Source organism: Hymenobacter sp. UV11 (assembly GCF_004684095.1).
Classification (GTDB): domain Bacteria; phylum Bacteroidota; class Bacteroidia; order Cytophagales; family Hymenobacteraceae; genus Hymenobacter.
In genome coordinates this window covers 55159-167124 of record NZ_SRII01000006.1, presented here as the reverse complement: position 1 = coordinate 167124, position 111966 = coordinate 55159, and the positions used below count along the sequence as shown (strand labels likewise).

The 111966-nt window shown below is 57.2% G+C and carries 113 protein-coding genes and 4 tRNA genes (1 of these 117 only partly in view); 77 read left to right on the top strand and 40 right to left on the bottom strand.

Going from position 1 to position 111966, the window contains the following annotated elements:
• Positions 1-1042, bottom strand: partial view of a 4-alpha-glucanotransferase gene (locus tag E4631_RS12735; protein WP_166648018.1) — the 5' portion only. 1739 nt of this gene lie to the left of the window's left edge; 1042 of the gene's 2781 nt are visible here — the first part of the coding sequence; the start codon lies at positions 1040-1042; its stop codon lies off the left edge, out of view.
• Positions 1043-1184: 142 nt separating this feature from the next.
• Between E4631_RS12735 and E4631_RS12730 the strand changes: the two genes are divergently transcribed.
• Entirely contained in the window at positions 1185-1922 is a 738-nt protein-coding gene (locus tag E4631_RS12730; protein ID WP_133656815.1) for a hypothetical protein, read from the top strand.
• Between the two features lie 108 nt (positions 1923-2030).
• Here E4631_RS12730 and E4631_RS12725 read toward each other — a convergent pair whose 3' ends face one another.
• Positions 2031-3341: an amidohydrolase gene (locus E4631_RS12725; protein WP_133656816.1), complete on the bottom strand. Its 1311-nt coding sequence runs from the start codon at positions 3339-3341 to the stop codon at positions 2031-2033.
• Between the two features lie 141 nt (positions 3342-3482).
• Here E4631_RS12725 and E4631_RS12720 point away from each other — a divergent pair, with 141 nt between their 5' ends.
• Positions 3483-4190, top strand: coding sequence for a phosphatase PAP2-related protein (locus tag E4631_RS12720; protein ID WP_166648019.1), 708 nt, complete (start codon positions 3483-3485; stop codon positions 4188-4190).
• A gap of 83 nt (positions 4191-4273) precedes the next feature.
• Here the strand turns inward: E4631_RS12720 and E4631_RS12715 are convergent, their stop codons facing one another.
• Positions 4274-5698: an MATE family efflux transporter gene (locus E4631_RS12715; RefSeq protein ID WP_133656818.1), complete on the bottom strand. Its 1425-nt coding sequence runs from the start codon at positions 5696-5698 to the stop codon at positions 4274-4276.
• Positions 5699-5929: 231 nt separating this feature from the next.
• On the opposite strand from E4631_RS12715, the gene E4631_RS12710 reads away from it, so the two are divergent.
• The 3 genes from E4631_RS12710 (at position 5930) to E4631_RS12700 (ending at position 9021) form a co-directional block, all read left to right on the top strand.
• A complete protein-coding gene (locus E4631_RS12710) occupies positions 5930-6436 on the top strand; it encodes a pyridoxamine 5'-phosphate oxidase family protein (RefSeq protein ID WP_133656819.1) in 507 nt (168 codons plus the stop codon).
• Between the two features lie 270 nt (positions 6437-6706).
• Positions 6707-8239: a carbon-nitrogen hydrolase family protein gene (locus tag E4631_RS12705; RefSeq protein ID WP_133656820.1), complete on the top strand. Its 1533-nt coding sequence runs from the start codon at positions 6707-6709 to the stop codon at positions 8237-8239.
• 50 nt (positions 8240-8289) lie between these two features.
• Positions 8290-9021, top strand: a complete 732-nt coding sequence (locus tag E4631_RS12700) for an SDR family oxidoreductase (protein ID WP_133656821.1) — start codon at positions 8290-8292, stop codon at positions 9019-9021.
• An 81-nt stretch (positions 9022-9102) separates the two neighbouring features.
• On the opposite strand, the gene E4631_RS12695 is transcribed toward E4631_RS12700, so the two are convergent.
• Complete coding sequence (locus tag E4631_RS12695) at positions 9103-9861, bottom strand: glucose 1-dehydrogenase (RefSeq protein WP_133656822.1); 759 nt, start codon at positions 9859-9861, stop codon at positions 9103-9105.
• Positions 9862-10044: 183 nt separating this feature from the next.
• On the opposite strand from E4631_RS12695, the gene E4631_RS12690 reads away from it, so the two are divergent.
• Entirely contained in the window at positions 10045-10347 is a 303-nt protein-coding gene (locus E4631_RS12690; protein ID WP_240734858.1) for a helix-turn-helix domain-containing protein, read from the top strand.
• An 86-nt stretch (positions 10348-10433) separates the two neighbouring features.
• On the top strand, positions 10434-12218 hold the full coding sequence (locus E4631_RS12685; protein WP_133656824.1) for a glycoside hydrolase family 15 protein: 1785 nt from the start codon (positions 10434-10436) through the stop codon (positions 12216-12218).
• Between the two features lie 110 nt (positions 12219-12328).
• Here the strand turns inward: E4631_RS12685 and E4631_RS12680 are convergent, their stop codons facing one another.
• The 4 genes from E4631_RS12680 to E4631_RS12665 form a co-directional block, all read right to left on the bottom strand.
• Positions 12329-14506, bottom strand: coding sequence for a bifunctional alpha,alpha-trehalose-phosphate synthase (UDP-forming)/trehalose-phosphatase (locus tag E4631_RS12680; protein ID WP_133656825.1), 2178 nt, complete (start codon positions 14504-14506; stop codon positions 12329-12331).
• Positions 14507-14608: 102 nt separating this feature from the next.
• Positions 14609-15442 (bottom strand): formyltetrahydrofolate deformylase, encoded by an 834-nt coding sequence (gene purU / locus E4631_RS12675; RefSeq protein WP_174805448.1) that lies wholly within the window; start codon positions 15440-15442, stop codon positions 14609-14611.
• 69 nt (positions 15443-15511) lie between these two features.
• The gene (locus E4631_RS12670; protein ID WP_133656826.1) at positions 15512-16045 is read right to left on the bottom strand and encodes a TetR/AcrR family transcriptional regulator; all 534 of its coding nucleotides are present in this window, start codon (positions 16043-16045) and stop codon (positions 15512-15514) included.
• 1065 nt (positions 16046-17110) lie between these two features.
• Entirely contained in the window at positions 17111-17926 is an 816-nt protein-coding gene (locus tag E4631_RS12665) for a phytanoyl-CoA dioxygenase family protein (RefSeq protein ID WP_133656827.1), read from the bottom strand.
• Between the two features lie 422 nt (positions 17927-18348).
• On the opposite strand from E4631_RS12665, the gene E4631_RS12660 reads away from it, so the two are divergent.
• The 3 genes from E4631_RS12660 (at position 18349) to E4631_RS12650 (ending at position 20971) form a co-directional block, all read left to right on the top strand.
• Positions 18349-19887 (top strand): hydroxymethylglutaryl-CoA reductase, encoded by a 1539-nt coding sequence (locus E4631_RS12660; RefSeq protein WP_240734855.1) that lies wholly within the window; start codon positions 18349-18351, stop codon positions 19885-19887.
• A gap of 113 nt (positions 19888-20000) precedes the next feature.
• Positions 20001-20726: a DUF2975 domain-containing protein gene (locus E4631_RS12655; protein ID WP_133656829.1), complete on the top strand. Its 726-nt coding sequence runs from the start codon at positions 20001-20003 to the stop codon at positions 20724-20726.
• Positions 20726-20971 carry a helix-turn-helix transcriptional regulator gene (locus E4631_RS12650; RefSeq protein WP_133656830.1) on the top strand — a complete coding sequence of 82 codons (246 nt, stop codon included), beginning with the start codon at positions 20726-20728 and terminating at the stop codon, positions 20969-20971. The genes E4631_RS12655 and E4631_RS12650 overlap by 1 nt, the downstream gene beginning before the upstream one ends.
• On the opposite strand, the gene E4631_RS12645 is transcribed toward E4631_RS12650, so the two are convergent.
• Positions 20968-22674, bottom strand: a complete 1707-nt coding sequence (locus tag E4631_RS12645; protein WP_133656831.1) for a S41 family peptidase — start codon at positions 22672-22674, stop codon at positions 20968-20970. The genes E4631_RS12650 and E4631_RS12645 overlap by 4 nt on opposite strands.
• A 313-nt stretch (positions 22675-22987) precedes the next feature.
• On the opposite strand from E4631_RS12645, the gene ruvX reads away from it, so the two are divergent.
• The 3 genes from ruvX to E4631_RS12630 all read left to right on the top strand — a co-directional run bounded on the left by ruvX (position 22988) and on the right by E4631_RS12630 (position 25167).
• A complete protein-coding gene (ruvX, locus tag E4631_RS12640; protein WP_133656832.1) occupies positions 22988-23422 on the top strand; it encodes a Holliday junction resolvase RuvX in 435 nt (144 codons plus the stop codon).
• On the top strand, positions 23419-24039 hold the full coding sequence (def, locus tag E4631_RS12635) for a peptide deformylase (protein ID WP_133656833.1): 621 nt from the start codon (positions 23419-23421) through the stop codon (positions 24037-24039). The genes ruvX and def overlap by 4 nt, the downstream gene beginning before the upstream one ends.
• Positions 24040-24189: 150 nt before the next feature.
• On the top strand, positions 24190-25167 hold the full coding sequence (locus E4631_RS12630; RefSeq protein ID WP_133656834.1) for a zinc dependent phospholipase C family protein: 978 nt from the start codon (positions 24190-24192) through the stop codon (positions 25165-25167).
• A gap of 45 nt (positions 25168-25212) precedes the next feature.
• On the opposite strand, the gene E4631_RS12625 is transcribed toward E4631_RS12630, so the two are convergent.
• From E4631_RS12625 to E4631_RS12610, 4 genes are all read right to left on the bottom strand, one after another.
• Positions 25213-26622 carry an MFS transporter gene (locus tag E4631_RS12625; RefSeq protein ID WP_205704239.1) on the bottom strand — a complete coding sequence of 470 codons (1410 nt, stop codon included), beginning with the start codon at positions 26620-26622 and terminating at the stop codon, positions 25213-25215.
• Between the two features lie 83 nt (positions 26623-26705).
• Positions 26706-28508, bottom strand: coding sequence for an alpha-amylase family glycosyl hydrolase (locus tag E4631_RS12620; protein ID WP_133656835.1), 1803 nt, complete (start codon positions 28506-28508; stop codon positions 26706-26708).
• A gap of 26 nt (positions 28509-28534) precedes the next feature.
• Positions 28535-28969 (bottom strand): GxxExxY protein, encoded by a 435-nt coding sequence (locus tag E4631_RS12615; RefSeq protein WP_133656836.1) that lies wholly within the window; start codon positions 28967-28969, stop codon positions 28535-28537.
• 47 nt (positions 28970-29016) lie between these two features.
• The gene (locus E4631_RS12610) at positions 29017-30903 is read right to left on the bottom strand and encodes an alpha-amylase family glycosyl hydrolase (protein ID WP_133656837.1); all 1887 of its coding nucleotides are present in this window, start codon (positions 30901-30903) and stop codon (positions 29017-29019) included.
• A 237-nt stretch (positions 30904-31140) separates the two neighbouring features.
• On the opposite strand from E4631_RS12610, the gene glgP reads away from it, so the two are divergent.
• The 3 genes from glgP (at position 31141) to E4631_RS12595 (ending at position 34382) form a co-directional block, all read left to right on the top strand.
• Entirely contained in the window at positions 31141-32787 is a 1647-nt protein-coding gene (gene glgP, locus E4631_RS12605; protein ID WP_133656838.1) for an alpha-glucan family phosphorylase, read from the top strand.
• A 208-nt stretch (positions 32788-32995) separates the two neighbouring features.
• On the top strand, positions 32996-33658 hold the full coding sequence (locus E4631_RS12600) for an SOS response-associated peptidase (protein WP_133656839.1): 663 nt from the start codon (positions 32996-32998) through the stop codon (positions 33656-33658).
• Positions 33659-33698: 40 nt separating this feature from the next.
• A complete protein-coding gene (locus E4631_RS12595; RefSeq protein ID WP_133656840.1) occupies positions 33699-34382 on the top strand; it encodes a DUF4468 domain-containing protein in 684 nt (227 codons plus the stop codon).
• A 10-nt stretch (positions 34383-34392) separates the two neighbouring features.
• Here the strand turns inward: E4631_RS12595 and E4631_RS26785 are convergent, their stop codons facing one another.
• Entirely contained in the window at positions 34393-34521 is a 129-nt protein-coding gene (locus E4631_RS26785) for a hypothetical protein (RefSeq protein WP_262709793.1), read from the bottom strand.
• Between the two features lie 59 nt (positions 34522-34580).
• On the opposite strand from E4631_RS26785, the gene E4631_RS12590 reads away from it, so the two are divergent.
• Entirely contained in the window at positions 34581-35783 is a 1203-nt protein-coding gene (locus E4631_RS12590; RefSeq protein ID WP_133656841.1) for an alpha/beta hydrolase, read from the top strand.
• Here E4631_RS12590 and nth read toward each other — a convergent pair.
• The 3 genes from nth to E4631_RS12575 all read right to left on the bottom strand — a co-directional run bounded on the left by nth (position 35714) and on the right by E4631_RS12575 (position 37364).
• Positions 35714-36406 carry an endonuclease III gene (gene nth / locus E4631_RS12585; RefSeq protein ID WP_133656842.1) on the bottom strand — a complete coding sequence of 231 codons (693 nt, stop codon included), beginning with the start codon at positions 36404-36406 and terminating at the stop codon, positions 35714-35716. The genes E4631_RS12590 and nth overlap by 70 nt on opposite strands.
• Before the next feature lie 159 nt (positions 36407-36565).
• Entirely contained in the window at positions 36566-36763 is a 198-nt protein-coding gene (locus tag E4631_RS12580) for a hypothetical protein (protein WP_240734853.1), read from the bottom strand.
• Positions 36729-37364, bottom strand: coding sequence for an RNA polymerase sigma factor (locus E4631_RS12575; RefSeq protein ID WP_133656843.1), 636 nt, complete (start codon positions 37362-37364; stop codon positions 36729-36731). The genes E4631_RS12580 and E4631_RS12575 overlap by 35 nt, the downstream gene beginning before the upstream one ends.
• 268 nt (positions 37365-37632) lie before the next feature.
• On the opposite strand from E4631_RS12575, the gene E4631_RS12570 reads away from it, so the two are divergent.
• Both E4631_RS12570 and E4631_RS12565 read left to right on the top strand, forming a co-directional pair.
• Entirely contained in the window at positions 37633-38343 is a 711-nt protein-coding gene (locus tag E4631_RS12570) for an alpha/beta fold hydrolase (RefSeq protein WP_133656844.1), read from the top strand.
• Positions 38344-38457: 114 nt separating this feature from the next.
• Positions 38458-39438, top strand: coding sequence for a family 43 glycosylhydrolase (locus E4631_RS12565; RefSeq protein ID WP_133656845.1), 981 nt, complete (start codon positions 38458-38460; stop codon positions 39436-39438).
• Between the two features lie 89 nt (positions 39439-39527).
• Here E4631_RS12565 and E4631_RS12560 read toward each other — a convergent pair whose 3' ends face one another.
• Positions 39528-41846, bottom strand: a complete 2319-nt coding sequence (locus E4631_RS12560) for a patatin-like phospholipase family protein (protein ID WP_133656846.1) — start codon at positions 41844-41846, stop codon at positions 39528-39530.
• Positions 41847-42082: 236 nt separating this feature from the next.
• Here E4631_RS12560 and E4631_RS12555 point away from each other — a divergent pair, with 236 nt between their 5' ends.
• The 4 genes from E4631_RS12555 to E4631_RS26775 all read left to right on the top strand — a co-directional run bounded on the left by E4631_RS12555 (position 42083) and on the right by E4631_RS26775 (position 43815).
• Complete coding sequence (locus E4631_RS12555; protein WP_133656847.1) at positions 42083-42517, top strand: hypothetical protein; 435 nt, start codon at positions 42083-42085, stop codon at positions 42515-42517.
• A 362-nt stretch (positions 42518-42879) separates the two neighbouring features.
• Entirely contained in the window at positions 42880-43383 is a 504-nt protein-coding gene (locus E4631_RS12550; protein ID WP_133656848.1) for a DUF421 domain-containing protein, read from the top strand.
• Position 43384: 1 nt separating this feature from the next.
• Entirely contained in the window at positions 43385-43591 is a 207-nt protein-coding gene (locus tag E4631_RS26780; RefSeq protein WP_254451291.1) for a thiol-disulfide oxidoreductase DCC family protein, read from the top strand.
• Positions 43591-43815, top strand: a complete 225-nt coding sequence (locus tag E4631_RS26775) for a thiol-disulfide oxidoreductase DCC family protein (protein ID WP_254451292.1) — start codon at positions 43591-43593, stop codon at positions 43813-43815. Before E4631_RS26780 ends, E4631_RS26775 begins: the two co-directional genes overlap by 1 nt.
• Before the next feature lies 1 nt (position 43816).
• On the opposite strand, the gene E4631_RS12540 is transcribed toward E4631_RS26775, so the two are convergent.
• From E4631_RS12540 to E4631_RS12515, 6 genes are all read right to left on the bottom strand, one after another.
• Positions 43817-44344: a hypothetical protein gene (locus tag E4631_RS12540; RefSeq protein ID WP_133656849.1), complete on the bottom strand. Its 528-nt coding sequence runs from the start codon at positions 44342-44344 to the stop codon at positions 43817-43819.
• 43 nt (positions 44345-44387) lie between these two features.
• Positions 44388-46433 carry an excinuclease ABC subunit UvrB gene (gene uvrB / locus E4631_RS12535; RefSeq protein ID WP_133656850.1) on the bottom strand — a complete coding sequence of 682 codons (2046 nt, stop codon included), beginning with the start codon at positions 46431-46433 and terminating at the stop codon, positions 44388-44390.
• 104 nt (positions 46434-46537) lie between these two features.
• Positions 46538-46939: a hypothetical protein gene (locus tag E4631_RS12530; protein ID WP_133656851.1), complete on the bottom strand. Its 402-nt coding sequence runs from the start codon at positions 46937-46939 to the stop codon at positions 46538-46540.
• Between the two features lie 9 nt (positions 46940-46948).
• Positions 46949-47917 (bottom strand): hypothetical protein, encoded by a 969-nt coding sequence (locus tag E4631_RS12525; RefSeq protein WP_133656852.1) that lies wholly within the window; start codon positions 47915-47917, stop codon positions 46949-46951.
• Positions 47918-47974: 57 nt separating this feature from the next.
• Positions 47975-49639, bottom strand: a complete 1665-nt coding sequence (locus E4631_RS12520) for a hypothetical protein (RefSeq protein ID WP_133656853.1) — start codon at positions 49637-49639, stop codon at positions 47975-47977.
• A 16-nt stretch (positions 49640-49655) separates the two neighbouring features.
• Positions 49656-50285: an RNA polymerase sigma factor gene (locus E4631_RS12515; protein ID WP_133656854.1), complete on the bottom strand. Its 630-nt coding sequence runs from the start codon at positions 50283-50285 to the stop codon at positions 49656-49658.
• A 311-nt stretch (positions 50286-50596) separates the two neighbouring features.
• Between E4631_RS12515 and wrbA the strand changes: the two genes are divergently transcribed.
• Positions 50597-51214 (top strand): NAD(P)H:quinone oxidoreductase, encoded by a 618-nt coding sequence (gene wrbA, locus E4631_RS12510; protein ID WP_133656855.1) that lies wholly within the window; start codon positions 50597-50599, stop codon positions 51212-51214.
• 84 nt (positions 51215-51298) lie between these two features.
• On the opposite strand, the gene E4631_RS12505 is transcribed toward wrbA, so the two are convergent.
• Together E4631_RS12505 and E4631_RS12500 are read right to left on the bottom strand one after the other, a co-directional pair.
• Positions 51299-52042, bottom strand: coding sequence for a shikimate dehydrogenase (locus E4631_RS12505; protein WP_133656856.1), 744 nt, complete (start codon positions 52040-52042; stop codon positions 51299-51301).
• A 52-nt stretch (positions 52043-52094) separates the two neighbouring features.
• Entirely contained in the window at positions 52095-52760 is a 666-nt protein-coding gene (locus tag E4631_RS12500; RefSeq protein WP_133656857.1) for a DedA family protein, read from the bottom strand.
• 412 nt (positions 52761-53172) lie between these two features.
• Here E4631_RS12500 and E4631_RS12495 point away from each other — a divergent pair, with 412 nt between their 5' ends.
• Positions 53173-55470 (top strand): T9SS type A sorting domain-containing protein, encoded by a 2298-nt coding sequence (locus E4631_RS12495; RefSeq protein ID WP_133656858.1) that lies wholly within the window; start codon positions 53173-53175, stop codon positions 55468-55470.
• 84 nt (positions 55471-55554) lie between these two features.
• On the opposite strand, the gene E4631_RS12490 is transcribed toward E4631_RS12495, so the two are convergent.
• The 6 genes from E4631_RS12490 to E4631_RS12465 all read right to left on the bottom strand — a co-directional run bounded on the left by E4631_RS12490 (position 55555) and on the right by E4631_RS12465 (position 63263).
• Positions 55555-56385 carry a phosphosulfolactate synthase gene (locus E4631_RS12490; protein ID WP_133656859.1) on the bottom strand — a complete coding sequence of 277 codons (831 nt, stop codon included), beginning with the start codon at positions 56383-56385 and terminating at the stop codon, positions 55555-55557.
• Between the two features lie 124 nt (positions 56386-56509).
• Positions 56510-57907 carry a tetratricopeptide repeat protein gene (locus E4631_RS12485; protein ID WP_133656860.1) on the bottom strand — a complete coding sequence of 466 codons (1398 nt, stop codon included), beginning with the start codon at positions 57905-57907 and terminating at the stop codon, positions 56510-56512.
• A 151-nt stretch (positions 57908-58058) separates the two neighbouring features.
• Positions 58059-59087: an NAD-dependent epimerase/dehydratase family protein gene (locus E4631_RS12480; RefSeq protein ID WP_133656861.1), complete on the bottom strand. Its 1029-nt coding sequence runs from the start codon at positions 59085-59087 to the stop codon at positions 58059-58061.
• Positions 59088-59143: 56 nt separating this feature from the next.
• A complete protein-coding gene (locus tag E4631_RS12475; RefSeq protein WP_166648025.1) occupies positions 59144-59830 on the bottom strand; it encodes a tyrosine-protein phosphatase in 687 nt (228 codons plus the stop codon).
• 90 nt (positions 59831-59920) lie between these two features.
• The gene (locus tag E4631_RS12470; RefSeq protein WP_133656863.1) at positions 59921-62416 is read right to left on the bottom strand and encodes a polysaccharide biosynthesis tyrosine autokinase; all 2496 of its coding nucleotides are present in this window, start codon (positions 62414-62416) and stop codon (positions 59921-59923) included.
• 55 nt (positions 62417-62471) lie between these two features.
• Positions 62472-63263 carry a polysaccharide biosynthesis/export family protein gene (locus E4631_RS12465; RefSeq protein ID WP_133656864.1) on the bottom strand — a complete coding sequence of 264 codons (792 nt, stop codon included), beginning with the start codon at positions 63261-63263 and terminating at the stop codon, positions 62472-62474.
• A gap of 356 nt (positions 63264-63619) precedes the next feature.
• Between E4631_RS12465 and E4631_RS12460 the strand changes: the two genes are divergently transcribed.
• The 4 genes from E4631_RS12460 to raiA all read left to right on the top strand — a co-directional run bounded on the left by E4631_RS12460 (position 63620) and on the right by raiA (position 66526).
• On the top strand, positions 63620-64768 hold the full coding sequence (locus E4631_RS12460; protein ID WP_133656865.1) for an acyl-CoA dehydrogenase family protein: 1149 nt from the start codon (positions 63620-63622) through the stop codon (positions 64766-64768).
• Positions 64769-64851: 83 nt separating this feature from the next.
• Entirely contained in the window at positions 64852-65046 is a 195-nt protein-coding gene (gene rpsU / locus E4631_RS12455; RefSeq protein ID WP_133656866.1) for a 30S ribosomal protein S21, read from the top strand.
• A gap of 157 nt (positions 65047-65203) precedes the next feature.
• Complete coding sequence (locus E4631_RS12450) at positions 65204-66085, top strand: tyrosine-type recombinase/integrase (protein ID WP_133656867.1); 882 nt, start codon at positions 65204-65206, stop codon at positions 66083-66085.
• 141 nt (positions 66086-66226) lie between these two features.
• Positions 66227-66526, top strand: coding sequence for a ribosome-associated translation inhibitor RaiA (raiA, locus tag E4631_RS12445; RefSeq protein ID WP_133656868.1), 300 nt, complete (start codon positions 66227-66229; stop codon positions 66524-66526).
• A 73-nt stretch (positions 66527-66599) separates the two neighbouring features.
• Here raiA and metK read toward each other — a convergent pair whose 3' ends face one another.
• The 3 genes from metK to E4631_RS12430 all read right to left on the bottom strand — a co-directional run bounded on the left by metK (position 66600) and on the right by E4631_RS12430 (position 69825).
• Positions 66600-67862 carry a methionine adenosyltransferase gene (gene metK, locus E4631_RS12440; protein WP_133656869.1) on the bottom strand — a complete coding sequence of 421 codons (1263 nt, stop codon included), beginning with the start codon at positions 67860-67862 and terminating at the stop codon, positions 66600-66602.
• A 109-nt stretch (positions 67863-67971) separates the two neighbouring features.
• Complete coding sequence (locus tag E4631_RS12435) at positions 67972-69174, bottom strand: class I SAM-dependent methyltransferase (protein WP_133656870.1); 1203 nt, start codon at positions 69172-69174, stop codon at positions 67972-67974.
• 102 nt (positions 69175-69276) lie between these two features.
• The gene (locus tag E4631_RS12430) at positions 69277-69825 is read right to left on the bottom strand and encodes a hypothetical protein (RefSeq protein ID WP_133656871.1); all 549 of its coding nucleotides are present in this window, start codon (positions 69823-69825) and stop codon (positions 69277-69279) included.
• 167 nt (positions 69826-69992) lie between these two features.
• On the opposite strand from E4631_RS12430, the gene ahcY reads away from it, so the two are divergent.
• Positions 69993-71312 (top strand): adenosylhomocysteinase, encoded by a 1320-nt coding sequence (ahcY, locus tag E4631_RS12425; RefSeq protein WP_133656872.1) that lies wholly within the window; start codon positions 69993-69995, stop codon positions 71310-71312.
• Positions 71313-71399: 87 nt separating this feature from the next.
• On the opposite strand, the gene E4631_RS12420 is transcribed toward ahcY, so the two are convergent.
• Positions 71400-72269, bottom strand: a complete 870-nt coding sequence (locus E4631_RS12420) for an SDR family NAD(P)-dependent oxidoreductase (protein WP_133656873.1) — start codon at positions 72267-72269, stop codon at positions 71400-71402.
• A gap of 250 nt (positions 72270-72519) precedes the next feature.
• On the opposite strand from E4631_RS12420, the gene E4631_RS12415 reads away from it, so the two are divergent.
• The 6 genes from E4631_RS12415 to nadD all read left to right on the top strand — a co-directional run bounded on the left by E4631_RS12415 (position 72520) and on the right by nadD (position 76682).
• A complete protein-coding gene (locus E4631_RS12415; protein WP_133656874.1) occupies positions 72520-73287 on the top strand; it encodes a glycosyltransferase family 2 protein in 768 nt (255 codons plus the stop codon).
• Positions 73284-74321 (top strand): glycosyltransferase family 9 protein, encoded by a 1038-nt coding sequence (locus tag E4631_RS12410; RefSeq protein ID WP_133656875.1) that lies wholly within the window; start codon positions 73284-73286, stop codon positions 74319-74321. Before E4631_RS12415 ends, E4631_RS12410 begins: the two co-directional genes overlap by 4 nt.
• Before the next feature lie 157 nt (positions 74322-74478).
• Entirely contained in the window at positions 74479-75129 is a 651-nt protein-coding gene (locus E4631_RS12405) for a sigma-70 family RNA polymerase sigma factor (RefSeq protein WP_133656876.1), read from the top strand.
• Between the two features lie 51 nt (positions 75130-75180).
• Positions 75181-75483: a hypothetical protein gene (locus E4631_RS12400; RefSeq protein ID WP_133656877.1), complete on the top strand. Its 303-nt coding sequence runs from the start codon at positions 75181-75183 to the stop codon at positions 75481-75483.
• Positions 75484-75495: 12 nt separating this feature from the next.
• Complete coding sequence (gene gmk / locus E4631_RS12395) at positions 75496-76086, top strand: guanylate kinase (RefSeq protein WP_133656878.1); 591 nt, start codon at positions 75496-75498, stop codon at positions 76084-76086.
• Entirely contained in the window at positions 76083-76682 is a 600-nt protein-coding gene (gene nadD / locus E4631_RS12390) for a nicotinate (nicotinamide) nucleotide adenylyltransferase (protein ID WP_133656879.1), read from the top strand. The genes gmk and nadD overlap by 4 nt, the downstream gene beginning before the upstream one ends.
• A gap of 81 nt (positions 76683-76763) precedes the next feature.
• Here nadD and frr read toward each other — a convergent pair whose 3' ends face one another.
• The 3 genes from frr to E4631_RS12375 form a co-directional block, all read right to left on the bottom strand.
• Positions 76764-77327, bottom strand: a complete 564-nt coding sequence (gene frr / locus E4631_RS12385; protein ID WP_133656880.1) for a ribosome recycling factor — start codon at positions 77325-77327, stop codon at positions 76764-76766.
• Positions 77328-77453: 126 nt separating this feature from the next.
• The gene (gene pyrH / locus E4631_RS12380; RefSeq protein ID WP_133656881.1) at positions 77454-78263 is read right to left on the bottom strand and encodes a UMP kinase; all 810 of its coding nucleotides are present in this window, start codon (positions 78261-78263) and stop codon (positions 77454-77456) included.
• 39 nt (positions 78264-78302) lie between these two features.
• A complete protein-coding gene (locus tag E4631_RS12375; RefSeq protein WP_133656882.1) occupies positions 78303-78806 on the bottom strand; it encodes a biotin/lipoyl-containing protein in 504 nt (167 codons plus the stop codon).
• A 258-nt stretch (positions 78807-79064) separates the two neighbouring features.
• Here E4631_RS12375 and E4631_RS12370 point away from each other — a divergent pair, with 258 nt between their 5' ends.
• The 20 genes from E4631_RS12370 to rpsJ all read left to right on the top strand — a co-directional run bounded on the left by E4631_RS12370 (position 79065) and on the right by rpsJ (position 99910).
• A complete protein-coding gene (locus E4631_RS12370) occupies positions 79065-81503 on the top strand; it encodes a M1 family metallopeptidase (protein WP_240734851.1) in 2439 nt (812 codons plus the stop codon).
• 171 nt (positions 81504-81674) lie between these two features.
• Positions 81675-81754 (top strand) — tRNA-Tyr (locus E4631_RS12365).
• A 22-nt stretch (positions 81755-81776) separates the two neighbouring features.
• Positions 81777-81849 (top strand) — tRNA-Gly (locus tag E4631_RS12360).
• 95 nt (positions 81850-81944) lie between these two features.
• Positions 81945-82016: transfer RNA gene (locus E4631_RS12355), tRNA-Thr, on the top strand.
• Between the two features lie 165 nt (positions 82017-82181).
• Positions 82182-83369, top strand: a complete 1188-nt coding sequence (tuf, locus tag E4631_RS12350) for an elongation factor Tu (RefSeq protein WP_133656884.1) — start codon at positions 82182-82184, stop codon at positions 83367-83369.
• A gap of 126 nt (positions 83370-83495) precedes the next feature.
• Positions 83496-83569: transfer RNA gene (locus E4631_RS12345), tRNA-Trp, on the top strand.
• A gap of 53 nt (positions 83570-83622) precedes the next feature.
• Positions 83623-83820 (top strand): preprotein translocase subunit SecE, encoded by a 198-nt coding sequence (secE, locus tag E4631_RS12340; protein ID WP_133656885.1) that lies wholly within the window; start codon positions 83623-83625, stop codon positions 83818-83820.
• A gap of 10 nt (positions 83821-83830) precedes the next feature.
• Positions 83831-84388 carry a transcription termination/antitermination protein NusG gene (gene nusG / locus E4631_RS12335; RefSeq protein WP_133656886.1) on the top strand — a complete coding sequence of 186 codons (558 nt, stop codon included), beginning with the start codon at positions 83831-83833 and terminating at the stop codon, positions 84386-84388.
• Positions 84389-84507: 119 nt separating this feature from the next.
• Positions 84508-84951: a 50S ribosomal protein L11 gene (gene rplK, locus E4631_RS12330; protein ID WP_133656887.1), complete on the top strand. Its 444-nt coding sequence runs from the start codon at positions 84508-84510 to the stop codon at positions 84949-84951.
• Between the two features lie 20 nt (positions 84952-84971).
• The gene (rplA, locus tag E4631_RS12325; protein ID WP_133656888.1) at positions 84972-85670 is read left to right on the top strand and encodes a 50S ribosomal protein L1; all 699 of its coding nucleotides are present in this window, start codon (positions 84972-84974) and stop codon (positions 85668-85670) included.
• A 15-nt stretch (positions 85671-85685) separates the two neighbouring features.
• Positions 85686-86240, top strand: a complete 555-nt coding sequence (gene rplJ / locus E4631_RS12320) for a 50S ribosomal protein L10 (protein WP_133656889.1) — start codon at positions 85686-85688, stop codon at positions 86238-86240.
• A gap of 64 nt (positions 86241-86304) precedes the next feature.
• Positions 86305-86685, top strand: a complete 381-nt coding sequence (gene rplL / locus E4631_RS12315) for a 50S ribosomal protein L7/L12 (RefSeq protein WP_133656890.1) — start codon at positions 86305-86307, stop codon at positions 86683-86685.
• A 348-nt stretch (positions 86686-87033) separates the two neighbouring features.
• On the top strand, positions 87034-90900 hold the full coding sequence (gene rpoB / locus E4631_RS12310; protein WP_133656974.1) for a DNA-directed RNA polymerase subunit beta: 3867 nt from the start codon (positions 87034-87036) through the stop codon (positions 90898-90900).
• 274 nt (positions 90901-91174) lie between these two features.
• Positions 91175-95530 carry a DNA-directed RNA polymerase subunit beta' gene (gene rpoC, locus E4631_RS12305; RefSeq protein WP_133656891.1) on the top strand — a complete coding sequence of 1452 codons (4356 nt, stop codon included), beginning with the start codon at positions 91175-91177 and terminating at the stop codon, positions 95528-95530.
• Positions 95531-95603: 73 nt separating this feature from the next.
• Positions 95604-95843: a hypothetical protein gene (locus tag E4631_RS12300; RefSeq protein ID WP_133656892.1), complete on the top strand. Its 240-nt coding sequence runs from the start codon at positions 95604-95606 to the stop codon at positions 95841-95843.
• A gap of 7 nt (positions 95844-95850) precedes the next feature.
• A complete protein-coding gene (locus E4631_RS12295) occupies positions 95851-96177 on the top strand; it encodes a DUF3467 domain-containing protein (RefSeq protein WP_133656893.1) in 327 nt (108 codons plus the stop codon).
• A gap of 132 nt (positions 96178-96309) precedes the next feature.
• The gene (gene rpsL / locus E4631_RS12290; RefSeq protein ID WP_068340417.1) at positions 96310-96741 is read left to right on the top strand and encodes a 30S ribosomal protein S12; all 432 of its coding nucleotides are present in this window, start codon (positions 96310-96312) and stop codon (positions 96739-96741) included.
• Positions 96742-96840: 99 nt separating this feature from the next.
• On the top strand, positions 96841-97308 hold the full coding sequence (rpsG, locus tag E4631_RS12285) for a 30S ribosomal protein S7 (RefSeq protein WP_133656894.1): 468 nt from the start codon (positions 96841-96843) through the stop codon (positions 97306-97308).
• Positions 97309-97418: 110 nt separating this feature from the next.
• Entirely contained in the window at positions 97419-99557 is a 2139-nt protein-coding gene (gene fusA / locus E4631_RS12280; protein ID WP_133656895.1) for an elongation factor G, read from the top strand.
• A gap of 47 nt (positions 99558-99604) precedes the next feature.
• Positions 99605-99910 (top strand): 30S ribosomal protein S10, encoded by a 306-nt coding sequence (gene rpsJ, locus E4631_RS12275; RefSeq protein ID WP_068340426.1) that lies wholly within the window; start codon positions 99605-99607, stop codon positions 99908-99910.
• Between the two features lie 69 nt (positions 99911-99979).
• Here the strand turns inward: rpsJ and E4631_RS12270 are convergent, their stop codons facing one another.
• Entirely contained in the window at positions 99980-100807 is an 828-nt protein-coding gene (locus tag E4631_RS12270) for a glycosyltransferase (RefSeq protein ID WP_133656896.1), read from the bottom strand.
• Positions 100808-101529: 722 nt separating this feature from the next.
• On the opposite strand from E4631_RS12270, the gene E4631_RS12265 reads away from it, so the two are divergent.
• From E4631_RS12265 to rplO, 21 genes are all read left to right on the top strand, one after another.
• Positions 101530-102303 carry an O-antigen ligase family protein gene (locus E4631_RS12265; RefSeq protein ID WP_166648020.1) on the top strand — a complete coding sequence of 258 codons (774 nt, stop codon included), beginning with the start codon at positions 101530-101532 and terminating at the stop codon, positions 102301-102303.
• A gap of 153 nt (positions 102304-102456) precedes the next feature.
• Positions 102457-103077 (top strand): 50S ribosomal protein L3, encoded by a 621-nt coding sequence (gene rplC / locus E4631_RS12260; protein ID WP_133656898.1) that lies wholly within the window; start codon positions 102457-102459, stop codon positions 103075-103077.
• A gap of 19 nt (positions 103078-103096) precedes the next feature.
• A complete protein-coding gene (gene rplD / locus E4631_RS12255) occupies positions 103097-103744 on the top strand; it encodes a 50S ribosomal protein L4 (RefSeq protein ID WP_133656899.1) in 648 nt (215 codons plus the stop codon).
• Complete coding sequence (gene rplW, locus E4631_RS12250) at positions 103744-104031, top strand: 50S ribosomal protein L23 (RefSeq protein WP_133656900.1); 288 nt, start codon at positions 103744-103746, stop codon at positions 104029-104031. The genes rplD and rplW overlap by 1 nt, the downstream gene beginning before the upstream one ends.
• Positions 104032-104064: 33 nt before the next feature.
• On the top strand, positions 104065-104892 hold the full coding sequence (gene rplB, locus E4631_RS12245; protein WP_133656901.1) for a 50S ribosomal protein L2: 828 nt from the start codon (positions 104065-104067) through the stop codon (positions 104890-104892).
• 3 nt (positions 104893-104895) lie between these two features.
• Positions 104896-105174 carry a 30S ribosomal protein S19 gene (gene rpsS, locus E4631_RS12240; protein WP_068340444.1) on the top strand — a complete coding sequence of 93 codons (279 nt, stop codon included), beginning with the start codon at positions 104896-104898 and terminating at the stop codon, positions 105172-105174.
• A 1-nt stretch (position 105175) separates the two neighbouring features.
• Entirely contained in the window at positions 105176-105601 is a 426-nt protein-coding gene (gene rplV, locus E4631_RS12235; protein WP_133656902.1) for a 50S ribosomal protein L22, read from the top strand.
• Positions 105602-105607: 6 nt separating this feature from the next.
• Entirely contained in the window at positions 105608-106495 is an 888-nt protein-coding gene (rpsC, locus tag E4631_RS12230) for a 30S ribosomal protein S3 (protein ID WP_133656903.1), read from the top strand.
• 93 nt (positions 106496-106588) lie between these two features.
• Complete coding sequence (rplP, locus tag E4631_RS12225) at positions 106589-107017, top strand: 50S ribosomal protein L16 (protein WP_133656904.1); 429 nt, start codon at positions 106589-106591, stop codon at positions 107015-107017.
• Positions 107018-107021: 4 nt separating this feature from the next.
• Positions 107022-107231: a 50S ribosomal protein L29 gene (gene rpmC, locus E4631_RS12220; RefSeq protein ID WP_133656905.1), complete on the top strand. Its 210-nt coding sequence runs from the start codon at positions 107022-107024 to the stop codon at positions 107229-107231.
• 2 nt (positions 107232-107233) lie between these two features.
• The gene (rpsQ, locus tag E4631_RS12215) at positions 107234-107533 is read left to right on the top strand and encodes a 30S ribosomal protein S17 (protein ID WP_133656906.1); all 300 of its coding nucleotides are present in this window, start codon (positions 107234-107236) and stop codon (positions 107531-107533) included.
• A gap of 9 nt (positions 107534-107542) precedes the next feature.
• Positions 107543-107911, top strand: a complete 369-nt coding sequence (gene rplN, locus E4631_RS12210) for a 50S ribosomal protein L14 (RefSeq protein ID WP_068340463.1) — start codon at positions 107543-107545, stop codon at positions 107909-107911.
• Between the two features lie 4 nt (positions 107912-107915).
• Positions 107916-108179 (top strand): 50S ribosomal protein L24, encoded by a 264-nt coding sequence (rplX, locus tag E4631_RS12205; protein ID WP_133656907.1) that lies wholly within the window; start codon positions 107916-107918, stop codon positions 108177-108179.
• A gap of 12 nt (positions 108180-108191) precedes the next feature.
• Complete coding sequence (gene rplE / locus E4631_RS12200) at positions 108192-108749, top strand: 50S ribosomal protein L5 (protein ID WP_133656908.1); 558 nt, start codon at positions 108192-108194, stop codon at positions 108747-108749.
• Positions 108749-109018: a 30S ribosomal protein S14 gene (gene rpsN, locus E4631_RS12195; protein ID WP_133656909.1), complete on the top strand. Its 270-nt coding sequence runs from the start codon at positions 108749-108751 to the stop codon at positions 109016-109018. Before rplE ends, rpsN begins: the two co-directional genes overlap by 1 nt.
• Before the next feature lie 326 nt (positions 109019-109344).
• A complete protein-coding gene (gene rpsH, locus E4631_RS12190) occupies positions 109345-109743 on the top strand; it encodes a 30S ribosomal protein S8 (RefSeq protein WP_133656910.1) in 399 nt (132 codons plus the stop codon).
• Positions 109744-109764: 21 nt separating this feature from the next.
• The gene (gene rplF / locus E4631_RS12185) at positions 109765-110322 is read left to right on the top strand and encodes a 50S ribosomal protein L6 (RefSeq protein WP_133656911.1); all 558 of its coding nucleotides are present in this window, start codon (positions 109765-109767) and stop codon (positions 110320-110322) included.
• Positions 110323-110331: 9 nt separating this feature from the next.
• Positions 110332-110682 (top strand): 50S ribosomal protein L18, encoded by a 351-nt coding sequence (gene rplR / locus E4631_RS12180; protein WP_133656912.1) that lies wholly within the window; start codon positions 110332-110334, stop codon positions 110680-110682.
• Positions 110683-110687: 5 nt separating this feature from the next.
• A complete protein-coding gene (gene rpsE, locus E4631_RS12175) occupies positions 110688-111302 on the top strand; it encodes a 30S ribosomal protein S5 (protein ID WP_133656913.1) in 615 nt (204 codons plus the stop codon).
• A 7-nt stretch (positions 111303-111309) separates the two neighbouring features.
• Positions 111310-111489: a 50S ribosomal protein L30 gene (rpmD, locus tag E4631_RS12170; protein ID WP_133656914.1), complete on the top strand. Its 180-nt coding sequence runs from the start codon at positions 111310-111312 to the stop codon at positions 111487-111489.
• A gap of 15 nt (positions 111490-111504) precedes the next feature.
• Positions 111505-111951, top strand: a complete 447-nt coding sequence (rplO, locus tag E4631_RS12165; RefSeq protein WP_133656915.1) for a 50S ribosomal protein L15 — start codon at positions 111505-111507, stop codon at positions 111949-111951.
• Positions 111952-111966: the final 15 nt, after the last annotated feature.

Sequence of the window (111966 nt, the reverse complement as noted above, 5' to 3'; positions counted from 1 at the left end):
GGGCGGCTTTGTCCTTGAGCTCGGCAATGCCGTTGAGGTGCAGGTACTGCGGGTGCAGCGCAAACACCGAGATGGCGGCGTAGGGGTAAGAATCGACCCAGGTATGCGTGGCCGTGGTGTCGTTGATGGGCAGAATCTGCACCAAGTTGAGGCCCGTCTTTTCGGCCCAGTCGATGAGCAGCTTCAGGTCCGAAAACTCGCCCACGCCCAGGCCTTTCTCGCTGCGCAGCGAAAACACGGGCATGGCCACCCCGGCTCCGCGCCAGGGCTGGGCCGCGTAGCGGAAGCCCTCGTCGTGCAGCGCCGTGAGGGTACCGGGCGCGGCCGTGCCGGCGGGCAGCACCCGGTCGTCACCGATTTCGAGCTGCACCACCGCGTGCTGGGTGGGGTCCCAGAAGCCGTATTTGTAGCGCAGCTCCGCTTCGGGGCTTTGCAGGGCTAGCTCGGCCTGCCAGGTGGGGTAGGCGGCATCGGAGAGGATGAGCGGATTCGTGTTATCCCAGTTGCCCAGGGCGGGGTCCGAGCCCAGCACGCACAACTGGTGGTGCGAGTCTACTCGTGGGGCTTCCAGCTGAAAGCGCACAGTAGCCGATGCGGGCGCGGCTTTTTTGCTTTTGCTGGCCGCCTTCTTGGCCGGAGCGGGGGTAGCGCTGCCAGCGCCGGGCGCCTGGCCGGGCCGGCGAAACAGCGCCTTGGTAAACGCCGCCGTGAACAGCTCATTCTCGGCCTCGGCCGGGGCGCGCCAAAAGTCGCGCACATCCTGGTGGGTATAGACCGGGCTGGGGGGTAGGGCCAGGGTGCGGTTGTTGCCCCACTCCCACACCACGCCGCCGCCTTCAAATAGCAGCGCGTACTTGTACGAAATTTCGGGGCCAGCACTGGCGGGCACTTCTAGCTCGGCGCTCCAGCGAGTGGTGGCCTCGTCGTAGTGAAGGGGTAGGGCATCGGCCAGTTGCCAATTGCCCAGGGTGGGTAGGGAACCACATAGCACCAGGCGCTGGCCGTAGGTGGTGCGGTAGGGCAGGGAAAAACGGATAGTCATGAACGAAGCCAAAATACTGGCTGCAAGATACTGCCCCGGCCGCCGGACCGCCGCTAGGCCAACGGCGGGGCGGCATCCGCCGTATGCGCCAGCTAACTTGCCTCTCTTCCCGCGCTGGCCGCTGGCCACTATCTTTCCCCCCATGCGTTTTTTTCTGTTAAGTGCCTTACTAAGTGCTAACCTGGCTGCCGTAGCCGGGCCTCCCGGCTACCATGCGCCGCGCCGCTTCCTTACCCCCAGCAACCAGCCCTATCACCGCTTGCCAATGCGCTTGAACGCGGGTGTGAACCTGGCCTACTACAACGGCGACCTCACCAACCACTTAGCCGACAATAATTTTAAGGTGGGCCTCAACGTGGGCCTGGCCAAAACGCTGAGCCCACACCTCACCTTCGCGCTCGACCTGAGCTACCTGCACTTGGCCGCCAAGGACATCTACCCGCAGCGGGGCTATTCTTTCAATAGCGACAATGCGTTGCTCACCACGCTGTTGCGCTACAACTTGTTTGCGGATAAAAGTATGCTCATCGGCCCTGAGCACAAGGAGGTGCCGGTGCTGTTGTTTCTCAGTGCGGGGGTAGGCGGCATGCTGTTTAACCCTAGCGCGAGCCAGTATGGCTTTGCACTGTCGCCCGAAACAAAAGGTGGCTACCCCGGCCTGGCCGCCGTGCTACCCGTGGGCGGCGGCGTCACGCTGCGGGCCAGCAAGCGTCTGGCGTTCACGGCCGAAGCGCTTTACTACTTCACTACCACCGACCTGCTCGACGACGTAAAGCAGCGCGGTAACCCTAAGTCAAACGACGACTTTGCTACCCTCACTTTTAAGGTAGAGTACAGCCTGGGCAAAGGCAAGGGTAAGCTATTAATTCACAACGACTAAATAAAGTGTAGGGTAAGCTTTAGCTTGCCGTCTTAAGGTAGCTTTCAAGTCCTGACACAACAGGCCTGGTGCTCTACGACGGCAAGCTAAAGCTTACCCTACACGCGGTTATTTGCCCGTTAAATAGTCGGCTACCAGGGTAGCCAGCGTCTTCACGCCCAGCGGAAAAGCGCTTTCGTCTACCCGAAAGCCGGCGGTGTGGTGGTCGGCCACGGTGGCGGGATTGGCGCCGGGCGCCATGCCACCCAAAAAGAAAAACAGGCCCGGCACCTTTTCCTGGTAATAGGCATAGTCCTCAGCGCCGGTCACGGCTTTTATCTCGACCACGTTGGCCACGCCGGCCGTGCGCTGGAGGGTAGGCAGCATACGGGCCGTGAGGTCGGGGTCGTTGTAGGTGACGGGCACGTAGGGCTCAATGGTGACTTCGGCCGTGGCACCGTTGGCGGCGGCAATGCCGTTGGCCGTGCGCTTGATGGCCGCCCAAATCTGCTCCTGCGTTTTGGGGCTGAACGCCCGAATAGTGCCGCTGAGCGTGGCATCGGGCGGAATAACGTTGTAGCGCACGCCGGCCTGCACGGTGCCCACCGTCACCACGGCGGCGTCCTGAGTCAGGTCAATCTGGCGGCTCACGATGGTTTGCAGGCTGGTAATGATTTCGGCCAGCGTCACCACCGGGTCTACGCTAGCCCAGGGCTTGGCGCCGTGCGCGCCCCTACCCAGCACTTTCACCGTGAAGCGGTCGGAGCTGGCCATTTCGCCGCGCGGGCGGTAGGTGAGCTGGCCCACCGGCGTACCGGCCTCAATGTGCAGCCCAAAAATGGCGTCTACCTTGGGGTTGGTCAGCACGCCTTCCTGCACCATGAGCTTGGCCCCGCCCACCACGCCGGGCAGCGAGCCTTCTTCGGCGGGCTGAAAGATGAATTTAACCGTGCCGGGTAAGTCCTTTTTTACCTGGCTCAGCACCTCGGCCGCGCCCAGCAGCATGGCCACGTGGGTGTCGTGGCCGCAGGCGTGCATCACGCCCACGGGCTGGCCCAGGTAGGTGGTTTTTACGGTGCTGGCAAAAGCCAGGCCGGTGGTTTCAGTGAGGGGTAGGCCGTCCATATCGGCGCGCAGGGCCACTACGCGGCCGGGCTTGCCACCTTTCAGAATACCCACCACGCCGGTGCGGGCCACGCCGGTTTGCACCTCCAGGCCCAGGCTTTTGAGCTGGGCGGCGATGAGCTGCGCGGTGCGGGTTTCCTCGTTACCCAGCTCGGGGTGCTCGTGAATATCGCGCCGCCAAGCCACCACCTTGGCCTGCTCGGCGGCGGCCAGGGTAGCAATGCGGGCATTGAGGGCAGTGTTTTGGGCGTGGGCGGCGGGGGCGGCCAGGGCCAGCCCGAGGCCGGCCAGCAAAAGGGGGGTAGCGTGTTTCATGGCCCCCAAGGTACTGCCTCGCTCGGGGCACCCAGGCGTTTCATCCGCCTTTTTTAGCAGCTTCTTCTGCCCCAAGCAAGCTGCGTGGTTGGGCTTACTTTTGTTGAACCGGCTTGGTCTGGCTTTTGTGGTATGAGAGTTATGCGCGTATTATCTTATGAAGATGTTTCGCCGGTAGCCCCGGCCGACTGCCTGACCCCAATTGAAGCTTGGCGGCGGGGGTGGGCCCGGCCAGCGTTCCGCTACAGCTGGCTGTTGCTGCTGGGGCTGATGTTCGGGGTGCTGTTACCCTTTGTGCCGAACTTTTTTCTGGCTATTCAGGCGCGGCCCGGCTCCGCGCTGGCCGACCCGCTGCTGGCGCTGCTACCCCGCCACGACGTGGCTACGGCCGTATTTGTGCTCATGTACGGCAGTGCGGTAGTGGGGGTAGGCTGGCTCACGCGGCATCCCGACCTGTTTTTGCGGGGCATGTGGGCGCTGCTGCTGCTGCTGGCGCTGCGCATGGCTACCATCTGGCTGGTGCCCCTGGCGCCGCCGCTCGATATGCTGCCCATGCCGGACCCTTTCACGGCCAGAATGTTTCATACCGCTACGGCCACAGCCATTACGAAAGACCTGTTTTTTTCGGGGCATACGGCCACGGTAGCGCTGCTGGCAATGGCCGTGCGGGGCCGCTGGTGGCGGAGCGGTCTGGCCTTGGCCTCCGTGCTGGTGGGGGCGCTAGTACTGGTGCAGCGCGTGCATTATACGTACGACGTGCTGGCAGCCCCGCTGTTCACCTGGCTGGCCTACTGGGCCGGGGGACGCATTGCCCGGCTCGCCGCCGAGCAGCCTGAGCCCGCTGCCTAGTAATCAACACCAGTTAGCTGAAGGAAATTAAGAAGAACGGTGATGCTTCGTATGTTCCGCACGACTGTTCTGCTGCTGGCCGCCTAGCCGGCCGCGTCGGCTACCGGCGGCTCCTTGGCTACCTGGGGCGCCAGCGGGTCGGCCAGGTCTTGGCCGTGCCAGTTGCCCCGCCAGTACCAGAGCCCGGCCACGGTGGAGATGAGCACGTTGGCCACCACAAACGACCACCAGATGCCCCGGAAGCCCAGCGCCGTGTGCCGCGACAGGTACCACGCCACCGGAAACTGCACCACCCAGATGCCTGTGATAGTGAGCACCATCGCCGAGAGTGTATTCCCTACCCCCCTGAACGCGCCCGATACCGTTTGCTGCACGCCCGTGAAGCACAGGCTGAGCGAGGCAATGCGCACGAACTCCACCGCCTGCTCGCTCACCACCGGGTCGCCCTTCAGGAAAAAGCCCACCAGCGGCCTGGCCGCTAGCCAGATGAGGCCGCCCAGCACCAGCAGCGTGGTGAAGCTGACGCCCAGCGCGTAGTTGGCCGTGCGCAGAGCGCGGGGCAGGTTGCGGGCGCCCACGTTTTGGGCCACCAGCGTGGAGCACGCCAGCGAAATGCCCAGCGCCGGAATAATGGCCAGCGCGATAATGCGCGAGCCGATGCCGTACGTAGCCAGCACCTCCGTGCCGAAGCCGGCGGCCAGCGTAGTGAGCACCGACAGCCCCAGTGCCCGCGCCGACAAATCGACCGACGACGGCGCGCCCAGCCGGAAGATGCGCTTCATCAGGGCCCAGTCGGGCCGGTAGCCTTTGTAGCTGAGCTGAATGCCCGAGCGCCCGCGCAGCAACACCACCAGCCCGGCTATTACGCTGATTACCTGCGTGCAGAGCGTGGCTAGGGCCGTGCCCGCCACGCCCAGCTGCGGGATAGGGCCCCAGCCGTAGATAAAAAACGGGTCGAGTCCGAAGTTGAGCGCCAGCGTGGCTAGGTTGATGTAAAGGGGAATCTTGACCTCGCCTACCCCCCGCATGAGGGCCTGAAACATGAGGAAGCCAAAATTGAACGTGAGCCCCCAGAACAGCACCTGCTGAAACTGGTTGGCCTGCTCAAAAATGTCGGGCCCCGCGCCCATCAGGTGCAGGATGTAGGGCGAGGCTAGGTGCGCGCCCACCGTGAGCAGTGCCGCCAGCCCGATTTCGAGCACCAGCGCCTGGGCGGCCACATGGTTGACCATCTTGGGGTGGTTCGCCCCGAAGTTTTGGGCCACCAGCACCGAGCCGGCCACCGAAAAGCCCGACCCCAGCGCAATGAGCAGAAAATTGACCGGGAAGCTCACGGCCACCGCCGCCACGGCCTTTGCGCCCAGCTTGCCCACCCAAAAGGCATCGACCAGCTGGTAGCCGGTTTGCAAAACGTTGCCAAAAACAATGGGCCAGGCCAGCCGCAGCAGCGATTGCAGGATGGGGCCTTGGGTGAGATTGGGGCGGGCGCGGGCGGCAGTTGGATGCATAGAAGGCACTACTACGGACGCCGGGGCTCCTGGGCTGCCACGCGCTTTGGCCCGCCCCAAACCAGGGGGGTAGCCTAACTGCCAGAGCACTATTGCCTGAATGAATGCTTACGGCTTAGTTTATAAAAAATACTTGTGTAAAATTCTGTCATTCAAGCTATAAGGGTGAAACATTGGCTGGCCGCCTACCCGTATAGCCAGGCGTTATCCACTCTATATTTTCCTTTTCCCATGGCTGAGCAAGTTGCGGTTACCCATGATGTGATTAAGCTTCTCGATAAAATCAAGGAAGTGAAATACGCCACCCTTACTACCCTCGACGCGCAGGGCCGCCTGCACGGCCGGCCCATGTACACCTGCGAGCCGGGCAATGAAGGCGCCCTGTGGTTCTTCACGGAGAAGGACGCGCAGAAAATCAGCGAAATCAAGGCCAATAACCAAGTTGGCCTCGGTTACTCAGACCCCGACGCGGCTACCTACGTCACCATCGCCGGCACGGCCACGGTGGTCGAAGAGAAGGAGAAAATCAAGGAGCTGTGGCGCGAGGATTTTCGCGGCTTCTTCCCCAAGGGTACCGACGACCCCAACATCGCCCTGCTGCGCGTCGATATCGAAAACGGCGAGTACTGGGACGCGCCCAGCAACCTTTTCGTGCGCGCCTTCGCCTACGCCAAGGCTATCACCACCGGCCAAAAGCATCAGCCTACCCCCGACGAGCAGGCCAAAGTGCAGGCGTAAGCGCAGCCCATTGCTACTGCCCACAGAGAAGCCGCTATCCCGCTGGGGTAGCGGCTTCTCTGTGGGCAGTAGTGCGCCAGGGCGTGGACGCGCCGCGCTGGCAGCAGCGGTGTGGCCTTGGACCAAAAACCGCGCGGAGTGCGCGAAAACTCGGCGGCGGCGGCCGTTTTCGCGTAAGCTAACCCTACTACTTAGCGGGACGGGTGGCGTAGGTAACCCTTGGTGCCACCTAGTTCCCCGCACTCATTTAGCTATACCGCGTCAGATTTTATGAATGAAATTATTGAGATAAGACATTTGCAGGAAAACGATTACGAATCTATTAAGGAGGCTATGCTGCAAGCCTACCCGCGCATGGCTAGCTACTGGCGGCGCGAGCAGCTAGCCAAGCTGGTCGCCATTTTTCCCGAAGGCCAGTTTGTGGTGACGGTGAATGGCACGGTGGTAGCCGCCGCGCTGGCCCTCATCATCGACCACGGGAAGCTGGCCGAGGAGCACACGTTTCAGCAGGTAACCGGCGATTATACTTTTAGTACCCACGACCCGGCGGGCGACACGCTCTACGGCATCGAAGTGTTTGTGGTGCCGGCCATGCGCGGGCGACGGCTGGCGCGTCGCCTCTACGACGCCCGCAAGGAGCTGTGCGAGCGCCTGAACCTGCGCGCCATTGCCTTTGGGGCGCGCATTGCGGGCTACCACGAGCACCAGGACACGCTCTCGCCCAAAGAGTACGTGCGTAAGGTGAAGGACCGCGAGATAGTAGACCCGGCCCTCAACTTTCAGCTGGCCAACGACTTTCACCCGGTGCGGGTGCTGCGCGGCTACTTGCCCGGCGACGAGGCCAGCGGCGACTACGCTCTGCTGATGGAGTGGGACAACATGCTCTACGACACGCGCCCGGCACCGGCCGTGGCTCAGAAAACGCAGGTGCGCCTGGGCCTGGTGCAGTGGCAGATGCGCCTCTACGACGGCCTCGAAGACCTGTTTCAGCAGGTCGAGTACTTCGTGGATGCGCTGGCTGCCTACCGCGCCGACTTTGCGCTGTTTCCTGAGCTGTTTCATGGCCCGCTAATGGCCGAAACGAATGAGCTGTCGGAAATCGACGCTATTCGTAAGCTCAGCCAGTTTTCGGACGAGATTTTGGCCCGCTTTACCAAGCTGGCGGTGCAGTACCACATCAACATCATTACCGGCTCGATGCCCGTGGTGGGCGACGATGGCCAGCTGCTGAACGTGGGCTACCTCTGCCGCCGCAACGGCTCGGTGGAGCGCTACGAGAAAATTCACGTGACGCCCAACGAGGCCAAGTACTGGGCCCTGCGCGGCGGCACGCGCCTGCAAACCTTTGATACCGACTGCGGGCCCATCGGGGTGCTCATCTGCTACGACTCGGAGTTTCCGGAGCTGGCCCGCCTGCTGGCCGACCAGGGCATGAATATCCTGTTTATCCCCTTCCTGACCGATACCCAGACCGCCTACTCGCGGGTGCGGCACTGCGCCCAGGCCCGCGCCATCGAGAACGAGTGCTACGTGGCCATGGCCGGCTCGGTGGGCAACCTGCCCAGGGTCAAGAACATGGACATTCAGTATGCCCAAAGCGCCGTGCTCACGCCCTGCGACTTTGCCTTCCCCAATACCGGCGTGAAAAGCGAGGCGACCCCCAACACCGAGATGATACTCGTGACCGACGTGGACCTGACCATCCTGGACCGCCTGCGCCACAGCGGCAGCGTGCAGAACCTGCGCAACCGCCGCCATGACGTGTACCAGCTCTCGGCCGCCGAGCTTATGCCCAAGCATTAGAGCAGCTTACCTATTCCTTTTTTACTTCACCACACTTCCTACCCCCCCACATGGCAGGTAAACTCACGGGCAAAGTAGCCCTTATCACCGGCGCGAGCGCTGGTATTGGCGCGGCCTGCGCCCGCGCACTGGCCGCCGAAGGCGCCCAGCTTATTCTCACTGCCCGCCGCGAAGAGCGCCTCACCGAGCTGGCCGATGAGCTGGCTGCCCACGCGCCCCGGCCCATTATCGTGCTCGGCGACGCCCGCGACGAAGACACCGCCCGCCGCGCCGTGCAGGCCGCCCTCGACGGTCCCGGCCGCCTCGACATCCTGCTCAACAACGCGGGCACCGGCAACTACAAAAACCTGGTGGACACCAGCGCCGACGAGTACGACGACCTGATGGACACCAACATGCGCTCGACGTTCCTGTTCACGCGCCACGCCGTGCCGGTACTCATCGCGCAGAAATCGGGCACCATTCTCATGCTCTCCTCGATGGCCGGCGTGTATGGCTTCGCGGGCGAGGCGGTGTACTGCGCCACCAAGTTTGCCCAGGTCGGCTTTGCCCAGGCCCTGGATAAGGAGCTGCGGCCGCACGGCATCAAGGTGGGCGCCATTTGCCCTGGTGGCGTCAAAACCGAGTTTGCCCTAGGTCGGGGCCGTACCGAGCAAAGCGTAGCTGATTCTGATATGCTGGAGCCCGAAGATGTGGCCAGCGCCGTGCTGCTGGCCTGCACGCAGGCGCCCGGCTCGCGCATCATCGAAATTCAGATGCGGACGATGGCCGAGGGGCTTTAGTAGCCATTCAGCCAAAAAGGAGGGGGTAGGGACTGACACTTGCTGCCGGTCCCTACCCCCTCCTTTTTAGCTGAATGGTTCTTATACCTGCGCCATGCCGCCGTCTACGAATAGCTCGGCACCCGTCACGTAGCTGCTGTCATTAGAAGCCAGGAACACCACGGCTTTGGCAATTTCGTCGGCCTCGCCGAGGCGGCCCAGTGGTACGCCTCTCACCATCTGCGCTTTAAATTGAGCGGCTTGCTCGGGCGTGCCGGCCAGGCTATTCAGGCCGGGCGTTTCGATGGGGCCAGGGCTGATGGCGTTCACCCGAATTTTGCGGGCCTTGAGGTCGGAAGTCCAGGTGCGGGCCAGCGAGCGGATAGCCGCTTTGGTAGCGCTGTAGATGCTGTCGCCGCCGAAGCCTTTCGAGCCCACAATGGACGACATCACGATGATGGCCGCGCCATTGGGCAGCAGCGGCAGCGCCTTTTGCACCGTGAAGACGATACCCTTCACGTTGATGTCGAACTGCCGGTCGTAGTGGTCCTCCGTTATGGCATCGACCGGTAGAAACTCGGCGATGCCGGCATTGGCAAATACCACGTCGAGGCGGCCTTTCTGCTCCTTGATAGTGGCCATAACCCGGTCGAGGTCGGCCAGGCTACTCACGTCGCCCTGCACGCCGAATGCCTGATTGCCAAGCTGCTGCACGGCGGCATCAAGCTCGGCCTGGCGCCGCCCGGTGATGAACACATACGCGCCTTCGGCCACGAAGCGTTGGGCCGTGGCCAGGCCAATGCCGGCGGTGCCACCCGTGATGAGCGCTATCTTACCCGTTAATTTCTGAGAAGTTGCCATGCGTAAAAAAAGGGAAAATGGGTTGGTTTCGGCAAGGAACCAACGATAGTTACCCTTGGTTACTAATGGCGCGCTAATTGCCGCACAAACTGGTTACCCAGCCGTAACTATCGGCCCTACCCCCTCATTTGCTACCCAAGCCGCCCCATGAAAGATGCTGCCTTCTGCGCTTCCTCCTGCTCTATGACCCGCACGATGGGCGTGCTCGGCGGCAAGTGGAAGCTCATTCTTATCTCGCACCTGGGGCTGCGCCGCGTGCGTTTCGGGCAGCTGGCCCAGCGCGTGCCGCTCATTTCGCGCAAGGTGCTCACTGAGCAGCTAAAGGAACTGGAAGACGATGGCGTGGTGCGCCGCGAAGCCTTCGCTGAGCTGCCGCCCCGCGTCGAGTACTCGCTCACGGAGCGCGGGCTGGCGTTGCTGCCCATCTTGGACCAGCTTAGCCAGTGGCACTGCAACGCTGAGCCTACGCCTGAGCCGGCGGCCTAGCGCCGATACAGCCGCGAGCATAACCCCAACCACTGGAATGGGGTACACTGAAGAACAACTGCCCGGCCCCCGCCGGAGACTTTCTTATGATTAAACACACCTATGACATGGGCGTGGTTGGCAACTGCGCCTTCCTGGCCCTCATCGGCACCGACACGGCCGTGCGCTGGCTCTGCTGGCCCCGCTTCGACAGCAGCTTCGTCTTTGGCTCTTTGCTCGACGAGCAGAAGGGCGGCGAGTTCAGTCTGCGCCCGGCGGGCGAGTTCACCACCACCCGGCAGTACTACGCGCAGAACACCAACGTGCTCTGCACCGAAATCGAAACGGCCGGCGGCTCTTACCGCGTTACCGACTTCGCGCCGCGCTTCCTGCAATATGAGCGCTACTACAAGCCCCTGATGTTCATTCGCAAGATTGAGCCGCTGGTGGGCTCGCCGCGCGTGCGGGTGGTGTGCCGGCCGGTGGGCGAGTACGGCGAGCTGGAGCTGACGCGCCGCCGCAGCTCCAACCACATTGCTTTTCTGGGGATGGCCGAGGAAATTCGCCTCACTACCAACATCCCGCTCACCTACGTGCTCGATGAGGAAGACTTCGTGCTGAACGAGACGAAGTACCTGGTGCTCACCTACGGCGCGCCGCTCGAAGCGGCCCTCGAAAGCACCGCCGAGCGCTTCCTCACCAGCACGCTGGCCTACTGGCGCAACTGGGTAAAGAGCACCAGCATCGGCAACTTTCACCAGGAGCAGGTTATTCGCTCGGCACTGGCCCTCAAGATTCACCAGTACGAAGACACCGGCGCTATTATCGCGGCCAGCACCACCAGCCTGCCCGAAGCCCCCGGCAGCACCCGCAACTGGGACTACCGCTTCTGCTGGATGCGCGACACGTACTACATCCTCACGGCTTTCAACAACATCGGCCACTTCGAGGAAATGGAGCGGTACTTCCACTTCATCGCCAACATTTCGACCAAGGTGAAGGATAAATACCAGCCGCTCTACGGCATCGGGGGCCAAACTGAGCTGACGGAGCGCGAGCTGCCGCTGGCCGGCTACCTCGGCAACCAGCCGGTGCGTGTAGGCAACGATGCCTACACGCACATTCAGAACGACGTGTATGGCCAAGTGCTGGTGGCGCTGCTGCCGCTTTATGTCGACTGCCGCTTTCAGGACCCCGACCGTACGGCCCCGCTCTCGCTGGTGGAGGAGGCGCTGCACCTCATCGAAACCACCATGGACCAGCCCGACGCCGGCCTCTGGGAGTTTCGGCACATTGCCCAGAAGCACTGCTACACCTACCTCTTCCATTGGGCCGGCAGCCACGCCGCCCTGCGCGTGGCCCACAGCCTCGGCGATACCAAACTGGCCGACAAGGCCACCCGGCTATTGCACCAGGCTGAAGCACGCATCGAAGAATGCTTCGAGCCCAAGCGCGGCGTGTACACCAACGCCATCGGCTCGCCGCACCTCGACGCCAGCACCATCCAACTCATCACTATGGGCTACCTCGACCCCAGCTCGGAAAAGGCCAAGCACCACCTCGCTGAGCTGGAAAAGGAGCTGATGACGCCCGAAGGCCTCTTCTACCGCTACCGCCACCCCGACGACTTCGGCACGCCCGAAACCACGTTCCTCATCTGCTCCTTCTGGTACGTAGAGGCGCTGGCCTGCGTAGGCCGCCTGCCCGAGGCCATCACCGAGTTCGAAAAACTCATGACCTACACCAACCACCTCGGCCTGCTGGCCGAAGACGTGGACGCCAAAACCGGTTCGCAGTGGGGCAACTTCCCGCAGGCCTACAGCCACGTGGGCATGGTGAACGCGGCCTACCGCATCGCCAAGAAGCTCGATAAGCCCAACTTCGTAGGGTAGGGTTTTCACCGCGAAAGGCGCGGAGGGATACGCGAAAGAGCGCGGAAGCAAAGTAAACTTCCGCGCTCTTTCGCGTATCCCTCCGCGCCTTTCGCGGTGAAATTACTTAGTTACGCTAACAGTTGCCGTAGCAGCTGCCGCACCTCGGGCGGGCCGGCGATGTGGAAGCGGGCCAGCGAGCGGGCATCGGTGCCCACGCGCACCGAGTACGCCTCGGGGGGTAGGGCCCGGAAGGTATCCTCGTCGGTGCGGTCGTCGCCGAGGGCCAGCACAAATTCGGCCGGGTACTTGGCCAGCCAGCGGGCGGCAGCGTTGCCTTTGTTGATGCCCGCTGCCTTGATTTCGAGCACCTTATTGCCTTCCATCACTTGGAGCTCGGTGTTGGCAGTCATAAACGAGAGGTGGCTGAGCAGCTCGCGGGCGCGCACCTCACCTAGCTCGGCGTCAGCGCGGCGGTAGTGCCACACCAGCGAGTAGTCCTTCTCCTCGATAAACGAGCCGGCGGTGCGGGCCACGTACAGCTCCAGCACCGGGCGCAGCTCGCGCATCCAGTCGTTGCGCAACTGCTGAAACAGCTGCCACTCCTCGCCGGCCGGGCGCAGCCACACGCCGTGCTCGGCAATAAAATCGACGGGCAAATGCCCCAGCCACTTCTCCAGCGTGTGCCGGTCGCGCCCGCTGATGATGACCACCCGCGTGCGGGGCAGGTCGGTGAGGGCGCGCAGCAGCAGGCGCAGCTCCTGGTCGGGCTCCACCCGCTTGGGGTCGGCCTGGAAGGCCATGAGCGTGCCATCGTAGTCGAGCAGCAGGAGGCGCTCCTCGGCGGTGTGGTAGGCGGCCAGCAGCTGCTTGGTAGCCTCTTCGGTTAGCATTTCAGTAGCAAGAGTATGTTGCTTCATCTTGGTGTAAGCCAGCTGGTTGAGGAAAAGCTTGGTCCAGGAAAATACATTATAGCGCTTCACCAGGGCCTGCATGGCCGCCATGCGCACTATCTGCTCCTCCTTGGGCATCACCAGGGCGTCGTGCATGGCCTCGGCCAGCTGGCCCATGTCGGTGGGGTTGATGATAATGGCATCCGATAGCTCGCGGGCGGCGCCGGCCCGCTCACTCAGGATAAGAACTCCCTGCTGGTCGAGGCGGCTGGCCACGTACTCCTTGGCTACCAGGTTCATACCGTCGCGCATGGGCGTCACCAGCGCTACTTCCGCAATGCGGAACAAGGCCGCCAGCTCTTCGAGGGGTAGGGAGCGGTAGAAATACAGAATGGGGTTCCAGTCGATGGTGCGGTACTGCGAATTGATGCGGCCCGTGAGCTCGTCAATCTCTTCCTTGAGCGAGGCGTACTGCGGCACTTGGTCGCGCGAGGGCACCACCAGCATTATCAGGCTCACCTGCCCGCGCCACTCGGGGTAGCGCTGCAAAAGCAGGTCAAACGCCCGCAGCCGCTGCGCAATGCCCTTGGTGTAGTCGAGCCGGTCGATGGAGAGGATAACGCGCGTGTCGCGCAGCGCCTCGCGGTAGCGCGCCTCGTGGCCCTTTGCCTCATCAGAGGCCGCCGCCGCCGCGTAGCGCTCGTAGTCGATACCCATCGGAAAAGCATCAACGCGCACCGAGCGGTTGCCGTTCTCAATGCGGCCATTCTGGGCGGGTAGGCCCAGCGCGTGCGCCACCGAGCTCAGGAAGTGCCGCATGTAGCCAAAGGTGTGGAAGCCAATGAGGTCGGCACCCAGCATACCGCGCAGCAGCTCGTTGCGCCAGGGCAGCACCCGCATCAGCTCATGCGAGGGGAACGGGATGTGCAAAAAGAAGCCAATCGACGCCTCGGGCCGCGCCGCGCGCAGCAGGGCCGGCAGCAGCAGCAGCTGATAGTCCTGCACCCAAATGGTATCGTCGGGGCCAGCCTGAGCCAGCACGGCGGCGCAAAATTTCTCGTTTACGGCCACATATGCTTCCCAGTGCGCCTGCTCATAGGTAGCAAACTCGCTGAAATAGTGAAAGGTAGGCCACAGGGTAGAGTTGCTGAAACCCTCGTAGAAATCCCGGATTTCGGCCTCCGTCAGGAACACCGGGGCCATATTATCAGCCCGTATCTTTTGCCTGATGTAATCTTCCTCTGCCTCGTCTTCCACAAACAGTCCTGGCCAGCCAATCCACACGTTATCGCCCTGCTTATAAATGGAGCCGAGGCCAGTGGCGAGCCCGCCTTCGCTGGGCTGAAAAGTGAGGCCTTCGTCGGTGCGGAGAACTTTAGTGGGTAGGCGGTTGGAGACTATTAACGTACGGGGCATAAGCCAAATCAGGGATGGTAAACCATTGAAGTTACGAATAAAATTACCAAAACGCCATTTTCAGGGCAATTTTCTGGCCTGTCCGGCTGGCCTACCCCCGGCTTAGTCGAAGATGATGGTCTTATTGCGGTGCACGAATACCTGCTCATCCAGCACCAGCCCGAGGGCGCGGGCCAGCACCAGCTTTTCTACGTCGCGGCCGGCCTGGGCCATTTCGCGGGCGCTGCGGGTGTGGTCAATCGGCATCACGCTCTGCGCAATAATCGGCCCCTGGTCCAGCTGCTCGTTCACGAAGTGCGCCGTGGCCCCAATTATCTTCACGCCCCGCTCAAACGCCTGCGCATACGGGCTGGCCCCTACAAAAGCCGGCAAAAACGAGTGGTGGATATTGATGAGCCGGTTGGCATACGGCGCCACAAACTCGGGCGATAGAATGCGCATGTACTTGGCCAGCACCACCAAGTCGGGGGCGTAGCCGGCCAGCACGCCTAGCACCTCGGCCTCGTGCGCGGCGCGGCTGCGGCCCTCGTGCGGCAGGTAGTGAAAGGGAATCCCAAACTTGCCCGTTAGCTCGCCCAGCACCTCGTGGTTGCTGATAACGGCCCGAATGGTGGCATTCAACTCGCCAAAGGCGTGGCGCACCAGCAGCTCGCTCAGGCAGTGGTGCTCTTTGGTCACGAGCAGCACAATATCCTTGCAGCGATTGCCGGTCAGCCTGATGTCGGCCGAGGGGGGTAGGGCCGCCCGCAGCGCCGCCAGCAGCGTAGCCGCTTCAAAGGCGCCCGCAAACTCGGTGCGCATGAAAAACACACTCTCCTCGCGGGCCACAAACTCGCTGTTGCGCACAATGTTGAGGCCCTGCGCGTAGAGCACGCCCGTTACCTTGTAGATAAGCCCGCGCTCGTCGGGGCACTGAATCAGCAGCCAGTGTGCCATGGCAAAAGCCGCCCGGCAAGCCGGGCCAGTAGGTGAATGAGCCGGCAATATGCAGCCGCCTACCCCTCGCTAGCGCTGCGGCTCGTACTTACGCTTGATAAAATCGAGCATTTCGCGCACGTGCTCATCCGTTTTGTTGGCCTCAATCTTCCACAGCGCCTCAATGAGCAGCAGCAGCAGGCGCGTTTCCTTGTCGGGCTCGGGGTAGCCGAGCTGCTCAAAAGCCGCCTGCAGCCGCGTGGGCACGGGCCGCATAAAGCGCTCGTGCTGCTGCTGGGCCGTGTCGTTATCGGCCAGGCGGTATTGGAGCTTCCAGAAGGCGGGCTCCTCCAGCACCAGCTTATAAGGCAGGTCGATGACGCTGTGAATAAACGTGAGCGGGTCAGTCTCGGTCAAACCTCCGCGGTTGTGCTCGATAATGCGCTGATAACCGCTCTTAACTACGAAATCAAGCAGCTGGTCCTTTGAGCCGAAATGCTTGAAAATAAGGGCTTCCGAAACGCCGGCAGCCTTGGCAATCTGTTGGGTGGAAGTGTTCTCAAATCCTTTATCCCCAAAGAGTTGCAGCGCCACATCGGCAATGTGTTGGCGGCGGGTAATCATACGTGGAGCAAAGGGGGGTAGGGCCGGCCGGCTGGCCGCCGCAGGCACTAGATGAGGTACAAAGTTCGGGCAGAAATGCCCACCAGCCTCGTTCTAGGCAGTTTTTATGCACTTGACGCTCCCTAACGCCTTAGCTGCCAAAAAGAAACCGGCCGATTCGGAATTACCAAATCGGCCGGTTGAAAAACTTCAGACTCTACCAGGCCGGGGCGGGGCAGAGATACGGAAACCAGACGGGGTGGGACGACGACTGGGTAAGCGAAGAATGGTGCGAAACCGGCTGGGGTGGGACGACGGCCGGCTAGTAGTGTGTGGGGTGAAACCAGCCGGGGTGGGACGACGGCCAGGCATCAGAGTGTGGGGTGAAACCGGCTGGGGTGGGACGACGGCCGGGTATCAGAGTGTGAATGTGAAGCCAGTTGGGGTGGGACGGCAACTGGCTAGCAGAGTGTAGAGTAGTCAACTACCAGGCAACTGGGTGGGACTCGTTAGCTGGTAGCGGGAGCAATATTACGACAAAAAAGTAAAACGCGGTAAGTGTTAGCTCACCTTTTTAGGTAAGTAGACACTCACCTTTCACTTTTTCGAATCAATCTCTTGTAAGTCAGTATTTTGAATAAACGTGTAAAATTATGGCATTTGTAATAATCGTATTATTTTTTTTGCGGCCGGGTATTTTGTGCAGCGCAGTCGCCTAATAATAGATGACCTACCGAAAACCACGCGAAGGCTCGTCTTGCAGTGTTATGGTGCTGCAAGCCGCTCGCAGCCAAACAAAAAGCCCTTCCCCGGAGTGGAGGAAGGGCACAAACGATACCGGTGGTTACATGCTGCTATCGACCGCTGTTTTTTTGGCCATGCTTTCTGGTACCACGCTCGGGAGGCCCGCCGACACCTGGTTGAGCAGCCCCGGAATTACTTCCGCTTCACCGCAAACAATGCTTGCCGCAACGTATGGGTGAGATGCTCCTCCAGCTTCAGCTACTTAGAGCAGCCCCACAGGCCATAGCCCGCATCACTGGCCAGCACGGCCAAGCCATCAAGAGCTTGTTGGTTAGTGCGTAGCTATTTTACCAAGTGCAGGAAGCGCAGGTAGAAGGGAGTAGGGCTTTCTTCGCTTTTGGGCTGGTACTTGCCCCCGATGATGGGCACGTACATCACGCGGCGGCGCGACTCAGCACCCACCAGCGGCGACTGCGCCACGCGGTGCCACATGCGGCCATCGTGCACGGTGAGGTCGCCGGGCTCGGTTTCCACGGCTATTTCGTTGGGGTCGTAGAAAACGTCCTTGTAGTATTTTTTGCGAAACAGCATCTTGCCCAGGCCCTGGCGGTGGGTGCCGGGTATCAGGCGCAGGCCGCCGTTGGTGGCCTTGGTGCCGTCGAGGTGCAGGCCCACGTTGAGCATGGGCCGGATGCGCTTGCCATAAAAAACATCGCGCAGCGAGTCGGTGTGCCAGCCCATCTGGCTGAATTCGGAGCCTTCGACGTTCACGTAGTGGTTCACTACCAGGCCATCGCGCTCATTTTCGCCTACGCGGCCTTCGGGCATTTCGAGCAGCGGAAACAGGGCTTCGAAGCGGGGGTCCTGTAGCAGCTCGTGCAGTACGGGGCTGTGTTGCGAGGCAAAGGCGAAGCGCTGCACAATGGGCGAGCCATCAACGTCTTTGCCATATTTGATGGGCACGCCGTTTACTTTGTCAACGTGGTTAGCCAGCCAGTTGTCTTGCACTTGATGCGTGGCTTTAAGGTAGGCCTGCACCTGCTCGGAAGAAGCAAAGGGCCGGAAATGAAGAAACCCGTATTTAGAAAAGAAAGCCCGCTGTTCGGCCGTCAGTTCCTGGCCGAGAGTAAAGCGCGGATAATCGGATAAGGATGCCATAGAAGGAAAAGCTGGCGGAAAGAACTCCCGGCTGCCTTGGGATTCGAATGAAAGGGCAAAGATACGGCAGTGTTGCGTGGCAAAGTCATGAACGAGAATGTTCTGTAAAGATGCCGTGCGGCCTATAACCGCAGGATGCGAAGGAGGTTTGCCATAGGCGCTGGTTTTGGTCACAATTGGGTAATTTTCGCGGCTCACCGGCACCTGCTTTGGGCTGCCTGGGCCAGTTGGGGCGTAGCGCTGGCCCGCGCACTACTACCCCGAAGCCTGCCTACCCGCCAGGGCATCCCCCATTCTGCCGCGTGGCGCACAAAATACAGGGGGGCGCCTACCCCTGCGGCGCTCGCTACCGTAACGTTAATTGTCGCGCTTTCTGTCATCCTTTTTACCCTGCCCTCCCCATGGTTTTCACCCCTAGCCCCATGCTTCTCAAATTGCTCTACAACCGGGGCAGCCTCCACAATTTGCCCGAGGGCCAGGGGGTAGCGTTCAGCATCAAGAACCGCCTGGATACGGTGCAGCTAACGGGCCTCAAGCAGGTGAAAATAGGGGAGGTGGTGGTGCCGGCCACGCACATGCAGCTCGACCTGGGGGGCGGCGAGCTGCGGCCCGGCACCAGCTTGGGTCCCGGCAGCCAGGCTATTGAGCTGCCGGTGGGCCGCACCATCACGTTTGTGTTGAATACACCCGCGCTGGCCGAGGGCATGCACCAGTTGCAAGCCGAATTCAGCACCGATGCCTTTGGCGAGCTGAGCGTAGAGATAGAAGACGCCATCGTAAGCCAGGATAGCCGGGTGCGCATTCCGCGCTCCGAGCAGGACGACTACGCTGAGGCGGCCATTCAGGCCCGGCAGCGGTTTGCCGAGCAGTTTACGGAGCAGCAATTCAAGCACTTGAAAAACTACTCCTTCGACCCCCACGAACTGCAGGGCAATTGCGAGCATTTTGTGGGGGTAGCGCAGGTGCCGGTGGGCCTGGCCGGCCCGCTGCACGTGAACGGCGAGCACGCGCAGGGCGAATTTCTCATCCCGATGGCCACCACCGAGGGCACGCTGGTGGCCAGCTACAACCGCGGCATGCAGGTGCTCAACCTGTGCGGCGGCGTGAAGTGCACCGTCATCGGCGATGCCATGCAGCGCGCGCCGGTGTTTGTATTCGACGATGCGCGGGGCGCCCGTGACTTCGGCCGCTGGGTAGCCGAGAGCCTGGAGCTGATTCGGCCCGAGGCCGAAAGCACCTCGCGCGTGGCCAAGCTGCAATACATTGATACGTACCTCAGCAACAAGTTTGCCTACTTGCGCTTCAACTTTTCGACCGGCGACGCGGCTGGCCAGAACATGGTGGGTAGGGCCACCTTCGCGGCCTGCTCCTGGATTTTGGAGAACTACAAGGGCGCGCCCGTCCGACACTTTTACCTGGAGTCAAACTTCGCTACCGACAAAAAAGCCAGCCAGATAAACGTGATGCGCACCCGCGGCAAGCGCGTAGTGGCCGAGGCCACCATCCGGCGCGACGTGCTGCAGCAGCGCATGCGCGTGACGCCCGAGCAGCTGGCCTACCACGGGCAGGTGAGCAACGTGGGCGCCTTCCTGAGCGGGGCTAATAACAACGGCGCGCACTCGGCCAACGGCATCACGGCGCTCTTCATAGCCACCGGCCAGGATGTGGCCAATGTGAGCGAATCGAGCGCGGGCGTGCTCTACTCGGAAGTAACTAAGGAGGGCGACTTGTATATCAACATCACCATTCCGTCGCTCATCGTGGCCACGCATGGCGGCGGCACTGGCCTGGCCACCCAAAACGAGTGCCTGCGCATGCTGGGCTGCGTGGGCCAGGGCACGGTCTACAAGTTTGCCGAAATCGTGGCCGGCGTGGTACTGGCCGGCGAGCTAAGCCTGGGGGCCGCCATCAGCAGCAGCGACTGGGTGAGCAGCCACGAGCAGTACGGCCGCAATCGGTAGGCTAGGGCTATTGGGTAACAATAAATAATTATTGTTTATCAACCTATTTTTATTGTTTTTCAATAAATAAATGCCTTTCTTTGTGGCGTCTTACTCCCTCAAGAACTGCTGCCATGAAACCTGCTTTCCTTTTCTACATTCTGCGCGGTGCCCAAGCAATGATGTGGCTGATTCAACTTATGACGGGCGTGATGACACTAGCGCTAGCTGCGAAAACCTACGACCTAGCCACCACCCAACAAACCGAGGTGCGGCTGCGGCTCGATACTTTCCGGCCCAACCTGTTCGGCTTTTGGCACGATACGCAGGCCGGCTTTGAGGATGGCCAACGGAGTAAGTCGCGTGAGCAGCGCGGCCCCCTGGCGGCCCTACCCCCCACCGCGGGCTTCGAGCTGGCGGCTGACCCCCACGCGCCCCTGCTGCGCTATCGCGAGCCCAGTGCCGGCAAGCGCGCCGCGCTACTAGCACTGGGAGCGCTGGACGATGGCCTCTCGATAGCGGGGCTGGTGTTTTTGGGGGGCAGCAGCTGGCTGCTGCTGGGGCTGCTGCGCGACGTGACTTCGGACACGCCCTTTACGGCGGCGAATGGTCGGCGGCTGCTCTGGCTGGCGCTGCTTCTGTTTGGGCTAAACCTCTGGCGCTACGTAGCCTACGCTTTGGTGTGGGCCGTTGTGCCAGCCTACCGCGCAGCCGGGCTGGCCGGGCCGCTCAGCCACTACGTGCGGCTCAATACCGATGAGTTGGTGCCGGGCTTTGAAGTGGGCTTTATCCTGCTCATCATCGCGGCCGTGTACCAGCGTGGGGTTGCCTTAAGCCGGGAAGCCGAGCTTGTTATCTGATGCCCATTATCGTAAACCTTGACGTGATGCTGGCCCGGCGTAAGATGTCGCTGAGCGCCCTGGCCGAAACCGTGGGCATTACCCTGGCCAACCTATCCATTCTCAAAAGCGGTAAAGCGAAAGCGGTACGCTTTAGTACGCTGGCCGCCATTTGCCAGGCGCTGGACTGCCAGCCGGCCGACCTGCTCGAACACCGCCCCGACCCCGCCGACCTCAGCAAGCCCGCCGCGGACGACCCGGCCTAGTGCCCGCCCAGCAGCGCCAGCTGCGCGGTGCTGTCCTGCACCACGCGTAGCGCCTGCTGCAGCTCCTGGTCATCGTCGCGCCAAATGGCGCTGGCTGCCTCGGGGCCGTAGGTAATGTGCGCGATGCTGGCCTTGATAATCGTGCGCAGGGCCGGCGCGCAGCGACGCAGGGCGGCCGGGTCGGGGCGCTGGCCCGCCAGGGCCGCCAGTCGGGCCAGCCCATCCAGCTCGGTGTCGGTGACGCGAAAAACGGCCTGGTACTGCGTAAAGCGCAAGCCCACCAGCTCTACCTTATGCTGCTGATAAAAGGCCAGCGCGTAGGCTTGCAGCACGCCGGTCCGCTGCAGGCGCTGGTAGTAGGCTGCCTGGTGCAGCGTATCGCGGGCCACGAATACGTCGGGCATGATGCCGCCGCCGCCGTACACTACCCGGCCGTGGTCGGTGCGAAAGCGTTGGCCCGCGGCAAATTGCGCACTATCGGCCGAGGCAAACTCGCCGCGCTGCTGGCGCTCCGCCAGTTCGTGGTTGTAGGTTTCCTTATCGGAGCCGTAGGGCTTCTGAATGCAGCGGCCGGCCGGCGTGTAGTAGCGCGCCACCGTGAGGCGCAATTCACCACCCTCATGTAGCATGATGGGCTGTTGCACCAGGCCCTTGCCAAACGTGCGGCGGCCCACCAGCAGGGCGCGGTCGTGGTCTTGCAGGGCGCCGGCCAGCACCTCGGCGGCCGAAGCGCTGTTTTCATCCACCAATACCACCAGCGGCTGCTGCTCCCAGTCGCCGGCCACGTGGGCGTAGGTTTGGGAAGCGTATTGCTCGTCCTTACCCACCGTGTACACGAGTTTGCGCGAGCCGGCGATAAACTCATCGGCCAGGCGGGTAGCGCGGTCGAGGTAGCCGCCGGGGTTGCCACGCAGGTCCAGCACCAAGCGCTTCAGGCCTTGGCGCTGCAAGTCGGCCAGCTGGGCCTTAAACTCCTCGTAGGTACTGGCGGCAAAGCGATTTATTTTAATATAGCCCGTTTGCTTATCCTCCAGTAGCACGCCCGGCTCGACCGACGCATTGGGCAGCCGCCCGCGGTTGAACTGAAAATGCAGCGGCTGCGGCTGGCCGCGCCGGGCCACCACCAGGCTCACGCTGCTGCCGCGCGGGCCGCGTAGCAGCTGCCCTAGCTGCCCCTGGCTCAGGTGGGTGCCGGCCACGGGGGTAGGGCCCACACGCAGCAGCTGGTCGCCGGGCAACAGTCCCGCCGTGCTGGCCGGGCCGGCGGGCAGCGTCGTCACCACGGTAGCGGTATCGCGAAAGAGGTTGAATTCCAGCCCTACCCCGTCAAAGCTGCTCTGCAAAAAGGCATCGGTCTGCTCGCGGTCCTGGGCTCTTATATAAACGGAGTGCGGGTCGAGCTTACCCAGCAGCTGCGCCACGGCGTAGTTGGTGAGCCCATCGGCATCGACCGAGTCCACGTAGTCGCGGTCGATGTAGTTCAGGATTTCCTTGTAGCGCAGGTAGCCGCGGGCCGTGGCTTCGGGGTTCTCAGTCTGGGGTCGAAACGGGTTTGTACCCAGAATAATCCCAATTCCCAGCGTGAGTAGCGGCGCCACTGCCAGGCGCCAGCGTCGGCGCCCCATAGTGCCCCTATCCCGTCCCGGCACCACATCAGGCACTGCCGCGGAAGCATCAGCCGGTCGCTTAAAGGGTAGGGACATAGAGATGGCGGCGGCGCGTAAAAATTTAATCTAACCGCGAGAACGGGCTTTTACTTAGCAAATTTATTGTATTCTACCTGGCCTCGGTGCTGCCGACTAGGGAGTTAGGCTATTTTCGAAGTTGGCCCCTACATTTTGTTGTTAAAATTCAAAAGCTCGCCTTGCTCCGCGCGTTGGCACTCAGGGAGGGGGTAGGGGCCTTGCTACTGCGCAGCTTGCCTGGGTGGAGCCCTGCCCGCTGCCGCGGTGGTAGCTGTTGCGGTAGTCCGCACCCTGCGGCGGGTCCGTATCTTTGCAGCTTTCCCGCTAGTCTATGTCTCCCACCGCTCTTGGCCGCATCCTTGCTATCGACTACGGCCACAAGCGCGTGGGCCTGGCCATTACCGACCCACTTCAGCTGATTGCTTCGCCCCTGGATACCATTCACAGCCAGGACTTAGTGAAGTTTGTGCTCGACTACCACCTGCGCGAGCCGCTGGCGGCCGTGGTGGTGGGCATGCCGCGCACGCTGCTCAACGAGCCTACCGACTCGACCAGCGCCGTGGTGGGCCTGCTGCGCCGCCTGCGCCGCGAGCTGCCAGCCGTGCCCATCCACGAAATCGACGAGCGCTTTACCTCGCGCCTGGCCAAACAGGCTATGCTGGCCGGTGGCCTGGGCCGCAAAGCCCGCCAGGACAAGGCCACCGTTGATAAGGTGAGCGCGGCGCTTATTCTCCAGTCTTTTCTAGAATCCCCTTTGCATCCATGATTCTCCCGATTGTTGCTATCGGCGACCCCGTTCTCAAAACCCTCGCCAAAGAACTGCCCTCCGACCTGCCCGCTGCCGAGCTTACTAAGCTGGTAGAAGATATGTTCGAAACCATGTACTCGGCCCACGGCGTGGGCCTGGCTGCCCCGCAGATTGGCCGCAGCGTGCGCCTGTTCGTGATGGACTCGGGTCCCATGCTGGGCCCCGACGAAGACGACGAGGACGACGAGCCCGTGGAAGTAGCCGCCCCCGACGAAATCATCGAAACACCCATCAAGCGCGCCTTCCTCAACCCCCAAATGCTGAGCGAAACCGGCGAGGCCTGGGGCTTCGAGGAAGGCTGCCTCAGCATTCCTGGCGTGCGCGAGCTCGTGCAGCGCTGCCCCAATATCGTGCTGCGCTACGAAGACGAAAACCGCCAGGTGCGCGAGGAATCCTTCAGCGGCATGGCTGCCCGCATTATCCAGCACGAGTACGACCACCTCGAAGGTATCTTATTCACCGACAAGCTCTCGGCCTTCAAAAAGCAGCTGCTGAAGGGCAAGCTCGCCCGCATCAGCAAGGGCGATGTGAAGCACGAGTACCGTATGAAATTCCCGACCGCCGCGCGCCGGTAGGGGGGTAGGGCGTTGGCTTTTAGCTCAAAACCTGGTCTGACCGTGAGGTAGGCCAGGTTTTTGCGTTTTCACCAATCTATCGCGCCAGGAGTAGGGGGTAGGGCGCTGATGAAGCGAATCGTAGCTTTAGGTTTCTATAAATAATGGCGCATGAATAGACTTTTTACTTACTGCCTGCTGCTCACGCTGGTGCTGCCCGCGCCCGCCCGGGCCTGGGGCTTCTTCGGCCACCGGCTGCTCAACCGGCTGGCGGTGTACACGTTGCCGCCTGAGATGCTGCCCCTCTTCAAGGCCAATATCGACTACCTCACCAACAACGCTACCCGGCCCGACTCGCGCCGCACGGTGGTGCCCACCGAAGCGCCGCGCCACTTCATGGACGTGGACGTGTACGGCGACAGCGCCCTTACCCGCCACGGCCTGCCCCGCGCCTACGCCGATGCCGTGGCCCTGGCCGGCGGCGAAGACTCGCTGCTGCACCACGGCATCGTGCCCTGGCAGGTGGCGCTCATGAAAAACCAGCTCACCGCCGCCTTCCGCGACCAGGACACCGACCGCATCCTGTACCTGGCCGCCGACCTGGGCCACTACGTGGCCGATGCCTGCGTGCCGCTGCACACCACCCGCAACTACAACGGCCAGCTCACCGGCCAGCGCGGCATCCACGCGCTCTGGGAGTCGCGCCTGCCCGAGTTGCAAGCCGCCGACTACGACCTGCTCACCGGCCCCGCGCCCTACCTGGAGCAGCCCACTGAGGTGGCCTGGGCGGCCGTGGCCCGCGCCCACGCGGCCGTCGATTCGGTATTCCAGATGGAAAAGCTGGTGTCGGCCGAGCTGCCCGAAGACCGCAAGTTCAGCTACGAGCAGCGCGGCAACCAGACCATCCGGGTCTACTCGCGCGAGTTCAGCCTAGCGTACCACCGCCGGCTTAATGGCCAGGTTGAGCGCCAGCTTCGCTACGCGGCGCGGCTCATCGGGGCCTTCTGGTACACCGCCTGGGTCGATGCCGGCCAGCCCGACCTCACGGGCCTCGACCAGCAGCCCTCGGCCGCCGCGCAGCTGCAAGCCGCCCAGGAAGCCAAGGCCGCTGCGGTGCCCCCTACCCCCCTGCCGGGCCACGACGAGTAACCGGCCATGAAAAAGCCCGCCGGATTGGGCGGGCTCTTGTAGTGATTACAGGTGCGAGCTGTCGCGGGCCAGCGCATCGTAGCCAATGCGCACGTGCTCGTCTTCGAAAGGAAAAGGGGCCGCCTCGTTGTCGTCCACGCGCAGCGTGAGCAGGCCGGCAATGATGAGCAGCACCCCGCCCAGCACCACTACGTTGAGCGGGTCGAGGGAAGGAAACTGTTTCATCAAGGCGGGTAGGCCGAGGGAAGCGCACACCTGGGGCAGCACAATAAAGCCGTTGAATACGCCCATGAAGTGCCCCATCTTTTTGGCCGGAATAGCGCCGGCCAGCATGGCGTAGGGGATGGAGAGGATGCTCGTCCAGGCAATACCTACGCCCACCATCGCTACCAGCAGCATCCAGGGTTGGGTGATGAAAGCGATAGAAAACAGCCCCAGGCCGCCGGCCACCAGGCAGAGCAGGTGCGTCAGCTTGCGGTTGAGCTTACGGGCCACCACCGGCAGCAGCAGGCTAAACGCCGCCGACACACCGCTGTACATGGCAAAGGCCTGCCCCACAAAGTTGGCCCCTTCATTAAAGGCCGACGACTTGGCATCGGTAGTGTGAAACAAGTGTTTGGTAACGGCCAGGGTAGTGAAAATCCACATGCAAAACAGCCCGAACCAGGTAAAGAACTGCACCGGCGCCAGCTGCTTCATCACCTTGGGCATGTGCGCTATACCCGAGTAAGTTTCTTTCACACCCTGCCAGAACGTAGTGCTGTTTTTCTCCTGCGCAAAGGCGTCGAGGTCTTCCGGCGGGTACTCCTTGCTAGTAACCACGGTGTACACTACGCACAGGAAAAAGGCCGCTGCTCCCAGGTAATAGGCAAACTTTACCGAGTTGGGCACGATGCCGTCGGGCGCTTCATTAGCCACCCCCAGGCTCGTAAGAATACTCGGCAGCAGCGAGGCTATCACCGCCCCAATGCCGATAAAAAACGACTGCATCGCGAAGCCGCTGGTGTGCTGCTCGCTGGGTAGCATGTCGCCCACAAAGGCCCGGAAGGGCTCCATGGAAATGTTGATGCTCGCATCCATCACCCACAGCATGCCGCCGGCTATCCACAGAGTAGGCGAGTTGGGCATAATGAGCATGGCCAGCGAAGCCAAAATGGCCCCTACCAGAAAGAAAGGCCGCCGCCGCCCCCAGCGTGGGCTCCAGGTGCGGTCCGACATGTAGCCGATGATGGGCTGCACCAGCAGCCCGGTGAGCGGGGCCGCCACCCACAGAATGGGGATGTCATCGGCATTGGCACCCAGGTTCGAGAAAATGCGGCTCGTATTAGCATTTTGCAGCGCAAAGCCAAACTGAATGCCCATAAAGCCGAAGCTCATGTTCCAGATTTGCCAGAAGCTGAGGCGGGGCTTAACGCGTAGCGAGCCGGACGAGGCTACTGCAGTGGACGCGGCCATAGGGGGTAGGGAGGCGAGAGGTGGGAGAAAAAGAGATTGGAAATTACGCCGCGCGGTTGGCTTTGCCCTGTGTGGCCCGCCAGCTAGCGCGGCTTCAATTCGAGAACCAGCGCCGCCAGCGGCTCCAGCGTCAGGCTGAGGCTGGGCTTAGGGTCGCCGCCGTTCAGCAGGTCGCGGTAGGTATAGAGGTGCTGCGGGTCGAGGCCCATGCGCTGGAGCACTTGGGCCGGAATGAGGAGAGTAGGGCGGTAGGTTTTGGTATCGCTGAAGTTGACTACCACCAGCACCTGCTGGCCCTTAGTGTAGCGCAAAAAGGCGTACACCTTCTGCTGGTCGTATTCCTTGCTGAGGTTGTTGGCGTCCTGCAATTCGTAGAACTGGCCTTTGCGGATGGCTTCGCTGCTGCCCGCCAGGTTCAGCAGGCGCTTGTAAAAATCGCGCAGCTGCTTCTGCTCGGCGCTCAGCTTAGCGCCGTCCATCTTGCCCTGGTTCAGCCACTTCTGGTGCTCGGGCACGCCCCAATAGTCGAAAATGGTGGTGCGGCCATCGGCCCCCGAAAAGCCCTCGCTACCCAGCGCGGGCTCGGCCACCTCCTGGCCCATGTAGAGCATCACGGGCCCGCTGCCCAGCGTGGCCGATACCGTCATGGCTGGAATAGCGCGGCGCGGGTTGCCCGCAAACTCTTTGGAAGCAATGCGTTGCTCGTCGTGGTTTTCCAAGAAGCGCAGCATATGCGAGCCGTAACCGCGGCTCTCCGTTTTCCACACGTGGGTGATGTCGTCGGTGGTGCCCTCCTGGCGCATCAGCCGGCGCAGGCCGTCGTAGAGGCCCACCTTGTCATACAAGAAATCGAAGTGACCCTTGGTGAGGTAGGTGGCGTACTCCTTGGCGTTGTAGGCTTCGCCAATGAAAATGAGGCCGGGCTTCACCTTCTTCAGCTCCGGAATAACGTAGGCCCAGAACTCGACGGGCACCATCTCAGCCATGTCGCAGCGGAAGCCGTCCACGTCTTTCTTCGACCAGAAAACCAGGATGTCGCGCATCTTCAGCCAAGTGTCGGGCACCGGCTCGAAGTGCATCTGGCGCCCATTTTGGTAATCGACGCCGTAGTTGAGCTTGATGGTTTCGAACCAGTCATCAACGCTTGGCGCGGCCGAAAACACGTCGTTGCCAGTAGCCTTGGCCGGAAACTCGTTGTACTTGCCATCCTCGCCCGGCGCGTGTAGCGGCCCCAGCGGGTTGTAGCCGGCGGGTACCGTAAAGTGCTGGCCCGGCAGGTAGTAGAAGTTGTTGTTGGGCGCGAAGGCCTTGGTTTTGTCGTCGTGCGCGCCCAGGTCTACCACGCCCGCCGGCTTGGCGTCAGAGTGGTACGAGCGCGCCACGTGGTTCGGAATGAAGTCCATCAGCACTTTCAGCCCGTGGGCGTGGGTGCGCTTGATGAGGGCTTCGTACTCGGCCATGCGGGTTTTCTTGTTTACGGCCAGGTCGGGGGCCACGTCGTAGTAGTCCTTCACGGCGTAGGGCGAGCCGGCGCGGCCCTTCACCACGTCGGCATCGTCGGCGAGCAGGCCCGATTGGGGGTAGCTCGTCATGGTGGCGTGTTCGAGCACCCCGGTGTACCACACGTGCGACGCACCCATCTCCTTGATTTTGGTCAGCGCCAGGTCGTTGATGTCGTTGAACTTACCGCAGCCGTTTTCGAGCACCGTGCCGTAGGGCTTGTTCAGGGCCACCTTGTTGCCGAAGAGGCGGGGTAACAATTGGTAGATAACGAGTTTGTTATCCTGGGGTATTTCGTCGGTGGTGTTGGGGTCGTTATCGGCCACGGGAGAAGTGGTAAAGGCGGATAAAACCAGCAGGCTAGCCGCTAGTAGTAGGTTTTTCATGTGCGCCGGGGGTCGTTCTTTTGGATTTAGCCCGCAGAGGGCGCAGAGGATTTCGCAGAGGGCGCAGATTGTTCTTCTAGGCCGTTCACTTTGCGGAAGATGCCGCTTTTAATGTAGGGCACGTTGAAATTGATGAGCAGGCCCAGCTTGTAGCCGGATAGGCGGAGGTAAGTCAGCAACTGCATATGGTGAATTTCAAGGAGCACTTCAACCGATTTCAACTCGACGACTACCTTATTTTCGACTAGTAGGTCCATGCGGAATCCGTTTTCCAGACGTAAGCCGTCGTATACCACCGGCAAAGCCACTTGAGTCTTCACGTCAAGACCCAGCTTACGCAGCTCATGAGTAAGTAGCGTCTCATAAACTGATTCCAGTAAGCCCGGCCCTAGCGTCGTGTGCAAGGTATAGGCCGCCTTCCGAATCAGGTAGGAAATATCATTCTCGTGCTTCTGCGTCATCTGCGAAATCTTCTGCGCCCTCTGCGGGCTAAATCCAAAAGAACGAACTATTTCCGCAACTCCACCACCCACACGGTGTGCGCCGGCACGGTCAGCAACTTCAAATCTGAAATCCCTACCCCACTCACCACCTCCACGCCAGAAGTAAAGCCACCCGTGCGCTCGGCGTAGCGCGTGCCGTCCACCTTCTTCGTTTCCTTGGTGTTGTTAGCGATAACCATCACGCACTCCCCATTTTCATTATAGCGGAAATACGTGTACACCCCATCCTGCGGAATGAACTGCATCAGCTTGCCGCTCGACAGAACCGGGTGCGACTTGCGGTAATTCGCCAGCTTGCTCACGTAGTCGAAGGCCTCGCCCGCCTGGCCCGGCCGCGATTTGAAGTAGTCCACCTTATCGCCGGCCCAGCCGCCGGGGAAGTCCTCGCGCACCTTGCCGTCGGGGTCCGAAAAATTCTTCATTAGCACCTCCGTGCCGTAGTAGAGCTGCGGCGTGCCGCGCAGGGTCAGGAGCCAGGCAATACCCATCTTGTACTTGGCAAAGTCTTCACCGATAACCGAGTAGAAGCGGCTCATGTCGTGGTTATCCAGAAACGGCACGTTGCGGGTGGCATCCACGTACATCCAGTCGCCCTGCAAGGCGTGGTAGAGCTTGTTGAGGTCGCCGCCGTCGCCCTTAAGCACGTCGCCGATGCCGAAGCAAATCTGGAAGTCGAGCACGCCCGGCAAGTTCGACTTGAAGCCGTTGACGGGCGGGAAGATATTCTGTGCGAAGAAGGCCTGCTCGGCCTCGGTGCCCTCCCAGGCCTCGCCAAACAGCGCCAGCTTGGGGTATTCCTCGCCAATCGCCTTGCCCCAGTCCATCAGGAACTTGGGCTCCGAGTAGGGGTAGGTATCAATGCGGTAGCCGTCGAGGCCGGTGCTCTCGACCCACCACAAAAAGTTCTGAATCAAATACGTAGCTACCAGCGGGTTGCTCTGGTTTACATCGGGCATGGTAGTGTCAAACCAGCCGTCGTTTTCCAGCATCCGGTCGCGCTTCGAGGCGTAGGGGTCGTTGAGGGTGAAGGCGTTGTAGTTGCTGCGCGTGAAGGTGGGGAAGGCGTGAAACCAGTCGGCCGCCGGCTTGTCCAGAAAAAGGTGGTGGTAGCTGCCCCAGTGGTTGAGCACGATGTCCTGCACCACCTTCAGCCCGTCGGCGTGGGCAGCCTTCACAAACTGCACGTACTCGGCATTCGTCCCGTAGCGCGGGTCCACCTTGTAGCAGTCCGTCACGGCATAGCCGTGGTAGCTGGCCTTAGGCATATCGTTCTCCATGATGGGGGTAGGCCAGATGGCGGTGGCCCCGAGCTGCTTGAGGTACGCAAAGTGGTTCTGAATCCCTTTCAGGTCGCCGCCGTGGCGGGCATACATTGAGTCGCGGGCGATGTGGTTGACGCGGGTGCCCTTCACCACGTCGTTTTTCGGGTCGCCGTTCGCGAAGCGGTCCGGCATCAGCATATAAATAAAGTCGGCCTGCGTGAGGCCCTGCGTACGGGCCGGGTCTTGGTTGCGGGGCCGCAGCTCGTAGCTGTACGCGAAGCTTTTATTGCTCTTAAACTGCAGCTTGAGCTGGCCGGGCTGGGCCTGCGGGCTCACCGTGAGGTTAACAATCAGGTAGTTGGCGCTTTCCAGCTTCTCGAAGCCGTCAAGCGTCACGCCGGGGTAGGTGGCCAGCGTCACCTGGTCGGCCGCAATGCCGGGCGCATTCACCAGCAGCTGTAGCTTAGGGTTTTTCATGCCCACAAACCAGTAGGTGGGGTCGATGCGAACGGGGGGGGTAGGGCGAGCCGCCGGGCTGGCCAGCTGCGGAAGCGAAACGGCCACGGCCGGACTAGCTTCCAGCAACAAAACGGCCGCCAAAGGGGCCAACAACGCGCGAAAAACGTGCATAGCGCAGATAATTAAGAGAGAAAGGTGGGAGAAAGAGTAAAAAGCCGCGGAGTAAAAAAGAGGCGCGGGCAGACCAAAAAAGGGGCATTTTGTTCCGCAAACCATTGCGGAGCTACCGCCACTGCCTATTACCCAAAGTACGCTGACTTGCCCGGCCACGCCGCTAGCTTTGGGCCGCGGGCCCTTCCTTTGCACCTGCGAACTCACTTAGTAACAACTCGCTACTATTTTTTTCACATGGCATTTCAATTCAAAATGGCTGCTCCGGCGGCCAAATACAAGGCGGCGGCGGCGTACTTCTCGATGGAGTTTGCCCTCGACCAGAGCCTGAAAATCTATTCCGGTGGTCTGGGCTTTCTGGCCGGCTCGCACATGCGCTCGGCCTACGAGCTCAAGCAGAACCTCGTCGGCATCGGTATGCTGTGGACCTACGGCTACTACGACCAGACGCGCAACCCCGACCAGACCATGAAAGCCGAGTTTCTGCACAAGCAGTACTCGTTTTTGGAAGACACGGGCATCGTGTTCCCGGTCACCATCCACAGCGCCGAGGTGCACGTGAAGGCCCTGTACCTGGCGCCCGAGACGTTTGGCACCGCGCCCATGTTCTTCCTCACTACTGATATTGAGGAGAATGACTACCTCTCACGCACTATCTCGCACCACCTCTACGACCCGGACGCCGCCACCCGCGTGGCCCAAAGCATTGTGCTGGGGGTAGGCGGTGGCAAGCTGCTCGACATCCTCGGCCGTCAAACCGATATCTACCACCTCAACGAAGGCCACGGCCTGCCACTGGCGTTTTTTCTCTACGAAAAGCACGGCCGCAGCCTGGCCGAGGTGCAGAAGCGCCTGGTGTTCACGACCCATACGCCCGAGCTGGCCGGCAACGAGGAGCGCCCTATGAAGCTGCTCACCGATATGAGCTTCTTCGCCGGCATGACGGAAGAGGACGTGCGCCGCGATGCCCGCATCGACGGCGATTCGCTCAATTACACGCTCACCGCCCTGCGTTTTGCCCGCAAGGCCAACGCCGTGAGCAAGGTGCACGGCGAGGTGGCCAACGAAATGTGGGGTCACTACCCCGGCATTTGCCCCATCATCTCCATCACCAACGCCCAGAACGGCACCTACTGGCGCGACCCCGCGCTGGCCGCCGCCAACAAGGCCAAGGACGACAAGGCCCTGCTGGCCCGCAAGCGCGAGATGAAGGCCGAGTTCTTCAAAATCGTGGCCGACCAGACCGGCACTCTGCTCGACCCCGATGCGCTGACCATCGTGTGGGCCCGCCGCTTTGCCGCCTACAAGCGCGCCGACCTTATTCTGCGTGATTTTGAGCGCTTTGTGAAGCTCGTGAGCGATGACTCGCGCCCCGTGCAGGTCATCTGGGCCGGCAAGCCCTACCCCAAGGACTACGGCGCCATCGACATCTTCAACAACATCATCCGCAAGACCAAGGACCTCAAGCGCTGCGCCGTGCTCACGGGCTACGAGCTGGCCCTGAGCGCCGAGATGAAAAAGGGCTCCGACCTGTGGCTGAACACCCCGCGCTACCCCCGCGAGGCCAGCGGCACCAGCGGCATGACCGCCGCCATGAACGCCAGCGTAAGCGTGAGCATCGCCGACGGTTGGATTCCGGAGTTTGCCAAGGATGGCGATAACTGCTTCATCATCAGGCACGCCGATGTGACGCTGCCCGACGCGCAAAAAGATGATATGGAAGCCGACAACCTGCTCACCGTGCTTGAAAGCACCGTGGTGCCGATGTACTACGACCAGCCCAAGCAGTTTCTGAAAGTGGTGAAAGCCGGCATGAAGGACGTGGAGCCCGAATTTGAAAGCGGCCGCATGGCCAAGGAATACTACGAGCAGCTCTATCGCTGATTTAACGGATTAAACGGATTGCGCAGATACGCCGCTGGCGCGGCTGGCTACGCCAGCGGCGTGCTTTGCTTAAGAATAAAAAAGCCGCCTTCGGGCGGCTTTTTTCGTAAACAGCCCAACCAACAGCAAGTCAGGCTAAAAACGCTTAGACAGCCGCGCCAGCGGCGTATCTGCGAAATCCGTTAAATCCGTTAAATCAGTGATTATTGTGTGTGGTCGTTATACCGTAATCTCGCCAGCGCCGGCACTGGCCAAGCGCTTCTCTGCTAAAGAAGCCCCTACCCCCCCGCCCAACTTCAACGCCGCGCCCTCGCAGGCGCTGCCCATCATCACCAACGCCGCGCCCCAGCAGATTCAACTGGTGCGCTGGGGCTTGGTGCCCAGCTGGAGCCGCGACCCGGCCAGCGGCCCCAAGCCCATCAATGCCCGCGCCGAAACGCTGGCCGAAAAGCCCAGCTTCCGGCAGCTGCTGGCGCGGCGGCGCTGCTTGGTGCTGGCCGACTCGTTCTACGAGTGGCAGGCCACCGAGCGGGGCAAAATTCCGCACCGCATTCTGCTGCAAAGTGAGGAGCCCTTCGCCTTCGCCGGCCTCTGGGACGAGTGGCTTGACCGCGCCACCGGCGAGCTGCACCCCACGTTCACCATCATCACGACTGAGCCTAATGAGCTGATGGCCACGCTGCACAACCGCATGCCCGTCATCCTGCCCGGTCCCGACGCCGAGCGCGCCTGGCTCGCCAACGACCTCGCGCCCGCCGCCCACCAGCAATTGCTCGTGCCCTACGCTACGGACCTCATGAAGGAATACGTCATCACCACCCGCGTGAACTCGCCCGCCCACAACGATGCCGAGGTGCTGGCTGCCGCGTAGCGAGGGGGTAGGGGAGTGGTAATCAGGTGCATATTTGGGTATGAAATTACTCCTGCTCCTGCTGCTCGGCGTCGGTTGCCTGCTATTGCCTGCCCACGCCCAGGGCCAAACCCTGCTTACTCCGCTGCCGGGCCTGCCGTTCGATAGCCTCACGCACCTGCCCTACTACCACGGCGTGGTAGCGGTGCCGGGCCTGTCGGCGGCCGAGCTGCAAGGGCGGGCCCGCGAGTGGGTAGCCCTCACCTTTCAGGACGCCCACCAGGTAACGCAGCTCGACGACCCGGCGCGGGGTGTGCTCATCGGGCGCGGCTACTCGCGGGTAGAAACGCATCCTGATGGTACCCAGGACATTGCTACCTACTCGCTCAGCTTTACGTTCCGGCTCGATTTTAAACAAGGGCGCTATCGCTACGAGTTGCGTGACCTGGGCTTTGTACCGGGAATAAGCCTGCTGGGCGGCAGCAGCCCCGGCAATAATGTCTACGATACCAATCAACTCGCAATAGAGCAGTTTGGGCGCCAATGGGCTGCTACGGCTACGCTGGCCGCTAGCTCGCGCCAATTGCTTTTCACTATCGACAATCCCACCAGCCGCCTCGATACCAGGCCCAATGGCAAGCCTAGTAAGACTTGGCCTCACATTAGCTTTGCCTTTGATACGGCATTGCACCACTTGTTAAACTCCTTGGCGCAGCATGAGCAAGCGCCGGTTGCCAGGTGGTAAGCGGCGCTACTTACAAAGCCGGCTTCACTTCCGGCACCACGCTGGTGCTGCCGGCGCGACTATCAGGGGCGAGGCCCTGGGTCACCACCAGGTAGCTGTGCACAGTGCGCTTTCCACCCAGTGGAGGGGGGTAGGACATGCGGCCGCTATTGCGCCCGGGAGCAGACCTTTGTAGCTCGCCGGCTGTTGCATCACCCCATGAAGAAAGTATTTTCCCGCCTGCTGGGCAGAATAAGGCGCAAGACTGCCCGCTTGCCGGTCACCATCTGGCTCACCAGCGTGCCGGCCAGCACGCCGGCCGCGGCCACCCTCTACCTCACCGGCTCGTGCAATGGCTGGACCACCGATGACCCGGCGCTTGCCTTCACCTTCGACCCCGCCAGCGGCAGCTACTACCTGGCCCTACCCCCCGGCCGGGGCACCCTGGACTACAAAGTGTGCCGCGGCAGCTGGGCCACCATCGAAACCGACGCCGACAACCGCGCCGTGCCCAACCGCCGCTACCTCTACAGCCAGGGCCCGCGCGAGCTGCGCCTGCAAGTGCTGAATTGGGAGGACCAGGGCGGTATCGTGCCGCTGCGGCAGCATTCGGCGTCGCCTAATGTGCACATTCTCAGTCCCGATTTTCCCGTGCCGCAGCTGCGGCGCACGCGCCGGGTGTGGGTGTACCTGCCTCCCGACTACGGCACCGGCGAGCGCCGCTACCCCGTGCTCTACCTGCAAGATGGCCAGAACGTGTTCGACCAGTACACGTCCTTCGCCGGCGAGTGGGGCGTCGATGAAACCCTCGACCAGCTGGCGGCCCACGGCCAGGACCCCACCGGCTGCCTGGTCATCGCCGTCGATAACGTGGATAAGCACCGCCTCGACGAGTACTCGCCCTGGCGCAACCCCCGCATCCGGCGCGGCGGTGAGGGCGAACAGTACGTTGATTTTCTGGTCGATACCCTCAAGCCATTCATCGACCACCACTACCGCACCCGGCCCGAGCGGGCGGCTACCTACGTGGCCGGCTCCAGCATGGGCGCGCTCATTGCCACCTACGCGGCGCTGCGCCACCCGGCGGTTTTTGGGGGGGTAGGGGCCTTTTCGCCGGCCTACTGGTTTGCCGGGCCGAGCCTGCTGGCCTACATAGCCCAGCACGCGCCGCGCCCCGATACCCGCTGGTACTTTGTGTGCGGCGCCCAGGAAGGCCCCTCCATGGTGCCGATGATGACTGCCGTGCGCGACGCCCTGCACACTGCGGGCGTGCCGGATAATAATTTGAATTTCAATGCTCTACCTGATGGCGTGCACGCCGAATGGTTCTGGCGGCGCGAGTTTGCCGGGGCTTACCGCTGGCTTTTGGCCGGCGCCTTGCCCGGCGCCGAGGCCGCTTTGCCCACTATTTCTTTGGCGTAATAAGCGCAGAAGTCGCTGAGCGGGCACGCGCTGCACTTGGGCGAGCGGGCCACGCACACGTAGCGCCCGTGCAAAATCAACCAGTGGTGGGCCTTCGGAATAACTTCCTGCGGAATGTATTTCACTAGCCCTTTCTCCACAGCCAGGGGGGTAGTGGCCGTTTTGGGCACCAGCCCAAGCCGGTGCGACACCCGAAACACGTGCGTATCGACCGCCATCGCGGGCTGGTTATAAATGACCGACACCACCACGTTGGCCGTCTTGCGCCCCACGCCCGGCAGCCGCTGCAGCTCCTCGATAGTGCTCGGCACCTCGCCGCCAAAGTCGCTGGTGAGCAGCCGGCCCAGGCCCGCCAGGTGCTTGGCCTTGTTATTCGGGTACGACACGCTGCGGATAAACGGAAAAATGTCCTCCGCCGTGGCTTCGCCCAGCGCGGCGGGGGTAGGGAACTGCGCCAGCAGCGCGGGCATCACCTGGTTCACGCGCTTGTCGGTGCACTGCGCGCTCAGCACTACGGCCACAATCAGCTCATACGGATTATGGTAGGCCAACTCGGTTTTGGGCTCCGGAAAGTTCAGGGTGAAGTAGTCAATAAAGCGGCGAAACCGTTCGGGGCGGGTCATAGGGGGTAGGCAAGAAGCTAAAGGCTAGACAAAAAAGAACGTCATGCTGAGCTTGCCGAAGCATCTTGGCCGCCTCATCGGGTTACTAATCCCAACGATGCGGCCAAGATGCTTCGGCAAGCTCAGCATGACGTTCTCTTCAAGAACCAAAAGACCAAACTAGCGCATAAATGTGCGCGAATACTGCAAAATAGCCGCCGTAGTAGACGGGCGCGGGCTGCGGGCCAGGTGGTTGAGGGTGCGCTGGGCCAGCAGCAGGTCGGCGCAGTCCACAGCGAGGGCGGGGTCGTGCAGCAGCGCATCCTCGACGTCGTGCTGCTCGTCAGCTGGCAATTCGTTGTACACGTAGCGAAGCAACGTCGGGTGGGGTAAGGTTTGAATCATACAGGAGCGAATGAGCGGCCATTTTTTTCCGCAGGTTGATGAGGGCATAACGCATGCGGCCCAGGGCAGTATTGATGCTCACGCCGGTTGCGTCAGCAATTTCCTGAAAGCTCATGTCGCCGTAATGGCGCATCAGCAGTACTTCTTTCTGGGCAGCAGGTAGTTCCTGAATGAGCATGCGCAGGTGCGCGTGGCTCTCTTCGCGCCCTAGCGCGTCGTCGGCCGACTCTTCTGAAAGGTGTAACGAATTAGCAAGCCCCATGTTGTCATCGAGGCTCGTTTGGGGCGCTCTTTTTGCGCGGCGGAAGGCATCGATGGCCAAATTGTGCGCAATGCGGCACAGCCAGGAGCCGAACTTTCCTTCGTCTTGGTAACGCCCGCTTTTGAGGGTGTGGATGGCCTTAATGAAGGTGTCCTGGGTGAGGTCCTCGGCCATGTCCTCGTCGCGCACGACTAGGTGAATGGTGGTGAAGACCCGCGCCTGGTGGCGCTGGAGCAGCTGGGCAAATGCCGCTTCGCGGCCGGCCAGGTAGAGGTCGATGAGCGCGGAGTCGCTCGGCTGCATGGGTTCCATAAAGAACTACGGGTGATAGGGTAACGTAGAGCTTTCGGTCGATAGTGTGCAGCGGTTAAAAAAGGTGAGGTGAGCTAAAGATGAGCCCGCGATAATCGAGCCAAATGTAACAGGCTAGGCCCGAATTTTACAAGTAGCTAGTATGCTGGCGAAGATTATTTTTTTTCTATTCCGCGCATTTAGGCAAGTTCGCACTGCGAAGGTAACCAACTACCGCCGGGCGGCCGCGTAGTACCGGGTGCTTCGTTGGCCCTACCCCCTACTTATTATGCCTACTTATCTTGCCCTGCACTACTGGGCCGGCTCCGGCCGTGAATTTGAGTTACTACTGCCTCACTTGCCCGCGGGCAGCCGCCTGCTGGCGCCCGACCTGCCCGGCTTTGGGGCGCCGGTTGCCCCGGCCGGCTTCGACTACTCAGTAGCCAGCTACGCCGACTGGGTGGTACACTACTTGGCCGAGCAGCAAGTTGCTGACTACCAGATTATCGGCCATAGTATGAGTGGCAAAATAGCATTGGCCCTGGCCGCGCGCCAGCCGGCGGGCCTACGTGGGCTACTGCTACTCTCGCCCTCGCCGCCTACCCCCGAGCCCATCAGCGATGCCGACCGGGCGGCCAGCCTGGCTGCCTACGGCAAGCCCGAAGAAGCCGAAAAAACGTTTCACAAAATAACCAACCAGCCGCTGCCCGCCGAATGGCACGAGCGCGTGGTGGCCGACAACCTGCGCACCACCCAGGCCGCTTGGGATGCCTGGCTGCAATCTGGCTCGCGCGAGGATATTTCGGCCCTCATGCCTCAGGTGCAGGTACCCTGCCGCCTGCTGGTGGGCGAAAACGACCGCGCCATCCCGCCGGATGCCCAGCGCCGCCAAACCCTGCCGCTGCTACCCCCCGGCTCGCCGCTGGTGGTAGTGCCCGGCGCCGGCCACCTACTGCCGCTAGAGGCGCCGGAAGTTGTGGCCCGCGAGCTTGTAGGGTAAGCTTTCGCTTGCCGCGCGTGGGCCGCCCGTTATCTACCAATTACTCACATCACGGCAAGCTAAAGCTTACCGCACATTCTTCTTCCGGCAAGCTAAAGCTTACCCTACACTTTTATGGCTACTTACCAAAACCCGGTCCTGGATGCAGATTTTCCAGACCCCAGCATTGTGCTGGCGCCCGATGGCTACTACTATGCCTACGGCACGCAGACCAAGCGCAACGGGCTAATACTCAACTTCCAGGTAGCGCGCTCGCGCAATTTGGTCGAGTGGGAGTATCTGGGGGAGGCGCTGCCCGATAAGCCAACCTGGGCCGCCACTAGCCAGCGCTTTTGGGCGCCCGACGTGAGCCGCCGCGCCGACGGTCGCTACCTGCTCTACTACTCCGCGCAGCCCAACGACCCGGCCGCCGCGCTGTGCCTGGGCGTGGCCGTGGCCGAGCACCCGGCCGGCCCTTTCGTGGATAGCGGCCAGCCGCTGCTGGCGGGGGGGGTAGGGTTTCAGGATATCGACCCCATGCGATTTGTCGAAGCCGGTACCAGGCGGCAGCTGCTGTTCTGGGGCTCGGGCTTTGGGCCGCTGCGGGTGCGCGAGCTAGCCACCGATGGCCTCAGCTTCGCGCCGGGCAGCGTGGCCGAGGTAATAGTGCCGCCGCGGCCCGCTGGCCAAGCCGCCTACGGCCACCTCATCGAGGGTAGCTGGGTGCACTACCGCGCCGGCTGGTACTACCTGTTTTACTCGGGCGATAACTGCTGCGGGCCCGATGCCAGCTACGCCGTGCTGGCGGCGCGGGCCCGCCACCCGGCCGGCCCCTACGAAACCCTGGCCCAGGCGCGGGGTCACGACGGTACCATCCTCACCGGCAACGCCCGCTGGCAGGCGCCCGGCCACAACTGCCTCGTGACCGACGCCGCGGGCCAGGACTGGCTGCTCTACCATGCCATCGACCGCCGCCAGCCCACCTTCGACGCCATCAACGACGAGCAGGGCCAGTCGCGCCGTGTGCTGCTGCTCGACAAAGTCAGCTACGATGCCGACGGCTGGCCCTGGGTTGGCACGCCTTCCACCGAGCCGCAGCCGGCGCCATTTTCTTAATGATAAGTGACTAATGACGAGTGACTAATTCCTACTAAAGTTGCTTGGTATTTGAATTTCAGTAGTCACTCGTCAGTAGTCACTCGTCACTACTCCAATGAGCGGCCGCGGAACAGGATGTAGCCTAGGTGGCCGTACACGCCAAAGCGGTGGTCGGCGTCGTCGTAGTATTCGGCGTGCACGGCCAGCGGGCCCACAGGCGTAGTCAGGATGAGGCCCGTGATGGCCGTGAGGTATGGCCGGCTGATGCCCGTGCCCCGGTCGGCAGCCTGCTGGTTATCGGTGAGGGGCGTAATGTTGAGGTGGGCGAATACTTCCGAGCGCCATTCTACCTTGCCCAGCACCACCTGCGAGTAGCGCAGCCCACCCGCCACGAAGCGCGGCGAGCGGTAGTGCTCCATAAAGAGCGTGCGCGAATCGACGAGCGGCGCGAAAATGGGCGCGCTGGTAAGCGTGGAGCGGTAGTTGAAAAACGTGCCCTGGCCGCTAAAGGTGACTTCGCCGAAGTAGCCCCAGCTCGATTTGTCCTTTTGCAGGGCGTAGTAGCGCTCGTAGGTGCCCCGAAACTGCAGCCACTGGTGGTTGCGCGAGCGCTCGCCCAGGTCCTGGGTGTTGGAAGTACTGCCGGGGGTGTACACTTCGGTGCCCGTGACGCCCCGTATGGTCACCACTGCCTGCCTGCCCAGCGTGGCATACTGCTTGCGGTTGAGCGAGTTGCGATTAAAGCGCAGCGCCGCCGTACCACCCTTGAAAGAGGTGCGGTCGAGCTGGTCCGACGATTGCAGCTGACTGGTATTGGCGTAGTTGTCTACGTTGTAGAACGCGCCCACGTCGAGCACCACGCGCGAGCGGTAGCGCGGCGACACGCCAAGCTGCGCGCCTATCTTGGTGTCTTTCTGCGCTACCTGCGTGCTCAGCACATCGCGGCCCAGCAGGCCGCCCGTCTGCTGGTAGTCCCACTGGTTGTAGGTTACGATGGGCGCGATATAAAACGGCAGCCGGCCCGGCGAGTTCAGCCGAAACGACGCCTGCGCCCCGTTGTAGAAGCGCCCCACGCTCACGTTGGCCGCCACCGAGTATAGCAGCCGGCGCAGGTAGCGAAACTCCACCCCCAGGTATAGGCTCTCGATGGGCCGGCTGCTGAGCGCGAAGCCCACTTCGGCCACTACGTTGTTGTTGCGTTGCGCATCCACGCTAAATACATAGCCTTTCAGGGCTGCATCGTAGTGCAGGCGCGGGTAAATGTTGCGGAAATAGCTGTCAGAAGCTAGGCGGTAGTAGCCTTCCTCCAGCCCGTCGAGAGTGTAGGTCGAGCCTTCGCGCCGAAAAAAACTCCGGGCGTACTCGTTCTGGTCCGGGCGCAGGCCCTGCACCTCTACCTTCACAAATCGGGGGGTAGGCGCTTTTTGCTGAAAAGCCAGGCGCCGCCGCTGCAGGGCCACCGTATCTACGCGGCGGCTGATGCGCTGCCGGATTTCGGCCAGCTTAAGCTGCGTGGCCGTGTCGCCTGCGGCAATGAGCGTGCGCACCCGGTCGAAGTCGGCCGCGCCCAGGTTGCCCAGATTGGGTTGAATGTAGATGCCATTCTTGCCCACGCTGTTGGTATCGGCCACGCTGGTACCCAGGAAAATCAAGGTGCTATTTAGTAGTTCGTTATCCTTCTTAAACGGGTATTTCTGTAGCGCCACATCCCCCACGTTCACCCCGATAATAATGTCGGGCTTGAACTCCTGGCGCATCACATCGGTCGGAAAGTTATCCAGCACCGCCCCATCGAAGAGGTAGCGCCCATCGAGGTTGCGGATGGGCCGGAAGGCCAGGGGGTAGGCCATCGAGTTGCGCACGGCATCGGCTAGCAGGCCCGACTTCTGCACCACTTTCTCGCGCGTAAACACCTCCGTGGCCAAGCAGCGGTAGGGCACAAAGAGGTTGTCGAAATTGTAGCTGGCCGCGGCCGACGACGGAGCCAGCAGCCGCGCCAAGGCAAAGTTGAGGTTGAGGTCGTTGACGAGATTGGGCGAAATAGTAGCCTGAAACGTGGAGTCGATGGATAAGCCCAGGTTCAGGGACGCCGGCGAAGGCTCAGCAGTCAAAAAATTGAACGTCTTATCAGGCAATACCTTGCCGCTGGCCCAACTCTGAAAACTATCGGATAGCACAATTTGCTCAATGTCGTGCGGCGAGTAGCCCGAGGCGTACATGGCGCCCACCACGGCGCCCATGCTGTTGCCCACGATGTAGTCGATGGGAATACCGTTGGCCTCCAATTGCTTGAGTACACCCACATGCGCCAGGCCCTTGGCACCGCCGCCGCTCAGCACCAATCCTACCCGCTGGGCTGATGCCCCTATGCCCGTACTGAGCGTGAACAGACCAGCTAATACGTAACGTGATAACGATTTGAGCATAAAAAATAAAAGTATTTTGGCAAGTTACGTGCGCCCTGCGCTCTGCACATTTTGGCCATTGAAAGTGGTAGGCAGGCACTTGCTGCGGTGCGGGTGTAATCTCTTAAAATGGGATAATATTATCTGTTTAAGAATCTGATAATGAACGTTAAACAAATAATATAGGACTTGCTGATTACATGCAACATCCGGGCTGGTTGCACGTATTTTACTTGTTCTACTTTTCTGGCCCCCTGATGAAAACCCCTGCCCCCGATGCCGCAGCTAGTAGCAACCCGGCTCGCAAACGAACCAAGACTCGTCCTGCTGCCCGGCGCCGCACCACCGAAAATACCTACTCTGACCCCGCGCTTCGCGAACGCCTCAAAACCGAAATCCGTAGCGCGGCCAAGGGCGGCGAACCCGGAACCTGGAGTGCCCGCAAGTCGCAGTTGCTCACGCTAGCTTACCAAAAAGCCGGTGGCGGCTACATCCAGCGCCACCCCAACTCTAAGGAGAAGAACCCGCAAAAAGAGCCCGGGCAAAATGCAAAAGCCGCGGCGGCCAAAGCTGCGCGCCGCGCTACTGCTCCTACCCCGCCCAGCGCTACCAAGCAGCCGGCTGCCGCTGGCAAGAAGAATGCCGCTTCTAAGGCCGGGGCAAGCAAGGCTACCCGCGAGCAGACTGGCTGATTGCCCACCACAGGATTTGTGCGGTTAGGTGAGTACACTCTTCGCGGGTCATCATGCAAAAAAAGCTCGTCCTACCGAGCTGGTTAGAAGGGTTGCGCGTGTTGTGCGACGGAGTGCAAACGACTGTTCGCGCTTTCTCAACCAACCCGGGAAGTTGAAACTAAGCAGCTACTAAGCAGTTAACCAGAAGAAACAGCGGATAAAGTATGCACGGCTACGCTCACGGGCTGTATCTGAGCTGGAGAGCCACACGGATGAACCTTAACTGGCTTTGGCTGACTTTACCCGTTTCCGCGCTGTGGCTAAGCTGGTTTGAGTTGGGTGCCGTATAGGAGGCTACTGCTCGCTTTATACTTGCTAATATGAATGAATTCTGGTCCAATCTACTGGGTCTTAGTGCTACCGCTAGCTCCATTACTACCAGCCAGATTTGCTGGCGCACCGTCGTCATTTCCTTTGTGGCCATTGTGCTGCTGCGCCTGTCGGGCCGCCGCACGTTTGCCAGTAGCAGCGCCCTCGAAACCATCGTCAAGTTCATGCTTGGTGGGCTGCTGAGCCGCGCTATTGCGGCCGCCGGGCCGTTTGTAGCCACTATTGCTGCGGCAGCTACGCTGGTGGCGGTGCACCGCGCCATTGCTTACGCTACGTATTTCATCCCTCCCTTAGGGCGCCTGATAAAGGGTGAGCCATCCATTCTGGCCGAAGGTGACCACATCCACCACGCTGAGCTGCGTGTAGCCAGCTTTTCTGAGGAGGCCATGCGCGCGGCCGTGCGCGGTGCCGCCAACCTTGAGGACCTCAGCCAGGCCAAAACGGTGCGCTTGGAGCACGATGGCACCGTTAGCGTTGTAAAAAAGGAGAACTAACGTGTCCGATTCCGTGCCTACCCCCCCGCCCGCCGTCGTGCTGTTTGATGGCGTGTGCAACCTCTGCAATGGCCTGGTGCAGTTTATCATTCGCTACGACCGCGCCGGTCGCTTCCGGTTCGCGGCCTTGCAGAGCGCGGCGGGCCAGGCGCTGCTGGCGGCCCACGGCCTACCCCCCTCGCCGCCGGCCACGACCCCGATTCGGTAATGCTGGTAAGCGGCGGGCGGGTGTACTCGCACTCGGCGGCAGTGCTGCGCATCACCCGCGAGCTGGGCTGGCCTTGGCGGCTGGCAACAGTGGGCAGCCTGCTACCGCGCACTTGGCGCGATGCGCTGTATCGCTACGTGGCGCGGCATCGCTACCGTTGGTTTGGCCGGCAGGAGAGCTGTATGCTGCCTACCCCTGCTTTGCAGCAGCGCTTTCTGAGCTGAGCTAGCGCCGGCGCAGCAGGTATACCAAGCTGCCCTGCGACCCCCAGGAAGTCATTTGGACTACTTCCCAGCCTTCGGCGGCGGCATCATTCAGCGCCTTAGATAAGGTGATACGGGCTAGGTCGCCGCGCATTTGCAGCAGCCTGAAGCTGCGGTTGAGGAGGACTTTTTCCTGCTGCTGAGCTAGTTTGTACTCAGCAGCGGTCTGGAAGTGCACTTTGCCATTGCGGTCGGGAACGACCGTGCCTTTCTCAGTCGTCACGGTTGTGTAGCTCGTAGTGCCTAAGTCGGTAGGCCTTTCCATGTGAGCATTGGGCGATACTTGCCGAATAGAATCGGGCTCCGCTACTAATTCTTCGACCTTACCCCGAAACGCCGGGCTGTAAGACAGAACCCGCTGGCCCGACAGCCAGCCGCTGCCTTCGTAAAAAATCTGCAGGTACACCGGTTTGGCGGCTTGCTGAGCAAGGGCGGGGTAGGCCTGGCTCAACAAGCCGCCGAGTAGAGAAATAAACGAAAGCTTGCGCATAGTGAGGGGGTAGGGTGCCCGCCAAAACTACGGTACCAGCTACTTAATCGCGCTTGCCTTTCAGGGCCTGCTTGAGGCCCCCTAGCTCGTCGCGCAGCTTGGCAGCGGTGAGGAAGTCCAGGTCCTTGGCGGCGGCTTCCATCTGCTTCTCGGTGGCTTTGATGAGCTTTTCGAGCTCGGCGCGGTTCATCATGGCGATGACTGGCTCGGCGGCCATCGCGAGGGTGGCGCCGCCTTCGGCGTAGGCGCCGGCCGGAGCCTGGGCTTCCACGGTGCGGTAGTCGGCCAGGTCGGTTTGGCCCAGTATCTGGGCGTGGCTCTTGCGCACGGTGCGGGGCGTGATGCCATGCTCCTCGTTGTAGGCCTGCTGGGTGGCTCGGCGGCGGTTAGTCTCGTCAATGGCGCGCTGCATCGAGCCCGTCATACGGTCAGCGTAGAGAATGACTTTACCATTCTCATTGCGCGCCGCCCTACCCATCGTCTGGATAAGAGAGCGCTGGTCGCGCAGGAAACCTTCCTTGTCGGCATCCAGAATGGCCACCAGGCTCACCTCGGGCAAGTCGAGGCCTTCGCGCAGCAGGTTTACGCCGATGAGCACATCGACCTCACCCAGCCGCAGGCGCCGCAAAATCTCGACCCGGTCCAGAGTCTTCACATCCGAGTGAATGTACTCAACCTTAATACCCAGGCGGTCCATGTACTTGCTCAGCTCCTCGGCCATGCGCTTGGTGAGGGTCGTCACCAGCACACGGTCGCCGGCCTTCACGCGCTCGTCCACTTCGTCGAGCAGGTCATCGACCTGGTTGATGCTCGGGCGCAGGTCAATCACGGGGTCGAGCAGGCCGGTGGGGCGGATAATCTGCTCCACTACCACGCCGTTGGCCTGGGTCAGCTCGTAGTCGGCCGGCGTGGCCGATACGAACACCGCCTGCCGGTACATGCTCTCAAACTCGTTGAACGTAAGCGGTCTATTGTCAAAAGCGGAGGGTAGGCGGAAGCCGTACTCGATGAGCGCGGTCTTGCGCGAGCGGTCGCCGCCCCACATGGCCCGAATTTGCGGAATCGTGGCGTGGCTCTCATCGACAACCAGCAGGTAGTCGTCGGGAAAGTAGTCGAGCAGGCAGAACGGCCGCGAGCCCGGCTCGCGCCGGTCGAAGTAGCGCGAGTAGTTCTCGATGCCCGAGCAGTAGCCCAGTTCGCGTATCATTTCGAGGTCAAACTCGGTGCGCTCCTGAATGCGGCGGGCTTCCACGTCGCGGCCTTCCTTCTCGAAGTACTTGTGCTGTTGCACCATATCATCCTGAATCTCGTGGATGGCGGTATTCAGCGTCTCCTTGCCCGTCACGAAGAGGTTGGCGGGGTAAAGCGTCATATTCTTCTCGTCGCTGAGTTTTTTGCCACTCACCGGGTCGATTTTCTGAATTGCCTCAATCTCATCGCCGAAGAAATAGATGCGATACGCATAGTCGGCATAGGCCGGAAACACGTCCACCGTGTCGCCCTTCACCCGAAACGAGCCGCGCTTGAACTCGACCTCGGTGCGCGAGTACAGAATCTGCACGAACTGGTAGAGCAGGTTATTGCGCGAGTAGCGGTGGCCGGGCGCCAGAAAAATGACGTTTTTGCTGAATTCCTCGGGGTTGCCGATGCCGTAGATGCACGACACGGAGGCAATAACTACCACGTCGCGCCGGCCGCTCAGCAGTGTGCTGGTGCAGTGCAGCCGCAGCTTCTCAATCTCCTCGTTGATGGCTAAGTCCTTCTCAATGAAGACGTCGGAGCTGGCGATGTAGGCCTCGGGCTGGTAATAGTCGTAGTAGCTGATGTAGTACTCGACGGCATTCTGCGGAAAAAATGCCTTGAACTCGCCGTAGAGCTGGGCGGCCAGCGTCTTGTTGTGGCACATCACCAGGGCGGGCTTGCCGGTTTCGGCAATCACGTTGGCCATGGTGAAGGTTTTGCCGGTGCCGGTGGCGCCGAGCAGCACTTGGGCCGGCTCGCCGCCGTTCACGCCTTTTACCAGCTCGGCAATGGCGCGCGGCTGGTCGCCGGTGGGTTTGAAGTCGGAGGTAAGCTGGTACGTGGACATGCGAAGGCGACCGGAAAAAAGGCCAATCTTCCTAACCCCAAACTCACCGCCGAGGTTTCTGCGCTTCCGAATAAAACGAGGGGGTAGGGCCCGCTACGGGAGGGCTACTGCGGGCGCAGGCGCAGCGTGGCCGTTCTGACCTGGCTGGCGTTCTGGGTGGAGGGGTAGGGATTGACTGCCAGCAGCCGGAGCCAGTACGCTTGGCTGTGCAGCGTCACCAGCACCGAGTCGCGCGTGTAGCTGCGGTCGTAGCCCAGGCGCGCGGTCTGGTCTGGGCCCGCGCCGGTGAAAGTCACCGTCACGGCCACCGTGCCGCCCGTGATACAGACCACATCGCTGGGGCAGCGCGACTCATTGATGACCGTGAGCGTGGCCTGCACCGCGCCGCTAGCCTGTATGGTAGCGGGCTGCTGATATACCAGTTCGAAGGTTGGGGCCGGGCTGGGAGCTTCTTTCTTGCAAGCCAACAACCCACTGATTATCAGAATAAAAGGAAGAGCCTTCATGGCAAGCTGCTAAAAGCGACGCGTTACAAAAAGGCTGGTACCGCTGGCCAGCTGCCCGCCGCCCGCTGGCGAAGGGCCCACGTTCCAGCTGGTGCGGGGCAGCTGGCTGTTGGCAGCGCTGCGGTGCAACAGGCTCCAGGTGCCGAAAAGCAGCGTGGCCGTGCCTACCCCCACGTTGGCGATGGAAACGTAGCGGCGCGCATCGCCGGAAGTGCTATAATAATTATCCTCGCTCGGAAAGTTGCCCATGCCCACAATGGCTTGCGTAGCGCCGGTAGCCATGGTCAGCAGCGGCAGCCAGCGGCCCGTTTGCTGGCCGGCCGCCGAGCGGTTGAGCGCGATGGCCGCCAGGTTGGCGCCTCCTAGCAGAGCCGAGGAGGTAGCGTAGCCATTAGTAAGCGTTTCGGGCTGTTGAAAATTATACGTTGGCTGAATAAGCGCGCAGTCGGCTACGCTCAGCCCACTACCCGCCACCCAGCGGCTGAGGGCCACATCGCGCATCTGCGTAATGTCTTGGTACTGAAAGCGCCGATTGATACGCTCGGCGGCGGCCCGGCTGGCCGTCTGCTCCACCAAGTAGCCAACTGCGCAAATGCGCCCCGTCCCATCAATAAAGCATGGGTGGCGCTGGCCATCGGGCGCTTCATTATGCGGAAACACGCCTGCCTGCCAGTAGCTATGGAGTAAATCGAGCAGCTGCGCCCGACGCTGGCGCTGGGCCGCTGGCAGCCCCGCTGGGGTGCGCTGGCGCAGCAGTTGCTCGGCATAAGCCAAGTGCGTCTGAATGCGCAAAAAATCGGGGGTAGCCGCCGTTGGGGCCTCTCCAAAAAAAGCCAGGTAGCTCGCGTCGCCTACCACAGCATTTACCGGCGCCAGCCTAGCCGTTTCCGTGTTCAGGTGGCGCTGCATAACCAGGCGGGTACCTATCAGGCAAAGGCCGGCCACCGCCACCAATAAGATGCGTAACAGGAAGGACATAAGCTTGTTGTGGAAAGAGTGGAGAGTAGTGCAGTAGTCGGGTCAGCAGCCGGTAGGCTACTGTAGTCTGAACGGCCGGCCCAGCTCCAGCCCAGCCTCCAGCCCGAAGCTGTAGGGCCGTTGCTGATGCCAGAAGTCCTGGCTCGGGTCCGCGTTGAGGCTCAGGATGCCAAAATCAGCCACTGGCCCCAGGTTAAGGGCCCACTGGTGGCCCACTGGCCGGTACTGAATACCGCCGCCGCCGCGTAGCGAGGCGGTGAGGGGCCGGTAGGGCGAGGTGGTAGAGAGCAGGTTATAGGTGCGCGTAGCCTCGGGCGTGCCATCCACATCGCTGCGTACGTTGAGCAGGGCAGTCAGCAGTGCCCCTACCCGGCCGTAGAGCGAGAAGCCCGTTTTGAGTGGGCTAGCGTAGCGCATCTCCGCCGCCGCGCTGGCCGAGCGGTAGCGGTAGGAGGTGCGCTGCAACTGGGGCCGCATGGCCTGCGCGTAGGTGAGGCTGGCTACCTGCTCGCCCACAAACGACATTGAAGTAGCCGAAGTAGCGGTGTTCTGGGCCAGCTCCAGGCCCGTGCGCAGGCGCCAGCGGCTGCCGCCCAGGCGGCGGCTGGCCCACACGCCCAGGCGTTGGCCCAGGCCGGCGTGCAGGTTGTTGCGGTACTCGGCCGCTGCGCTGGTGGTCAGGCTGGCCGAGTTGGCCCCCAAAAAGGAGTTGTAGCTGGTGGCAGCTTTTGTAAAGTCGATATTGGGATGAAAGGCGCTGGCCGCGTAAGAAATTCCGTATTGCCAGTGCCGCGCCAGTTCCACGGGCGGCATAGTTACCGCTACCGGGCTCAGGCTGGCAGGCAATGCCGCACCCGGCGCATCCAGGCCAACCGTGTGGGCCGACAAGCTATTCATCGCCAGTTCCTGAGTGGCCAGGGTAGCCGTGCTGGTGCCGGCCACAGCAGCCAGCGTCTGCTCATCCAACGCAACCGGCGCGGTAGCCGATACCTCCGTCGCCAGAGCCAGCACGCCCGCTTCCGCGCTGCTAGTGGGGGGTAGGGAGCCCCGCTGCAGGCCGCCCGCCGGGGTAGTTGCCTGCGTAGCCGCCGCCACGGAGCGGGAAGTACGCCCGGCCATACCTAGCTGGCCGGCGTACGTGCCAGTAGTAGCGTCTTCCTCCTGCTGTTGCCAAGCAGCTACCTCACGCGCAGGCTGCGTGCTGGCCACCTGCCGGTTCGCCGGCTGGGCCGGGTAGCGGGAGGTAGCCGCCCGGCCAGTAGCCACGGCATAAAAATCGGTTGGTTGGGCTTTGGCCCGAAGAGTAGTAGTTTGGTCGATAGCTGCAGGAGTAGGAGTGGTAGAGTAGCTGGAGCGGCTGATAGCCGCGGTAGTGGGCGCAGCCGCTAGCCCCGGCGTAGCCACGGCGCGGCGTGCGGCGGCCAGGCCAGGCACTTCGGCCGGCTGGGCCACTGGGGTAGCCGTTGCTAGCGTTGGCGACTGCGGCTGCTGGCTGTGCCACCAGCCGCTGCCCGCCAGAGATGCCAGCAGCAAGCTGGCCGCAATGGCCCAGCGGTGCACCCGCAGGCGCCGCCGATACTGTTCATTCTGAGCCAGAAGCAGGCTGTTGTCCAGCTGCTCCCACACCTGCGGGCGCGGGGGCACCGCGGCCGCCTCGCTTTCCAGCAAGTGGTGGCGAAACAGGTCTTCCAGACTACCCTTGGGCGGGGTCGATGGGTTCATAAGGCGTAGTAGCTAATTAAGTAGTAGGAGGTTGAAGGCGGGCAAGCTTGTTTTGGAGCACCACACGAGCGCGGGAATACTGCGATTTGCTGGTGCCTTCCGAAATCTCCAGCATCTCGCCAATCTCTTTGTGCGTGTAGCCTTCGATAGCGTATAAGTTAAAAACCAGCCGGTAGCGCGGGGCCAGTTCCTGCACTACGTTCAGTAGCTCGCCGTAGGCATAGTTGCTAAACGTAAATTCTTCGCTGGCCAGCGTTTCCGGATAATCGCCGTCGCTCACCGCCACCAGCGGCGCGTTGCGGCGGTGCTGGCGCAAGGCCGCGTTTATCATAATGCGCCGAATCCAGAACTCCAGCGGGCACTCGCGCCGGAAGCTGCCCAGCGTCCGAAACACCGTTAGGAAGCCTTCCTGCAAGATGTCTTCGGCCTCAAAAGTCGTTTGGGCGTAGCGCAGGCACACGGCCATCATGCGGGCCGAGTACCGCTCGTATAGCTGCTTCTGGGCCAGTTGCCGGCCCAGTAGGCAGCCATCTATCAGTTCGGCCTCGCTCGGCGGGGTAGGGGGACCTGAGCGGCTCACGGTAAGGTGGTTGCTGGCAGAGTTAGGTGCCCCGGCGGCCGACGCGGGCCAGGCAGCAGCACTCATAAACGGGGCCGGCCAGCGCCGGAATAAAAGACGTTCAACATACGCGCTGCTTACTGCCTACGAAAGATATGTTGCTACCTGGTTGCGCTTTGCACACCCCTAAGAAGCCGAATGGCTAGCATGCGTTGCAAAAGAGGATAAAAGTTTTTGCGCTTATGCGGTAATATTATGAAAATTAATTAATTACAAAGATTTTTCTCTACTTCGTGAAACAATACGTATACATTTAATGTGCCTACATTAATAGGCCGCCTCTTTGGTCCAATCCGTACTGATAGTCACCCGTTTCACCCCTCATTTTCTCATTTCCCATGAAAACCCTCATCCTCTTTTACTCAACCTACGGCCACGTCTGGAAGTTGGCAGAAGCTATCGCCGAAGGTGCCCGCGAAGTAGCCGGCAATGAAGTCGTCATCAAGCGCGTGCCCGAAACGCTGCCCAAGGAGATTCTGGACCAGATTGGCGCTACCGGCGCGCAGCAGGCTTTCGCGCATCTGCCCGTCGCTACTCCCACGGAGCTAGTCGAGTACGATGCCATCATCTTCGGCACGCCCACCCGCTACGGCAACCTCTGCGGCCAGATGCAGGCCTTTATGGACAGCACGGGCGGCCTCTGGGCCAAAGGCGCCCTAGTGGGCAAAGTCGGCGGCGCTTTCGTGAGCACCGCCACCCAGCACGGCGGCCAGGAAGAAACCATTCGCGCTTTTCACACCGAGCTGCTTCACCACGGTTTCGTCATCGTAGGCCTACCCTACGCCTGGCAGGGCCAGATGGGCCACGAGGAAGTAACCGGCGGCACGCCCTACGGCGCCAGCACCGTGGCCGGTGGCAAGGGCGAGCGCCAGCCCAGCCCCAACGAGTTGGAAGGTGCCCGTTTCCAAGGCCGCCACACCGCTGAGATAGCCAGCAAGCTAGCCGCCAAGCAATAAGCAGCTAGTCGCACATTGACTGCAAAGCGGGGGGTAGGAACGGCATTAGCTCGTCCCTATCCCCCGCTTTGCAGTCAATGCGGCTTATAGCTGATTCCAGATGGCCCAGGCCGCCTCGGCTTGCAACTCCAGCATTTCAGACCCGTTCTTAATCTGCGCCCCGGCCGCGCGGCCACGCTGCAAAAACAGCGTCTCGCTCGGGTTATACACAAGGTCAAATAAGTAGTGCCGGTCCGTGAGCGCCGCGTAGGGTAGGGGCGGGCATTCGTCTACCTTAGGGTAGGTTCCCAAAGGACTAGTATTGATAATAAGAGAGTTGTCGGCCAGTAGCGGGGGGGTCAATTCCTCATAGGAAAGTTGGCCCGCTGCCGGCTGCCGCGATACTACCTGATAGGCAATATCCAACTCCTGTAGCGCCACGCCTACCGCTTTGGCCGCGCCACCGGTTCCTAGTACCAGCGCCCGCGCTGCCCCGCCCCGGTGCGGATAAAAAGGACGCAGCGCCTCTCGAAACCCTACGTAATCAGTGTTGTGGCCCACCAGGCTGCCATCAGCGCGCACTTCAATCACGTTCACGGCTCCTACTAGCTTAGCCGACGGCGCCAGCTCGGCCAGGTAGGGCCACAGCTGCTCCTTATAAGGAATAGTCACGTTCAGCCCCGCTAAGTTGGGGTAGCGGGCCAGCAGTTGCGGAAACTCACTGGCATCAGCCAATTCAAATAGCTTGTAAGAATAGTCTGCAAGCTGAAGCTGAGAGAATTTCTGGCTGAAGTAAGCTTGTGAAAAAGAGTGGATAAGTGACCGGCCAATCAGTCCAAAAATGCGCATGGAAAGGACAGCAGCAAGGTGGGAAAATGGTAAAATCCGCTGTCAATGGCGGTTAAGCTGGGTTGCCTTGCATCTTGCCCCGAACAAACTGCCACAACGGCGGCAAGACGGATAGCAGGATGATAGCATAAATAACCAGTGTGAAGTTGTTCTTCACAAGCGGAATATTCCCGAACAGGTAACCTGCCAGTGTAAGTGACACCACCCACAGGGCGGCGCCGGCAATGCTGTAAGAGGCAAAATACCGGTAAGTCATGGTTCCTACCCCCGCTACAAAGGGCGCAAAAGTGCGCACAATCGGCACGAACCGCGCCATGATAATAGTCTTGCCCCCATGCTTTGCATAAAACGCCTGGGTTTGCTCTAGATACTTACGCTTCAAAAATCGAAAGTCTTCCCGAAAAACTCTGGGTCCTAAATAATCGCCAATAGCGTAGTTGAGATTATCCCCAATAAAAGCGGCGGCTATGAGTAGTGGAATGAGGTAGAGGATGTTGAGCAATGGGTGGCCATTCTCCGGGTTAGGCAGCGCCGCTAGTGTCCCGGCCACAAAAAGCAAGGAGTCACCCGGTAGAAAAGGTAGCACAATTACGCCCGTTTCCGTGAAGATGATTAGGAAGAGGATGAGATACGTGAGGTTGCCGTAATCATGCACGACGTTCACGAGGGTCTTATCCAGGTGCAGAACTAAGTCGATAAAGTGTTTGAGTAACTCCATAATCTAAGTGGATGAGCCCACAAAGAAAGGGAAGAGTCAGATGTAAAGCGGAAGAGGCTTCCTACGCCCACTAGATTATTACCAAAAACTACCCATGTGGCTTTTTTTATGTATGAAATAATTTTTCTAAGATGCTGAGCATTTGCGGAATGCTTGTTATAAAAAATTTACTTTATATATTCAATAATTAAACTTATTCACATAAAAAACGAAGCTAACTCTTTTTCAGGCATGGTTTTAGTCAAAACCCGCCGCAAAATGAGCATTGCACTTTTTTAAGTATAAAAATAAGTTTTCTAACTGAAGAAAATCTTTCAAATACCTAACTGAACTTTATTGCGTTCGTACAAGGCGCAAAATGTCAGGGCTGACAACTTCACGCACTTCTTCTTAAACTTCTTTTCTCTCCCTCATGCAAACTCCTACTTTCTCACGACAGGCAAGGCCAACCTGGCTCTCTTGGCAAAATCTATTGGTAATCTTATTGCTTTTCGGGGCAGATTTTACTCAGCAAGCGGCAGCACAATCTCCTGGAGGTGACGCTATAACGCTTACTCAGAAGCCAACTAGCAGTACTAGCCAATCGGTCACCTATGCTGGTTTAAATTATGTCACGCCTTATAATAATAGTACATATACTAGATTAGGCAATACATCTTCTACTCCCGCCGTACCTAATCCTAGTTTGGGTACTTATGATTTGGATGGTAATAGTAGTTTAGTGTTAACCAATAGCTCGATTGACTTCATGCCAGGCAGTATTAACTCACCTGTTGTGTCTACAAAGCTTTTTTACCGAGTATACCAGACTAATTTTCCACCAACACCAAACAATTACTCCCAATTGAGCCTGCCTAACTTTAGCGCAGACCCAAATAATAATGGGTATGTTATCTATGATTCTGGAGCTACCAACATTAATTTGTTAGCGGGGTTAACAAATGGAGGAAATTACACGGTTGATTTGTACTTTCAGCTTGACCGGGCGGATGGCAGTTCTTTAAAGGACCCAAGCAACGTATATAGCTTAGCTTTTTATGTTACAGCTCCTCCTGTTACTCCTCCTGGAGGTACTACTGTATGGCAAAGCACTACAACTGGCCCCACTAATGGTAGTACAGATTGGACACTAGCCGCCAACTGGAGTAACGGAGTGCCGAATTCAAAAGCTAATGTGATTATCCCCGAGAAGACTGGCACCCAAGTATACCCAATTCTAGATGATATCAATTACCCATATGAGGTTTTAGACTTATCACTTAATGGAAGTGGTAGTACTGCTGGCCTACTTAATATTCGTACTGCTACTTTGAAGGTTTATGGAAACTTAACTCAAAATGGGGGTGGACTTACAGGTAATACTACCGATGCTCGTGGCGTCACTGACAACACTAAGAACTCTACTCTTATTTTTGCTGGTAACAACCAATTAATTACGGGCCAGGTAAATGTCTCTGATATTATAATAGCTGGTACGGGTATTAAATCAGTTATTAACGCTGTAAATCCCCTTAATATAATAGCATTCCGCCCCGATAACCCAACGAATGGAGTTATTATTCAGTCAGCGGCTTATAATATTATGGGTGGTGTCATAACGTCTTATGGCCTAGATTTTAGTAAAAACTCTTTTGTTGATTTAGGGACAGCTGCTAATATCAGCGTTGTTGCGGGTGAAGCAGAAACTCCTGTATCATACATAAAGGGTATTACGAATGTTAACCGGCAAGCAAGCCAGGGAAATAAGCAGACCTTTGGTAATATCGGTATTGATATTACCTCTAGTACAAGTCCCGGTTCAGTCAGAATTCAGCGCGTTCTAGGTGATGCGCTACAAGGACCAGGAACATCCGTTGCCGTTAAGCGTCAGTATATAATTAACGGTTACGATGACAGCGGCTCGAATGTGAGCAGTAGCTCTACGTTTGATGTAATATTTCATTATTTATACTCTGCTGCTAATCCCGGCGAATTGAGCGGCATCCAGCCGGAAAACCTAGCGATGTTTAGTACCATAACGAATGGTGTTCCATACAATTCTCTAGGTGGCACAGTGGATGAAATCGCTCAAACAGTAACTCGTAAAGCTATACCTACCCTCCCAACAATTACGTTAACCCTCGGTGATAAAACTAACCCTCTACCCGTTAGCCTGATTGCTTTCACGGCTACGCGTAGCAACCAAAATGCGCTACTGGCTTGGGCCACCGCTACTGAGCAGAATAGCGCTGGTTTTGAAGTGCAGGTATCCACGGATGGTACATCTTTCCGCAAACTGGCTTTTTTAGCCAGCCAAAATCCAAACAGTGCGCAAAAACTCCAGTACACTTACACCGACGCCGAAGCGGGCAAAACCGGTACTCGCTATTACCGCCTGCGCCAGCTAGATATTACGGGTGAAGAATCTTTCTCCCCAGTGCGCGCAGTGAATTTTGATGGTGCAACTGCTACAAGTGCTTTGGCTGCCTACCCCAATCCGTTTGCCGATAAGGTTGCCTTTAATCTTGATGCAACTACTATTGGTGCCAATGGCAGCGCTCACGTACAGCTACTGGATATGACGGGGCGCATAGTGCGTGAGCAAAACCTCACAGTGCAGAACGCCAGCCTGACGCTCGATAACCTGAGCGACCTGCGTAGCGGGCTGTATATGGCCCGGATTACGCTGCCCAATGGTAGCGCCAAAACCCTGCGGGTTCAGAAGCAATAACCACGTTCCTACCCCCCGCTAAAACACCGAAGCCGGCCCTGGATATCCAGAGCCGGCTTCGGTGTTTTAGCGGGGGGTAGGGCGCTAGCCGCGGGGCATGGACGTGCCCGGCTTGCCCGACTTGGCCGCCGGGTGAAACATAGGGTCCACGGCATCCATATCGAGGAAATGCGAGAACGTATCGCCACGCAGCCCCAGTCGGATGGTTTCGAGGCTCACGATTTCGTTGGGAGCAATATTGCCCAGGTTCACATTGGCGCCGAGGAGCTTGATAAACCAAACCTGCTGGGCCTTCTGAGGGGCTTCCCAAATGATGCGCTCCGACGGAATCTTGGTCAGAATCTCTTCCACCAGGCCCGAGCGTACCTCGCCCGTGCTACGGAAAAGCCCCACATTGCCACCTTCGCGGGCTTCACCGATTACCTTGATGGCGCCGGCCTCCAACTCGGTCTGCATCTGCGAAATCCACTTATAGGGCGGAATAATTTTTTCCGCATCCTTAGAGCCTACCTCACTCAAAACCTTGACTGATTTACTCAACTCGCGGATAAATTCGCACTTACGGTCGTGGGGCAGGTCGATGCTGCCGTCCGATACCTCGGCGTATTCTAGGCCGAAGCTGTCGAGTAAGCGGCGATAGTCATCAAACTGGTTGCGGATGATAAAGGCTTCGAATAAGGTGCCACCCAGGTATACTGGCACACCCGCCGCACGGTATATTTCCAGCTTCCGCTTCAGGTTAGGTACTATGTAAGAGGTGGCCCAGCCCAGCTTAACAATGTCGGTGTAGGGGGACGCTACTTCCAGAAAATCTTCCACTTCCCGCATGCTGAGTCCTTTGTCCATCATCATGGTAAAGCCTTGTTCGCGTGGCTTTTGAGTGCGCTCGGGGAGCTGGGAAAGCGAGTAGTTCATACAAAAAAAGGCGGGTAATACTCCCAACCAAAAAAGGTAAATGCCTAACAAAAGTGCCCGCCTCCGGTAAGGAGAGCGGGCACAAAATTAATTCAGAAAGCAGTCGCGGCGTTTGGCCAACTCCTTACTTGCGGAACTGGTCAATCAGCCGTTGTAGCGCGGGCTGCTTCTGCAGCTCGGGAAAGTAATCAAAAAGCAACGAGTGCTGGTCGTAATTGAGCGTCAAAGCTGTTTCCAATTCCTGGTAGGCCTCACGCAGGCGACCATCGGCCAGCAAGTAGGCGCACAGCATGTAGTGGAAATGGGCCTCGTGCGGGTGCAGCTCCACCGCGTGGCGCAGCAGGTCGATAGCTTCATCGTAGTGACCCTGCTCGTAGAGGATGGCACTCCAGCTTACCCAGCCGGTAGCGTCTTCCGGGGCTACCTCTGTCGCCTTTTCATAGGCTTCGAGGGCACTGACAATATTGCCTACCTGGTTCTCAGCGGCCCCAAGCGCAGCCCAGTACTCCCCGCTATCGCCGTATAGCTGCACGGCTTTGCGGAAGAAGTGCAGGGCTTCAAATGCTCGGTCCTGCTCTTGCAGCAACACGCCTTGCCCAAACCAAGCCTCGTCCATCTCGGGGTTTATTTCCAGCGCTTTGCGGTAAAACTGACGCGCATGCTCCCAGTCGCGCAGCTTTTCGTAGCACTCGCCGATGTTGCACAGCGCCTCGTCCGTCGGCTCACCAGTTGGGTAGCTCAGCTCAAACTCCCCAATGGCCTTCTGATATTCCTGCTGGCACACAAATGTGTCGGCCAGCCAGTGGTGAGCATCGTGAAAATCAGCTTCGATAACAATGGCGTAGTCAAACGCCGACGCCGCCTGCTCATACTTTTCGAGCCGGTAGTAATACTGGCCCAAGTTGTACCAAGCCGTAGCCGAGTAGGGGTCATCGTCGGTGAAGCGCTGAAAAAATTCTTCGTGCTCCAGGAGCCGGTCAGTTGTTTCCAGGCAGTTCAACAGCTCTTGGACGGTAGTCTCGTTGTCGGGCTGCAAGCGCAGGCTATGCTTGTAGTGCCGCGCCGCGCTCTTGAACTTATGCCAGCTCTGGTAAGCCAGCCCGAGGTTGAAATGAATGTCCTCGCGGTCGGGATTGCGCTCCAGCGCCGACTGAAAAAAGCGCACCGCTTCCTCAAAATCCCCGCGCTGCGTGGAGATGATACCGCGGGTTACGGCCACGTCGGCATTGTCAGGGTCGCGGGTGGCTACGTTGGCAATCTGGCGCTCGGCCTCAGCATAGTCGCCCCGCATCGCGGCAATCTGGGCGCGGTCAATCAGTAGCTCGGTCGAAAAAGGGTATTGGCTAAGGGCCGCGTCACAGGCTTGTTGTGCCTTGTCGAAGGCGGCCGAAGTCACATAGTGGTCAATAATTACTTCAAACTCTTCTAGGTCAAAAAACGCAGCGGCATCGTCCGCCAGCATGCGTTCGTAGCGCCGCACGGTATCTTGGGCTGCTCGTGGGTCGTCAAATGGTTCGTTCATGCGCATAATAATCACGAATTATAACAGGTAGCTCTCCCTACCCCTGCTAATAGAATGCCAACCCGAGCAACTAAAGTCAAGGTGTCTGAAAAGCCAGCTTGGGAAGCGGTCGGCCTTGTTCACTAGAATGAAAAAAGCTAGTCAAGCTTCGCTAAGTTACAACCGGCGGCCGAGCCGTCCGGTTCGTTTCGAGGGTAGTAGCCAACCAGGCTACGGTTTCGGCCAATGGGCGAAAACCCAGTCCCGTAGTGCGCAGCGCCTTGCTGGCGTCGTACACTACGGGTTGCCGGCCCACGCGGGCCGTATCGCGGGTGATGAGCGGCCGCGCCCCGGTGAGTAGCGACCGGGCATGCTCTAGCCGCCAGATTATCTCGGCTGCCCACGATGGCACAGCCACGCTGGGCGGCCGCCGGCCAAATGCCTGCGCCAGCATAGCCAGTACTTCTCCGAGAGGCTGCATGCCCGCGTTGAGGATGTAGCGGGCCGGGGGCAGGTCGGGCAGGTCGAGCGTGAGGCGCAGCAGGTGGGCCACTACATCGCGCACATCCACAAAATTGATTTGATTGGGCGTGTAAAATCTGTGTTCGTCGTAGGCGTAGCGCAGCAATTGCGTGCTGCTGCGGTGCCAGTTGCCAGCCCCCAGTACAATGGAAGGGTTGACAATAACGGCCGACAGCCCTTCGGCTACCCCGCGCCATACCTCCAACTCAGCCAGGTACTTGCTGGTAGCATAGGCCGAGTGACTTGCTCCCAAGTCCCACGTAGCGGCTTCATCGAGTAGGCGGGGGGTAGGAGCCGCCTGCATATCGTTGCCGCCAGCCGTAGCCGTTTGCCCTAGGGCAGCTACTGACGACACGTAGCCCAAGCGAATAGCCGGATGGCGTAAGCAGGCATCCACCACAGCGGCGGTACCTTCTACGTTTACTTGCAGCAGCGCATCCTCATCCTGCGGAGCGTACGAAACCAGGCCCGCACAATGCACAACGTGCGTCACCTCAGCCGTAATGGCAGCAGCGAGCAAATAGGTATCGGCTAAGTCACCTTGTACCCATTCCACTCCGGCCGGGCCAGTGTCAGGCAATGAGCCACGATACAAAGCCCGTACGGCCAACCCACGCCCGCGCAACTCCCGCAGCACGAAGGAGCCAATAAGACCAGTACCACCCGTCACAAAAATCATAGTGCCAAAATTACCCTACGCTACCGCACACATTCGTGCCCGGTTAGCCATTGGCTTTACAAAGTAGTATTGAGCAAGGGCAAAGCTAAGAGCTTGCGGAAGTAAGGCAAGTGCTGCGTCTTATTGGCTAGCATAGCCGTGTGGCGAAGATGGTGAGTATCAGTACCCACAAAGTCTACCAAGCCGCCATCGACAAGTTTTTCGGCTACCTTGCGCGCAGCGGGCGAGTAGTAGCCAGCCAGCGAATTGAGGTTGAGCTGAAGTAAAACGCCATATTCGTGCCGCAGCTTTTCCAGCTCGGCAAAGCGGCCATAGAGATACACGTAGCGCTCCGGATGGGCCAGTACGGGGCGGTAGCCAGCCGCTTGCAGCTCAAAAATGCTCGTCTGCAAGTTGAACGGCTCATTGAGATAAGAAGTCTCCATGAGCAGGTAGCGCTTGTCGCCTCCGAAACTAAGTAGCTCAGTACCATTTGCCAGCTTGTGGCCCAGCCACTCATCCAGGTAATATTCGGCCGCACACTCCAGCACCACATCGGCTAAGCCAGCTTCGGCCGCCGCCGCTTGAAGCGTAGCCAGCGCCGCGCGAATTCCCTCGGGTGTATTCTTATAAAAATCGCCCATGATATGAGGCGTCATTATCAGCTTGCGAAAACCCATGCTGCGTAATTCCCGCAGCAAGTCCAGGCTGTGCTCAAGCGTTTCTGCCCCATCATCAAGGCCAGGCAGCAAATGCGAATGCATATCGGCTCCCAAAGCGCCTAGCAAGGGTAATACTTCGGTAGTAGGCGATTGGCTGCCAAAGAAACGACTCCAGATGTTTGTCATGGAGTGCTAACTGAATAAACCTTTTATGCGCTCGCCGAGTGTTGGTTTTTGCTCGGTTTCTTCATAATAGCCCATGCCTTTAGTGCCGTAGCCATACCCGTAGCCATAGCCATAGCCATAGCCGTAGCCATAAGAGCCCTGTGCCTTCGCGTCGTTTAGAATGGTTGTCATGCGCGTAAATTGATTGTTACGCATTAGCCGATTCATGTTTTTGAGGAAGGTCTTGCGTGAATAGTTGGCCCTTACGATATAGATAGGTACATCGGCTTTGCGCATAATAAGAATACCATCCGTCACTAAGCCTACCGGTGGCGTGTCAATCAAGATAACATCGTAGGTCCGGTATAGCTCTTGAAGCATTAAGTCGAAGCGTGGGTTTAGAATCAACTCTGATGGATTGGGGGGGGTAGGGCCCGCCGATATAAAGTCGAGCGACTCAATACTGGTGTGCTGAATACACTCCGCAACAGTATGCCGGTCAATAAGAATGGTACTTACGCCACGAACATTTTCTGCATCGAAAGCCAAATTCACTTTTGGCTTTCGCATATCCAAATCCAGAATTACAACTCGCTGGCCAGATAAAGCGATAATGCCACCAAGATTTACAGTGACGAATGTCTTACCCTCGCCTGATATGGTGGATGTTACCGAAATCAGGCGCTTCTTAGTAGCAGGACTAATAAAATCAAGGTTAGTTCTGATAGAACGAATAGCTTCAGATACTGAAGATTTCGGGTTTTTATCGACAACTAAGCGTGATATATTTAACTTTTCTTTCTCATAAGTAGGAATAACACCCAATACAGAAGCTTTTGTATTGCGCTCTAACTCATTAACGTTAGTGATGGTATTATGCATCAAGTAACGCGTTCCAATTAGTCCCAATCCTAAAATCAAGCCTCCTGCTAAGCCAATAGCGTATACAAGTAGCTTCTTTGGTGATATGGGCTCCTCTGGAGCAAATGCTGGCGAAAGTATCTGAAAGTCAGCAGTTGTGCCTGCATTTTTGATATTATATTCTACCTTTTTCCCCAATAGCATTTGATAGCTATTGCCATAGAGCTCAAGCGGACGCTTGAGGCGCTCTAACTCTGTCTCCTTACCCGGAATCGACTGCAACGCGTTGCTTAACTTGCTTCGTTGGGTATCAAGTAACGCAATTTGATTCCGTAACTGCTTTTGTGCTTGGACTAGTTGATGCTGCAATGTAGCCTGCGCAAATTTTAATTGTGTAAGAGGACCCTGTACTGCCTCTAGTCGGTCCTGATATGAACGCCTTATGCGTCGCAGGTTTTGTTGTAGTATATTAAGATTGTTTAATTGCTGCGATAATGCTGGGTCTTCAAGTAATGCTAGGCCTGGAATAGTCTGGTCAACTGTTACTTCATCGCTTGGAGTTAAATACTCTGCTGACGTAAGCCGGCTTACTTCAGATAAAAGTGTTAATTTTTGCTCTAATTTTAACCTGTCTTCCTCAATCTTTTCTAACTTGTCGGTTATAATTCCGAGTTCACCTTTTGCGTCATATGTCCTGTTTTGCTGAACAAATTCCTTTAAATTATCTTCAGCATTAGCCAGATTTTTCCCGTTTTCCTGCAGTTGTTTATCCAAATAATCTAATGACTTTTCGGTTGTTTCTTGCTTGTGCGCAAGTTTTACGTCTCGATATACTGTGTCTAAGGCGTTAACTATTCGTTGTGCCTTGACGCGGTTGTTATCTAAAAAGGAAATTTGAAGCGTACTGGCGCTCGGATTTAATACCTCAGCTTTTAAATTCCTGTCTAGATACGAATTAATCGTGTTGTCGTCTAAAATAATAAAGTAATAAGTGGCATCAAGCTGCGTAGGAACAAGTATTTCCAAAAGTTGTAAGCTTATACCTGGTAGTTTAACTAATTGCCCGAATTCATAATTCCCCCCTAATGTTGTATTCGCCGTTGTTATACTAAGGCGATAATGCTTCGTGTCAATGTATTCGACATCAAACTTATGGTTATAGTAAACAGGGTCGCTTATGGTATACTTTACTTGATATGGGCAGCTACCAAATAGCTCATTTTCTAGTACTGTTCCTTGAGTATAATAATTTATGTCTAATGCAACAGTTTGCTTTAACCTTTTATATGTAAGCCCGGACTTTATCAGTTCTACTTCACCAGCCAACTGCGAAGCTTGATTATTGTCGCCACCACCCATAGCCATTCCTAGCCCTAATGCGCTGGCATCGCTACGGTCATCTATTTTCAGAATAGAAGTAGCTTCGTAAATGGGTTTAGTGTACCGTAGATATAACCAAGAAGCAGTAATTCCAAGAGCAAGAAGAACAATGACCCATAATAAGCTGCGTCGAGCAACTAGTACTAATGTACTTAAGTCAAAATTATCTCCGTCTTCGGCTTCCTCCTCGGCAAAACTGGGTCCGGTAGGTGGTGTAGTTTCTCCGCTAGCACTAGCCCGCCGGATTAGCTCTTCCAATTCCGCATTTTCAGTAGATGCCATAAGTTGCGTTATTTAAATTGGAAAAATTAAATAGCTTACTAAAGAATAAGTTATCCTATCGGGTTATAGAGTAGATAAACCCTGTTGTAGTTAATAGTAGAGTAAACAGACTGAGTACAGGGCTAGCGTCGGTTATTGCTTCAATTAACGGACGCCTTATAGGTTGAATATAAATAATATCATTAGGCTCAACCTGTAAATTCCCTCGCCGCATTCCTTCCAGAGTGCTAAGGTCAATAAATTGTACTTGCGGGTTCTTTAAATCGCCACGTATAATACGGATATTATTAATGCGCCCACCATAACGGCCTCCACTTCCGCTGCCATCAGCGCCACCGGCTAATGCTAATACTTCTAGTAGATTCATATTATCGTTAATGAGCGAAATGACCTGTCCTCCAGGAGAACCAAGTATAATAACGCGGTTATTCGTTACTGCTGTTTTAACAAAGGTTTCCTTATAAAACGTGTTGTAACGAAGCTGCAAAACACTGTCTGCTTGGATGAGGGTTAAGCCTTGGACTTTCACCCGGTCAACGAGGGGTAGGCGGGCAGTGCCATCGGCCTGCACCACAAACTGCGTACTGCCAGGAATAGAGCCGGCGCCTTGCCCTACGTTACGCTGCCCTGACCCTGCTGTAGGGGTACTTGTTGTGCTGCCAACGCTGGGAGAGCCAAATTGCAACTCGCCATTGGGGTCGATAAGTCGTTCGCCTTTATTGGTGTAAACCTGAACATTTAATATATCATTCGCGCGAATCCGGTAGTTGCGGTCCGTGCGATTTACTGCCCGACGCAGTTTCGCCGTATCAATCACGCCATCAGCTCCTTTGGAGAGCTGAAACATAGTGCGTTGACGATAGTACTTGCTAGTAGCACACGACGAAAGTATGCAAAGTACTGGTATTAGCAAAAGCAGAAACCGGCGTAGCGGCAGAGGCGAAAGCCCAGTAAGAGTTAACAAGAGAATGCTAATTCATCAAAAGTGCGTTGGCAAAGAAGAAGCTAACAAACACCGCTGAAAGGTAAAAAATGTCCCAAAAGTAACCCATTTACTTGGGGCTTTCAAAAACCACACGCCTGTTCTAACTCAATATGGCAAGGTAGAGCCATCTGGCAATCGTAGTTTTACAGCTACAAATGCTCGCTGACAAGGCTAGCACAAACTCTTCTCTCCCTACCCACCCATTTTAATTTTAAGATATGGAAGCTATCGTAGCAACCGAAAACCAAGCCATGATTGCGCAGATGGTGCGCGATTTTGGCATGCAGCATATCAGGCCCCAGATGATGCGCTGGGATGAAACCCAGGAGTTTCCGCGTGACGTGTTTCGTCAACTGGGTGAGCTGGGCCTGATGGGCGTGCTCGTGCCCCAGCAATACGGCGGCTCGGGCTTTGGCTACCAAGAGTACGTAACGGCGATTGTTGAGCTATCGAAGATTGATGGTAGCATCGGGCTGAGTATGGCCGCCCATAACTCGCTCTGCACTGGCCACATTCTTCAGCATGCTTCAGAAGAGCAGAAACAGCAGTACCTGCCCCGCTTGGCTACGGGCGAGTGGCTGGGAGCCTGGGGCCTCACTGAGCCCAACACCGGCTCCGATGCGGGCAACATGCGCACGACCGCTGTGCTTGATGCCGACGGCGAGCACTACATCCTCAACGGCGCCAAAAACTTTATCACCCACGGCAAAAGTGGGGACGTAGCGGTAGTTATTGCCCGGACGGGCGAAGTCGGTGATTCGCACGGTATGACGGCCTTTATCGTAGAGCGCGGTACGCCGGGCTTTGAGGGGGGTAGGAAAGAGGACAAGCTTGGAATGCGGGCCTCGGAAACTACGGAAATGATTTTTACCGACTGCCGGGTGCCTAAAGCAAACGTTATCGGCAAGGTCGGCGACGGCTTTGTGCAAAGCCTGAAGGTACTTGATGGCGGCCGCATCAGTATTGCGGCCCTGAGCCTGGGTATTGCCCAGGGAGCCTACGAAGCGGCGTTGCAGTACAGCAAGGAGCGCCAGCAGTTCAACCAGCCCATCAGTAATTTTCAGGGTATCGCTTTCAAGCTCGCCGATATGGCGACCGAGATTGAGGCCGCCAGCCTGCTCACGTATCGCGCTGCCGAAATGAAAGACCGGGGCCAGAACGTCAACCTGGAGTCGGCAATGGCCAAACTCTATGCCTCCGAGGTAGCTGTGCGCACGGCCAACGAAGGCGTGCAGATTTTTGGCGGCTACGGCTACACCAAAGACTACCCCGCCGAAAAATATTACCGCGATGCTAAGCTCTGCACCATTGGCGAAGGCACCAGTGAGATTCAAAAACTGGTAATTGCGCGAGCCTTATTAAAATAAGTAAAGTTCTGCTTGACAATCTGTCAAGGTCTTGCGTATCTTTGCGGCCCGTTTGCCCTGAAAGAGACTACTCACTCCCCGATATGATTATCGTTCAAATCAAAGACAACGAAACCGTTGACCGTGCGCTTAAGCGCTTCAAAAAGAAGTTCGAGCGCACTGGCGTATTGAAAGAATTGCGTCGCCGCACGTTCTTCCAAAAGCCTAGCATCACTAAGCGCAAGCTGAAGCAGAAGGCAGTTTATAAACTGGCTACTTACGGCCCAGAAAGCGAATAGTCATTCGGCCTCTTAGGGCACGAAGTTATTAAAAAGCCCTTCCGGCTGCTCTATAGCATTCGGAAGGGCTTTTCGTGTTGGCCAAATCAGGTTGGAAAATAGTTTTTCGCTACTTTGCACCATGCCCTACCCCCTCAGCTGTTGGTAGTGTTGCTACATGGACGAATTTCTGGATTTTCTGCGCTACGAGAAGCGCTTTAGCCCACACACTGTTACCTCCTATCAAACTGATTTGGCGCAGTTTGCTGCGTATCTGCGAGTAGAGTACGAGCTGGTTGAGCCGGCGCAGGCCACGCACCCGCTCATTCGGGGGTGGGTAGTGAGCCTGATGAGCCAGGACCTGGACCCACGCACGGTGAACCGTAAAGTGGCTTGCCTGCGCTCCTTCTACAAGTTTTTGCTGCGGGGCCACCAGATTGAGGCTAATCCGATGCTACGCATCAAGGCGCCCAAAATGGCCAAGAAGCTGCCCGAATTCGTGCCTGAAGAGTCTTTGAATCGCTTGCTGAATTCCTTTGAGTTTGAGGACAGCTTGGCCGGGGCTCGCGACCAACTGGTGTTGGAGATGCTATATGGCACGGGCATCCGGCTTTCGGAGCTGTTGGGTATTACGGATAACGAGTTGGATATCAGCGCGCAAACGGTGCGCGTAACAGGTAAGGGAAATAAGCAGCGCATCGTGCCACTAAACCCTTCGCTGCTGCTGGTGCTGGAAAAATACCGGACCCGGCGCACGGTTAATTTTGGGCCAGCAGCCAACAAGCCCTTGTTTCTGACTGATAAAGGCGAGCCGCTCTACGAGAAGCTAGTGTACCGGACCGTGAAGAAATACCTAAGCCAGGTATCAACCTCGGCGGCGCACCAGCACCCGCACGCACTACGCCACGCGTTTGCTACCCACCTGCTGGGCAAGGGCGCCGACCTGAATGCTATCAAAGAGTTGCTGGGCCACGCTAGCTTGGCGGCCACCCAAGTGTACACACACTTGTCCGTCGACCGCCTGAAATCCGTATTTGAACAAGCCCACCCTCGGGCCTGATTACCTCACGAGCTACGGCTGCCAGGTTTTTGATTGGTATTTAGTTTGTTGAAACATTTTTTTCAACGGACTGGCATTGATTCAAAACGCCGAAAGCGTAGCTTATGAGTTCTACTTCCTATCACCATTCCCCCTTTGCCCATGAAAGTGCAAATGCAATCGGTTCATTTCGATGCCGACCAAACCCTCCTCGATTTTATTCAGCAACGCCTCAATAAGCTGGACCATTTTTATGACCGCGTTACGGATGGTGAAGTCATCCTGCGCCTTAATAACAAAGACGGGGTAGCGAATAAAACTGTTGAAATCAAGCTGATGGTGCCCGGTAGCACCCTCTTTAGCCAGGAAGATGCCACCTCCTTTGAAGCCGCTACCGACGCTGCGGTAGAGGCTCTGAAGCGGCAGATTACGAAGCACAAAGAGAAGACGCTCAGCCACTAGGCACTGCAATACATAGTAGAAAAAGCCCTGGCCGCATTGCGCGGCCAGGGCTTTTCTATTGCTAAGAAAAATACTAGAGCTTGAAAGCGGCCTTAATCTGGCCCACGTAGTCAAGCTTTTCCCAAGTGAAGGTTTCAAACGTTTTGTCTTCGCCGTCTTTCATCTTCACCGTCACGGTGCCGGGCTGGCGGCCCATGTGGCCGTAGGCAGCCGTTTGGCCAAAAATGGGGTTGCGCAGGCCCAGGCGCTCCACGATGGCGTAGGGGCGCAGGTCAAACAGCTCGTTTACTTTGTCCGCGATTTCGCCATCGGTTAGGGGCTGGCCGGCTGCATTTTTGGCTTTTGTGGTGCCGTAAGTAGTTACGTAGAGGCCGACGGGCTTAGCCACGCCGATGGCGTAGGCCACCTGCACCAATACCTGGTCGGCCACGCCGGCCGCCACCAGGTTTTTGGCGATGTGGCGGGTGGCGTAGGCCGCGGAGCGGTCCACTTTACTGGAGTCTTTGCCCGAGAAAGCACCGCCGCCGTGGGCACCTTTGCCGCCGTAGGTATCCACGATGATTTTGCGGCCCGTCAGGCCCGAGTCGCCGTGCGGGCCGCCGATAACAAACTTACCCGTTGGGTTGATGTGGTGCTTGATATCGCCCGTGAACAGCGCCTGCACATCGGGCGAGAGGTTGGCCTTTACGCGCGGAATGAGCAGGTTGATAACATCCTCGTTGATGCGGGCCAGCATCACTTCTTCCGACGGGTCGAAGTCGTCGTGTTGGGTGCTGATAACGATGGCCTCGATGGCCTCGGGCCGGTGGTCATCGGAGTAGCGAATCGTGACCTGGCTCTTGGCGTCGGGCCGCAGGTACGTCATTTCCTTACCCCCCTTGCGGATGGCGGCCAGCTCCTGCAGCAGACTGTGCGATAGGTCGAGGGCCAGGGGCATGTAGTTGGCCGTCTCGTTGGTGGCATAGCCGAACATCATGCCCTGGTCGCCGGCGCCCTGCTCCTCCGGAGCCTGACGCACTACCCCCTGGTTGATGTCGGGCGACTGCTCGTGCAGCGCCGACAGGATGCCGCAGCTTTCGGCCTCAAACTTATACTCGGCCTTGGTGTAGCCGATGCGGCGGATAACGTCGCGGGCAATGCTTTGCACATCGACGTAAGCGGAAGATTTTACTTCGCCGGCGATAACGACGAGGCCAGTGGTAACGAGCGTTTCGCAGGCAACTTTAGCGGCAGGGTCTTGGCGCAAAAAGTCGTCGAGGATAGCGTCGGAAATCTGGTCGGCAACTTTATCGGGGTGGCCTTCCGAAACCGATTCGGAAGTGAACAGATAGGGCATGGCAAAGGGCTAGACAAACAAAAAACCCGCCCGTCGGGCCGGATAAGGGGCGCGGGCGGGCGGGCTGCAAAACTACTCATTAAATCCTGACCAAGCGTGCCTTGAGCCCCTAAGCGGGCGCGGGTAGCTTCTCGCACACCAGCACCACGAAGCGGCCGCGCAAGTCGGTGGTCGCAAATAAATAAATGTCGCCGCCCTCTCTGATGCCCGTGTGCCGCCGAAAATCGGCTACCGACTCAGGGAAATTACGCGTCGTAACGTGCGCCCTTCCCTCCGGCCCGAGGTGGGTTTTGAGAGCAGGGCCGTCGGCTTTCTCCGTAGCCAGAATTTTGAAAATCCGGCCCGGAAAATCGGCTCGCAAGTCCTGGCTGGTATAGAGGTGACTGTGCTGTTGCAGCTTAAGCAGCTCAAAGGCCGAGCCAATGCTTTTGAAAGCGCCGGCCTTGAGAATGGCGGCGTTGGGTTCGTATAGATACTGCTGCGCCTCGGCGTAGCGCGGCACGGCGCGGGCCTCGCGGGCCCGGTTGAGGCGAAACTCCTGCTGGCTGCCATCGCGGCGCAGGTTCACGGCCAAGCGCTCAGGGTCTACGGCGGGCTCCTCGCCCAACTCGTATAAAACTTCTTTTACCTCATTCTCAACGGCCACTACCCAGAGCCGCCGCACATGCTTCAGCTCCTGAATAGCTAGCTCGATATCAAGCATCGGCGAGGTTTTGAGTAAGATGCGCGGCGCGTGGCGCAGCAGCAGGGGTAGGAGGCGCGGTACATCGGGCTCGCAGTCAGCCAGCTTGAAAGCTTTGCCACCCTTTTTGTCGCGCCGGGCCGGGTCGAGATATAGCCAGTCGAACTGCCGGTCGCGTTGCTTGAGAAACGCCGCCGCGTCACCCGTATGGGTAGCAATGTTGCTAATGCCCAGCTGGTCCAGGTTGTACGCCACCACGGCGGCCAAATGGGCATCGCGCTCCACGTAGTCCACCTGGTCAACCACGGCAGCAAAATGCGCCGCGTCGGCTCCAAAGCCGCCGGTGAGGTCGGCCAGGCTGTTGGCCCCAGCCACCAGCGCCGCTTTGTAAGTAGCCGTGCGCTCTGAAGAAGCCTGCTCGACCGAAAGCGCGGGCGGAAAAATCAGCTCCTGGTTATCGGCCCAGGTGGGTAGCTTGCCGCGGGCTTTTTGGCGGGCCTGAATCTGGCGGACCAGCTCGGGCACTGGCAGGTGAGGATGGCGGCGGGCTTGCAGAGCCAGATGAGCCGGGTCGTCGTGCAGGTGGGCAGCCACGTAGCGCCGGGCCGCCTCGGGTAAAGGAAACTCCATTGTGCAGCTACTAACGGAAAAAAGGGTGAGCTGGTGCACTCGCTGCTCATAATTGAACACCGAGCCGAACTGAGGGGGTAGGGCGCGGGCACCCCAGCCTACTTAGAGCTGCCAGCGCAGTGCGAGGCCCGGCCGGCCACCAAGCGCGGCTACTCCTACGCTGGTGGGCCGCAACTTGGGCCACAAGGTGCCATGCGTACCCGGCAGCACGGTGTTGTAGTTATCAACTGCCTGCTTCAAGTACTCATTGGTGTGGCGATTAATAAAAATCGTCGCCAGCAAGCTAACCAGCGCTACGCCGGCCGCTGCCTGCTGTGCGCCATTAAAATACACCGGGTCGCCGTGGCTGAATACCTGCGACCCATATAAGCCAACCGCGCCCACCAGCAGCACTTTATCTGCCAGGAACAGCGTTTTTTGGCGCTTGTAGTTATTTAGCTCGCCGAGTGCCGACGTATTGCCCGCGAGGTAGGGCCGCAGCTTGCCGCCGAAGAAGCCAGCATTCTGGTAGTCCTCGCCTGTTTTGCCAGGGGGTAGGAAGTAAAAATTTTGCTGGTGGCCGTACTGGCCGCGTTCCTGGTCTTCGGGCAGGAGCCGGATAGTAGCCGGCTCAACTTGTTGTGCCTGGGCTGCCTGGGTGCCAGCCGCCATGCTAACTGCTAAAAAAGATGTTGCTAACCAATGAATTGCGTGGCTCATAATAAATAAAAGGTATCGTAATAGCCGGCAAAGATAGGCAGTGTGTATACCGACCCAACACCCAAACAAAGCGTTATCTTTGTGGTTAAAAAGCAAGACCTTTCATTTGCAAACTCATTATGGTAGCGACCAAGCCTACGACCTACGTTCCCTATAAAGTAAAAGACCTTAGCCTGGCCGAGTGGGGCCGCAAGGAAATTCGCCTGGCCGAAGCCGAAATGCCCGGCCTGATGTCACTGCGCGAAGAGTTTGGGCCCAGCCAGCCCCTCAAAGGTGCCCGCATTGCTGGCTGCCTGCACATGACCATTCAAACGGCCGTGCTTATCGAGACGCTCATCGTGCTCGGTGCCGACGTTACGTGGTCGTCGTGCAATATCTTCTCGACCCAGGACCACGCTGCTGCGGCTATCGCTGCCGCCGGCATCCCGGTGTATGCCTGGAAGGGCATGACCGAGGAGGAATTTAACTGGTGCATCGAGCAGACGCTGTTTTTTGGCGAGGAACACCAGCCCCTGAACATGATTCTGGACGACGGTGGCGACCTCACTAATATGGTGCTCAACCAGTTCCCCGAAATGGCTGCTGGCATCAAAGGCGTGAGCGAGGAAACCACGACTGGCGTACTGCGTCTCATCGAGCGGGTGAAGAACGGTTCGCTGTCCTTCCCCGCGTTCAACGTGAACGACTCGGTAACGAAGTCGAAGTTTGATAACAAATACGGCTGCAAAGAGTCGGCCGTGGACGCTATTCGCCGCGCTACCGACGTAATGATGGCCGGTAAGGTGGCCGTAGTAGCTGGCTACGGCGACGTAGGAAAGGGCACTGCTGCCTCGCTCAGCGGCGCTGGTGCCCGCGTTATCGTAACCGAGATTGACCCCATCTGTGCCTTGCAGGCCGCAATGGATGGCTATGCCGTGAAGAAGCTCAGCAATGCCGTGAAGGAGGCTGACATCGTGATTACCGCTACCGGCAACTGCGACATTCTCACCGAGAGCCACTTCCGCAGCTTGAAGGATAAGGCGATTGTTTGCAACATTGGCCACTTCGATGATGAAATCGACATGGCTTGGTTAAACAAAAACTACGGCCATACCAAAGACACGGTGAAGCCGCAGGTTGATATCTATAATATTGACGGCAAAGAGGTTATCATTCTGGCCGAAGGCCGCTTGGTGAACTTGGGCTGCGCCACTGGCCACCCGTCGTTTGTAATGTCGAATTCGTTCACCAACCAGACGCTGGCCCAGCTAGAGCTGTGGCAGCACGCCGACCAGTACGAAAACCAGGTATACACCTTGCCTAAGCATCTCGACGAGAAAGTAGCCCGCCTACATCTCGCCAAAATCGGCGTTGAGCTGGACGAGCTTACGTCCAAGCAAGCCGACTACATCAAGGTGCCGGTTGAAGGCCCGTTCAAGTCGGACCTGTATCGTTACTAAGCCTCGAAATACCTATAAAAAAGGTCCCGCCAGCATTGCGCTGGCGGGACCTTTTTTGTGGTGTGGCATAGCTGGGCAAGGGGAAGTTTAGTCCAAAAACTTAGTGCCCGTTAGCTCTTCGCTCATGGCCCACAGCCGCTGGTTATTGGCCGCCGTGTTAAAGCTGCTATTCACTGGCTCCGGCTTCTTCTTGCTGAAATAGCCGCCGCTGGTAGTCCCTACCCCCTCATTTGAGGCCAGGAAGATGCTGGTTTCGGCTCCCTTTTCGGGCGAAAGCATAAAGGGCCGGCCCAAGGCTAGCACGGCCGACAGCCAGCCGCCCGACTGCTTGCCGTAGCCCGTAGCCACTGCGCCGGGGTGCAGCGAGTTAGTCGTTACGTTCGTGATGCCATGCGCGCGCAGCCGCTTGGCCAGCTCCTGCGTGAACATAATATTCCAGAGCTTGGTGGTGCCATACTCCCACATGGCGCTGTACGAGCGCTCCGACTGAATATCATCGAGCGTGGGCTTGGAAAAGCGGTATGCCATCGAGGCTACGTTGACGATGCGGGCGGCCGGGCTTTTTTGCAACAGGTCAAAGAGCAGGCTGGTGAGTAAAAATGGCCCCAGGTGATTGGTGGCCAGCGTCATCTCGTAGCCATCGGCCGATACTTCGCGCTTGGCCCCAAACATGAGGCCGGCATTATTTACCAGCACGTCGAGGCGCGGGTACTTGTCGTGCAGTTGGGCCGCTACGTCGCGCACTTGTTGCAGCACCGACAGGTCGGCCAGCACGACATCGACCCGCTCATTGCCCGTGGCCGCAATGATGTCGCGCTGCGTTCGCTCGGCCTTGCTGCGGTTGCGGGCCAGAATGATGACGTGCGCGCCCTGCCGCGCCAACTCGCGCGCCGTGATTTCGCCAATGCCCGAGGTAGCCCCCGTAACGAGCATGATTTTGTCTTGTAAGTCAGCCATAAATTTCGTTGATGAAGTAGCGTGGCTATACGTGAGTAGCCAGTTGAAGGTAAGCCAATGCCAGATTTACGCTAGTTCCTATGCTTTTCAACTGGCCTGGGCAGCGCGGCTAAGCAGTGGCCCAGCGCAAACTCATGCAGCTATTAAAATGATTTAAAGAGGTTAGCAAAAAGGAAGGGAGTAGGCGCCGGCAAGCAAATTTGCGGCTTGGCCGCGCCGCCTACCTTTGCCAGTGCTTTTTAATGTGTCCGTGCCTGCGCTTTCCATCGTCATCATCACTTTCAACGAAGAGGCTAATATTGCCCGCTGCCTGCAAGCGCTGGGCAATGTGGCTGATGAAGTGCTCGTAGTCGATTCGTTTTCGACCGACCGCACCGTGGAAATCTGCCGCTTACACGGCGCGCGGGTGGTGCAGCACGCCTTCGCGGGCTACGTTGAGCAAAAAAACTTTGCCACCGACCAGGCCAAGTTCGACCACATCCTGCAGCTTGATGCTGATGAAGTGCTGACCGCAGAGCTGCGCCACAGCATTGGGGTAGTAAAGGCTAACTGGCAGCACGCGGCGTACTCGCTGGCGCGCCTCACCAATTACTGCGGCACCTGGGTGCGCCACGGCGGCTGGTACCCCGACCGCAAGCTGCGCCTTTACGACCGCCGCCTGGGCCGCTGGCAGGGCCTGCTGCTGCACGAGCGCTACGAGGTGCAGCTTGGCCAGACGACCGGCCAGCTCACCGGCGATGCGCTACACTACTCCTACCATTCCATTGCGCAGCACATCAGCCAGCTCAATAAATTCACCAGCATCACGGCGCAGGAGCTGGCGCTACGCGGCAAAACGCGGGTAACGCTGTTTCATTTGCTCCTGAAGCCACTCTGGAAATTTGTGCATGGCTACGTGTTTCGGCTGGGCTTTCTGGATGGCTTTGCGGGGCTGAGTATCGCGGCCATCTCAGCCTGGGGAGTGTTTCTGAAGTTCGCGAAGCTGAAAACCGGCACCCAAAACGCTCCCGCCGTATGAGCCAGACCTTCCTCGTCTCGCGCCCCGATGCTATCGGCGATGTAGTGCTAACGTTGCCCGTGGCCGGCTGGCTCAAGCAGCACTACGCCGGCTGCCGGGTGGTGCTCATCGGGCGCAGCTACACGGCCGCCGTGGCCGCTGCCTGCCCCTGGACGGATGAGTTTCTAAGCCTGGATGAACTGCTGGCCCTACCCCCCGCCGCGCAGGTAACGCGCCTGCAAGCCTACGCGGCAGCCGCTATCATCCACGTTTTCCCGAATAAGCAGCTGGCCAGGCTAGCAAAGCAAGCGGGCATTCCGGTGCGCATCGGCACGCGCAACCGGCTGTTTCACTGGCTCACCTGCAACCGGCTGGTGGGCCTCAGCCGCCGCCACTCGCCCCTGCACGAGGCCCAGCTCAACATGCAGCTACTGGTGCCGCTGGGTTGCCCTACCCCCCTCACCTTGGCTGAAGTGGCTGCGCTGGTGCGGCTACGGCCTGCCGTACCGTTGCGCCCGCAGTGGCAGCAGCTACTGGCCGCGCGGCAGCCGGGCCAGCTAAACATTATCCTGCACCCGCGCAGCCGGGGTAGCGCCCGCGAGTGGGGCTTGCCGCACTTCGGCCAGTTGGCCCGGCTGCTGCACGCGGCGGGGCACCGGGTTTTTATCAGCGGCACGGCTGCCGAGGGCAATGAGCTGGCCGAGTGGCTGCGCGAAAACGCCGCCTTCCTGGCGGCCGACCTCACCGGGCAGCTCGACCTACCCGAGTTTATTGCCTTCATTGCGGCGGCCGATGGGCTGGTGGCGGGTAGCACCGGGCCCCTGCACCTGGCCGCGGCGCTGGGCCGCCACGCACTGGGGCTATACCCACCAATAAAACCTATGCACCCTGGCCGTTGGGGGCCGCTCGGGCCGCACGCCGGCTATTTGGTGTTTGACCGGCCCGATTGCCAGGACTGCCGCACGCAACCGGCCACCTGCACCTGCATAAAAGCGATTGCGGCCGCCACAGTAGCCGCTCAAATTGCCCACTGGCAGCCATTGCGGGCAAACTAGCAGCTCCTTGCTCCCGTAAGTAGTTTCATCGTATGCTCATTAGCACAAAATTGGTTCAGTTACGTTAGGCTATTCGGCCAATCAGCTAACTTAATCGCTGCTGTCCGGTCTTACTTTTGCCCAACTGCCAAATCTTACCGCCGCCCTATCTACTATTATGAGTGACTCTCCCGAACGGGTGAAGCTGAGCAAAGAGGAAAAAGACCGGCGCTTTCAGGCCGAGTTGATGCCCGTGCTCGACCCGCTCTACAACTTCGCCTATCGCCTCACGCTCGACGAAGACGACGCCAACGACCTGGTGCAGGAAACCTACCTCAAGGCGTACCGCTTTTTTGAGTACTTCGAGCCTGGTACTAATGCCAAGGCGTGGCTTTTTCGCATCCTGAAAAACTCGTTTATCAACGATTTTCGGAAGAAAAGCAAGCAACCCGCCAAGGTTGATTACAGCGAAGTTGAAGGATATTATAACCCCGATGAAGTAGAAGGCGATGCCGACACCGGCGCCTCCTCATCGGACATGCGCCAGCAGTCGACCCGCGACCTGATTGGCGACGAGGTAGCCAGCGCTTTGAATTCGCTACCTGTTGATTTTCGGACCGTTATCATCTTGTGCGACCTCGAAGGCTTCACCTATGAGGAGATGGCCAAGGTGCTCGATATTCCGATTGGTACGGTGCGCTCGCGCCTGCACCGGGCCCGCAATTTTCTCAAGGATAAGCTGGAAAAATATGCTTCCTCGATGGGTTACGGGAACGATGCCTCACAGGACATAGTTAATGACGCCGAACACGACGACGAAAATACTTAATTTTTTCTTCACCATTTAACCCCAGGCTAAGACCCTGTTCCCGTTTCGCTCATGGAAGCTACCGCTACTACAACCAATCTGTCGGCCCCCCTTGTTTCAGCCTCCCCGCTGGCCAACGCCCCCGACTGCGACCGCGTGAACATTGTACTTGACCAACTTCTCGAGGGACGGGTCCTGACTGAAGAAGATGAGGATTACCTCATTCACCACGGCGAAGACTGCTCGCCCTGCTTCGAAGATATCAAGAAGCAGCAGGTTTTTATCGGCTTTCTTAACCAGAAAGTAGGCCGCCGTGCTGTGCCTTCGGCCCTGCCGCACGCCATCATGGCGCGTTTGCACGCCGAAATAGCCTAGCTTTGCAGCCCTATGCAGGGCAAAATCATTGTATTCTCAGCTCCTTCGGGAGCGGGTAAGACGACTATCGTGCACCGGCTCATGGGGTTAATCCCTAAGCTGAGCTTTTCCATCTCCGCTTGCACCCGCGACCGCCGCGGGCGCGCCGAGGTCAATGGCAAAGACTACCACTTCATCTCCGTGGCGGATTTTCAGGATAAAATCCGCCACGACGAGTTTGTGGAGTGGGAGGAGGTGTACGAAGGCGCATTCTACGGCACGCTAAAATCGGAGATTGAGCGCATCTGGGCCAACGGCCAGCACGCCATTCTCGATGTAGACGTGAAAGGCGGCTTGAGCATCAAGGACTTTTATAAAGACCGGGCGCTGGCCGTGTTTGTGCGGCCACCATCCATCGAGGCACTGGCCGAACGCCTTACGGCGCGGGCTACGGACTCTACTTCCAGCATTTCTTCGCGGGTGTATAAAGCCACGTTTGAGCTTGCCTTCGAGGATAAGTTTGACGTGACGGTTGTCAACGACAATCTCGAAGAGGCCGTGGCCCACGCCGAGCAGCTAGTGCGTGATTTCGTAGCACAAGACGCCGCGCCCGAAGTAGTATGACGCCCGTTAGCCCCGAGGCTTCCCGCCGCGTAGGGCTGCTGTTTGGCTCCTTCAACCCGGTGCACACCGGCCACCTCATTTTGGCCGAGCACTTTGCTACGCGCACCGATTTGGCCGAAGTCTGGCTGGTAGTATCGCCGCAGAGCCCTTTCAAGGTAGGCGATGAGCTGCTACCCGAGGCCCAGCGCCTAGCCCTCTTGGAGTTAGCCGTAGCTGATAACCCGCGCCTGCGCGCCGAAGCCATTGAGCTGTCCCTACCCCGCCCCAGCTACACCATCGTGACGCTGGATGCCTTGCGGGCGCGCCATCCCAGCCACGAGTTTGTGCTGCTGATGGGCGCCGACAACCTCACGGGCCTGCTACGCTGGCGCGCGGCCGACCGCCTCACCCAAGAGTTCGACCTGTATGTGTATCCCCGGCCCGGCACGGCGCTGCCCGATTTGGCGCCCTACCCCCGCGCTCGCGTGGTAGCTGCGCCGTTGCTCGATATCTCCGCCACATTCATCCGCCAGAGTATTCGGGAAGAGCAGAGCATCCGCTACTTAGTGCCAGCAGCCGTCGAGCGGGAAATTATGGCCCAGGGCTATTACCGCTAAGAAGTTCCGCTAACTAAGCCGGCCCCGCTACTTCCAGCATAGGAAGTGGCGGGGCCGGCTCGGTAGAGAGGGGTAGGGACCTCAGATGGTCATAATCTCCGATTCCTTCTTGGTAAAGAGCTTGTCAACTTCGGCAATGTGCCCGTCTGTGTACTTCTGCACCTTGGCTTCGGCATCTTTCACGGCATCCTCGGGGGCGCCGTCTTTTTGCAGCTTGCGCAGGGCCTCGTTCACATCCTTGCGGATGCCGCGCACGCGCACTTTGCCGCTTTCGGCTTCATTCTTCGCTTGCTTCACGAGGTCGCGGCGCCGCTCCTCGGTCATAGGCGGAATGTTGAGGCGCACGCCGTCGGCGTCGGCAATGGGGTTCAGGCCCAGGTCGCTGTTTTTGATAGCCTTGGCCACCTCGCTCACCATGTTCTTCTCCCAGGGCTTGATGAGCAGCGAGCGCGGGTCTGGTGCCGAAATATTAGCAATCTGCGATACGGGGGTAGGCGTACCGTAATAATCCACGCGTAAGCCGTCGAGCATGGCCGGCGAGGCCTTACCGGCCCGAATACGGCCCATTTCTACGCCCACGTGGGCAATGGCCTTGCCCATCGATTCCTCCGCGTCGCTGAGGTAAAATTGAATTTCTTCGTCCACTTCTTAAAAAAAGTTAAGAGTTAAAAGATGAGAGTTAATGGTCAGGAGCTACGGGTGAGCCAGGGCTGCAAAATTCTAGTCTTGGCCACCAAGTTTCCAACCTGTACTTTCTAACCGTCAACTGAATCAGGCTTGTTCCGGCTGGTTGTTTAGTGCAGGCTGCAGGCCGCCGCGCTTGGCGTCGAGTACGGGGGTAGGGGCACCCGCGCGGGCAGGCTGAGCAGGGCCACCCATCGTGACGAGCGTGCCGAGGTTTTCGCCGGCAATGAGCCGCTCCAGGTTGCCGGGCGTATTCATGTCGAAAACGATGATGGGCAGGTTATTCTCCTTGCAAAGCGTGAAGGCCGTCATGTCCATCACGTTCAGGTTCTTGGCCATCACTTCCTCAAACGTGATTTCGGCGTAGCGGGTGGCGGTCGGGTCCTTCTCCGGGTCGGCGGTGTAAATGCCGTTCACGCGGGTGCCTTTCAGCACTACATCGGCCTCAATCTCGATGGCGCGCAGCGAGGCGGCCGAGTCGGTGGTGAAGTAGGGCGAGCCAATGCCGGCGCCAAAAATCACCACGCGGCCCTTCTCGAGGTGGCGCACCGCCCGGCGACGGATATACGGCTCGCACACCCGCTGAATGGTGAGGCCCGAAAGCAGGCGCGTGGGCACTTCCATCTTTTCGAGGGCGCTTTGCAGCGCCATCGAGTTGATAACCGTGGCCAGCATACCCATGTAGTCGCCCTGCACGCGGTCGAGGCCAAACTGCTCGGCCTGCACCCCGCGGAAAATATTGCCGCCTCCAATCACTACCGCTACTTGAATGCCTTGTGCGGCCACGGCCTTAATTTCGGTGGCGTACTGCATCAGGCGCTCGGCATCGATGCCGTATTGCTGCTGTCCCATCAGGGCTTCGCCGCTGAGTTTGAGAAGTATTCGCTGGTAGGTCAAAATGTGGGAGTAGAAAAAGTGAGTAGGGTAGGGGTAGGGCTATGCAAACTGCACGAGCACCTGGCCCTTGGTAACGTTGGCGCGCAGGTCCACTTTGATGCTGCCGATAACGCAGTCGGTGGGCGCTTTTAAAATATTTTCCATCTTCATCGCCTCCAGTACTAGCAGCGGGTCACCCTTCTGCACGGCCTGGCCGGGCTGCACCCGAATGTCGATAATAAGACCAGGCATTGGGGCCTTTAGCTCGTTGATTTTGGCCGTGTTGGCGGCGCTGAAGCCCAAGCGGTCGAGCAGTTGGTCGAACCGGTCTTTCGCCTGCAACTCTATATGCTGGCCGTTGATTTTCAGCGCGAAGGTTTTGGTGGCGTAGTCGGCGGTCAGCACCTCAGCCGAGTAAGAGCGCCCGCCGTGCAGCACGTGGAAGCGCCCCTCGCCAAGGGCCACAAGGTCCCAGGCAAACGGCTGATTGTTGAGCGTGACGGAATCGATGGCCCGAAAGTCCACCTCCCAGTTGTGCGCTGGGCCAAGGCTAATATGCAGCATATAGAGGCTGGCCCTGCTGGCCGAAGCGGGGATAAAGGTAAGGTGAATCTTAATTTCGTCGGAACTTGCCGGCTCTACCCGCGGTCTGCCCCTTGCATGCGATACTCTTTTTTTAGCAGCTTTATTCTTTGTGCGCTCACCGTGTTGCCGGCCTTGAGCCAGTCGGCCGGTGGCCAGAGTAAGGCATCCCGTAGGAAGTCAGCTGAGACTACCCATAAAAAATCTGAAAGTACTTCGCCGACGGAACCAGCCCCGGCAGTGTCTTCGGGCATCACGGTGCCTTCGTGGCTGCCCCCCGCCGCCCCGATTCACCCCGCTGCCCCGCAAGTAACCGATGTAGTCGATACCAAGCTCGACGTGCGGTTTGACTACGCGCACCAGCATTTGCTGGGCACGGCCGTGCTCACGCTGCATCCGCACTTCTACCCGCAGGGCACAGTGGTACTCGATGCCCGCGGCTTCGATGTTAAGAGCGTGCAGCTGCTAGGAGCCAAAACCCCCAAAACGCTGATATACAAGTACGATGGCCGGCAGCTAGCCATCACCCTCGACCACGCCTACCCCCGCGAGCAGACCTACCAGGTACGCATCAGCTACGTGGCCAAGCCCAACGAACTGCCCTCGGGGGGAAGCGAAGCTATCACCTCCGACAAAGGCTTGTACTTCATCAATCCGCTGGGTAAGGAAGAGGGCAAGCCTCGCCAAATCTGGACGCAGGGCGAGACGCAGAGCAGTTCCTGCTGGTTTCCGACTATCGACCATCCCAACCAGCGGATGACGCAGGAAATCACAATGACGGTAGAAGACCAGTTCAAAACCCTGTCGAATGGCCTGCTGGTAGCGTCCAAAAAGAACCCCGACGGCTCGCGCACCGATACCTGGCGCCAGAGCCTGCCCGCTGCGCCCTACCTCACCATGCTAGCCGTGGGCGATTTTGCGGTCGTGTCCGATACCTGGCACGGCAAAGCAGTGGACTACTACGTCGAGCCCAAGTATAAAAACACGGCCAAAGCCGTCTTCGGCCGCACGCCCGAGATGATGGACTTTTACTCCAAAAAGCTGGGGGTGGAGTTTCCATGGGAGAAATACGCCCAGATAGCCGTGCGCGACTACGTGAGCGGCGCGATGGAAAATACCACCGCCACGGTGCACGGCGCCGCCATTCAGGCTACTTCCCGCGAGCTGCTCGATGCCAACTACGAAACCTCGGAGTCGATTATTGCCCACGAGTTATTTCACCATTGGTTCGGCGACTACGTCACCTGCGAGTCGTGGAGCAACCTGCCCCTCAACGAAAGCTTCGCCAACTACTCGCAGTATCTCTGGGCCGAATTCAAGTACGGCGCCGATGCCGCCGCGCTAGTGCAGCAGCAAGACTTGGCGCACTACATCGAAGAGGCCGACTCCAAGCGCGAGCCCCTCATCCGCTACCACTACACCAACCGGGAGGACATGTTTGACCGGCACTCCTACGAAAAGGGGGGTAGGGTTTTGCACATGCTGCGCAAGTACCTCGGCGATGATGCCTTCTTCGCGGGCCTCAACAACTACCTGACCAAGAACAAGTACACTGCCGTCGAAATAAGCAAGCTGCGCATCGCTTTTGAAGAAACCACGGGTGAGGACCTGATGTGGTTCTTCGACCAGTGGTTTATGCAGCGCGGCCACCCCGAGCTAAAAATCTCGCACAGCTACAGCAATGGCCAGGTGCTGCTACACGTGCAGCAAACCCAGGATACGCTGTTCCAGCCCGTCTTCCGCATGCCGGTCACCGTGACCGTTTGGCAAAAGGAAAAGCCCACCGACCACCGCATAACTATCACCAAAGCCGACCAAACTTTCTCCTTCTTGGCCGCCGACAAGCCAACTATGGTGAAGTTCGACAGCGAAGGTCAACTCCTCGCGCAGCTTGATGAAGCGCGTACCCAGGATGAGCTGATTTTTCAGTTCTACCACGCCCAGAACTACTTGCAGAAATACGAGTCGCTCGACCAACTCCAGAACAAGACCACCGACTTTGGCGTGAGCGGCATGATGCGCAACGCGTTGTCGGATAATTTCTTCGCTGTGCGTCGCTCCGCCCTCGACCACCTGCGTGGCTACCGCGGCCCCAGTGCCAACGCGGTGAAAGCCGAAATCCAGCGTCTCGCCACTACCGACCCCCACAGCGCCGTGCGCTCCCAGGCTCTGCTCACGCTCGCCTCCTTTCCCAACGATAACTACGCCCCTACCTATCAGGCCGCCCTACGCGACAGCTCCTACCTGGTCGAAGCCGGCGCTGTCGATGCACTGGCCAAGGTGCCCAGCCTCGTAGCCCGCTCTCAGATTGCAGCCCTGGATAACACTTCCAATTCGACGCTGCTGGTAGCGCTGGCCAGCTACTACGCCCAGCGGGGCACCATCGACCAGTATGGTTGGTACCTGCGCCGCCTCCCCGACCTAACCGACATCGACCTCTACACCTACCTGCAGGCATTTGGAAGTTTTATGACCCAAGTGCCCGTAGTCGAGCGTGAGAAAGGAGTGCAAAAATTGGAGAGTATTGCCCGTACTCACCCACAATACTTCGTGCGACTAGGTGCATATCGAGGGCTGATGGCTCTTGTACCCAGCCAGCCGGATTTAAAAAACGTGCTTTTCGACATAAAAAACAAGGAAACGGATGAGCGTCTCAAAGCTGCTTATAACTTAATGTAAACCAGCAAAGAGGCTAGTAGTAATAGCCGCTGCTGCTGACTGAATTTCGTGCGGCTGGGTAAAAAAGAGGGGGTAGGGAAGTGCTTTTTTCTGAACTTACTCTTGCATCTTGCCGAAAAACCCGTACTTTTGCGTCTCAATTCCAGTAAACGACCGGATTTGATTATAAATGGGGGTATCGCATAGCGGCAATTGCGGGTGACTGTAACTCACCTCCTTCGGGTTCATAGGTTCGAGTCCTGTTACCCCCACATTTAAATTTTTACGCCTTCTGCGGGAGTAGCTCAGCTGGTAGAGCGGCAGCCTTCCAAGCTGCAGGTCGCGGGTTCGAACCTCGTCTCCCGCTCATTTTTTCTGGCTAGTGGCTTCCAGCTTCTAGCCAGAGGCTTAAAAAAAGCTAGTAGCCGATGGCTGCCAGCTAATAGTTTAGAAATAGAATAAGCCGTTTTAGCTCAGTGGTAGAGCACTTCCTTGGTAAGGAAGAGGTCATGGGTTCAAATCCCATAAATGGCTCAGCAGTTACGGAACTGACCCCCCACGTGTGGGGTTAAGACCGAGTCAGCAAGAAAAGCGATACGCAGCACCTAAGCCTGAATTGGCCCAAGCTGGGTTTCGCTTTCTTGCCATATAGACTACTTGCTTTTAATTTAATTCCCCTCTTTTTCTCAACTCTTTACAATGGCTAAAGAAAATTTCGACCGGTCGAAGCCGCACGTAAACATCGGCACCATCGGTCACGTTGACCACGGCAAGACGACCCTGACCGCTGCCATCACGATGGTACTAGCAAACCAGGGCCTGGCTGAAAAGCGCGACTTCTCCTCGATTGACAACGCCCCCGAGGAAAAAGAGCGTGGTATCACCATCAACACCGCTCACGTAGAGTATTCGACGGTTAACCGTCACTACGCACACGTTGACTGCCCCGGCCACGCCGACTATGTGAAGAACATGGTAACGGGTGCCGCCCAGATGGACGGTGCTATCCTCGTGGTAGCTGCTACCGACGGACCGATGCCCCAGACCCGCGAGCACATCCTGCTTGCCCGCCAGGTAGGTGTTCCCCAGCTGGTAGTGTTCATGAACAAAGTGGACATGGTGGATGACCCCGAACTGCTTGAGTTGGTGGAAATGGAAATCCGCGAACTCCTCTCGTTCTACAACTTCGACGGCGACAACATTCCGGTTATTCAGGGCTCGGCTCTGGGCGGCCTGAACGGCGATGCCAACTGGGTTCCCAAAATCAACGAGCTGATGGCTGCCGTTGACTCGTTCATTCCGATTCCTGCTCGTTTGACCGACCTGCCCTTCCTGATGCCTGTTGAGGACGTGTTCTCGATTACGGGCCGTGGTACGGTTGCTACCGGTCGTATTGAGCGTGGTATCATCAACTCGGGTGAGCAGGTTGACATCCTCGGTATGGGTGCTGAAGGCCTGAAGTCGACGGTAACGGGTGTGGAGATGTTCCGCAAAATCCTGGACCGTGGCGAAGCCGGTGATAACGTAGGTCTGTTGCTCCGTGGTATTGAAAAAGAAGCCATCCGTCGCGGCATGGTTATCTGCAAGCCCGGTTCTGTAACTCCTCACCTGAAGTTTAAGGCTGAGGTATACGTTCTCTCGAAAGAGGAAGGTGGCCGTCACACGCCGTTCTTCAACAACTACCGCCCGCAGTTCTACCTGCGTACCACTGACGTTACCGGCATCATCACCCTCCCAGAGGGCGTTGAAATGGTAATGCCCGGCGACAACATCACCATCACGGTTGAGCTTATCAACAAGGTGGCAATGGAGAAAGGCCTCCGCTTCGCTATCCGTGAGGGTGGCCGTACGGTAGGTGCCGGTCAGGTAACCGAAATTCTTGACTAATTTTAGTCTTTTGACTAATAATTGAGGCAATCCGCTCCTGAAACTTCAGGAGCGGATTTGTTTTGTCCGGAAAGTTGAGTACCTTTGCACTCCCTTTGACAAATAGTGTTGGCGGGATTGTTCTTTACGAGTGTAGTTCAAGGGTAGAATAGAGGTCTCCAAAACCTTTGATGGGAGTTCGAATCTCTCCACTCGTGCCACTTTTAGCCGCTGTAGCGGCGGTATTTCATGCCCTCACCGGCTTTTTGCAACCATGGCTAAGCTGAACAACTATTTCCGCGATACCATCGAGGAAATGCGATACAACGTAACGTGGCCCTCAACCACCGAGCTGCAGAAGAGCGCTGGGCTAGTGTTGATAGGCTCCCTCGTTTTCGCCGCTGTAGTTGGCCTGATGGATGTGAGTTTCAATACTGCGCTACAAGCTTTTTATCAATCTTTCGCCCGCTAGGTTATAAGAAATGGGTGAGTTGAAATGGTATGTGGTACGCTCCGTGAGCGGCCAGGAAAAGAAAGCCAAAACCTACATGGAGACTGAAATCGGTCGCCACAACCTGCAAGAACTGTTGCCACAGGTTTTGATTCCGGTTGAAAAGGTTTTTGAGATGCGTAACGGCAAGAAGCGCGTTCGTGAGCGGAATTTGTATCCCGGCTACATCATTATCCATTCGGATTTGACCCACGGCGAGGTACAGAATATTATCACTTCCACTCCCGGCGTAATCGGTTTCTTGGGTGACAAAGAAACTAAAACTACCAATGCTAAGCCAGTTCCGCTGTCACTCACTGAAGTAAACCGGTTGCTAGGAGTAGTAGATGAGGCTGAAGAAAAATCGGCTGAGTTGGAGACTCCTTTCACGGTGGGCGAACTAGTAAAAGTTATCGATGGCCCATTCAATGGCTTCAGCGGTAACGTAAATGAGGTATTCGAGGAGCGCAAGAAGCTCAACGTTATTGTAAAGATTTTTGGACGTGCTCAGCCAGTAGAGTTGAGTTACACCCAGGTAGAAAAAGAATAGTTACCGTTATTTACGTCGCCTGATATCCACTCCGGTCAGGCGGGGCTTCCACTTAGGAGTATTATTTGAACTGAGGTTGACGCGAGTTACGTCACGCCAATCGCAGCTTTATAAACCAAATGGCCAAAGAAATTAGAGGTTACCTGAAACTTCAGGTAAAGGGAGGCTCCGCGAACCCCGCGCCGCCGATTGGACCTGCGCTTGGTAGTAAAGGCTTGAATATCATGGAATTTTGCAAGCAGTTTAACGCTCGCACCCAGGATAAAGCTGGCCAAATCTGCCCCGTCCTGATTACGATGTACACGGATAAGTCTTTTGACTTCGTCATCAAGACTCCTCCGGTACCGGTTCTCCTCATGGATGCCGCTAAGTTGCAGAATGGCTCAAAAGAGCCTAACCGTAACAAAGTGGGTTCAGTAACGTGGGACCAGGTTCGTGCCATCGCCGAAACCAAAATGCCCGACTTGAACGCTTTCAAAGTGGAGTCGGCCATGAAGCAAGTAGCCGGTACGGCTCGCAGCATGGGTATCACCGTGAAGGGCGACTCGCCTTTTGCTGAATAACTAACCGGAGGACATACACAATGGCAGCAATCAGCAAAAAGCGCAAGGAAGCCCTTGCCAAGCATGACCTAACGCAGGTACGCAGCCTGCTCGAAGCCGCGCAAGTGGTAAAAGACATTACCTATACCAAGTTCGACGCCTCGGTTGATATCGACGTTCGCCTCGGTGTAGACCCCCGCAAAGCCGACCAAATGGTGCGTGGCGTAGCTACCCTACCCCACGGCACGGGTAAAACTGTTCGTGTACTAGCCCTCGTTACCCCCGATAAGGAGGCTGAGGCTACTGCCGCTGGTGCCGATTTCGTAGGCTTGGACGACTATATCGCGAAAATCGAGAAAGGTTGGACTGACATCGACGTAATCATCACCATGCCGTCAGTAATGGCTAAGGTTGGTCGTTTGGGTCGGGTACTTGGTCCCCGTGGTCTTATGCCTAACCCAAAGTCAGGTACGGTAACTACCGACGTAGCTAAGGCAATACAGGAGGTGAAGGCTGGTAAAATCGACTTCAAAGTTGATAAAACCGGTATCATCCACTGTTCAGTAGGTAAGGTTTCGTTCGACCCCAGTAAGCTGGCTGAAAACGCCTTGGAAGTAATCCAGACCCTTGGCCGTCTAAAGCCTTCTTCGTCGAAAGGCACCTACATCCGTAGCATCACGCTCAGCAGCACCATGTCGCCGGCCGTGCCGGTTGACAGCACGGTTTCTTCCGCTAACTAATAACATCAACCAACCATGAATCGGGAAGAAAAACAAGCCCTCGTGGATGAGTTGAGCGAGAAGTTTCAGTCGCACAACGCATTCTATATCGCCGATGCCTCCGGGATGTCGGTGGCGAAAATTAACGACTTCCGTCGCCTCTGCTACAACCGGGGCCTGGAGTTCAAAGTCTACAAAAACTCGTTTATCCGCAAAGCTCTCGATACTCTCGATAGCGATACCAGCGAGATGGATGAGGCGCTGAAAGGCCAGTCGGGCGTATTGTTCTCGAAAGAGAGCGGCTCGACGCCCGCCAAGCTGCTAAAAGACTTTTACAAAGCTCAAGCCTATGGCCGCGGTGTAACGCCGAAGCCCGTGCTGAAAGGTGCCTATGTAGATGCTAGCATCTATATCGGTGCTGACCAGCTCGAAACCCTGAGCACTATTAAAGGCAAGCAGGAACTCATCGGCGAAATCGTCGGCCTGCTGCAGTCGCCCGCCAAGAATGTTATCTCTGCTCTTACGAGCGGCGGCAGCAAGCTGGCTGGTATTCTCAAAACGCTTTCCGAAAAAGAAGAAGCTGCTGGCTAACCGCTGCTCATCCTTTTCAACTTTCAATTTCAATTTTTACAACCTTTTTTACTAATCTACAGAAATGGCAGATTTGAAAGCCTTCGCTGAGCAGCTTGTTAGCCTCACCGTTAAAGAAGTAAACGAACTCGCAGGTATCCTGAAAGACGAGTACGGCATCGAGCCGGCTGCTGCTGCAGCCGTAGCTGGTCCTGCTAGCGGCGGTGGCGCTGCTGCCGAGGCTCCCGAGGAGAAAACCTCGTTCGACGTAATCCTGAAGTCGGCCGGCGGCGCTAAGCTGCAGGTAGTTAAATTGGTAAAAGACCTGACGGGCCTCGGCCTGAAAGAGGCTAAGGAACTGGTTGACGGTGCTCCTAAGCCTTTGAAAGAAGGTGTTACCAAGGACGAAGCTGAAGGCCTGAAGAAGCAGCTTGAAGAAGCTGGTGCTGAGGTAGAAGTTAAGTAGTCCCATTTTTTGGGAGCTTTCCCAAACCGGATTAGGCCTGGCATCACGCTAGGTCTTTTCCTGTTTGTGGGGAGCGAACTAAAATTTGCAACCTAAAGCTGCTACTTTTGGTTGTTTCACGCTGACCAGTCTTGTTGAATGGTACGTGGCGTAATCATAAACAAAGGACCTTATCCCGTTAGGCAACGATTGAGTTTGTAACTCCAACGAAACCAGACGCGATAAGGTCCTTTGCTACGCTACCCCCTTAATCAGCAGTCAAGCGTGCTGAATTAGCTTACGTGTACATTTAAATTTCTTCTCCAATTGGCTACACCGAAAGCACTAGAGGCGGCCGAGGTCAAACATTTGACCGGCGCCAGTGAGCGAATCAACTTCGCCAAGATTAAGAAAGTTATCGAATATCCGGACTTCCTGGACGTGCAAGTGCAGTCGTTCCAGGAGTTCTTTCAGCTTGAGACGGCCGCTGCGAGTCGTACGAATGAAGGCTTGTTCAAGGTATTTGCCGAGAACTTCCCGATTTCGGATTCGCGCGAAAACTTCGTGCTGAATTTTATCGATTATCACGTTGACCCACCTAAGTATACGGTGGATGAGTGCATCGACCGCGGCCTTACTTATGCCGTGCCACTGAAGGCAAAGCTGCAGCTCATTTGTAACGATAAGGACAACGAAGACTTCCAGACTATTGAGCAGGAAGTTTTCTTGGGCAACATTCCGTACATGACGGAAAAGGGCTCGTTTGTTATCAACGGTGCTGAGCGCGTTATCGTATCGCAGCTGCACCGTTCGCCGGGCGTTTTCTTCGCCCAGAGCAAGCACACCAATGGTACCAAGCTGTACTCGGCGCGCATTATTCCATTCAAGGGCTCTTGGATTGAATTTGCCACGGACGTAAATAACGTGATGTATGCGTACATCGACCGTAAGAAGAAATTCCCGGTTACGACGTTGTTGCGTGCTATTGGCTACGGTACTGATAAAGATATTCTGGACTTGTTCGGCTTGAGCGAAGAGGTTAAGGCTGATAAGAAAAACCTTAAGAAAGCAGTAGGACGTAAGCTGGCCGCGCGTGTACTCCGGACTTGGACGGAGGACTTTGTGGATGAGGACACCGGTGAGGTAGTTTCTATTGACCGCAACGAGGTATTGTTGGAGCGCGACTCGACTATCGAGGAAGCAGACATTGATACCATCGTGGAGGCAGGTGCGAAGTCAGTTATTCTGCACAAAGAGAATGTAAACATTGCAGACTTTGCAATCATTTACAATACGCTCCAGAAGGACAACTCGAACTCGGAAAAAGAGGCAGTTGAGCAGATTTATCGTCAGCTCCGTAACACGGAGGCGCCTGATGAAGAAACTGCCCGTGACATTATCCAGAAGCTTTTCTTCTCCGATAAGCGCTATGACCTCGGTGAGGTAGGCCGCTACCGGATTAACAAGAAGCTTCAGATTGGCATGGAGCAGCAGTCGCGGGTATTGACCAATGAGGACATTGTACTCATCGTGAAATACCTGATTGGCCTGATTAACTCTAAGGCAATTGTCGATGACATCGACCACTTGAGCAATCGCCGGGTGCGCACGGTAGGAGAGCAACTCTACGCCCAGTTTGGGGTAGGCCTTGCCCGTATGGCGCGTACCATCAAGGAGCGCATGAACGTGCGCGACAACGAGGACTTCAAGCCAGTTGACCTGATTAACGCCCGTACGCTGTCCAGCGTAATCAACTCGTTCTTCGGTACCAACCAGTTGTCGCAGTTCATGGACCAGACCAACCCGCTGGCCGAAGTGACGCACAAGCGTCGCGTATCGGCACTCGGACCAGGAGGTCTGAGCCGCGAGCGCGCTGGCTTCGAAGTACGCGACGTACACTACACGCACTATGGTCGGCTGTGCACTATTGAAACGCCAGAAGGCCCGAACATCGGCCTGATTTCGTCGTTGTGCGTGCACGCTCGCGTGAACTCGATGGGCTTTATCGAAACGCCTTACCGCACCGTAGTGAGTGGCAAAGTAGATATGAGCGAGAACGTGAAGTTCTTGACAGCTGAGGAAGAAGATACGCACCACATCGCGCAGGCCAACTCGCTGCTTAGCAAGGAGGGTGAAATGACGCAAGACTTGGTAAAAGGTCGTTTTGAAGGTGACTTCCCGGTGGTAGCACCGGACGAGTACACGTATATGGACGTAGCGCCTAACCAGATTGTATCGGTAGCAGCTTCGCTGATTCCTTTCCTGGAGCACGATGACGCCAACCGTGCGCTCATGGGCTCGAACATGCAGCGCCAGGCGGTACCGCTTCTGCGTCCTGAGGCTCCGATTGTGGGCACGGGCTTGGAAGGCCGCACGGCCATCGACTCGCGTTCACTCATTATCGCCGAAGGTGAAGGCTATGTTGACTCGGTAGATGCTAACCGCATCATCATCAGGTATGACTTGTCAGAAGATGACGTGTCAGTGAGCTTTGATGCTGAGCGCAAAACGTATAGCCTTATCAAGTTTCGCCGTACCAACCAAGATACCTGCCTCAACCTCACGCCGCTTGTTAAAAACGGTGAGCGTGTTATCAAAGGCCAGGTGCTTTGCGAAGGCTATGGTACCAACCGTGGTGAGTTGGCATTGGGCCGCAACATGCAGGTAGCCTTCATGCCTTGGCAGGGTTACAACTTTGAGGATGCCATTGTTATCTCGGAGCGGGTAGTACGCGACGACATCTTCACTTCGATTCACATCGAGGAGTTTGAGTTGGAAGTACGCGAGACGAAGCGCGGCGAAGAAGAGTTGACTTCGGAGATTCCGAACGTGAGCGAAGAAGCCGTGCGTAACCTCGATGACAACGGTATTATTCGTTTGGGTGCTGAGGTGCGCGAAGGTGATATACTCATCGGTAAGATTACGCCAAAAGGCGAAACTGACCCGACTCCGGAAGAGAAGCTGCTCCGTGCCATCTTTGGTGACAAGGCTGGCGACGTGAAAGATGCTTCGCTTAAGGCGCCGCCCTCTTTGAACGGGGTAGTAATTGGTACCAAGCTTTTTTCGCGGCCTAAGAAGGACAAGAACCTTCGCGCTAAGTCGAAGAAAGAGGTTGAAGACTTGAAAGAAGGTTACGCCCGCGAGCTACGTGGCGTTAAAGCTATCATGATTGATAAACTGGTGGGCTTGCTGGAAGGCAAGACGAGCCAGGGCATCAAGCACCGCTTTGGTGACGACGTACTGACAAAAGGTGTAAAATTCAACCGGAAGAACATCAGCGAAGCGCTGTTCCCCGATAAGAATGCCTACCGTGACGAGAGCAACTACGCAGTGCCGGAAGAGGTAAACCTTTTCAAGGACCTGCAGCTCGACCACTGGACAGCCGATAACCGCGTGAATGAGTTGCTGCTACGCTTAGTGAAAAACTACGCCAAGCGCCGCAACACTATTACGGCCCGCTTCAAGCGTGAGCGCTTCACGCTGGAAGTTGGTGACGAACTGCCTGCAGGCATTGTGCAGCTAGCTAAGGTTTACATCGCTAAGAAGCGTAAGCTGAAGGTGGGTGACAAAATGGCTGGTCGCCACGGTAACAAGGGGGTAGTTGCTCGCATCGTGCGCGACGAGGATATGCCTTTCCTGCCCGACGGCACTCCAATGGATATCGTGCTTAACCCACTCGGTGTACCAAGCCGGATGAACATCGGTCAGATTTACGAAACCGTGCTCGGTTGGGCTGGTCTGAAACTGGGTCGTACCTATGCGACGCCTATTTTCGATGGTGCTACCGAAGACGAAGTTGCTGCTGAGCTGACTGCTGCTGACTTGCCCGACTGGGGTAGGGCTTACCTATATGATGGCTTGAGCGGTGACCGCTTTGACCAACCAGTAACCGTAGGTGTGATTTACATGCTCAAGCTTGGTCACTTGGTTGACGACAAGATGCACGCACGTTCTATCGGGCCATACTCGCTCATTACGCAGCAGCCGCTGGGTGGTAAGGCGCAGTTTGGTGGCCAGCGCTTCGGCGAGATGGAGGTGTGGGCACTGGAGGCTTTCGGTGCTTCCAACGTGCTCCAGGAAATACTGACGGTGAAGTCGGACGATGTGGTAGGTCGTGCCAAAGCGTACGAAGCCATTGTAAAGGGCGACGTATTGCCGAAGCCGAATATCCCCGAGTCGTTCAACGTGTTGATTCACGAGCTACGCGGTCTGGCGCTGGAAATCACGCTGGATTAGGTTATTAACTAGGAGTTGGTCAATGCGTCCAACTCCTAGTTAACTAGTTATACATAAATGGTTAAAAGGCATCCGATACGAAACAGCTATCCCGAGACAGGTCAGGGTAGCCACAGGAATCGGTAGCTTATAGATAGTGAGAATTTAAGGCCTGACGGAAATCTACTATGCGGCGTATCTGTCCGACCCGTAGAGCACTTTTCGTAGCGTCGAACTGTTGGAAGAAGTTCTAACAGCTTAAAGCCAAACAGCTAACAGCTAAAAACCAACCTAAATGGCTTTCGCAAAAAACAAGAAGTTAGTACAGGACTTCTCGAAGGTTACTATCTCGCTGGCCTCGCCTGAAGCAATTCTGGAGCGTAGCACGGGTGAAGTAGTAAAGCCCGAAACGATTAACTACCGCACATACAAGCCCGAGATGGGTGGCCTATTCTGCGAGCGGATTTTCGGGCCGGTGAAGGACTGGGAATGCCATTGCGGCAAATACAAGCGCATCCGCTACAAGGGCATTATCTGCGACCGTTGCGGCGTAGAGGTAACCGAGAAGAAGGTACGTCGTGAGCGCATGGGTCACATCGAACTGGTAGTGCCCGTAGCGCACATCTGGTATTTCAAGAGCCTGCCAAACAAAATCGGTTACCTGCTGGGCTTGCCCACCAAGAAGCTCGACCAGATTATTTACTACGAGCGCTACGTAGTGGTGCAGCCGGGCGTACAAGCCGAAGAAGGTGTGCAGCAACTCGACTTCCTCACGGAAGACGAGTATCTGGACATCATCGACAAGCTGCCCCGCGAGAACCAGATGCTGCCCAACGAGGACCCGCAGAAGTTCATCGCTAAGATGGGCGCTGACGCGCTGCAAATGTTGTTGGAGCGCATTAACCTTGATGAGTTGAGCTATTCGCTCCGTGACTCGGCTGCGCACGAAACTTCGCAACAGCGTAAGGCTGAGGCACTGAAACGTCTGCGCGTAGTGGAAGCGTTCCGTGATGCCGCTACCCGCGTGGAGAACCGCCCCGAGTGGATGGTAATCCGCATGGTGCCGGTTATTCCGCCGGAGCTGCGTCCGCTCGTGCCGTTGGATGGTGGCCGTTTCGCTACCTCCGACTTGAACGACTTGTATCGTCGCGTTATCATCCGTAACAACCGCCTCAAGCGCCTGATTGAAATCAAAGCGCCGGAAGTGATTCTGCGGAACGAGAAGCGCATGTTGCAAGAGGCCGTCGATTCGCTCTTCGACAACTCGCGTAAGGTGAATGCCGTGCGTGCCGAAGGCAACCGCGCCCTGAAGTCGCTGTCCGATATGCTGAAAGGCAAGCAGGGCCGCTTCCGTCAGAACCTGCTTGGTAAGCGTGTTGATTATTCGGGCCGTTCGGTAATCGTTGTGGGTCCGGAGTTGAAGCTGCACGAGTGCGGCCTGCCTAAGAACATGGCCGCCGAGCTGTTCAAGCCGTTCATTATCCGCAAGCTCATTGAGCGCGGCATTGTGAAGACGGTGAAGTCGGCTAAGAAAATCGTGGACCGTAAGGATGCCGTGGTGTGGGATATTCTGGAGAATGTGCTTAAAGGCCACCCAGTACTCCTCAACCGAGCCCCTACCCTCCACCGTTTGGGTATCCAGGCTTTCCAGCCGCGCCTCATTGAGGGCAAGGCTATCCAACTGCACCCGCTCGTTTGTACGGCCTTCAACGCTGACTTTGACGGTGACCAGATGGCTGTGCACGTGCCCCTCGGGCCGGCCGCTATCCTGGAAGCTTCGATGCTCATGCTTGCGTCGCACAATATCCTGAACCCCGCCAACGGCGCGCCCATCGCGGTACCGTCGCAGGACATGGTTCTGGGCTTGTACTACGTAACTAAGGGTAAGCGTTCGACGCCGGAGGAGAAAATTCAGGGCGAAGGCCGCATCTTCTATTCTGACGAAGAAGTAGTTATTGCCCTCAATGAAAAGCAGCTGTCGAAGCACGCCTATATCAAGGTGCGCACGATGGTTCGCGATGAAAACGATGACCTCGTTCAGAAAACCATCGAAACCGTTGCCGGTCGCGTGCTCTTCAACCAGCTCGTACCCGCCGAAGTAGGTTTTGTAGATGAATTGCTGACGAAGAAAAAGCTGCAGCAAATCATCTCGATGGTGTTCAAGCGCACTGGCATGGCCCGGACGGCGCAGTTCTTGGATGACATCAAGACCCTCGGCTTCCAGTCGGCCTACAAAGGCGGCTTAAGTATGGGTCTGGGCGATATCCAGATTCCGAAGGAGAAGGACATTCTCATCAAGCAGGCGCAGGCCGACGTAGCTGCCGTAATGCAGAACTACCAGATGGGTCTGATTACGAATAACGAGCGCTACAACCAGGTAATTGATATCTGGACGCGTATCAACTCGCAGATTACGGAGACGCTCATGGGTCGCCTGGAGAAGGAGAACCAAGGCTTCAACTCCATCTACATGATGATGCACTCGGGCGCTCGTGGCTCGCGGGAGCAGATTCGCCAGCTCGGCGGTATGCGCGGTCTGATGGCCAAGCCCCAGAAGTCGCTGCAAGGCTCGGTAGGTGAGATTATCGAGAACCCGATTCTGTCGAACTTCAAAGAAGGCCTCGACGTAATCGAGTACTTTATCTCGACTCACGGTGCTCGTAAAGGTCTGGCTGACACGGCTATGAAAACGGCTGATGCCGGTTACCTGACCCGTCGTCTGGTAGACGTATCGCAGGACGTTATCGTGAACGAGCCGGATTGCGGCACGCTACGCGGTACCGAAACCTTCGCGTTGAAGGACAACGAAGACATCGTGGAGCCATTGGCTGAGCGTATCCTCGGCCGCACGGCGGTACATGATATCATCGACCCGCTGACTGAAGAGTTGATTTTGGCGAGCGGTGAGCAGATTACGGAGGAAATCACCCGTCGCATCGATGCTACCAGCATCGAGTCGGTAGAGATTCGCTCGGTACTGACTTGCGAAAGCAAGCGCGGCATCTGCGGCAAGTGCTACGGCCGTAACCTGGCCACTGGCCGGATGGTGCAGAAAGGTGAGGCCGTTGGTGTCATCGCTGCCCAGTCGATTGGTGAGCCCGGCACGCAGCTGACGCTCCGTACGTTCCACGTAGGTGGTACGGCTTCGAACATTGCTGTTGAAGCTAACATTCGCGCCAAGTTTGCGGGTATCGTCGAGTTTGAAGATATCCGTACCGTAGCCGGTGTAAATTCCGAAGGTGCCGAAACCAACGTGGTGATGGGTCGCTCGGGCGAAGTTCGGATTGTGGAGAAAGGCACTGGTAAAGTGTTTATTTCCAACCACGTTCCGTACGGCTCGTTCTTGATGGCTAAAGAAGGTCAGGAAGTAGAGAAAGGCCAAGAGCTTGTTAACTGGGACCCGTACAACGCCGTTATTCTGGCCGAGTTCGACGGTACTATCCAGTATGACGCACTTACTGAAGGCATTACCTACCGTGAGGAGACCGACGAACAGACGGGCTTCCGCGAGAAGGTAATCGTTGAATCGAAAGACAAGGCGCAGAATCCTTCGGTGATGTTGCACCCGGCTAAAGGTGCCGATGCCGATTCGGCTAGGTCGTACAGCATGCCGGTAGGCGCTCACTTGAACGTCGAGAACGGCGTGAAGGTGAAGGCCGGCCACATCCTAGCCAAGATTCCGCGTGCCGTGGGTAAAACCCGCGACATTACGGGTGGTCTGCCCCGCGTAGTAGAACTGTTCGAAGCTCGTAACCCGTCGAACCCGGCCGTTGTGTCGGAAATTGATGGGGTAGTAACTTACGGTTCGGTGAAGCGTGGTAACCGCGAAATCTTCGTGGAGTCGAAAGACGGTGTGAAGCGGAAGTACATGGTGCCGCTGTCGAAGTTTATCCTCGTACAGGACAACGACTTCGTACGGGCTGGCTCACCGCTCTCCGATGGGGCTATCACCCCGAGTGATATCCTGAATATTCAGGGTCCTAGCTCGGTGCAGCAGTACCTCGTGAATGAGATTCAGGAAGTGTACCGCTTGCAAGGTGTGAAAATCAACGACAAGCACATTGAAGTTATCGTCCGCCAGATGATGCAGAAAGTGCTTGTAATGGACGCCGGCGACACCAGCTTCCTCGAAAACCAGCTTGTGGATAAGGTGCTGCTGATGGAAGAGAACGACATCGTTATCGACATGAAAGTCGTAACCGATGCCGGCGATTCTTCGGAGTTCCGCCCTGGCCAGATTATCTCTTCCCGCAAGCTGCGTGACGAGAACTCGTCACTCCGCCGCCGCGACCTCAAACTCGCAGAAGTACGTGATGCTAACCCTGCCGTATCGCGTCCTACCCTCCAGGGTATTACGCAGGCTTCGTTGGGTACGGCTTCGTTCATCTCGGCCGCTTCCTTCCAGGAAACGACCAAGGTGTTGAGCGAGGCTGCCATCCGTGGCAAAGCCGACGAACTGCTCGGTCTGAAGGAGAACGTAATCGTTGGTCACCTCATCCCGGCCGGTACTGGCTTGCGCGAGTATCAGGGCATCGAGGTATCTTCGAAAGAGGAATACGCTACCCGCCAGGCTGCTCAGGCTGCCGAGCAGGCCGTGATTCCCACCAAGCGTCCTTCACGCGCCAAGCGTGAGACGACCGTGCAGGAATAACGAATAGTGTAGGTTTATAAGCAAAAACCCCGGCTAGCGCGAGTTAGTCGGGGTTTTTTGTTCCTTTCTCGGTATGAAGAAGACTTACTACTTTATTCTCATTGCCAGTGGAAGCTGGCTGATGCTCTATCAAATTATTGTCTGGATTCTTTATGCCGCTACTAAAAGCGTTAGTCGAGAGAACGCAGACCCTAGCGAACTGGAGTATCTGAATTACCTTGTTTCTCTTTTAACCACCTTAGTATCACTATTCACTGTTTTTACAAGTGCAAAGCAATTGAAGCTTTTAAACAAATCTGCAAAAGCAAAATAGTTAGACCATGCAACCATCCCAACCCCAAAATCCCGACCCGAACGCCCTCAATATTGAGCTAAGCGAAGCTATTGCTGAAGGTGAGTACGCCAACCTAGCCCTGATTGCGCATAGCAGCAGTGAGTTTGTTGTTGACTTTATCCGCATGATGCCCGGCGCTCCCAAAGCCAAGGTGAAGGCGCGAATTATCCTTACCCCCGAGCACGCCAAGCGCCTGCTGTCGGCACTAGAGGAAAACATTCAGCGCTTTGAGCAGAGCTATGGTCCCATCAAACTGCATCAGGAAACGCCGGCCTACCCCATAAATTTCGGTGGAGCAGTAGGGGAGGCGTAGGCAAGTCGTAGTAGAAGCGTTAGCGCACGGAAAATTAAGTTTTTCAGTGAGTTTGCTATTGCCAAACTATTTTCTTACCTTTGCAGGCCTGAAAATTTGGGAGCAAACGGCTCTCGTTCAACCAATCGCTAAATGCCAACCATCAACCAACTAGTACGGAAAGGTCGGGAAGCTTTGACTACTAAGTCGAAGTCGCCTGCTCTTGATTCGTGCCCGCAGCGTCGGGGCGTATGCACTCGCGTGTATACCACCACGCCTAAGAAGCCGAACTCGGCTATGCGCAAAGTGGCCCGTGTGCGCCTTACCAACGGTAAGGAAGTAAACGCATACATTCCCGGTGAAGGCCACAACCTCCAGGAGCACAGCATCGTGCTCATTCGCGGAGGCCGGGTAAAAGACTTGCCAGGTGTTCGTTACCACATCATTCGTGGTGCGCTCGACACGGCAGGCGTAAGCGGCCGCTTGCAGCGTCGCTCGAAGTACGGCGCTAAGCGTCCAAAGCCGGGCCAGCCTGCAGCAGCGGCCGGCAAAGGTGGCAAAGGCGCACCTGCTAAGAAGAAGTAATTTATTAGTTGTCAGTTGCTAGGTGAGAAGGGGGTAGGGAAGCTCAGCACCCCTACCCCCCTCCCGGCTAGCAGCTAACAACTGACAACTATATAAACCATGCGCAAGTCAAAACCGAAAAAGCGTATTCTCCTGCCGGACCCCAAGTTCAAGGAGACGCTCGTAACCCGCTTCGTCAACTACATGATGTATGACGGGAAGAAAAACCTGGCCTACACCATTTTCTACGATGCCGTAGAGCAAGTGGAAACCCGCACCAAGGAAAGCGGCCTCGAAATGTGGCGCAAAGCGTTGAACAATGTAATGCCGACTGTAGAGGTAAAAAGCCGCCGCGTAGGTGGTGCTACCTTCCAGGTGCCGATTGAAGTGCGTGCCGACCGCCGCATTGCTGTTGGCTCGAAGTGGCTGATTCAGTACGCTCGTCGCCGTGGTGAGAAAACCATGAAGGACAAGTTGGCCGGCGAAATCATTGCTGCTGCCAAAGGTGAAGGTGCTGCCGTTAAGAAAAAGGACGACACCCACCGCATGGCTGAAGCCAACAAGGCTTTCTCGCACTTCCGTTTCTAATACATCGGGCGTTTAGCGGGTTGATGAGTTCAGATTGAATGTTTAGCCAGTTTTGGTTGTCTTCTCTCCTGAACTCATCAATCCGCTAACGCGCTAATTAACCCACCGTAATGGCAGTCAACAAAGAGCTACAATACCTGCGCAATATTGGCATCATGGCCCACATTGACGCGGGCAAGACGACCACTTCGGAGCGCATTCTGTACTACACCGGCAAAACCCACAAAATTGGGGAGGTGCACGACGGAGCTGCTACGATGGACTGGATGGAGCAGGAGCAGGAGCGTGGTATCACTATCACGTCGGCCGCTACGACCACCTTCTGGAACTACCCCACTGATGCGCAGGGCAACTCGATTCCCGACACGCACCAGTACAAAATCAACCTCATTGATACCCCCGGTCACGTTGACTTCACGGTAGAGGTAGAGCGCTCATTGCGCGTGTTGGACGGTGCCGTGGCGCTGTTCTGCGCCGTATCGGGTGTAGAGCCGCAGTCGGAGACTGTGTGGCGCCAGGCTGACAAGTACAGCGTGCCCCGTATCTGCTTCGTCAATAAGATGGACCGTGCTGGCGCTGACTTCTTTAAGGCCGTAGCCGAAATTAAGGACAAGCTCGGTGCTAACCCCGTGCCGCTGCAAATCCCAATTGGCGCTGAAGACACGTTCAAAGGCGTAGTTGACCTGCTCACTGGCAAAGCCATTGTGTGGGACGACGCTACCGAAGGCAAATCGTACAACGAAGTTCCGGTTCCCGAAGACCTCGTGGACACAGTAGCCGAGTGGCGCGAGAAGCTTATCGAGAGCGTAGCCGACTACGACGACACCTTGATGGAGAAATTCTTCGAGGACCCGGAGAGCATTACCCGCGAAGAAATGATGGTCGTTATTCGCAAAGCGGTAATCGACATGAAGTTCTCGCCCGTATTGTGCGGCTCGGCCTTCAAAAATAAGGGTGTACAGACGATGCTGGATGCCGTAATGGCTTACCTGCCGTCGCCTCTCGACATGCCCGCCATCATCGGTACCAACCCCGACAACGGCGAAGAAATCGAGCGTCACCCCGACAACACGGAGCCTTTCACTGCCTTGGCGTTCAAGATTGCTACCGACCCCTACGTGGGCCGTCTATGCTTCTTCCGCTGCTATTCGGGCGTGTTGAATGGTGGTTCGTACGTACTGAACAACCGCACTGGCAAGAAGGAGCGTATTTCGCGCCTCATGCAGATGCACTCCAACAAGCAGAACCAAATCGACAGCATTCAGGCTGGTGATATTGCGGCTGGTGTTGGTTTCAAAGATATCAAAACGGGTGACACGCTCACCGATGAGAAGAACCCGCTGGTTCTCGAGTCGATGTCGTTCCCTGAGCCGGTAATCGGCTACGCCATTGAGCCTAAGACGCAGGCCGACGTTGACAAAATGGGTATGGCTATTGCCAAGCTCATCGAGGAAGACCCAACCCTGCGTGTGAACACCGACGAAGAGACTGGCCAGACCGTATTGCGCGGTATGGGTGAGCTCCACTTGGAAATCATCATCGACCGGATGCGTCGTGAATTCAAAGTTGAAATCAACCAAGGTGCCCCGCAGGTAGCATACAAGGAGATTTTGACCAAGAAAGTCGACCACCGCGAGACGTATAAGAAGCAGACCGGTGGCCGCGGTAAATTCGGCGACATCGTATTCGAACTCGGCCCGAAAGAGACCGAACCCGAAAAGCCTGGCTTCGAGTTCGACAACGCTATCGTGGGTGGTGTTATCCCCCGCGAATTCATCCAGCCCATTCAGAAGGGCTTCGAAGAGGCTATGCGTCAGGGTCCCCTGGCTGGCTTCCCGATTGAAGGCATGAAGGTGCGTCTGTACCACGGCTCTTTCCACGACGTTGACTCGGACGCCCTGTCGTTCGAACTCGCCGCCCGTGGTGGTTTCCGCGAAGCAGCCCGCAAGGCTGGTCCGAAACTGCTCGAGCCCATTATGAACGTGGAGGTTGTTTGCCCCGACGAGTACACCGGCCCGGTAACGGGTGACCTAAACCGTCGCCGTGGCTTGATGAAGGGCATGGACACCAAGGGTGGTGCTCAGATTATCAAAGCCGACGTACCCCTGTCGGAGTTGTTCGGCTACGTAACCGACCTGCGCACGCTGTCGTCGGGCCGTGCCTCGGCTTCGCTTACCTTCTCGCATTACGAGGTGGTACCGCAAAACATGGCAGATGCCATCATCGCCAAAATCAAAGGCGGTAAATAGTTTCCTATCAGCTTGTCACACCCTGAGGCAATCGGCCTCTAAAAATCATGAACCAAAAAATCAGAATCAAGCTGAAAAGCTACGACCACAACTTGGTCGATAAATCGGCCGAGAAAATCGTGAAAGCGGTTAAAGCGACCGGTGCTATTGTAAGTGGTCCCATTCCGTTGCCTACGGAAAAGGAGAAGTACACCGTACTGCGCTCGCCTCACGTGAACAAGAAGAGCCGGGAGCAATTCCAGCTTTGCACGTACAAGCGCTTGGTTGACATTTTCTCGACCAGCAGCAAGACGGTAGATGCGCTGATGAAGCTGGAATTGCCCAGCGGCGTTGACGTTGAAATCAAAGTCTGAGCTTGAGATTTGACTACTAAAAAGCCCCGTCAGCATTTGTTGACGGGGCTTTTTAGTAGTCAAATTTTTTTATGCGGTCTTTACTAAACCATAGGGTGTAAAAGCAATCTTGTCGCGCACCACTTGCTCATAAAGTGCCTTGCTCACTTCAGGGCGGGGTAGGAGCTTGTGGAAGCAATGGTACGCAACAGCAATATTGAGCACCGGAATGATGTTGATTCCTTGCAGTCGAAGACGAAACTCTACATCGGAGTCCTCGCCAAAAGTTGGAGCGGTATAACGCTCATCAAAGCCATTGATGGCTTGCAAGTCTGCCTTCATAACCGAAAAATTGGCACCTAGCAAGCCGCGTTCCTTACGGTTGAAATAGCTCCGCAGCAGGGTGGTAGTAACGTATAAACCATTCATGAAATGAAAGGTGCGGCGCGTTAGGAAGTCTGCCAACTGCCCTGCTATGGTAATAGGGTTCTGTAAAATACCTTGGCGCACTTTGGTAGGGGTAAGCTGGCGGGTGAGGCGGTCAGAAATATCGATGCGGCGCCCTGCCAAGCACCGGCCATCGCCACCAAGCGTTAGATGCTCGGCTACAAATGCCGGGTGAGGAATGCAGTCGCCATCGAGAAAAATAAGCTGCGCTCCTAGCGCCAAGCTGATGGAGCTATTCAGAATTTGATTCTTGCGGAAGCCATCATCAGCGTGCCAGTTGTGTCGAATCTGCAGGGGAGAGGCCTGGCATACTTGGCGTAGCTGGGCTACGAATTGCTTATGCGAGCCATCATCTGAGATAATGACTTCAAAGCGCTGTTCGGTTTGCATTTCTAAGCCAGCCAGAACAAGCTGCAAAAAATCAAACCTATTGTATACAGAAATAATGATAGATGCCTTGAGCGTAGCCATAAGTAAAAGTAGCCCCTACGGTTTGGAATAGCGGGTTTTAGGAGGGGTAGGGCGCTGCTTCATTAATTGGATATCCTTCTCTGCAACTAGTCCTCCTTAACAATATGCTTGGTACTACCTTTGTGCGTACCCCAATTGGCTTGGCCATCGCAGCTTTTATATTCTTTTACCCTAGCCTCACTACGCGGGAAGCCGCCAGAATTTCCTATATGTGGAGTCTTTTTTCCGAAGTACGGGTGCGGCAAGCTGGTGTGTTCTGGAGTGCACTTACCATCGTCGGACTGTTCGGAGCCACGTGCATACGCGTGTTGCCAGGCATTTGTATGGCAGGCCTCTTCGTAACGGGGGTAGGCTACGCTATTAGTCACAGGCGAATTGCGCAACGGAAGACTTGGCCTGACCTGCTCAGCTTTGTGCTCATTTACTTGGTGCATGCGGTGAGTGGCTTACTGTAAGTGAATGTGCACAACCCGGAACTGCAAAAGGACCTGTTACTTCAATTGCCATTTGTGCTGTTGCCAGTCGCCTTTGTTTTATTAACCGATTAGCAACCAAAGCGTAAATGACTACTGTGGCTATTGCTGATTGGCTGTTGCCTCCTGGCAGCCTTAGGCGCCACTATCAACTATTCGCTTCACGCCACCAAAATAACCAAACTCTACCTGCAGTCGAAGGTGATGCTAACTAAACCTGACCATATCCGGTTCAGCTTACTAGTGAGTATGGCAGTATTATCGGGGGTAGTAATGGTATTTAGCAATAAGCTAGCACCCAAGATGCGGCAGGTTGTTATTGGGGCTGCCGTGCTACTATTCTTATTTAAGCACTTGCTGGCCGTGCGTAGCGGAATAGTTACTATGTATGCAGCAGGACTGCTTTGGCTAGGGTGGCTGGGATGGCAAATGGGCCGCTGGCGTTTAGCATTCGCCGGGGCTGCCCTTGTAGCTGCGCTAGGAATTGCTTGCGTGCTTTTCTTCCCTACCCTCCAGAATAAAATTATCAATACGCGCACCGACACCGAGCAGTTAGACTCTGCGCAAGCAGCTAATAATTTTTCCGTAACGGCACGCGTGTACTCCTATCAAGTAGCTTGGATAACTGTGCGCGAACACCCAATACTTAGCGTAAGTAAGGTAAAGCTGCAAGAGGCAATGGCTCAGCAGTATAGCTACCGTTTTCCGGAAATTAATCCTGACCGCTACGTACTGCCTCACAACCAATTTATCTATAATCTAGCTGCATACGGAGTTATCGGGTTGCTGCTATTTACGCTGGGGTTTTACTACCCTCTCCTAGCAGCTATTCGCCAGCGAAATATCTTGCTCATGATTATTTATTTGATTGTATCTATTTCGTTCGTAGTCGAGTACACCTTGGAAAGCAATATTGAGGTTATCGTAGGGCTCTTCTTTATTTTATTAGCCTCAACTCCTACATGCACTGAAGAGGGCAGTGAAGCGAGAGAATTACTGACACCACAGGCACAACTTGCTTGAAGCTTTGCGAGGATTCAGAATACCTAACAGCTTGAGAGGAAATTATTTTCTCGCTCGACTTGGTTTTTCTCAGCAAAAATTCCTACCTTTGCACTCCCTTAGCGAAAAGGCCACTCGGGCCTTTTCTTTTTGTGTCATTTAATATCCACTCGAATGCCTGGCATCATCGGTAAAAAAATCGGTATGACAAGCCTCTTCACTCCGGACGGGAAAAATATTCCCTGCACGCTCATCGAAGCGGGTCCGTGCGTAGTGACGCAGGTTAAAACTGTCGAAACTGACGGCTACAACGCCATCCAGCTCGGCTACGGCGAGAAAAAAGCCAAGAATACCACTAAGGCCTTGGCTGGCCACTTCGCTAAAGCCAGCACCACGCCTAAGAAGCGCTTGGTAGAATTCCGTACGGAAGATATCGCCGCTTACGCGTTAGGTAGTACGGTTGAAACCTCGTTCTTCGAAGAAGGCGAGTTTGTTGACGTAGTTGGTACCTCAAAGGGTAAAGGTTTCCAAGGTGTTGTAAAGCGCTACAATTTCCAGGGCGTTGGTGGCCAAACCCACGGCCAGCACAACCGCCTGCGTCACCCCGGTTCAATCGGTGCTTGCTCGTGGCCTTCGCGTGTGTTCAAAGGAATGCGCATGGGTGGCCGTATGGGTACCGACCGCGTTAAGATTCAAAACCTGAAGGTGATGCGCATCGTGGCTGACAAGAACCTGATTTTGGTAAGTGGCTCAGTGCCAGGTGCCAAGAACGGCTACGTGGTTCTGGAGAAATAACCTGCAAAGCTTACTAGAGATGGAACTGTCCGTATTCAATAGCAAAGGCGAAGACACTGGCCGTAAGGTTACGTTGTCTGACGCCGTGTTTGGCCACGAGCCGAACGAGCACGTCATGTACCTCGACGTGAAGCAGTACCTGGCCAACCAGCGCCAGGGTACGCACAAATCGAAGGAGCGCGCCGAAATCGCCCGTACCACCAAGAAACTGAAGAAGCAAAAAGGCACCGGTGGTGCCCGTGCTGGTTCGATGAAGTCAGGTGTGTTTGTAGGTGGTGGCCGCATGTTTGGTCCGCGTCCGCGTGACTATAGCTTCAAGCTCAACAAGAAGACCAAGCGCGTTGCCCGTCTGTCGGCCCTTTCGGTGCTGGCCCGCGATGGCAAAGTTGCGCTGGTTGAAAACCTTGCTTTCAGTGCCCCCCGCACGAAAGACTTCATAGCTGTCCTTGATGGCCTGAAGCTCAACAATGGTCGCAAGACCTTGTACGTAGCTGGCGAGGCTGCCGATAAGAACATGCTTCTCAGCGCTCGCAACGTGCAGAAAGTAAAGATTTCAACTGCCGTAGGCCTCAACACCCACGACCTGTTGAACACCGACACGCTGCTCATCAGCGAGGACGGCCTGCGTTCGCTGGAGCAATTGTACACTACTAACTCCGCCGAATAATGAGCACGCTAAAACGCCCCATTATCACCGAAAAGGCTACTAGCCTGACCGAAAAAGGCCGCTATGTGTTCGAGGTAGAGCGCACGGCCAATAAGGTGCAGATTAAAAAAGACATCGAGCAGCTTTATGGCGTAACCGTGACCGGTATTAATACAATGCGCACGATTGGCAAAATAAAGTCGAAGGCTACCAAAGGTGGCCAGGTTTCGGGTCGTCGCGCCCACGGCAAAAAAGCCGTCGTGACCCTGAAGGACGGTGACATCATCGATTTCTACGGCAATATCTAATTGCCTTCGCCGCAAAAGCCCAACTAGCTAGTAATGGCACTTAAAAAACTCAGACCAACCACGCCAGGCCAACGCTTCCGCGTGGCCCCAGCCTTCGACGAACTAACGACGTCGACGCCGGAGAAGTCGTTGCTGACCTCACTCAAAAAGAGCGGCGGTCGTAACTCTTCGGGTAAAATGTCGAACCGCTACATCGGCGGTGGACATAAGACCCAATATCGTATCGTTGACTTCAAGCGTGACAAAGCCGGTGTTCCGGCCACGGTGAAGACTATCGAGTACGACCCTAACCGCACCGCTCGTATTGCCTTGCTGCACTACGCCGACGGCGAGAAGCGCTACATCATCGCCCCTGCGGGCCTGAACGTAGATACCGTTATCGTATCGGGCCCCGGTGTCGCTCCTGAAGTTGGCAATGCGTTGCCGCTCCGCGAGATGCCCCTCGGTACTATTGTTCACAACATCGAGTTGCAGCCCGGTCAGGGTGCCGCTATCGCTCGCTCGGCTGGCACCTACGCCCAGCTTGTAGCTCGTGAGGAGCGTTACGCTACCCTCAAGCTGCCCTCCGGCGAGATGCGCATGGTACTCGTTACCTGCACCGCCACGGTTGGTACGGTATCAAACGGTGACCACATGAACGTTGTGATGGGCAAAGCCGGTCGTAACCGTTGGGCTGGTCGTCGCCCCCGCGTTCGTGGTGTAGCCATGAACCCTGTTGACCACCCAATGGGTGGTGGTGAAGGTAAATCGTCGGGTGGTCACCCACGTAGCCGTAACGGCATCTTCGCTAAGGGTCAGAAGACCCGCAACAAGAACAAGTATTCTGAGAACCTGATTGTCAGCCGCAAAGGCAAGAAGTAATATATGGCACGTTCACTCAAAAAAGGGCCGTACATTGACTTCCGGCTCGAGAAGAAGGTAGAAGCGCTGGAAAGCGCTGGCAAGAAGTCGGTGGTAAAGACTTGGTCGCGCCGCTCGATGATTTCGCCTGACTTCGTAGGTCACACCTTCGCAGTCCACAACGGGAACAAGTTCATCCCGGTCTATGTAACTGAAAACATGGTCGGCCACAAGCTCGGCGAGTTTGCGCCTACGCGCAACTTCCGTGGTCACGTCGCCAAAAAAGATAAAGGCAAGCGTTAAGATGGAAGCAGTAGCCAAACTCCGTAACGTGCCTACCTCGCCGCGCAAGATGCGCCTGGTAGCCAATTTGGTTCGCGGTAAGCGCGTAACCCAGGCCCTCGGTCTGCTCCGCTTCGAGGCTAACTCGGGCGCTGAGCGCGTTGAGAAGCTGCTTTTGTCGGCACTAGCCAACTGGCAGCAGAAGAACCCCGAAGAGCGCATTGAAGACGCCAACCTTTGTGTAACCGAGATTTCGGTAGACGAAGGACGTCAGTTGAAGCGCCTGCGCCCCGCCCCCCAAGGCCGTGGTCACCGCATCCGCAAGCGCTCGAACCACATCACGCTGACGGTTGGTCCGCAGCGTGAGTCGCAGATGTCAAAGAAAGAGCTCAACGCTCTGACTCGCCTTGCAGCTGCTACCCCCACTGAAACCCCCGCCAACGCTTAATTTATCATGGGACAGAAAGTAAATCCCGTTGGTTTCCGACTCGGCGTTATTAAAGGCTGGGACTCAAACTGGTACGGCGGCAAGGATTTTGCCGACAAACTCGTTGAAGACGAGAAAATTCGCAAGTACATCAACGCCCGTATTCAAAAGGGTGGTATCTCGCGCATCGTTATCGAGCGCACCCTGAAGCGGATTACCATCACCATCAACACGGCTCGTCCGGGTGTGGTAATCGGTAAAGGCGGTCAGGAGGTAGATAAGATTAAGGACGAACTCAAGGAAATTACCAAGAAGGACGTTCAAATCAACATCTTCGAGATTAAGCGCCCTGAGCTGGACGCTCGCCTAGTAGGCGAGAGCATTGCTCAGCAGCTGGCCGCTCGTATCTCATTCCGTCGTGCAATGAAGATGTCTATCCAGGCTGCTATGCGGGCTGGTGCTGAAGGCATCAAGATTCAGTGCGGTGGCCGTTTGGGTGGTGCAGAAATTGCCCGTTCGGAGCAGTATAAAGAAGGTCGTACTCCGCTACACACGTTGCGCGCAGACATCGACTACGCGTTGTCAGAAGCCCAAACGGTTTATGGCAAAATCGGCATCAAAGTATGGGTAATGCGTGGTGAGGTATTCGGTAAGCCCGACCTCTCGCCAAACCAAGTGCCTGCTGGTCAGCAGGGTGGTGATGACCGTGGTGGCCGTGGTGGCGACCGTGGCCCGCGCCGCGATGGTGACCGCAATGACCGTGGTCCGCGTCGCGATGGCGACCGTGGCCCGCGCCGTGATGGCGCAGCCGGTGGCCCCCGTGGTGGTCAAGGCGGTGGCCCCCGTGGTGGTCAAGGTGGCGGCCCCGCTGGCGGTGGCAACCGCGGCGGCCAAGGTGGCGGTCCCCGTCGCTAGGTTATAATAAACTAGTCTGAACCGTACCCTGAATCATTTTATTCAGGGTACGGTTCACTGCTAATATTTTTCAAGTTTTCTTTTTTTACTCAAATGTTACAACCGAAAAGGACCAAGTATCGCAAGATGCAAAAGGGTCGCGTAACAGGCTTAGCCTACCGCGGCAGCTCCATAGACTTCGGTTCGTTCGCGCTTAAGTCACTGGAAATCTCTTGGATTACGGCTCGCCAGATTGAGGCTGCCCGTATTGCCATGACCCGTGCCATGAAACGCGAAGGGCAAGTATGGATTCGCATTTTCCCAGATAAGCCAATTACCAAGAAGCCTGCTGAAGTGCGGATGGGTAAGGGTAAAGGTTCGCCCGAGTATTGGGTAGCCTGCGTGAAGCCTGGCCAAATTATGTTTGAATCGGATGGCGTGAGCCTCGAAACCGCAAAAGAGTCGCTGCGTCTGGCCGCTCAAAAGCTGCCGGTTCGTACCTCTTTTGTAGTTCGTCGCGACTACGTAGATAACGTTGCTTAATCCGATGAAAAACGAAGAAATTCGCGCCCTGTCGGTCGACGACCTGCGCACCCAGCTTAAAACCGAGCAAACCAACGGCCAGCAGATGCGCTTCGCGCACGCTATCAGCCCGCTCGAAAATCCCGGTCGCTTGAAGGCCAACCGCAAAACCGTTGCTCGCCTGCAAACGGAAGTTTCGCGTCGGAACAATGAGCAGGCTTCTAACAAAGCTTAGTAATGGAACCGACTCAAGAAAACCTGTTGCCGGCTCACGACAACGCTTCGGACCGCAACATGCGCAAGGAGATCGTGGGCAAGGTGACCAGCAGCAAGATGGATAAGTCCATCACGGTTGCGGTAGTTGCAAAACACCAGCACCCGATTTACGGTAAGTTCGTGAGCAAGACCACCAAGTTCCACGCCCACGACGAGAAAAACGAGTGCGGCGAAGGTGACCTGGTGCGTATCATGAGCACCCGCCCCTTGAGCAAGACCAAGCGCTGGCGCTTGGTTGAAATTGTTGAACGTGCTAAATAATCCTGAACGATGATACAGCAAGAATCCCGCCTCACGGTAGCCGACAATAGCGGTGCCAAGGAAGTGCTCTGCATCCGCGTACTGGGTGGCACGGGCAAGAAGTATGCTACGGTTGGTGATAAAATCGTGGTAGCTATCAAGTCGGCTATTCCCTCGGGCAATGCCAAGAAAGGTACTGTTAGCAAGGCTGTTATCGTGCGCGTGAAGAAAGAAATCCGTCGTAAAGATGGTTCTTACATCCGCTTCGACGACAACGCGGCTGTACTGCTCAACAACAACGACGAGCCTCGCGGCACGCGCATCTTCGGGCCAGTGGCCCGCGAGTTGCGCGAGAAGCAGTTCATGAAAATAGTATCGCTGGCCCCCGAAGTAATTTAAATCAATGGCAACCAAAGCAAAAGCCCCGGCCGTGCAACTGCACGTAAAATCCGGCGACCTCGTGAAGGTTATTGCCGGCGACGAGCGCGGCAAAACCGGCACTATAAAATCGGTGAACCGCTCTACGCAGCGCGTCATCGTTGAAGGCCTCAATCTGGTAACGAAGCACAACAAGCCGAGTGCGAAGAACCCCCAGGGTGGCATCACTAAAATCGAGAGCCCCATGCACGTGTCAAACGTGAAGAAGGTTGATTCGGCCAACGCTTAATTCGTTACGATAATGGCTCGACTTAAAGATAAATATCAGAAAGAAGTAGTACCCGCGCTCCAGGAGAAATTCCAGTTTAAGAGCATCATGCAGGTACCGCGCATCACCAAAATCTGCATCAACCGAGGCATCGGTGCCGCTGTTGCTGACAAGAAATTGGTTGACAATGGCGTAGAAGAGTTGACAACCATCACTGGTCAAAAGGCTGTTCCAACTATTGCTAAGCGTTCGGTTTCGAACTTCAAACTCCGGGAAGGTATGCCCATCGGTGCGCGCGTTACGTTGCGCGGCGAGCGGATGTACGAATTCCTGGACCGTCTCTTGACGGTAGCCCTACCCCGCGTGCGGGATTTCAAAGGCATTAACGACAAGGGCTTCGACGGTCGGGGTAATTATACCCTCGGTGTAAAGGAGCAGATTATCTTCCCCGAGATTTCGATTGATAAAATCAAAGGCATCTCTGGTATGGACATCACCTTTGTAACGACTGCCGAAAATGATGAGCAGAGCTACGAACTGCTTCGTGCTTTCGGTATGCCCTTCGCCAACGCTAAAAAGGAAGCTGAATAATGGCTAAAGAATCCATCAAAGCCCGGGCTCGCAAGCGAATTGCCCTGGTAGCCCGCTACGCCGAGAAGCGTAAGGCTCTAAAAGATGCCGGTGACTATGCTGGTCTCGACAAGTTACCCCGCAACGCGTCGCCCGTGCGCCTGCACAACCGCGACATGATTGACGGCCGCCCTCGCGGTTACATGCGCAAGTTTGGTATCAGCCGTGTTCGCTTCCGCGAAATGGCGTTGGCAGGCAAGATTCCTGGCGTGACTAAGTCGAGCTGGTAGTTTGTTAAGCTGCTAGAAATGATTCCCAAGTTAAGGTTTTCTAACCTTGACTTGGGAATTTTTTTGGTTTAAATAAGGGGGTAGAGAATAAAAATTGATTACCTACTTGCATAAGTGCCAGATTTACTGCTACCTTTGCACCCCGAAAAAGCTTAAGCATACTGTGGGTTCGCCCACTCATTTGGCAGGTTGCCGAAAGAAACCATGGACCGCGCCCCGACAGCCGAGTTCAGTAGTCTTAACCGAAATTTCGTTGTACGGCAGTAGCTAGTGCGTCGAAATTTTCTTATCTTTGCGGTCCCAAAACTAGGGCCTACTTAAACTAAATGAATACTGACCCGATTGCCGATTACCTTACCCGGTTGCGCAACGCTATTAAGGCGAACCACCGGGTAGTGGAAATCCCGGCCAGCAACATCAAAAAGGAAATTACGAAGGTGCTCTACCATAAGGGCTACATTCAGAGCTACCGTTTTGATGACGCTTCGGCCCAAGGCGTAATTAAAATCGCCTTGAAGTATAACCCTACTACCAAAGCGCCGGCTATCACTAGCCTGCAGCGCATTAGCACACCCGGTCTGCGTCAGTACCGTGCCGCTGATAACCTGCCTCGCGTACTGAGTGGCTTGGGTGTAGCTATCCTGTCAACCTCGAAAGGGGTAATGACCGAAAAGGAGGCTAAAAATGAGAACGTGGGCGGCGAGGTGCTGTGCTACGTGTACTAACCGATAAGCCCTAGCATCTATATGTCCCGCATTGGTAAACTGCCGATTGCACTGCCCGCCGGCGTGCAGGTATCGGTTGACAACGAGAACACCGTAACGGTGAAAGGCCCGAAAGGGACCTTGACTCAAGCTGTAGACCGCGATATCGCGGTAGCTATGGAAGACGGCAACGTAGTGGTGACACGCCCTACTGAGCAGAAACGCCACAAAGCCATGCATGGCCTGTATCGCTCGCTAATCAATAACATGATTGTTGGTGTCAATACTGGCTATGAGCATAAACTTGAGTTGGTAGGTGTAGGCTACAAAGCCATCCTATCAGGTAAGTCGTTGGAGTTGTCGCTTGGCTACTCGCACAACGTGTACTTGGCCATGCCTCCCGAGGTATCGGCTACTGCCGTTACCGAAAAAGGTAAAAACCCCATTGTAACCCTGACTAGCATTGATAAGCAACTTATCGGTCAGGTAGCCGCCAAAATCCGCTCGTTACGGAAAGTAGAGCCCTACAAAGGCAAAGGTGTGCGCTTTGTGGGTGAGATTGTTCGTCGTAAAGCCGGCAAGACTGCCGCTAAAAAGTAATCTAGTATCATGGCTTTCGATAAAGCATCTCGCCGGAAGCGCATTCAGCGCATCATCCGCACGAAAGTGTCCGGTACGTCGGAGCGCCCGCGCCTGTCGGTGTTCCGCTCCAACACGGGCATTTACGCCCAGATTATTGACGACACGGCTGGCCGCACGCTGGCTGCTGCTTCGTCGAAAAAGGTAACGGCCGAGGGTGGCAATGGTGTGGCTTTGGCTGCTGCTGTTGGCCGCGAAATCGCCGCTAAAGCACAAGAGGCCGGTATCACGAAAGTGGTATTCGACCGCTCGGGCTACCTCTATCACGGCCGTATTAAATCACTAGCTGAAGGAGCCCGCGAAGGCGGCCTCAATTTCTAAGCATCATGGCAGAGTACAACAACAACAACCGTGGTGGCGCTCCTGGTGGAAACGACCGCGGTGGCAACAACCGGGGTGGTAACGACCGTCGCGGCAACGACCGCGGTGGCCGCGGCAACGATAGCTCAGTACAGGGTGACTCGGATTTTAAGGAAAAAGTAGTAGCTATCAACCGCGTAGCCAAAGTGGTGAAAGGTGGTCGGCGCTTCAGCTTCTCAGCTATCGTAGTGGTAGGTGATGGCAAGGGTAACGTGGGCTACGGCTTGGGCAAAGCCAACGAAGTAACCGATGCTATTGCTAAGGGTATTGACGACGCTCGTAAGAACGTGGTGAAAGTACCCCTCTACAAGCATACGGTTCCCCATGTGATGGAAGGTCGCTACGGTGGAGGTTTTGTATTGGTACAGCCTGCTGCAGCTGGTACGGGCGTAATCGCTGGCGGTGCTATGCGTGCCGTGTTCGAATCAGCCGGTATCAAAGATGTACTAGCTAAGTCGAAAGGTTCTTCGAACCCGCACAACGTAGTAAAGGCTACCTTTGCCGCTCTTGCTAAAATGCGTGACCCGATGCAAATTGCTCAGGCTCGCGGTATTTCTCTCGCTCGCGTTTTTAACGGTTAATTTGACCATGCCACAGATTCAAGTAAAGCTCGTGCGCAGTGCCATTGACCGCCCCGAGCGTCAGAAGCGCACCGTAAAGGCCCTCGGCCTGAATAAGATGAACAGCATTGCTACTCACGAAGCTAATCCCAGCATTTTGGGCATGGTAGCTTCGGTGAAGCACTTGCTGGAAGTAACCGAACTGTAAGCGTTTATCTCAGTCATGAATCTTTCTAATCTCAAACCTGCCGCTGGCGCAACGCGCAATAACAAGCGTCTTGGCCGTGGTGAAGGCTCAGGTGGTGGTGGTACTGCTACCCGTGGCCACAAGGGTGCCAAATCGCGCTCAGGCTATTCGCGCAAATCAGGCTTCGAAGGTGGTCAGATGCCATTACAGCGTCGTGTACCTAAGTTTGGCTTCACGAACATTAACCGTGTCGAGTATAAGGGCATCAACTTGGATGTAATTCAAGGTCTGCTCGAAAAAGGCACTGTTACTGCAATGGACCTGAGCTACTTTGTGCAAGCTGGTCTAGTGTCAAAAAGCGCTAAAATCAAGATTCTGGGTCGTGGTGAAATAACTACGGCATTGGAAGTACACGCCCACGCTTTTTCAAAGTCAGCCATTGAGGCTATTGAAAAAGCCGGTGGTAAAGCAGTTACGCTATAACTTATATTGTTAGCC

What these genes read in the sequence shown, in the direction of transcription:
- E4631_RS12730 (WP_133656815.1), top strand. Translation starts at nt 1,185, where the DNA reads ATGCGTTTTTTTCTGTTAAGTGCCTTACTAAGTGCTAACCTGGCTGCC.
- E4631_RS12725 (WP_133656816.1), bottom strand. Translation starts at nt 3,341, where the DNA reads ATGAAACACGCTACCCCCCTTTTGCTGGCCGGCCTCGGGCTGGCCCTG.
- E4631_RS12720 (WP_166648019.1), top strand. Translation starts at nt 3,483, where the DNA reads ATGCGCGTATTATCTTATGAAGATGTTTCGCCGGTAGCCCCGGCCGAC.
- E4631_RS12715 (WP_133656818.1), bottom strand. Translation starts at nt 5,698, where the DNA reads ATGCATCCAACTGCCGCCCGCGCCCGCCCCAATCTCACCCAAGGCCCC.
- E4631_RS12710 (WP_133656819.1), top strand. Translation starts at nt 5,930, where the DNA reads ATGGCTGAGCAAGTTGCGGTTACCCATGATGTGATTAAGCTTCTCGAT.
- E4631_RS12705 (WP_133656820.1), top strand. Translation starts at nt 6,707, where the DNA reads ATGAATGAAATTATTGAGATAAGACATTTGCAGGAAAACGATTACGAA.
- E4631_RS12700 (WP_133656821.1), top strand. Translation starts at nt 8,290, where the DNA reads ATGGCAGGTAAACTCACGGGCAAAGTAGCCCTTATCACCGGCGCGAGC.
- E4631_RS12695 (WP_133656822.1), bottom strand. Translation starts at nt 9,861, where the DNA reads ATGGCAACTTCTCAGAAATTAACGGGTAAGATAGCGCTCATCACGGGT.
- E4631_RS12690 (WP_240734858.1), top strand. Translation starts at nt 10,045, where the DNA reads ATGACCCGCACGATGGGCGTGCTCGGCGGCAAGTGGAAGCTCATTCTT.
- E4631_RS12685 (WP_133656824.1), top strand. Translation starts at nt 10,434, where the DNA reads ATGATTAAACACACCTATGACATGGGCGTGGTTGGCAACTGCGCCTTC.
- E4631_RS12680 (WP_133656825.1), bottom strand. Translation starts at nt 14,506, where the DNA reads ATGCCCCGTACGTTAATAGTCTCCAACCGCCTACCCACTAAAGTTCTC.
- purU (WP_174805448.1), bottom strand. Translation starts at nt 15,442, where the DNA reads ATGGCACACTGGCTGCTGATTCAGTGCCCCGACGAGCGCGGGCTTATC.
- E4631_RS12670 (WP_133656826.1), bottom strand. Translation starts at nt 16,045, where the DNA reads ATGATTACCCGCCGCCAACACATTGCCGATGTGGCGCTGCAACTCTTT.
- E4631_RS12665 (WP_133656827.1), bottom strand. Translation starts at nt 17,926, where the DNA reads ATGGCATCCTTATCCGATTATCCGCGCTTTACTCTCGGCCAGGAACTG.
- E4631_RS12660 (WP_240734855.1), top strand. Translation starts at nt 18,349, where the DNA reads ATGCTTCTCAAATTGCTCTACAACCGGGGCAGCCTCCACAATTTGCCC.
- E4631_RS12655 (WP_133656829.1), top strand. Translation starts at nt 20,001, where the DNA reads ATGAAACCTGCTTTCCTTTTCTACATTCTGCGCGGTGCCCAAGCAATG.
- E4631_RS12650 (WP_133656830.1), top strand. Translation starts at nt 20,726, where the DNA reads ATGCCCATTATCGTAAACCTTGACGTGATGCTGGCCCGGCGTAAGATG.
- E4631_RS12645 (WP_133656831.1), bottom strand. Translation starts at nt 22,674, where the DNA reads ATGTCCCTACCCTTTAAGCGACCGGCTGATGCTTCCGCGGCAGTGCCT.
- ruvX (WP_133656832.1), top strand. Translation starts at nt 22,988, where the DNA reads ATGTCTCCCACCGCTCTTGGCCGCATCCTTGCTATCGACTACGGCCAC.
- def (WP_133656833.1), top strand. Translation starts at nt 23,419, where the DNA reads ATGATTCTCCCGATTGTTGCTATCGGCGACCCCGTTCTCAAAACCCTC.
- E4631_RS12630 (WP_133656834.1), top strand. Translation starts at nt 24,190, where the DNA reads ATGAATAGACTTTTTACTTACTGCCTGCTGCTCACGCTGGTGCTGCCC.
- E4631_RS12625 (WP_205704239.1), bottom strand. Translation starts at nt 26,622, where the DNA reads ATGGCCGCGTCCACTGCAGTAGCCTCGTCCGGCTCGCTACGCGTTAAG.
- E4631_RS12620 (WP_133656835.1), bottom strand. Translation starts at nt 28,508, where the DNA reads ATGAAAAACCTACTACTAGCGGCTAGCCTGCTGGTTTTATCCGCCTTT.
- E4631_RS12615 (WP_133656836.1), bottom strand. Translation starts at nt 28,969, where the DNA reads ATGACGCAGAAGCACGAGAATGATATTTCCTACCTGATTCGGAAGGCG.
- E4631_RS12610 (WP_133656837.1), bottom strand. Translation starts at nt 30,903, where the DNA reads ATGCACGTTTTTCGCGCGTTGTTGGCCCCTTTGGCGGCCGTTTTGTTG.
- glgP (WP_133656838.1), top strand. Translation starts at nt 31,141, where the DNA reads ATGGCATTTCAATTCAAAATGGCTGCTCCGGCGGCCAAATACAAGGCG.
- E4631_RS12595 (WP_133656840.1), top strand. Translation starts at nt 33,699, where the DNA reads ATGAAATTACTCCTGCTCCTGCTGCTCGGCGTCGGTTGCCTGCTATTG.
- E4631_RS26785 (WP_262709793.1), bottom strand. Translation starts at nt 34,521, where the DNA reads ATGTCCTACCCCCCTCCACTGGGTGGAAAGCGCACTGTGCACAGCTAC.
- E4631_RS12590 (WP_133656841.1), top strand. Translation starts at nt 34,581, where the DNA reads ATGAAGAAAGTATTTTCCCGCCTGCTGGGCAGAATAAGGCGCAAGACT.
- nth (WP_133656842.1), bottom strand. Translation starts at nt 36,406, where the DNA reads ATGACCCGCCCCGAACGGTTTCGCCGCTTTATTGACTACTTCACCCTG.
- E4631_RS12575 (WP_133656843.1), bottom strand. Translation starts at nt 37,364, where the DNA reads ATGGAACCCATGCAGCCGAGCGACTCCGCGCTCATCGACCTCTACCTG.
- E4631_RS12570 (WP_133656844.1), top strand. Translation starts at nt 37,633, where the DNA reads ATGCCTACTTATCTTGCCCTGCACTACTGGGCCGGCTCCGGCCGTGAA.
- E4631_RS12565 (WP_133656845.1), top strand. Translation starts at nt 38,458, where the DNA reads ATGGCTACTTACCAAAACCCGGTCCTGGATGCAGATTTTCCAGACCCC.
- E4631_RS12560 (WP_133656846.1), bottom strand. Translation starts at nt 41,846, where the DNA reads ATGCTCAAATCGTTATCACGTTACGTATTAGCTGGTCTGTTCACGCTC.
- E4631_RS12555 (WP_133656847.1), top strand. Translation starts at nt 42,083, where the DNA reads ATGAAAACCCCTGCCCCCGATGCCGCAGCTAGTAGCAACCCGGCTCGC.
- E4631_RS12550 (WP_133656848.1), top strand. Translation starts at nt 42,880, where the DNA reads ATGAATGAATTCTGGTCCAATCTACTGGGTCTTAGTGCTACCGCTAGC.
- E4631_RS26775 (WP_254451292.1), top strand. Translation starts at nt 43,591, where the DNA reads ATGCTGGTAAGCGGCGGGCGGGTGTACTCGCACTCGGCGGCAGTGCTG.
- E4631_RS12540 (WP_133656849.1), bottom strand. Translation starts at nt 44,344, where the DNA reads ATGCGCAAGCTTTCGTTTATTTCTCTACTCGGCGGCTTGTTGAGCCAG.
- uvrB (WP_133656850.1), bottom strand. Translation starts at nt 46,433, where the DNA reads ATGTCCACGTACCAGCTTACCTCCGACTTCAAACCCACCGGCGACCAG.
- E4631_RS12530 (WP_133656851.1), bottom strand. Translation starts at nt 46,939, where the DNA reads ATGAAGGCTCTTCCTTTTATTCTGATAATCAGTGGGTTGTTGGCTTGC.
- E4631_RS12525 (WP_133656852.1), bottom strand. Translation starts at nt 47,917, where the DNA reads ATGTCCTTCCTGTTACGCATCTTATTGGTGGCGGTGGCCGGCCTTTGC.
- E4631_RS12520 (WP_133656853.1), bottom strand. Translation starts at nt 49,639, where the DNA reads ATGAACCCATCGACCCCGCCCAAGGGTAGTCTGGAAGACCTGTTTCGC.
- E4631_RS12515 (WP_133656854.1), bottom strand. Translation starts at nt 50,285, where the DNA reads ATGAGTGCTGCTGCCTGGCCCGCGTCGGCCGCCGGGGCACCTAACTCT.
- wrbA (WP_133656855.1), top strand. Translation starts at nt 50,597, where the DNA reads ATGAAAACCCTCATCCTCTTTTACTCAACCTACGGCCACGTCTGGAAG.
- E4631_RS12505 (WP_133656856.1), bottom strand. Translation starts at nt 52,042, where the DNA reads ATGCGCATTTTTGGACTGATTGGCCGGTCACTTATCCACTCTTTTTCA.
- E4631_RS12500 (WP_133656857.1), bottom strand. Translation starts at nt 52,760, where the DNA reads ATGGAGTTACTCAAACACTTTATCGACTTAGTTCTGCACCTGGATAAG.
- E4631_RS12495 (WP_133656858.1), top strand. Translation starts at nt 53,173, where the DNA reads ATGCAAACTCCTACTTTCTCACGACAGGCAAGGCCAACCTGGCTCTCT.
- E4631_RS12490 (WP_133656859.1), bottom strand. Translation starts at nt 56,385, where the DNA reads ATGAACTACTCGCTTTCCCAGCTCCCCGAGCGCACTCAAAAGCCACGC.
- E4631_RS12485 (WP_133656860.1), bottom strand. Translation starts at nt 57,907, where the DNA reads ATGAACGAACCATTTGACGACCCACGAGCAGCCCAAGATACCGTGCGG.
- E4631_RS12480 (WP_133656861.1), bottom strand. Translation starts at nt 59,087, where the DNA reads ATGATTTTTGTGACGGGTGGTACTGGTCTTATTGGCTCCTTCGTGCTG.
- E4631_RS12475 (WP_166648025.1), bottom strand. Translation starts at nt 59,830, where the DNA reads ATGCATTCGCATTTGCTGCCTGGCCTTGATGATGGGGCAGAAACGCTT.
- E4631_RS12470 (WP_133656863.1), bottom strand. Translation starts at nt 62,416, where the DNA reads ATGGCATCTACTGAAAATGCGGAATTGGAAGAGCTAATCCGGCGGGCT.
- E4631_RS12465 (WP_133656864.1), bottom strand. Translation starts at nt 63,263, where the DNA reads ATGTTTCAGCTCTCCAAAGGAGCTGATGGCGTGATTGATACGGCGAAA.
- E4631_RS12460 (WP_133656865.1), top strand. Translation starts at nt 63,620, where the DNA reads ATGGAAGCTATCGTAGCAACCGAAAACCAAGCCATGATTGCGCAGATG.
- rpsU (WP_133656866.1), top strand. Translation starts at nt 64,852, where the DNA reads ATGATTATCGTTCAAATCAAAGACAACGAAACCGTTGACCGTGCGCTT.
- E4631_RS12450 (WP_133656867.1), top strand. Translation starts at nt 65,204, where the DNA reads ATGGACGAATTTCTGGATTTTCTGCGCTACGAGAAGCGCTTTAGCCCA.
- raiA (WP_133656868.1), top strand. Translation starts at nt 66,227, where the DNA reads ATGAAAGTGCAAATGCAATCGGTTCATTTCGATGCCGACCAAACCCTC.
- metK (WP_133656869.1), bottom strand. Translation starts at nt 67,862, where the DNA reads ATGCCCTATCTGTTCACTTCCGAATCGGTTTCGGAAGGCCACCCCGAT.
- E4631_RS12435 (WP_133656870.1), bottom strand. Translation starts at nt 69,174, where the DNA reads ATGGAGTTTCCTTTACCCGAGGCGGCCCGGCGCTACGTGGCTGCCCAC.
- E4631_RS12430 (WP_133656871.1), bottom strand. Translation starts at nt 69,825, where the DNA reads ATGGCGGCTGGCACCCAGGCAGCCCAGGCACAACAAGTTGAGCCGGCT.
- ahcY (WP_133656872.1), top strand. Translation starts at nt 69,993, where the DNA reads ATGGTAGCGACCAAGCCTACGACCTACGTTCCCTATAAAGTAAAAGAC.
- E4631_RS12420 (WP_133656873.1), bottom strand. Translation starts at nt 72,269, where the DNA reads ATGGCTGACTTACAAGACAAAATCATGCTCGTTACGGGGGCTACCTCG.
- E4631_RS12410 (WP_133656875.1), top strand. Translation starts at nt 73,284, where the DNA reads ATGAGCCAGACCTTCCTCGTCTCGCGCCCCGATGCTATCGGCGATGTA.
- E4631_RS12405 (WP_133656876.1), top strand. Translation starts at nt 74,479, where the DNA reads ATGAGTGACTCTCCCGAACGGGTGAAGCTGAGCAAAGAGGAAAAAGAC.
- E4631_RS12400 (WP_133656877.1), top strand. Translation starts at nt 75,181, where the DNA reads ATGGAAGCTACCGCTACTACAACCAATCTGTCGGCCCCCCTTGTTTCA.
- gmk (WP_133656878.1), top strand. Translation starts at nt 75,496, where the DNA reads ATGCAGGGCAAAATCATTGTATTCTCAGCTCCTTCGGGAGCGGGTAAG.
- nadD (WP_133656879.1), top strand. Translation starts at nt 76,083, where the DNA reads ATGACGCCCGTTAGCCCCGAGGCTTCCCGCCGCGTAGGGCTGCTGTTT.
- E4631_RS12375 (WP_133656882.1), bottom strand. Translation starts at nt 78,806, where the DNA reads ATGCTGCATATTAGCCTTGGCCCAGCGCACAACTGGGAGGTGGACTTT.
- tuf (WP_133656884.1), top strand. Translation starts at nt 82,182, where the DNA reads ATGGCTAAAGAAAATTTCGACCGGTCGAAGCCGCACGTAAACATCGGC.
- secE (WP_133656885.1), top strand. Translation starts at nt 83,623, where the DNA reads ATGGCTAAGCTGAACAACTATTTCCGCGATACCATCGAGGAAATGCGA.
- nusG (WP_133656886.1), top strand. Translation starts at nt 83,831, where the DNA reads ATGGGTGAGTTGAAATGGTATGTGGTACGCTCCGTGAGCGGCCAGGAA.
- rplK (WP_133656887.1), top strand. Translation starts at nt 84,508, where the DNA reads ATGGCCAAAGAAATTAGAGGTTACCTGAAACTTCAGGTAAAGGGAGGC.
- rplA (WP_133656888.1), top strand. Translation starts at nt 84,972, where the DNA reads ATGGCAGCAATCAGCAAAAAGCGCAAGGAAGCCCTTGCCAAGCATGAC.
- rplJ (WP_133656889.1), top strand. Translation starts at nt 85,686, where the DNA reads ATGAATCGGGAAGAAAAACAAGCCCTCGTGGATGAGTTGAGCGAGAAG.
- rplL (WP_133656890.1), top strand. Translation starts at nt 86,305, where the DNA reads ATGGCAGATTTGAAAGCCTTCGCTGAGCAGCTTGTTAGCCTCACCGTT.
- rpoC (WP_133656891.1), top strand. Translation starts at nt 91,175, where the DNA reads ATGGCTTTCGCAAAAAACAAGAAGTTAGTACAGGACTTCTCGAAGGTT.
- E4631_RS12300 (WP_133656892.1), top strand. Translation starts at nt 95,604, where the DNA reads ATGAAGAAGACTTACTACTTTATTCTCATTGCCAGTGGAAGCTGGCTG.
- E4631_RS12295 (WP_133656893.1), top strand. Translation starts at nt 95,851, where the DNA reads ATGCAACCATCCCAACCCCAAAATCCCGACCCGAACGCCCTCAATATT.
- rpsL (WP_068340417.1), top strand. Translation starts at nt 96,310, where the DNA reads ATGCCAACCATCAACCAACTAGTACGGAAAGGTCGGGAAGCTTTGACT.
- rpsG (WP_133656894.1), top strand. Translation starts at nt 96,841, where the DNA reads ATGCGCAAGTCAAAACCGAAAAAGCGTATTCTCCTGCCGGACCCCAAG.
- fusA (WP_133656895.1), top strand. Translation starts at nt 97,419, where the DNA reads ATGGCAGTCAACAAAGAGCTACAATACCTGCGCAATATTGGCATCATG.
- rpsJ (WP_068340426.1), top strand. Translation starts at nt 99,605, where the DNA reads ATGAACCAAAAAATCAGAATCAAGCTGAAAAGCTACGACCACAACTTG.
- E4631_RS12270 (WP_133656896.1), bottom strand. Translation starts at nt 100,807, where the DNA reads ATGGCTACGCTCAAGGCATCTATCATTATTTCTGTATACAATAGGTTT.
- E4631_RS12265 (WP_166648020.1), top strand. Translation starts at nt 101,530, where the DNA reads ATGGCAGTATTATCGGGGGTAGTAATGGTATTTAGCAATAAGCTAGCA.
- rplC (WP_133656898.1), top strand. Translation starts at nt 102,457, where the DNA reads ATGCCTGGCATCATCGGTAAAAAAATCGGTATGACAAGCCTCTTCACT.
- rplD (WP_133656899.1), top strand. Translation starts at nt 103,097, where the DNA reads ATGGAACTGTCCGTATTCAATAGCAAAGGCGAAGACACTGGCCGTAAG.
- rplW (WP_133656900.1), top strand. Translation starts at nt 103,744, where the DNA reads ATGAGCACGCTAAAACGCCCCATTATCACCGAAAAGGCTACTAGCCTG.
- rplB (WP_133656901.1), top strand. Translation starts at nt 104,065, where the DNA reads ATGGCACTTAAAAAACTCAGACCAACCACGCCAGGCCAACGCTTCCGC.
- rpsS (WP_068340444.1), top strand. Translation starts at nt 104,896, where the DNA reads ATGGCACGTTCACTCAAAAAAGGGCCGTACATTGACTTCCGGCTCGAG.
- rplV (WP_133656902.1), top strand. Translation starts at nt 105,176, where the DNA reads ATGGAAGCAGTAGCCAAACTCCGTAACGTGCCTACCTCGCCGCGCAAG.
- rpsC (WP_133656903.1), top strand. Translation starts at nt 105,608, where the DNA reads ATGGGACAGAAAGTAAATCCCGTTGGTTTCCGACTCGGCGTTATTAAA.
- rplP (WP_133656904.1), top strand. Translation starts at nt 106,589, where the DNA reads ATGTTACAACCGAAAAGGACCAAGTATCGCAAGATGCAAAAGGGTCGC.
- rpmC (WP_133656905.1), top strand. Translation starts at nt 107,022, where the DNA reads ATGAAAAACGAAGAAATTCGCGCCCTGTCGGTCGACGACCTGCGCACC.
- rpsQ (WP_133656906.1), top strand. Translation starts at nt 107,234, where the DNA reads ATGGAACCGACTCAAGAAAACCTGTTGCCGGCTCACGACAACGCTTCG.
- rplN (WP_068340463.1), top strand. Translation starts at nt 107,543, where the DNA reads ATGATACAGCAAGAATCCCGCCTCACGGTAGCCGACAATAGCGGTGCC.
- rplX (WP_133656907.1), top strand. Translation starts at nt 107,916, where the DNA reads ATGGCAACCAAAGCAAAAGCCCCGGCCGTGCAACTGCACGTAAAATCC.
- rplE (WP_133656908.1), top strand. Translation starts at nt 108,192, where the DNA reads ATGGCTCGACTTAAAGATAAATATCAGAAAGAAGTAGTACCCGCGCTC.
- rpsN (WP_133656909.1), top strand. Translation starts at nt 108,749, where the DNA reads ATGGCTAAAGAATCCATCAAAGCCCGGGCTCGCAAGCGAATTGCCCTG.
- rpsH (WP_133656910.1), top strand. Translation starts at nt 109,345, where the DNA reads ATGAATACTGACCCGATTGCCGATTACCTTACCCGGTTGCGCAACGCT.
- rplF (WP_133656911.1), top strand. Translation starts at nt 109,765, where the DNA reads ATGTCCCGCATTGGTAAACTGCCGATTGCACTGCCCGCCGGCGTGCAG.
- rplR (WP_133656912.1), top strand. Translation starts at nt 110,332, where the DNA reads ATGGCTTTCGATAAAGCATCTCGCCGGAAGCGCATTCAGCGCATCATC.
- rpsE (WP_133656913.1), top strand. Translation starts at nt 110,688, where the DNA reads ATGGCAGAGTACAACAACAACAACCGTGGTGGCGCTCCTGGTGGAAAC.
- rpmD (WP_133656914.1), top strand. Translation starts at nt 111,310, where the DNA reads ATGCCACAGATTCAAGTAAAGCTCGTGCGCAGTGCCATTGACCGCCCC.
- rplO (WP_133656915.1), top strand. Translation starts at nt 111,505, where the DNA reads ATGAATCTTTCTAATCTCAAACCTGCCGCTGGCGCAACGCGCAATAAC.